Raw genomic sequence first — 113999 nt, 5'->3', positions numbered from 1 at the left:
CCAGCTCGTAGCCGTCGAAGTAGTGCTCGGCGTCGAGGAAGACGCGCCGGCCGTGCGCCACGAGGTGCTCGACGGTGTCGCGCACCATGGCGAGGTTCTCCTCCTCGGTGGTGCGCAGCGCCAGCTTCACGTGCCCGACGTGGCTCTTGGCCACGATCGTCACCACCGGCGTCTGCGCGTCCAGCAGCGCCTGCACCTGCGGGTCGGTGGCCGCGGAGCCGCCGGCCCGGCGGGTGGCGCCGAAGGCGGCCAGCACCGCGTGGCGCAGGTCCAGCTCGGTGCGGGCCCGCGCGAAGAACTCGGTGTCGCGCGGGTTGGCGCCGGGCCAGCCGCCCTCGATGAAGCCCACGCCGAGCTCGTCGAGGTGGGCGGCGATCGCCAGCTTGTCGGCGACGGAGAGGTTGAGCCCCTCCTGCTGCGCGCCGTCGCGCAGCGTCGTGTCGTAGACCTGGACGTCGTGCGCCGTCGTCGGGGTCGTCGTCGAGCTCATCGGGGGTCTCCTCAGACCAGGCGGTGCATCCAGCCGCGGCGGTCCTCGGCGCGGCCGTACTGGACGTCGAGCAGGGTGGAGCGGACGGCCTCGGTGACCTTCCCGGCCACGTCGGCCTCAGCGGCGGCCGGCTTGGTGTCGCCGCCGTCGACGAAGCTGCCGATGGGCGTGACCACGGCGGCGGTGCCGCAGGCGAAGGCCTCGGTGACCTCTCCGCCGGCGGCCATCGCCAGCCAGTCGTCCAGGGCGATGCGCTGCTCCACCGGCTGCAGGCCGAGGTCGCGGGCGATCTCGAGGATGGAGTCGCGCGTGACGCCCTCGAGGATCGAGCCGGTGAGCTCGGGGGTGAGCAGGCGGCCGTCGGCGGTGACGAGGAAGACGTTCATGCCGCCCAGCTCCTCGACCCACCGCTGCTCGGCGGCGTCGAGGAAGACCACCTGGTCGCAGCCGGCGGCGTAGGCCTCCTGCTGGGCGAGCAGGCTGGCCGCGTAGTTGCCGCCGCACTTGGCGGCGCCGGTGCCGCCCGCGGCGGCGCGCGTGTACGTGCGGCTGACCAGCAGCTTCACGGGGCGGGGGCCGGAGGTGAAGTACGAGCCGGCCGGGGAGGCGATGACGAGGTAGTCGACCGTCGCCGCCGGGCGCACCCCGAGGAACGCCTCGGAGGCGAACATGAACGGGCGCAGGTACAGGCTGGTCTCGCCGCCGGTGGGCACCCAGGCCTCGTCGGCGGAGACCAGGGCCTCCAGGGAGGCCAGGAAGTCGGCCTCGGGCAGCTCCGGCAGCGCGAGCCGGCGCGCCGAGCGGGCGAAGCGCGCGGCGTTGGCCTGCGGGCGGAAGGTCCACACCGACCCGTCGGCCCAGCGGTAGGCCTTCATGCCCTCGAAGACCTCCTGCGCGTAGTGCAGGACGGCGGCCGACGGGTCGAGCAGCAGCGGCCCGTAGGGCTCGACGCGCGCCTGGCCCCAGCCGCCGGCGGCGGTCCAGACGGCGTGCGCCATGTGGTCGGTGAAGTGCTTGCCGAAGCCGGGGTCGGCCAGCACGGCCGCGCGGTCGGCGTCCGAGACCGGGGAGGGGTGCGGCTGGCGCTCGAAGGCGAGCGGCGCGGCGGCCTGCAGGCTGTCAGCGGACATGCTACGGGAGCGTAGCCTCTGGGCCCCGGCCACCGGGACGCCTCCGGCGGCGGCCGCGGGGCACCATCTCGGGGTGAGCCGCACCCCGGGACGGCGCCGCACCCGCACCGCGGCGCTGCTGGCCCTGGTCGACGGCGGCTTCACGCTGCTGGGCGCCGCGGCAGCGGGGTGGCTGGCGCTGCTGACGGTCCAGCGCATCGCCAGCGGCGGGCTGCGCGACTGGTGGCTGGTCGCCGTCCTGTGGCTCCTGCTGGCCTACCTGCTGCTGCCGCGCCTGCACGGGCTGCTCACCCGCGTGTACGTGCCCGACTACTTCATCGGGCGCACCCGCACCTACGAGGGCCTGCTCGGGGACCCCGTGAACGCGGCCGTGCTGGGGACCACCGAGGACCTGCACAGCGCCATGACCCGCGGCGGGTGGCAGCTGGCGGACGAGCTGGGCTTCCGCAGCGGCCTGCGGACGGTGACCTCCACGCTGGCGCGCCGCACCTACGCCACGGCACCGGTCAGCCCGCTCTTCCTCTTCGGACGCAGCCAGGACCTCACCTACCAGCAGGAGGTGCAGGGCAGCCCCGCCCGCCGCCACCACGTGCGCTTCTGGAGGACCCCGCCGGGCTGGCGGCTGCCCGGCGGCGCGCGCGTGGACTGGGTGGCCGCCGGCACCTACGACCGGCGCGTGGGCCTGTCGGCGTTCACGCTGCAGGTGACCCACAAGATCGACGTCGACACCGACGCCGAGCGCGACCACCTCGTGGCCACGGTGCTGGCCGGCTCGCCCGAGGCGCGGGTGCGGACCCTGCGCCACTTCTCCTCCGGCTACCACTCCCGCAACGGCGGCGGTGACGCCATCCGCACCGACGGCCACCTGCCGGTGCTCGACCTCGCTGACGTCGTCGACGAGGAGCGCGCCGACCCCGGCGTCCCGCCGCCGGACTGGCACGGGCTGGCCGCACCCGCGCTGGCGCTGCTCGCCGCGGTGCGCGACACCGGCGCCTCCAACCGCGACCACCGCCCGCTGTCGCTCTACCTGGGGCACCTCCTGGTGGTCCTGCGGCTGCTGCTCACCGCCGCGGTCGGTGCGGCCGGCGCGGCCGCCGAGGTGATCGGCCCCGAGCGCGCGGCGCCGTGGCTGCCGCAGCCGGCGGAGCTCGTGCCGTGGCAGAGCGCGCCGGCCCCTCCGCTGGTCCTGCTGGGCGGGGCGGTGGCCGCCTGGCTGGCTGTCGCCGCGGCCTCGCAGCTGGCCTTCGCCGGCAGCTCGGCGGCCCGGCTGCTGGTGCTCGTGGCGGCGCTGGGCGACGTCGTCGTCCTGCTGACCGCCACGACGGCCGGTGGCGGCGGGCTGGTCCCGCTCGCCGCCACCACCGCGCTGGTGCTCGACCTCGGCGTGCTCGTCACGCTCTCGGCCGGCGACGCGCGCGACTTCACGCTCCGCACGCGCCTCCGCACGCGTCTGCGCACGCCCGGCCGGCGGCCGCGCACCCCCGGGGGTGCGCCCGGGGGTGCGCCGGAGGGGGCCTCAGGCCAGGCGTGAGACCAGCGCGTCGCCCACCTCGGCGGTGGAGCGCCGCGCGGTGCCGCGCTCGGCCAGGTCGGCGGCCACGGCCGCCTCCACGCGGGCGGCGGCGTCGGCGTGGCCGAGGTGGGCCAGCAGCATGCCGACCGACAGGGCCGTGGCCGTCGGGTCGGCGACCCCCTGGCCGGCGATGTCGGGGGCGGAGCCGTGGACGGGCTCGAACATCGACGGCGCGGTGCGGTCGGGGTTGATGTTGCCGCTGGCCGCCAGGCCGATGCCGCCGCAGACGGCGGCGGCGAGGTCGGTGACGATGTCGCCGAAGAGGTTGTCGGTGACGATGACGTCGAAGCGGCCCGGGTCCTGGACCAGGTAGATCATCGCGGCGTCGACGTGCGCGTAGTCAGCGGTGACGTCGGGGAAGTCGGCGTTCACGCGCTCCACGGTCCGGCGCCACAGGTGCCCGGCGAAGGTCAGCACGTTGTGCTTGTGCAGCAGGGTCAGCTTCTTGCGGGGCCGGGCGGCGGCGCGGGCGAAGGCGTCGCGGACCACGCGCTCCACCCCGAAGGCGGTGTTGACGCTGACCTCGGTGGCGATCTCGTGGGGGGTGCCGACGCGCAGCGCGCCGCCGTTGCCGGTGTAGGGCCCCTCCGTGCCCTCGCGGACGACGACGAAGTCGACCTCGCCGGGCTCGGCCAGCGGGCCGCGCACGCCCGGGAAGAGCTTGCCGGGGCGCAGGTTGACGTAGTGGTCCAGCTCGAAGCGCAGCTTGAGCAGCAGCCCGCGCTCGAGCACGCCGGAGGGGACCCCGGGGTCACCGACCGCGCCGAGCAGGATCGCGTCCGCGCCGCGCACCTCCTCCAGCACGCTGTCGGGCAGCGTCTCGCCGGTGGCGTGCCAGCGCTCGGCGCCCAGGTCGTACTCGGTGGTCTCGACCGTCGTGCCCGACGGCTCCACGGCGGCGCGCAGCACCTTGAGGCCCTCGGCCACGACCTCCGGGCCGATGCCGTCACCGGCGATGACGGCGAGCCGGACGCTCGAGGACGGCGCGGACGACGGCGTGGGGGGCGCTGCGGCGGTGCTGGTCATGGCCGGCAAGGCTAGCGAGCAGCGTGCTCGGCGCTGTGCTCGCCGGTCTGCACGGCCCACAGGCCGGCGTAGGCGCCGCCGAGGGCCACGAGCTCGTCGTGGGTGCCGGACTCGGCGACCCGCCCGCCCGAGAGCACCCAGATCCGGTCGGCGTCGCGCACGGTGGACAGCCGGTGCGCCACCACCAGCGCCGTCCGCGTGGCCGTGACCCGCGCCAGCGAGCGCTGGATGGCGGCCTCGGTCTCGGTGTCGACCGCGGAGGTCGCCTCGTCCAGCACCAGCAGCGCCGGGTCGCGCAGGAGCGCCCGCGCCAGCGCCAGGCGCTGGCGCTGGCCGCCGGACAGGGTCTGGCCCCGCTCCCCCACGACGGTGGCGTACCCCTGCGGCAGGGCCGCCACGAAGTCGTGGGCCTCGGCGGCGCGGGCCGCCTGCTCGACCTGCGCGTCGGTGGCGTCGGGCCGGCCGTAGGCGATGTTCTCGCGCACCGTGCCGTGGAAGAGGAAGGCGTCCTGGCTGACGTAGCCGATCGCACCGCGCAGCGAGTCCCAGGTCAGCTCGCGCACGTCGCGCCCGTCCAGCAGCACCGCACCGGCGCGCGGGTCGGCGAAGCGCAGCACCAGGCGCAGCAGGGAGGACTTGCCGGCCCCCGTCGTCCCCACCACCGCGTGGGTCTGCCCCGCGGGCACCACCAGGTCGAGGTCCGCCAGCACGTCGGGCCCGTCGTCGTACCCGAACCGCACCCCGCGCAGCTCCAGCGCGCCGCGCGCCGGCGCCGGCAGGGCCGCGCTGCCCTCCACGGCGCTGGGCCTCAGCTCCAGCAGCCCGAAGATGCGCCGCGTGGACGCCATGGCCCGCTGGTACAGGTCGAGCGTCTGCCCGAGGTCGGTCAGCGGCCACAGCAGGCGCTGGGTCATGAAGACCAAGACCGTGAACAGGCCCACCTCCAGGCGGCCCTGCAGGGTGTACCAGCCGCCCAGCAGCAGCGTCGCCGAGAAGCCGGCGAGGATCGCCATCCTGATGAGCGGCACGAAGGCCGAGCTGGAGCGGATGGCCCGGGCGTTGGCCAGCCGGTACTCGCGCGAGGCCCGCGCCACGCGCGCGCTCTCCCGCTGCTCGGCGGTGAAGGCGCGGATGGTGGCCACGCCGCCGAGGTTGCCGGCGACCACGGCCGCCACCTCCCCCGCGGTGGCGCGCACGTCGGCGTACAGCGGCTCCAGGCGCCGCTGGAAGCGGATGGAGCCCCACGCGATCACCGGGACCGGGAGGAACGCGAGGACAGCCACCTGCCAGGAGGTCGCCCCGAAGACGGCCCCCACGAAGACCACCGTGAGCACCGTGTGGAGCACCGTGCGCGCTCCGACGTCGAGGAAGCGCTCGAGCTGGTTGACGTCGTCGGACAGCACCGACAGCACCTGTCCCGACGGCGTGCGCTCGTGCCAGCCGACGTCCATCGCCTGCACGGCCGTGTACGCCTCGGTGCGCAGCTCGTCCTGCACCGCCTGCGCGAGGCCCCGCCACAGCACCGAGGCGGCGTAGTCGGTCAGCGACTCCACCACCCACACGGCGGCGTTGACGACGGCGACGACGAGGAGCTGCTCGAAGCGCCCCTCCACCCCGAGCAGGGAGGCCACGAAGGAGTCCGAGCCGCGGACCACGATGTCGATGGCGACGCCGAGGAGCAGCTCGGGCGCCACGTCGGCGGCGGTGTTGAGGGTGGTCATCAGCACTGCGAGCGCGAAGCGCGGCCGGTGGCGCCGGTGGTGGCGCCACAGGGCGCGCAGCGGCGGCGTCGCCCCCAGGGGCGCCGCGGGGGCAGCGGTCACGGGGCGCCAGCCTACGCGGCGCGGGAGGGACCCCCGCCTGGCGCAGCGGGCGCGGGGTGGGACGCTGCGCAGTCGTGAGCATCGACGCAGGACAGCTCCGCGAGCCGGGCCGGCCCGGGCACGTGGTGCTGCAGCAGGCCGACTCGGCGCCGTACGGGTCCCTGCGCGCCAGGCCGCTGCCCCGTGCGGAGCGCTACGCCCTCGGCAAGTCCCTGCGCCACCAGGTGCCCCGCTCGTCGATGGCGCGCTGGGAGCCGGCGGCCGACCGGCGCAGCGTCGTCGACCAGGTCCGCGAGGCCCACGCGGGGCGCCTGGACCGCCTGGTGCCCGTGCGCGTGGGGCGGATGGCCGCCAGCCCGTACGGCTTCCTGCGCGGCACCGCCGGCCTCATGGCGGCGGACCTGGCCACCCTGCCCGCCACCGGCATCACCCCGGTGATCTGCGGGGACTCCCACATCGGCAACGTGGGCCTGTACGGCTCCCCCTCGCGGGAGCTGGTGCTGGACCTCAACGACTTCGACGAGGCGCACCCGGGCCCGTGGGAGTGGGACCTGCGCCGCCTGGTGGCCAGCGCGTGGGTGGCGGGGCGCCAGGCGGGGCTGGGCGAGGACTCCTGCGAGCGGGCGGCGCGGGCCGCGGTGAGGGCCTACCGCGAGCACCTGCTCGAGCTGGCGGAGCAGCCCCTGCTGGAGCGCAGCTGGACCAGCTTCGGGGTGGACCGCCTCGCCGGCGCCACCAAGGACCCGGGGCTGCGCCACGAGGTGGAGAGGGCCGCCAAGCGCGCCCGCCACCGCACGAGCGACCGGGCGCTGCCCCGCTTCACCGAGGTGGTGGCCCACGAGGACCCCTCCGGGGAGGGCGGGGGCGCGGCCTTCACGCGCCGGATCGTGGTGGAGCCTCCACTCATCACCCGCCCGGAGGTGGACGACGAGCCGCTGCTGGCCGAGGCCCTGGACGCCTACCTCGGCACGCTCGCGCCGCACTGGGCGCGCCTGCTGGGCGGGTACACGCTGGTCGACGTCGCGCACAAGGTGGTGGGCGTGGGCAGCGTGGGGCTGCGCGCCTACGTCGCGCTGCTGGAAGGCTCCGACGCCGACGACGTGGTCTTCCTGCAGCTCAAGCAGGCCCGGCGCTCGGTGGTGGCGCCCTTCGTGCACGGCGGCGGCGCCTGGCACGAGCACCAGGGCCAGCGGGTGGTGGAGTACCAGCAGGCGCTGCAGACCACCTCCGACCCCCTGCTGGGGTGGACGAGCGTCGGCGAGCGGCAGTACTACGTGCGCCAGTTCCGCAACATGAAGGGCAGCGTGGTGCTCGACGGCATCGGCGCGAACGCGCTGCGCGACTACGCGGGGGTGTGCGCCCAGCTGCTGGCCAAGGGGCACGCGCGCACCTCGGGCGCCTCGATGATCGCCGGCTACCTGGGCTCCTCGGACAAGGCCGACACCGCGCTGGCGACCTTCGCCCGCCGCTACGCCGACCAGACCGAGGCCGACCACGCCGACCTGGTCGACGCCGTCTCCCGCGGGGTGCTCCCCGTGGAGCGCGGCGTCTGAGGACCTCACCCTGCCCGCTCGACACGCGCCCGTCACCCGCAGGGTGCAGGCTGTGCGCGCATGGCGACGACGACGGCGGGCACGGCCTCCGAGGGCGGTCTGAAGCGCACGATCACCGGTCGCCTCCTGTACTTCTACGTCCTCGGCGACGTGCTCGGCTCGGGCATCTACGTCCTCATCGGCCTGGTCGCGGGCGCGGTGGGCGGCGCGTTCTGGGTGGCCTTCGCCGCCGGGGTGTCGGTCGCGGCCATCACGGGGCTGGCCTACGCGGAGCTGGTCACCAAGTACCCGCAGGCCGCCGGCGCCTCGCTGTACGTCAGCAGGGCCTTCAAGAGCCCCGCGCTGACCTTCTTCGTCACCGTCTGCATGCTCTCGGCGTCCTTCGCGGCCATCGGGTCGCTGGCCAGCGGCTTCTCGCGCTACTTCGGGTCGCTGTGGGACCTGCCGCCGGCGCTGCTGGTCTCGGTGCTCTTCGTGGCGCTCGTCGCGGTGGTCAACTACATCGGCATCACCGAGTCGGTCGTCATCAACATGGTGATGACCTTCGTCGAGGTCGCCGGGCTGGTCATCATCGCGGCCTGCGGGGTCATCGCGCTGGCCAGCGGGAACGCGGACCTGTCGGTCCTGACCGACTTCTCCGCCGAGGGCAGCCCGGTCATCGCCGTGGTGGCCGGCGTGACGCTGGCGTTCTTCGCGATGACCGGCTTCGAGAACGCCGCCAACGTGGCCGAGGAGACGGTCGACCCCTCCCGCACCTTCCCGAGGGCCCTGGTCGGCGGGATGGTCACCGCCGGCGTCATCTACGTGGTCGTGGCCGTCTCGGCGGCGCTGGTGGTGCCGGTCGACCAGCTGGCGGGCTCGGACGCCGCGCTGCTGGAGGTGGTGCGCGCCGGGCTGCTGCCGCTGCCCGTCGGCGTCATGATCATCGTGTTCTCGCTGATCGCGATGGTCGCCATCGGCAACACGACGCTGGTGACCACGGCCGCGGGCGCCCGCATCCTCTACGGCATGGGGCGCGTGGACGTGGTGCCCCGCGTCTTCTCCCGCGTGCACCCGACCCGCCGCAGCCCCGTCGTCGCGCTCGGCTTCACCCTCGCCGTCGTCGTCGCCCTCATGGCCGTGGGGTCGCTGTTCACCGCCCTGGGCGGACCCGACGTCGTGGAGCGGCTGGCCACGATCACCGTGGTCTTCCTCGTGGTGGTCTACGCGCTGGTCATCGTCTGCGCGCTCAAGCAGCGCGGCACGGACGAGCACCCCGGCGTCTTCCGCGCCAGCACCCCCCTGCTGCTCGTGGGGATCGTCGGCAACGCCGCGATCCTCGTGTACACGGTGGTCGACGACCCGACGTCCCTGCTGTGGGTGGCGGGGCTGCTGGCGCTGGGGGGCGTGCTCTACGCGGTGCAGCGGGCGCGCGGTGGCGGCGCGAGCCGCGAGGCGCTCCTGTCAGGCGGTGTCGAGCGTGCGGGGGACGCCGCCGTGCCCGACGGTGTCCCTGACCACGGGGACGGGCCCGGCGGCCCGCAGGACGGGAGGAGCAGCTCGTGAGCAGCAGGCTGGTGGTGGCGACCGACGGGTCGCTGGAGTCGCTGGAGGCCGCGCGGGCGCTGCCCGGGCTGCTGGACGCCGCAGCCGTGGAGGAGGTGCTCGTGGTCGCCGTGCTCAGCCCGACGGCGGCGGTGCCCTTCCGCGACGAGATCGGCGCCGCCGGGCGCCCGGGTCCCAGCCCGGACCCGACGGCGCCGAGCTACCGCCAGGAGGCCGAGTCCGCCGCGGCGGTGGTGGCCGCGTCCTTCGCGGCCTGGCCCGGGCGGGTGCGCACGCAGGTGCGCAGCGGGTCGGCCGCCGCGGAGATCGTGGAGGCCGCCGAGGAGGTGCGCGCCGACCTCATCGTGGTGGCCTCCGGCAGCAAGGGCCTGACGCGCACGGTGCTGCTGGGCTCGACGGCGCTGCGGGTGCAGCACTCGGCCCCCTGCTCGGTGCTGGTCTGGCGGCGCCCCCGCGGCTGACGCCCGGGCGGTTCAGCGGGGCCGGCGCACGCGGATCGGGCCCTTGGCGGTGTCGGGGTCGACGACGGCGCCGCCCTGGGTGATCTGGGCGCGCCCGGCCACGACGAGGCGCCGGGCGGCGGCCCGCGCCGGCTCCATGAGCTCGCGCCACCCCTCGCCCTCCAGGCCCTGCTCCCCCGCGACGGCGCGCGCGGCCTCCGAGGGGCACACCGACGACGACGCGGCGCGGGCGTCGAGCAGGCGCTCCAGCGACGCCTCGAGCGCGGCGTCGAGGCCGGCGGCGGAACCCGAGCGGGCGCGGCGGCGGCAGGCGTCGGAGCAGTAGCGCACGCCGTCCCAGTCGCGCTCCCACTTCTTGCGCCAGGTGATGGTGCGGCCGCACACGGCGCACGGCTTGGTGGGCAGCTCGCTCTTCGCGCTCGTGCGGGACCCTCGGCTCACACCTGCGCCAACGCCGGGGGGCTCCACGCCACTCCCGCACTGGCACGGGGTGGCCCTGACCCAGTCCTACGAGAGCGGGGCCACCCCGTGCCACTCGCGGGGAGCGGCGCGGGGCGGCCCCGGGCGGGCCCGGCCGACATCGCCGATCTTGGCGTTCGGTGGCTCCGGGAGCGCCTTCCGAACCACGGATCGCCAAGGTCAGCACCCCGGATGCTTGCAGCCCGGACGCACGCCCGCTCGACGCCGCCGTCGTCGTCGTCCTCAGCGGGCGCCGACGCGCGTGGGTGGACCTGGTCCACTCCCCCGTGAGCGGGGCCACCCCGCGCCCGTCCTACGAGAGCGGGGCCACCCCGCGCCACTCGCGGGGAGCGGCGCGGGGCGGCCCCGGGCGGGGACGCGACGCGTCAGCGGGCGGCGGAACCCTCGACGTAGTCGTCGTCCTTGGTCTCGACCCAGCTCATGAGCTTGCGCAGCTCGGCGCCGGTCTTCTCCAGCTGCGAGCCCTGCTGCTCCTCGCGGAAGCGCGTGAACTCGGGCGCGCCGGCGTCCTGGTCCTCGATGAACCGCTTGGCGAAGGCGCCGTTCTGGATGTCGGTGAGGACGTCCTTCATGCGGGCCTTGACCGAGGCGTCGATGACGCGCGGGCCGGAGACGTAGTCGCCGTACTCGGCGGTGTCGGAGACCGACCAGCGCTGCTTGGCCAGGCCACCCTCGTACATGAGGTCGACGATGAGCTTGAGCTCGTGCAGGCACTCGAAGTAGGCGACCTCGGGCTGGTAGCCCGCCTCGACGAGGGTCTCGAAGCCGGCCTGCACGAGCGCTGACGCGCCGCCGCACAGCACGGCCTGCTCGCCGAAGAGGTCGGTCTCGGTCTCCTCGGTGAAGGTGGTCTTGATGCCGCCGGCGCGCAGGCCGCCGATGGCCTTGGCGTAGGAGAGCGCCAGCGGCCAGGCGCTGCCGGAGGCGTCCTGCTCCACGGCCACGATCACCGGGACGCCGCGGCCCTCGGCGTACTCGCGGCGCACGAGGTGGCCCGGGCCCTTGGGGGCGACCATGGCGACGTCGACGTCGGCCGGGGGCTCGATGTAGCCGAAGCGGATGTTGAAGCCGTGGCCGAAGAACAGCGCCTTGCCGGCGGTGAGGTGCGGCTGGACGGACTCGGCGTACACGTGGCGGGCCACGTGGTCGGGCACCAGCAGCATGATGACGTCGGCCCACTGCGACGCCTCGGCCGGCGTGGTGACGGTCAGACCCTCGGCCTCGGCCTTGGCGCGGCTCTTGGAGCCCTCGGCCAGGCCGACGCGCACCTCGACGCCGGAGTCGCGCAGCGACAGCGAGTGGGCGTGGCCCTGGCTGCCGTAGCCGATGACCGCGACCTTGCGGCCCTGGATGACCGACAGGTCGGCGTCGTCGTCGTAGAACATCTCAGCCACGGTGGCTGTCTCTCCTTCAGTAGGGGTCACGGGAGGTCTGGCGGACCCTGCCACGAGCGCGTCAGGCGCTGCGCAGGGCCCTGTCGGTGATCGAGCGGGAGCCGCGGCCCACGGCCACGACGCCGGACTGCACGATCTCGCGCACGCCGAACGGCTCGAGCACCTTGAGCAGCGCGGCGTTCTTCTCCGGGGCGCCGATCGCCTCGATCGTCATGGCCTCGGGGGCGACATCGACGACGGCCGCCCTGAAGACGTTCACCACGTCGAGCACCTGCCCGCGGGTGGTGGCGTCGGCGCGGACCTTGACCAGCAGCACCTCGCGCTGCACGGAGGTCTCCGGCTCCAGCTCGACCACCTTGAGGACGTTGACCAGCTTGTTGAGCTGCTTGACGACCTGCTCCAGCGGGGAGTCCTCCACGTCGACCACCACGGTGATGCGCGACAGCGACGGGTGCTCGGTGGGCCCGACCGCCAGGGAGTGGATGTTGAAGGCGCGACGGGCGAACAGGGAGGCCACGCGCGCCAGGACGGCGGGCTTGTCCTCGACGAGGACCGAGAGGGTGTGGCGGGTGCTGGTGCCCGCGCCCTGGGCCGTGGCGCTCACCGCGCGTCCCCGTTCATCTCCAGGCCGGTCTCCGGGTCCTGCTCCTCGCGGTCCCACACCGGCGAGAGGCCGCGGGCGTACTGGATCGCGTCGTTGGACAGCCCCGCGGCGACCATCGGCCACACCATCGCGTCGCGGTGGACCACGAAGTCGACGACGACGGGCCGGTCGTCCACGCTCATGGCCTTGTCGATGACGGCATCGAGGTCACCGGGGTCCTCGCAGCGCAGGCCGACGCAGCCGTAGGCGTCGGCGAGCTTGACGAAGTCGGGGATGCGCTGGCCGGAGGGCCTGCCCACACCGGTGTGCAGGTCGGTGTTGGAGTACCGGCCGTCGTAGAACAGCGTCTGCCACTGGCGGACCATGCCCAGGCTGGAGTTGTTGACGACGGCCACCTTGATCGGGATGCCCTCGATGGCGCAGGTGGCCAGCTCCTGGTTGGTCATCTGGAAGCAGCCGTCGCCGTCGATGGCCCACACGGTGGCGTCGGGGCGGCCGACCTTGGCGCCCATGGCGGCGGGCACGGAGTAGCCCATGGTGCCCAGGCCGCCGGAGTTCAGCCAGGTGCCCGGCTTCTCGTACCGGATGAACTGCGCGGCCCACATCTGGTGCTGGCCGACCCCGGAGGTGAAGACCGTGTCCGGGCCGCTGATCTCGCCCAGGCGCTGGATGACCTTCTGCGGGCTCAGCGAGCCGTCCTCCGGCTCGTCGTAGCCGAGCGGGTAGGTCGAGCGCAGGTCGTCCAGCTGGCGCCACCAGCCCCCCAGGTCGGCGCGCCGGCCGGCGGCGTGCTCGGCCTCCAGGGCCGGCACGAGGTCGGCGATGACCTCCTTGGCGTCCCCGACGATCGGGACGTCGGCGCGCCGGTTCTTGCCGATCTCGGCGGGGTCGACGTCGGCGTGGACCACCTTCGCGTGGGGGGCGAAGGAGCTCAGCAGGCCGGTGACCCGGTCGTCGAAGCGGGCGCCGAGGCTGACGATGAGGTCGGCGCGCTGCAGCGCCGTCACGGCGGCCACGGTGCCGTGCATGCCGGGCATGCCCAGGTTGGCCGGGTGGGAGTCGGGCAGCGCGCCGCGGGCCATGAGCGTGGTGACCACGGGCGCGCCGGAGAGGTCCACCAGGCGGCGCAGCTCGGCGGAGGCGCCGGCGCGGATGACGCCGCCGCCGACGTAGAGCACCGGGCGCCGGGCCTCGGCGATCATCCGGGCGGCCTCGCGGACCTGCTTGGCGTGGGGGCGCGTGGTCGGGTGGTACCCGGGCAGGTCCAGCTCGGCCAGCGAGGTCGGCCAGCGGAACGTGGTCATGGCCTGCTGGGCGTCCTTGGTGACGTCGACCAGCACCGGCCCGGGGCGGCCCGTGGAGGCGATGTGGAAGGCCTCGGCGATGACGCGCGGGATGTCGGCGGGGTCGGTCACCAGGTAGTTGTGCTTGGTGATCGGCTGGGTGATGCCGACGATGTCGGCCTCCTGGAAGGCGTCGGTGCCGATCGCCTTGGAGGAGACCTGGCCCGTCACCGCGACCATCGGGACCGAGTCCATGTGGGCGTCGGCGATGGCGGTGACGAGGTTGGTGGCGCCCGGTCCCGACGTCGCCATGCAGACGCCGACGCGACCGGTCGCGGCGGCGTAGCCCTGGGCGGCGTGCCCGGCGCCCTGCTCGTGGCGCACGAGCACGTGCCGCAGCTCCGTGGAGTCGAGCAGCGGGTCGTACGTGGGCAGGATCGCCCCGCCGGGGAGGCCGAAGACGACCTCCACGCCGGCGCTCTCGAGGGAGCGCACGATGCTCTGGGCGCCCGTCATCCGCTCGTCGCTGCTGGCCGTGCTCATCGGTCCTCCTGGTGCTGCGGTGCTGCTGGTCCGCCGTGGACGGGGTGGTGGAGCGCTGTCAGCCCGGCCCTCGGTCCCGCCGGGCATGGAAAGACCCTCCGGCCCCGGTGTTCGGAGGGGCTGCGGAGGGTCGCGCGCGGCAGGACGTCGACGACGGCGTCAGCTCGCGCGCTGCGCGAGTACGACGACGGTGAGGATGTCCACGCGGCGAGAGTAGCCCCGCTGCCCCGTCCCTGTCAGCCGCTGGGACGCCCCGTCTCACGTGGTGAGACAAGGCGTCCCAGCGGCTGGGCGTCAGGCGAGGACGGCGCCGCCGCTGGCCGAGCCCACGAGCTTGGTGTACTTCGCCAGCACGCCGCGGGTGTAGCGCGGGGGCAGCGGCTCCCAGCCCCCGCGGCGGGCGGCCAGCTCGGCCTCGTCGACCAGCACGTCGAGGGTCTTGGCCTTGACGTCCAGCCGGATCCGGTCGCCGTCGCGGACGAAGGCGACCGGCCCGGCGTCCACGGCCTCGGGGGCCACGTGGCCCACGCACAGGCCCGTGGTGCCGCCGGAGAAGCGCCCGTCGGTGAGCAGCAGCACGTCCTTGCCCAGGCCCGCTCCCTTGATGGCGCCGGTGATGGCGAGCATCTCGCGCATGCCGGGGCCGCCCTTGGGGCCCTCGTAGCGGATGACCACCACGTCGCCGGCGGTGATGGTGCCGTCCTCCAGGGCGTCCATCGCGGCGCGCTCCCGGTCGAAGACGCGGGCGGTGCCTTCGAAGACGTCGGACTCGAAGCCGGCGGACTTCACCACGGCGCCGCCGGGCGCGAGCGAGCCGTGCAGGATCGTGATGCCGCCGGTGGGGTGGATCGGGTCGGCCAGGGCGCGCAGCACCTTGCCGTCCGGGTCCGGCGGGGCGATGTCGGCCAGGTTCTCGGCCATCGTCTTCCCGGTCACCGTCAGGACGTCGCCGTGGAGCAGCCCGGCGTCGAGCAGCGCGCGCATGACCACCGGCACGCCACCGATCCTGTCGACGTCGGTCATGACGTGCTGGCCGAAGGGCTTGACGTCGGCCAGGTGCGGCACGCGGGAGCCGACCCTGTCGAAGTCGGCCAGGGTGAGGTCGACCTCGGCCTCGTGGGCGATGGCCAGCAGGTGCAGCACCGCGTTGGTGGAGCCGCCGAAGGCCATGACCACGGAGATGGCGTTCTCGAACGCCTCCTTGGTCATGATGTCGCGGGCGGTGATGCCCTTCGCGAGCATCTCCACCACGGCCTGGCCGGAGCGGCGGGCGAAGCCGTCGCGGCGGCGGTCGGTGGCCGGCGGCGCGGCCGAGCCCGGCAGGCTCATGCCGAGCGCCTCGGCCGCGCTGGCCATGGTGTTGGCGGTGTACATGCCGCCGCAGGCGCCCTCGCCCGGGCAGATCGCCTTCTCGATGGCGGTGACGTCCTCGCGGCTCATGAGCCCGCGCGCGCAGGCGCCGACCGCCTCGAAGGCGTCGATGATCGTGACCTGCTTCTCCGTGCCGTCCGAGAGGCGGGCGAAGCCGGGCAGGATGGAGCCGGCGTAGAGGAACACGCTGGCCAGGTCCAGGCGCGCGGCGGCCATGAGCATGCCGGGCAGGGACTTGTCGCACCCGGCCAGCAGCACCGAGCCGTCGAGGCGCTCGGCCTGCATGACCGTCTCCACCGAGTCGGCGATGACCTCGCGGCTCACCAGGGAGAAGTGCATGCCCTCGTGGCCCATCGAGATGCCGTCGGAGACGGAGATGGTGCCGAACTCCAGCGGGTAGCCCTGGGCGGCGTGCACGCCGTCCTTGACGGCCTTGGCCAGCCGGTCGAGCGAGAGGTTGCAGGGGGTGATCTCGTTCCACGACGAGGCCACGCCGATCTGCGGCTTGGCGAAGTCGTCGTCGCCGAGGCCGACGGCACGGAGCATGCCGCGGCTGGCGGTGGCCTCGAGCCCGTCGGTGACCTGGCGGGAGCGGGGCTTCATGTCGGCCTGGGTCATGGCCGCGATCCTACGGTCCCGTAGGGAGCGCTCCCGCCTGCCCGGACCCGGGCACCGGCGCGGGCCGCGCGGGCCTCAGCCGACGACGACGTTGAGCGGCTCCTGCCCCGCCGCGAGCCGCGCGACCTGGGCGCGCAGCAGGCGCAGGGCGCGGGGCCGCATCGCCGTCGTGTTCCCCCCGACGTGCGGGGCGACGATGAGGTTCGGCGCGCCCCACAGGGGGTGGTCGGCGGGCAGCGGCTCGGGGTCGGTGACGTCCAGGGCGGCGTGCAGGCGCTCGGCGCGCAGCTCGGCCAGCAGGGCGCCGGTGTCGACGATGGGACCGCGGCCCACGTTGACCACGAGCGCCTGGTCGGGCAGGGCCGCCAGGAACGCCGCGTCGACCAGGCCCCGGGTGGTGTCGGTGAGCGGCAGGCCGATGACGACCACCTCCGCGGTCGGCAGGAGCTCCCCCAGCTCGTCGATCCCGTGCACCCGGCCCCGCTCGTCGGTGCGGGCCGTGGTGGCCACGCGCACGAGGTCGACCTCGAAGGGCGCCAGGCGGTCGGCGATGGCGCTGCCGATGCCCCCCGTGCCCAGCACCAGCACGCGCCGGTCGGCCAGGGAGCGGCGCCGCACCGGGCGCCAGGCGCCCTGCTCGGCGGCGCGGACCGCGTCGTCCAGCCCGCGCAGGCTGGCCAGGACCAGCGCGAGCGCCAGCTCGGAGGTCGAGGCGTCGTGGATGCCCGCCCCGTTGGCCAGGCGCACCCCCTGCGGCAGGCGCTCCAGGAGGTCGTCGTAGCCGGCGGAGGTGGTCTGCACCAGCTGCAGCGCGGGCAGGTCGGCCACGGCCTCCAGCGCCCCGGCCGGGTGCATGTACGGCAGCACCACGTACGCGACCCGGTCGGCGTCGTCCCCGAGCACCTCGCGCGGGTCGGAGTCGACGTCCCAGACGGCGCTGCGCACGGCGTCGGGCAGGTCGGGGGCCAGCGCCTCCTGCCAGTCGGCGTCGGGCAGGGTGATGAGCAGCTGGCCGGGGGTCGGGTCGGTCACGAGCAGCCACCCTGTCAGCCCCCGGGTGGCCCGGCGACCTGCGGCGGGTGAGGCTGGGGCGTGGATCACGGACGACTCCCGCGCCGCCTCGCCGCCGTCCCCGCCGCCCTGGTCGCCGCCGGCTCGCTGGTGCTGGCGGGCTGCTCGGGCCAGGACGCCGCGGCGCCCGCGCCGGTCTCCACCGAGCAGCTGCCCGCGCCGTCGTCCTCCGCGGCGCCGGGGCAGGCCTCCGAGCAGACCTCCGAGCAGGGCTCGGCGGGGCCGGCGCTGCCCGCCGCGCTGGCCGCGGGGCACGCGCTGAGCGGGACCCCGCAGCCCGCGCAGGACGTCGTCACCGGCCTGGAGGTCCCCTGGAGCACCGCCGTGCTGCCCGACGGCACGGCCCTGGTCAGCGAGCGCGAGACCGCGCGGGTGCTGCGGGTGGCGCAGGCGGGGAGCTCGTGGGCCGCGCAGCAGGTGGTCGCGCCCGGGCCGGGTGGCGCGGTGCCGGACGTCACCCCCCGGGGCGAGGGCGGGCTGCTGGGCCTGGCGGTCTCCCCGACCTTCGAGCAGGACCGGTGGGTGTACGCCTACACCACCACCGCCGAGGACGACCGCGTGGTGCGCATGCGCCTGTCCGACGACCCCGCCGGCGGCCCCGGGACCCTGTCGGAGCCCGAGCCGCTGGTGACGGGCATCGACTCGGCGACCATCCACCACGGCGGGCGGCTGGCCTTCGGCCCCGACGGGATGCTCTACGCCACCACCGGAGACGCCAGCGCCCCCTCCACCGCGCAGGACCAGCAGGCCCTGACCGGCAAGGTCCTGCGCGTCACCCCCGACGGGCAGCCGGCGCCCGGCAACCCCGTCGAGGGCTCACCGGTGTGGACGTGGGGCCACCGCAACCCCCAGGGCCTCGGGTGGGACGCCGCCGGCCGCGCCTTCGCCGCCGAGTTCGGCCAGGACACCCAGGACGAGCTGAACCTGCTGGAGCCGGGGCGCAACTACGGCTGGCCGCTGGTGGAGGGCGCCGTGGCCGGCCCGGACGGCAGCGACGCCGACGTCACCGACCCCGCCTTCACCGCGCCCCTGGTCACCTGGCGCACCGCCGACGCCTCGCCGAGCGGGCTGCTGGTGACCGCCGACGCCGTCTACGTGGCGGCGCTGCGCGGTCAGGAGCTGTGGCGGGTGCCGCTGGCCGACGGCAGGCTCGGCCAGCCCGAGCGGGTCTTCGACGGCGCGCACGGGCGGGTCCGCGACGTGGTCGCCGGGCCCGACGGCGCGCTGTGGGTGCTCACCGACAACACCTCCCGGGGGTCGGCCTCACCCGGGGACGACCGCCTGCTGCGCGTGCCGCTCGCCTGAGACCAGCTCCAGACCCAGCTCGCCGCCCGCGGCCTCCAGCGCCGCCCGCACCGCCGGCGGGGCGGAGGCGTCGACCAGCAGCGCCGACAGCGGCAGCAGCACCAGCTGCTCCAGCGCCGCGCCCTGCCCGCGCGAGCTCACCGCCAGCGCCACCCCGGCGCCCGCGAGCGCCCGCGCGGCCGCCAGGACGCCGGCGTCGTCGGGCCTGACGCGCCCCTCCAGCAGCAGCACCAGGGCCCCGGCGGGCGTGCCCCGGGCCGCGAGCTCGGCGGCGACCAGGGACGGCCACGCGTCGTCGTGCAGGAGGTGGGCCCCCAGGCGCACCCAGGAGCGGGCACCGCGGTCCGGCGCGGCCCCCGCCGCCGCCCGCGACAGGGCCAGCTGCAGCGCGTGGCGCGCCAGCGGGCCCTCCAGCCCGTCGCGACGGGCGACGTCGTCGAGCTCGTGCGGCGCGGCGGGTCCCTCCGGCAGCGCCAGGCCGAGCTGGAGCAGGTGGCCCGCCGCCGCGCCGTCGGCGCCCACGAGGGGCGTGCGCCGCACGAGCAGGCCCTCGCCGGTCCGCAGCGCGTCCTCCAGCGCGGCGCGCACGAGCCGGCGGCGGGTGGCCGCCCCGGCGACCTCGGCGTGCTCGACCACCCGGTCGCGCCCGCGCCGCTTGGCCTCCTGCATCGCCGCCGAGGCGCGGGCGACCACGGCCAGCGCGTCGGCGGCCTCGCGCAGCTCAGCGGCCTCCACCACGGTCACCCCGACGCTGGCCGAGACCCGCACCCGGGCCACGCCCGGCACCTCGCGGGCGCTCTCGCGCACCAGCTCGGCCAGCCGGTGCGCGCTGGCGGTGACCTCCGCGGCCGGTGCGGGCACCACGAGGGCGAACTCGTCACCGCCGAGGCGGGCCGCCACGGCGTCCTCGCGCACCCGGCGCATCGCCGCGGCCACGGCCACCACGAGCGCGTCGCCGGTGGAGTGGCCCAGGGTGTCGTTGACGCGCTTGAAGCCGTCCAGGTCGATGACGACGACGCCGACCTGCCCGCTGCCGGCGCCCAGCTCCGCCAGGGCCGCCGCCAGCGCACGGCGGTTGGCCAGGCCGGTGAGCGGGTCGAGGTCGGCGGCGGCGCGCAGCGCCGCCACCTGCGCGACGCGCTGGCGCTGCAGCACCAGCTCGCGCGCGGTCCAGGCGACGATGAGCACCAGCGCGAGCACCGCGGTCACCGCGTCGAGGCCGCGGCCGCGCAGGCCCACCTCCGCGGCGGCCCCGGCGGCGCACAGCGCCAGCGCGGTGGTGGTGTGCGTCGAGGAGGTCGCCTCCACGACCACGTCGGGGCGCTGCCGCGGCGGGCGGACGCCCAGCAGGGCCCCCGCGACCAGCGGCCAGGCCCCGGCGAGCAGCACCTGCTGCTCCCACAGGGGCTGGGTGGTGCCGTGCAGCACGGCCGCCGAGAAGGCCAGGTCCCCGCACACGATGAGGCCGACGGCGACGGCCAGCAGGACGACGGCGCGCTGGCGCCCGACCACCGCCAGCTGCACGACCAGCGCGAGGATGAGCAGCTCCAGCAGCTGGGTGGCGACGCTGGCCGCGACGGTGGCGACGTCCTCGCGGACCTCGGGCTGGACGTCGGTGAAGGCCACGCGCCAGAAGAGCAGCGCCACGGCGGCGGCGACCACCCCGGCGTCGGCCAGGACGCGCGGGAGCCGGCCCGCGGGCACGGCCGGCCGCGGCACCAGGAGCAGCACGACGAACCAGCCGGGGGCTGCGACGAAGCTGATGAGGTCACCGGTGGAGGGGAAGGGCAGCGGCTCCGCGCTGGTGGCCCGCTCGGCGGCGAGCACCAGCTGGCCGACGCCGTAGGGGGCGCCGAGCAGGAAGCCGCCCAGCCGCCAGCGCCGCGGCAGCGGCACGAGGCGGTGCGGCGCGAGCAGCACGCCCAGGCCCGCCAGCAGGGCCCAGGCGCCCGTCAGCGCCACCCCGACGACGTCCGCGCGGGCAGCACCGGAGGCGCCCAGGGCCGCGACGAGGGCCGCTGACAGGAACGAGGCGGCGACCGCCGCGCGCAGCACCGCCCTCACCGCGCGCCCTCGCGGATCGCGGCGAGCGGGCGCGCCGGGGCGGCCAGGTGCGCGGCCAGCTGCCCGGGCTCCAGGGCCGGGGACCACAGCCAGCCCTGCCCCTGCCCCACGCCCAGCCCGTGCACCACCCGGGCCTGCTCCTCCTGCTCGATGCCCTCGGCCACGACCTCCAGCCCCAGCGAGGCGGAGACCGCCACCACCGCGGACAGCAGCGCGAGCGAGCGCTCGCTGGCGCAGGCGGCCACCACCAGCGACCTGTCGACCTTGACGCAGCTGACCGGCAGCCTGTCGAGGTAGCCCAGGGAGGAGTAGCCGGTGCCGAAGTCGTCGATGGCCAGGCGGACGCCGGCCTCCTGGAGCTCGCGCAGCGTGGTCGCCGCCGGGTCCTCGCGCGCCAGGAAGACCGACTCGGTGACCTCCACGGTGAGCAGGTCGAGGGGGACCCCGGCGTGGGCGGCCGCCTCGCGCAGGGCGTCGGCGTAGCCGTGCCGGCGCAGCTCGTGCACCGAGGCGTTGACGGCCACCCGCAGGCGCCGCTCGACGCCGCCGGCCGCCACGACCGCGGCCAGGCCCTGGCGCAGGACGCACGCGCCGACCTGGTGGACCAGCCCGGCGGCCTCGGCCAGGGGCACGTACTCCTCCGGCGAGACCCGGCCCAGGACGGGGTCGGTCCAGCGCGAGAGCAGCTCGACGCCGGTGGTGGCCCCGGTGGCGATGTCGACGACGGGCTGCAGGCCCACCGAGAGCTGGTCGCGGGCCAGCGCCTCCCGCAGCGCCGCGGTCACCTGGTGCTTGCGCCGGGTCCGCTCCACCAGGGCCGCGTCGTGGACGCCCACTCCCCCGTCGCGGTGCGCCTTGGTGGCCCGCAGGGCCGCCGCCGCGTCGGACAGCACGGCCAGGGGGTCGCTGGCGCCGCGCGGCGCCTCGGCGACGCCCGCGCTGGCCGTCAGCGGCCGCTCGTCGGCCAGGCAGGCCCGGCGCACCGCGGCCAGCGCCGCCTCGGCGCGCCGGCGGCCGTCGTCGGCGGTGCCCGGCCCGCGCAGCAGGAACTGGTCGCCGCCGGTGCGGTGCACCGTCCACCCCGGCGGGGTCGTGGCGCGCAGCACGCGCGCCACCGAGCGCAGCGCCGCGTCGCCGCAGTCGGGGCCGAACTGGGCGTTGTACTCGTAGAAGGAGTCCAGCCCCAGCTCCACCACGACGGCGCCGCCCGCCGTGCCGCCCTCGTGGTGGAGCAGCTCCACCAGCGCCCGGCGGTTGGGCAGGCCCGTGAGGTCGTCGGTCAGGGCCTGGCGGCGCAGGTCGGCGACGAGCCGGGCGCGCTGGTGGCGCAGCAGCAGCTCGCGCGCGGCGCCGAGGGCGACCACCAGGCACAGGAGGGTGCCGCTCTCGGCGTCCAGGTAGGCGCCCCCGGCGCCGGCGGTCAGGCTGACCGCCGCGACCACCGACGCGACGACGACGGCGCTGGTGAGGGCGCCCGAGCGCACCGCGCGCTCCTCGCTGGCGTGGCCGGGCGACCCGCTGTGCAGTTGGGCGACGGTGGCCAGCGCCCCCGTCGTCGCCAGTGCGCACAGCGCCAGCAGCGCGCCCGCGGCCAGCACCGGCGCGGCGGCCCCGGCTGCCCCAGCGGCGTCCGCCAGCGGCTGCGCGCGCGGCTGGCCGCGCAGCAGCCACAGCACCAGGGCCGCGCACGAGCCGGTGACCAGCCCGTCGACGGCGGTGGTGCCCCGCCCAGGGCGTCCGCGTCCCCGCAGGACCCACCACAGCGCCGCCGGAGCGGCCGCCACCACGGCGAGGTCGAGGAGCGGGGACGAGGGCGTGCCCGCCACCGGCGAGCGCAGCAGGAGGAGCAGCAGCGCACCGGCGCTGACCAGGGGGGCTGCGCGGCTCACCCCGGCATCCTCGGTCCCTCGCGCGGCGGACTTGAGCCCTGGCACGCCGGGCTCAGCTCACCCGGGTGGAGCCGGCCAGGTGCTCGGCCACGAGCTCGGGCGCCAGGGGGCGCGACCAGTACCAGCCCTGCCCGCGCTGCACCCCGAGCCCGCGGACGACGTCGGCCTGCTCGGCCGTCTCGACGCCCTCGGCCACCACCTCCAAGTCCAGGGCGCGGCACAGCGCCACGACCGCCTCCAGCACCGCCCGCGGCCGCGGCCTGCCCAGGCCGCTGACGAGCGACCTGTCGATCTTGACGACGTGCACCGGCAGCCGCTCGAGGTAGGACAGCGAGGAGTAGCCGGTGCCGAAGTCGTCGACGGCCACCCGCACCCCCGCCCCTCCCAGCTCGGCGAGCACCCCCACGGCGGGGTCGTCGGCGGTCATGAAGACGCCCTCGGTGACCTCCACGGTGAGCAGGCGCGCCGGGACGCCGGCGTCGAGCAGGGCCGACAGCACGCCGTCGACGTAGCCGGGGGCGCGCAGCTCCAGCGGTGAGGCGTTCACCGCCAGGCGCAGGCCGCGCTCGACCCCGCCGGCGTCCCGCAGCGCTGAGAGGCCGGCGCGCAGCACCGAGGCCCCCACCGCGCAGACCAGCCCGGACTCCTCAGCCACGGCGATGAACTCGTCGGGGCGGACCTCGCCCAGCTCCTCGTCGCGCCAGCGCGCCAGCACCTCGAAGCCCGTGGTGGCGCCCGTGGCCACGTCGACCACCGGCTGCAGCGCCGACCCGACGCCACCCCCGGCCACAGCCAGCGCCAGCCTCTCGCGCACCCGCTGGCGGCGGGCGCCGCGCTCGCGGGCGGCGTCGTCGTGGAGCTGCACGCGCCCGCGGCCGCTGGCCTGGGCCTCCCGCAGCGCGCCCGTCGCCTCCGCGACGGCCACGAGCGGGTCGGCCAGGCTCGCGCCGGCGCAGGACACCCCGGCGCAGGCGGTCACCGCCACCGCTCCGGCCAGGGGCAGGTCCACCGGCTCCGCGACGGCCTCGAGCCAGGCAGCAGCCACCGCGGCGCCCGCGGCCGGGCCGCCGGGCCCGGCGGCCGCGAAGGCGTCACCGCCGAGGTGGTGGGCGCTCCAGCCGGGCGGCAGCGCGGCGGGCAGGCGGCGGGCGAGGGCGCGCAGGAGGTCGTCACCGCCGGCGTGCCCGAGGCGCGCGTTGACCTCGCGGAAGCCGTCGACGTCCAGCACCACCGCCGTCGCGGCCCGCTGGCCCGTCTCGTCCCCGGCCAGGGCGAGCAGGCGCTGGGAGAGGGCGTGGCGGTTGGGCAGCCCGGTGAGCGGGTCGTGAAGGGCCTGCTCGCGCAGGTCGTCCACGAGGCGGCTGCGCTGGCGGCGGTGGACGAGCTCGCGGGTGACGAGGGAGGCGACGACGACGGCGAAGAGCGCACCGGTCACCGCGTCGACCGGCTGCTCGCTGGCGGCGCTGGTGACCAGCGCCCCGGCCACCTGCACCACCACGAGCACCGTGGTCACCGCGCCCGTGCGGACGTCGGGGCTGACGGCCTCCAGGCGCGGTGCGCCGAAGCGCCGGCTCCCGGCCGCCGCGAAGCCGGCGGCCACCAGCGGCCAGGCGGCGCAGGCGGCGGCGCTGGCGAGCCAGGGCCAGGTGCCCCCGGGCCGGACCAGCTCGTGGGTGTTGGCGAGGTCGGCGGTGGCGAACAGCGCCACGCCGACCGCCACCAGGGCGGCGCCCCGGTCCAGGCCGGCCACGGCCAGCTGCAGGCACAGCGCGAGGACGAAGAGGTCGGCGAGGACCACGGCGCCCGCGGTCAGCGCTGAGGCACCGGAGGGGTCCAGCGGCAGGAAGGCCACCCGCCACAGCAGCGCCGCGCCGGTGGCGGCGACCACCGCGCCGTCCAGCGCCAGCTGGCGCCGGCGGCCCGCGTAGCCGGCCGGGCGCGGCAGGGCCAGCACGGCCGCCACCGCCGCCGGCGCGGCTAGGGTCTGCAGGGCGTCACCAGGCGTGGGCTGCTGCTCCAGCCCGGGGTGGCGCAGCAGGAGCAGGGCGATCCACGCCTGCCCGGCGGCCCACAGCGCCATGGCCAGTCCGGCGGCGCGGGTGGCGCGGGTGGCGCGGGGGTCGCGGTCGTCAGCGCCCAGCAGCGCTGTGAGCGCGCAGGCCGCGGCGACCAGCGCGCACGCGGCGGCGCCGAGCGGGGACGCGAGCTCGGAGCCGCCCGCGCCGGCGGCCCCGACGAGGAGGGCCGCCGCGGCGCCCACCGTGCACAGCACGGCCGAGCCTCGGTGCCGCCCGGGTGCCCCCACGCCCTGTGGTGTCGGCGCGTCCAGCGGCCGCCTTGAGGCGTCCGGGTGCTGGGCCGGCGGGCGCCGGACTGCCGGACGCCGGGCTGGCGGGCGTCAGCCGGCCGCGACGCGCTCCAGCACCAGCTCGCGCACGCGGGCCGCGTCGGCGGAGCCGCGGGTGGCCTTCATGACCGCCCCCACGATCGCGCCCGCGGCTTGCACCTTGCCGTCGCGGATCTTGCCCGCCACGTCCGGGTTGGCGGCCAGGGCCTCCTCGACGGCGGCCAGCAGCGCGCCGTCGTCGGACACCACGGCCAGGCCGCGGGCGTCGACCACGTGCTGCGGGTCGCCCTCGCCCTCCAGCACGTGCTCCAGCACCTGGCGGGCGAGCTTGTCGTTGAGCTTCCCCCCGTCCACCAGCGCCTGCAGCTGCGCCACGTGCGCGGGCGTGACGGGCAGCTCCTCCAGGGTGGTGCCGCGCGTGTTGGCGGCGCGGCCGAGCTCGCCGGTCCACCACTTGCGGGCGGCGGCCGGCGGGGCGCCCAGGGCGACGGTGGCTTCGACGAGGTCGAGGGCCCCGGCGTTGAGCAGGTCGCGCATGTCGAGGTCGGTCAGGCCCCACTCGCCCTGCAGGCGCCGGCGGCGGGCCGCGGGCGGCTCGGGCAGCGCCGCGCGCAGCTCCTCCACCCACGCCGGGTCCGGCGCGACGGGCACGAGGTCGGGCTCGGGGAAGTAGCGGTAGTCCTCCGCGTCGGACTTCACCCGCCCCGACGTCGTCAGGCCCGTGTCCTCGTGCCAGTGGCGGGTCTCCTGGACCACCGACCCGCCGGCGAGCAGCACGGCGGCCTGGCGGCCGACCTCGTAGCGCACGGCGCGCTCCACCGAGCGCAGCGAGTTGACGTTCTTGGTCTCGGTGCGGGTGCCGAGCCGGGAGCCGGGGGTGTCGCGCAAGGAGAGGTTGACGTCGCAGCGCATCGAGCCCTGCTCCATCTTGACGTCGGAGACGTCCAGGCCGCGCAGCAGGTCGCGCAGGGTGGCCACGTAGGCGCGGGCCACCTCCCCCACGCGGGCGCCGGCGCCGGTGATGGGGCGCGTGACGATCTCGATGAGCGGGATGCCCGCGCGGTTGTAGTCGACCAGGGAGTACTCGGCGCCGTGGATGCGCCCGGTGGTCCCACCGACGTGGGAGGACTTGCCGGTGTCCTCCTCCATGTGGGCGCGCTCGATCTCCACCCGGTGGGTGAAGGCGGGCAGCGAGCCGTCCTCGGAGGCGGGCACCTCCACGTCCAGCCAGCCGTCGAAGGCGATCGGCTCGTCGTACTGGCTGGTCTGGAAGTTCTTGGGCATGTCCGGGTAGAAGTAGTTCTTCCGCGCGAACCGGCACTGCGCCGCGATGGAGCAGTTCAGCGCCAGCCCGATCCGGACCGCGGACTCGACGGCCTTGGCGTTGAGCACCGGCATCGACCCGGGCAGGCCGAGCGAGGTCGGGTCGACCTGCGTGTTCGGCTCGGCGCCGAAGGCGGTCGGCGCCCCGCTGAACATCTTCGTGGCGGTGTTCAGCTCGACGTGGACCTCGAGCCCCACGACGGGGTCGAAGCGGGCCACGGCGTCGTCGTAGGCGATGAGGTCTGCGCTGGTGCTCATGCGGAGGCTCCGGCGGTCGTCGCGGTGGTCGTCTGCGCGGGGTCGCCCGCGGGGGTCCAGGCGGGGACGCGGTCGAGCAGCGTCCCGCCCCACGCGGCGTGCAGGCGCGCCTCGAGGGCGGCGCCCACGCGGTACAGCCGTGCGTCCTCGCGGACGGGCGCCAGCAGCTGCAGCCCCACGGGCAGGCCGTCCTCGGGGGCCAGGCCCACGGGCAGGCTCATCCCGGGGATCCCGGCGAGGTTCGCGGGGATGGTGGCGACGTCACCGCGGTACATGGCCAGCGGGTCGTCGAGCTTCTCCCCCAGCCGGAACGCCGTGGTGGGCGCGGTCGGGCTGACCAGGACGTCGACCTGGCCGAAGGCGGCGGCGAAGTCGCGCTGCACGAGCGTGCGCACCTTCTGCGCGCTGCCGTAGTAGGCGTCGTAGTACCCGCTGGACAGGGCGTAGGTGCCCAGGACGATGCGCCGCTTGGCCTCGGCCCCGAAGCCCCGGGCGCGCGTGGCGGCCATGACCTGCTCGGCGGTCACCTCGGCGGGGTCGACGCCCTCGGGGAGCACGCGCAGGCCGTAGCGCATGCCGTCGTAGCGGGCGAGGTTGCTGCTCGCCTCGCTGGGGAGGATGAGGTAGTACGCGCCCAGCGCGTGCTCGAGGTTCGGGCAGCTCACCTCGACGACGTCGGCGCCGGCGGCGCGCAGCTGGTCGAGCGCCTCGGCGAAGCGCTGCAGCACCCCGGGCTGGAAGCCCTCGGCGTGCCCGGTGCCGCCGAGCTCGGCGACCACGCCGACGCGCACGCCGGACAGGTCCCCCCGGGCGCCCTCGCGGGCAGCGGCGACGACGGCGGGCACCGGGTCGGTCAGCGAGGTGGAGTCGCGCGGGTCGTGCCCGCCCATCACCTCGTGGAGCAGCGCGGTGTCGAGCACGGTGCGCGCGCAGGGCCCGCCCTGGTCCAGGCTGCTGGCCAGGGCGATGAGCCCGTAGCGGGAGACGCCGCCGTAGGTCGGCTTCACCCCGACCGTGCCGGTGACGGCGGCGGGCTGGCGGATGGAGCCGCCGGTGTCGGTGCCCGTGGCCAGCGGAGCCTCGAAGGCGGCCAGCGCCGCGGCCGAGCCGCCGCCGGAACCGCCCGGGATGCGGTCGGCGGCCCACGGGTTGCGGGTGGGCCCGAAGGCGGAGTGCTCGGTGCTGGACCCCATGGCGAACTCGTCCATGTTGGTCTTGCCCAGGGTCACCAGGCCCGCGGCGCGCATCTTCTCGACGACCGTGGCGTCGTAGGGCGGCACCCAGCCCTCGAGCATGCGGGAGCCGGCGGTGCTGGGCATGCCGCGGGTGACCATGACGTCCTTGACGGCCACCGGCACGCCCGCGAGGGCGTGCAGCTCCTCCCCGCGCGCACGGGCGGCGTCGAGCTCGGCGGCGCGGGCGAGCGCCCCCTCGGCGTCGACGTGGAGGAACGCGTGGACGCCCGAGTCGGCGGGTCCGTCGACCTCGGCGATCCGGTCGAGGTGGGCGCGGGTGAGCTCGACGGCCGAGACCTCCCGGGCGGCGAGCGCCGCGGCCATCACCGAGGCGTCCAGGCGGACCAGCTCGGTGCTGGCGTCGGCGCTCATGCGTCCTCCCCGAGGATGCGCGGCACGCGGAACCTGTCGTCCTCCGCCTCCGGGGCCGCGGCGAGGGCGTCGGCGGCGGTCAGCGTCTCCTGGACGACGTCGGGGCGGGTGACGTTGGTCAGGGGGACCGGGTGGCTGGTGGCCGGGACCGGTTCGCCCGTGGCGCGCTCGGCGGCGGCGACGGCACCGGTGACCGAGGCGACCGCGTCGACGATGGCGGTGAGCTGGTCGGCGAGGTGGTCGAGCTCGGCGTCGGGCATGTCGATGCGGGCCAGCCGCGCGAGGTGCGCGACCTCCTCGCGGGGCAGGGCGGGCATGGGAGCCGAGTCTAGGAGGGTCGTCCGGCCGTGGTCGCCGGGCCCGTCGGGCTGATCATGCAGAAGACCCGCAGCCCGGGCTCCCAGGTGCGGGTCTTCTGCATGATCCCGACGCGCTGGTCAGGACTGCTCGTCGCCCTGCTGCTCGGTGGGCTGCTCGGTGGGCTGCTCGGTGGGCTGCTCGTTCGGCGAGGTGGTGACCTGCTCCGGCTGGTCGGCGTCGGAGACGCCCGCGGTCGCGATGCCCTCGGGCGCCTCGGGGGCGGCGGTCACCTCGGTGGCGGTCACCGAGGCGGCGCGGGGACGCCGCGTGCGGGTGCCCGTCGTGCGCGGGCTCGTGCCGGTGGTCCGGCGGGTGCGGGTGGCGCGCGGCGGGGTGTCGGCCGCCTCCGCCTCGGGGGCGTCCTCGGTGTCGCCGCCCGCCCCGGCCGGGGTGCTGGCGGAGGTGCGCCGGGTGCGGGTGCCCGTGGTGCGGGTGCCGGAGGCGCGGGTGCCCGTGGACCGGGTGCCGGAGGCGCGGGTGCGCCGTGCCGGTGCCGCGTCCGTGGCCGCCTGCTCGGCGGGCTGCTCGGACGGCTGCTCGGACGGCTGCTCGGACGGCTGCTCGGACGGCTGCTCGGACGGCTGGCCAGACGGCTGGTCGGACTGCTCGGGCGCGGCTGTGGCATCGGCGGCCGCGGCGGCGTCGGCGTCGCCCTGGCGGCGGGCGGCCTTGCGCGCCAGCTGCTCGTGCTCGCGGCGCGCCTCGTCGGCAGCGACGTCGGCGGTGTGCGCGGCCCTGTCGGCCTTCTTGGCCTTGGCCCGCAGGTCCTCGTGCGAGGCCTTCGCCTTATCCAGCGCCTTCTCGGCGGACGCCAGTGCGGCGCGGGCCTCCCTGCGGGCGGCCTTGGCGGCCGAGACGGCGGCGGCGGCCTCGTCGCGCCGACGGGCGACCTCGTCCCGCCGGGCGGCGGTCTCCTCCTTGGAGGCGGTGGCGCCCTCCAGCGCGCTCTGCGCGGCGCGGAGCCGGTCGGCCAGGCCGACCGACGGGCTCTTCTTGCTCTTCTTCTTGGCCATGGGCCGCAGTCCTACACCCTCTGACCTGCGGCGTCCTGTCGGGAGGTGCCTACGGGGCGCACCCGCCACACCGGGAGCGGGCCGTCGGGCAGGCGCGTGGAGGCGTCACCGCGGGCGGCGTCGAGCTGGGTGGTGGTCACGAAGAGCGCACCTGTGAGGTCAGCACCGCGCAGGTCCGCTCCGCGCAGGTCGGCGCCCAGCAGGTCGGCGCGCCGGAGGTCCGCACCGCGCAGGTCAGCGCCCAGCAGCAGCGCCCCGCGCAGGTCCGCCCCCCGCAGGCGCGCACCCCTCCACCGGCGCCCCGACAGGTCGGCGCCTCGGTGCCGTGCCGTGCGGCCGGGCACCTCCGCGCGCAGGGCCCGGCTGGCGTGCTCCAGCAGCGGCCCGGCGGCGCGGCGCTGCTCGCCGACGTCGACCCCGGCCAGCTGCTCCCGGCCGGAGTCGGCGAGCTGCTCGACACGGGCGCGCAGCGCCGCGACCTCGTCGCGCAGGGGCCCGGGCCGCAGCAGCGCCTGCGCCTCGGTGAGGTGCCACAGCACCTCGTGGAGCCCGCGCAGGGAGGCCAGCACGCCCGGCAGGTCAGGTGCCTCGGCCAGCAGGTGCCCCGGGGCCGGAGGCCCGCCGGGCCGCTGCCCGAAGACGACCTGCACGGCGCGCTGGCCGGCGCCGAAGCAGTCGAAGGCCACGCAGCCGGGGAAGCCGCGCTGCACCAGCTGGTCGTGGATGCCGCACCGGGCGTCGGCGAGCAGGTTCGGGCAGGGGCTGCCGGCGGGCTTGTCGAGGGCGAAGTCGGTCGACCGGCCGAAGGCCGGCAGCACGCAGCACAGCGCTGCGCACCGCCCGCAGTCGGCGCGCAGGGCCGACCTGTCAGCCACCCGGCTCCTCGGCCGGCTGCTCGGCGGAGTCCTCGCGGGAGTCCTCGGCGGAGTCCTCGGCGGGCTCCTCGGGCGCGGGCGGCGGCCCGTCGGCCAGCAGCCGCTCGAAGCCCTCCTCGTCGAGCACGGGCACGCCGAGCTCCTCGGCCCTGGCGGCCTTGCTGCCCGGGCTGTCACCGACCACCACGTAGGAGGTCTTCTTCGACACCGACGAGGACGCCTTGCCCCCGCGGGACAAGATCGCCTCCTTCGCCTCGTCGCGGCTGAAGCGCTCCAGGGAGCCGGTGACGACGATGGTCAGCCCCTCCAGCGTCCGCTCCACCCCGGCGGCGGCCTCGTCGGCCATCGACACCCCGGCGGCGGCCCACGCGTCGACCACGGCGGCGTGCCAGTCGACGGAGAACCACTCGACCACGGCCTCGGCGATGGTCGGGCCGACGCCGTCGACGGCGGCGAGCTCCTCCTGGGAGGCGGCGCGGATCGCGTCCATCGAGCCGAACCGCTGCGCCAGGGCCCGGGCTGCCGTGGGCCCGACGTGGCGGATCGACAGCCCGACGAGCGCGCGCCACAGCGGCCGGTCCTTGGCGGCCTCGAGGTTGGCCAGCAGCCGCACGCCGTTGGCGTTGAGGACCCGGCCCTCACCCTCCCCCTTCTTGGGCGCGCGGGTGAACAGCGGCAGCGCCAGCAGGTCCTCGGCGGTCAGCGCGAACAGCCCGCCCTCGTCGGCGAGGACCTGGCGGCCGTCGTCGTCGGCCTCCGTCAGCGCCGTGGCCGCCTCGTAGCCCAGGGCCTCGACGTCGAAGGCGCCGCGCCCGGCGACGTGGAAGACGCGCTCGCGCAGCTGCGCGGGGCAGGTGCGGGCGTTGGGGCAGCGCAGGTCGGCGTCGCCCTCCCGCTCGAAGCGCAGCTCGGTGCCGCACTCGGGGCAGTGCGTGGGCATCTCGAAGGCGCGCTCGGTGCCCTTCCGCAGGTCGACGACGGGGCCGACCACCTCGGGGATGACGTCGCCGGCCTTGCGCACGACCACGGTGTCGCCGATGAGCACGCCCTTGCGCACCACCTCGCTGGCGTTGTGCAGGGTGGCCAGCTGCACCGTCGACCCCGAGACCTTCACCGGGACCATGTGGGCGAACGGCGTGACGCGGCCGGTGCGGCCCACGTTGACGCGGATGTCGAGCAGCTGCGTCGTGACCTCCTCCGGCGGGTACTTCCACGCGATGGCCCACCGGGGCGCGCGGGAGGTGGCGCCCAGGCGCCGCTGCTGGGAGACCTCGTCGACCTTGACCACCACGCCGTCGATCTCGTGCTCGACGGCGGCGGCGTCGTGGCGGTGCTCGCCGTAGTGGTCGATGTACTCCTGGACCGCCTCGAGGGTGTCCACCACGCGGTAGGCGGGCGAGGTCGGCAGGCCCCAGGAGCGCAGCAGCTCGTACGTCTGCGACTGGCTGGCCGGCTCCAGGCCTCCGCGCACGCCCAGGCCGTGCACGATCATCGACAGCGGCCGGGAGGCGGTGACCCGCGGGTCCTTCTGGCGCAGGGACCCCGCGGCGGCGTTGCGGGGGTTGGCGAAGGGCGCCTTCCCGGCCTCGACCAGGGAGGCGTTGAGCGCCTCGAAGTCCGCCACGGGGAAGAACACCTCCCCGCGCACCTCGAAGACCTCGGGGAAGCTGCCCGTGCCGTCGGCGGCCCCGGTGAGCTGCTGCGGCACCGCGCCGATGGTGCGGACGTTGTGGGTGACGTCCTCACCGGTGCGCCCGTCGCCGCGGGTGGCGGCCAGCACCAGGCGGCCGCGCTCGTAGCGCAGGTTCACCGCCAGCCCGTCGATCTTCAGCTCGCACAGCCAGCGGACCGCCGGCGCCTCCGCGCGGCCGTCGGACAGGTCGCGCTGCACGCGCCCGGCCCAGGTGGCCAGCTCCTCGCGGGTGAAGACGTTGTCGAGGCTGAGCATCCGCTCGAGGTGGTCGACGGCGGCGAAGTCGGTGCTGAAGGTCCCGCCCACCACCTGGGTCGGGGAGTCGGGCACCCGCAGGTCGGGGTGGGCCTCCTCCAGGGCCTCCAGGCGGCGCAGCAGCGCGTCGAACTCGCCGTCGGCGATGGTCGGGGCGTCGCGCACGTAGTAGGCGAAGCGGGCGGCGCGGACCCGCTCGGCCAGCTCGTCCCACTCGCGGCGCACCTCGGGCGGAGCGCTGGGCAGTTCCTGCACCGCCTCCGGCGCCGTCTCCTGCTCTGTCACCCGCCCAGTCTGCCCAGCGCCTCCGACAGCGCGACCGAGGGCCGCCGAGGGCTACCGACGACCACCCCGGCGGCGCAGCAGCACCACGCCGAGCACCGCGGCCGTCAGCGCCAGGTGGCCCGCGACCAGCAGGTCCGCGCCCTCCCCGGTGCGCAGCGCCAGGCCCGTGGTGGCGGCGTCGCCCCGCAGCAGCCGGTCGACCACGAGGAAGGCCAGGTGGCACCCGACGCACGCCCAGACCGACCCGACCACGGCCCGCACCAGCAGCAGCACCACGGCCAGGGCGGCGAGCTGCGCGGCGTGGGAGACCGGGTCCCGCCCGCCGGGGGCGTAGCCCGCGGCCGGCACCCCGACCCCGAGCCACTCCCCCAGCTGCGCCGTCGCCCAGACCACCGCCGCGGGCGCCGCCACGGAGGCCGCGACCGCCACCAGGCCGGCCAGCCAGCCGGGCAGGTGCCCGCGCAGCCCGCCGAAGACGCCGCCGCGCAGCGCGAGCTCCTGCGGCACCGCCTCCAGCGCCGCGGCCAGCAGCAGCGTCACCACGAGCCACAGCAGCAGCGCGGGCACGTCGACGCCGGTCACCGCGAACCCGCCCGCGCCCCCGGCCAGGTGGTCGGCGAGCAGCACCAGCCCCGCCGCGCCCAGCCCGACGGCCGCTCCGGCGAGCACCAGCACCGGCCGGCGCACCCCCAGCACGGGCTGCCAGCGCGAGCGGCCGTGGGCCGCGAGCACCAGCGGCACGGTCACCGCGAGGACGACGGCGGCGGGCACCGCCCGGGCGGCCTCGCCGGAGGCGCCGGCGTCGCGGGCGGCGGCCAGCGCCACGCCGGCCAGGCCGAGCCCGAGCACGAGGGAGAGCCAGGAGGCGGTGGCGCGGGCGAGGTCGCCCGTCAGCCGGTCCCCTGAGGAGGAGCGGGCGGGTGGCACGGCCCCACCCTGCCGGGTGCCTCAGGCCTCGGCGAGGACCTCGCCCAGCGCGTCGGCGGTCGCGCCCAGGCGCGCCAGCGCGGCGGCGGCGGCGGACGGCGGCAGCGCAGCCATCCCGGTCGACGTCGTCACCACCACCCGCGCGAGCTGGGAGGCGGGCAGGCCGAGCCGGTCCCACGGGGTGCGCACCGCGGCGAGCAGCGCCGAGACCTCCGGCAGCGCGGCGCCCCCGGCGAGCGCCGGGACGTCCAGCACGCCCAGGTGCAGCTCGTGCCCGGACTCCAGCGCCTCGGCGAGCTCCTCCCAGACGGCGGTGCCCAGCGGGCGCGACGGCGGGGCGGAGACCACCAGCGCGTCGGCGCCCGCGGTGCGCAGCAGCGGCCAGGGGGAGGTCGAGGAGGGCGACGACGGCGCCGTGCAGCGCAGGGCCGTCCGCACGCCCGCGGCGCGCAGGGCGCCGGTGAGCTCGCGCAGGCCGTCGCGGGCGCGCTGCGCGTCGACGGCGCGCAGCCGCCCCCAGCCGCTGGCGGTGGGCACGCGGCCCTCCAGGACCGCCGGCAGCGACGGCTCGTCGACCTGCACCAGCAGCTCGGCGCCCGGCACGAGGCGCTGCACGTCGCCGGCGTGCTGCAGCACCCCCTCGACCAGGGAGGCGAGCAGGTCGCGGGCGGCGCCCTCGTCGACGACGGCGCGCTCGCCGCGCGGCAGCCACACCGAGGCCGCCAGGCTCCACGGGCCGACCACCTGCAGCTTGAGCGGGCCCGCGTACCCGTCGGCGGCCTCGGCGAGGGCGTCGAGGTCGGCGGTGCGGAAGGACGCCGCGCGCTGGGCGTCGCGGCCGGGGTGGTCGACCAGGCGCCAGCCGACGGGCTGCAGGTCCACCGGCATGTCGACCAGCAGCGCGGCGGTGCGCCCGGTGGGGTCGGCGCCCGGCCCGCGCGCGGGCAGCTCGGGGGCGAAGGGCAGGTGGTCCCCGCCCAGCTCGCCGAGGACGGCGCGGGCGGCCTCCAGGGGGTCCTCCCCCGGCCAGGCGCCGGTCGCCGTGGCGCGAGGGGCGTGGGGGGCCGGCGACGGGGAGGTCATGCCCCCAGGGTCGCGCGCGCCGCCAGGACCGCCGCGGTGAGGGTGGCCGAGCCCACCACGCGGGTGCCGTCGTACAGGGCCAGCAGCTGGCCCGGTGCCACCCCGCGCGCGGGCTCGTCGAGCCGCACCCGCACCGTGCCGGCGCCCGGCGCGCCGTCGTCGACGTCCTCCACGGTACAGGCCAGCTCGGCGCCGTGGGCGCGCACCTGCGCCCCCAGCCGCTGACCCGGCTGCGGCGCCGGACCGCACCAGACGGCGCCGTCACCGGACAGGACGTCGACGTCGAGCTCCTCGGCCGAGCCGACCACCACGCGGCGCTCGGCCACGGACACCGACAGCACGTACCGCGGCTTCCCGTCGGCGGCGGGCACGCCCAGGCGCAGTCCGCGGCGCTGCCCGACGGTGTAGCCGGCGGCGCCGCCGTGGGCGCCCACGACGGCACCGGAGCTGTCGACCACGTCGCCGGGCTCCCGGGCGCCCTCGGGCAGCCGGGCGCCCAGCCAGGCGCGGGTGTCGCCGTCGGGGACGAAGCAGATGTCGGTGCTGTCGGGCTTGTCGGCCAGCGCGAGGCCGCGGGCGGCGGCCTCGGCGCGGACCTCGTCCTTGGACCCGGCGCTCCCGAGCGGGAACAGCGCCGTGGCCAGGCGCGCCGGCGGCAGCACGGCGAGCACGTAGGACTGGTCCTTGGCCAGGTCGCGGCTGCGGTGCAGCTCCGGTGCGCCCGCCGCCCCCGGCTCCAGGCGCGCGTAGTGGCCGGTGGCCACCGCGTCGAAGCCGAGCGCGAGGGCCCGGTCGGCCAGCGCGGCGAACTTGACCTTCTGGTTGCAGCGCACGCAGGGGTTGGGGGTGCGGCCGGCGGCGTACTCGGCCACGAAGTCGTCGACGACGTCGCGCCCGAAGCGCTCGGACAGGTCCCACACGTAGAACGGGACGCCGATCACGTCGGCGGCGCGCCGCGCGTCGCGGGAGTCCTCGACCGTGCAGCAGCCCCTCGCCCGGCCGGGCACCGCGCTCGGGGAGGCGCTGGCCAGGGCCAGGTGCACCGCGACCACGTCGTGGCCGGCGTCCACGGCGCGGGCCGCCGCGACGGCCGAGTCGACGCCCCCGGACAGCGCCGCCAGCACCCTCACAGCAGCCGCCTCACGAGCCCGCGAGCGCCAGGCCCGCGGTGCGCGCCCGCTCGACCACGGGGCCGAGCACCTCGGCGGCGCGGACGACGTCGGCGGCGGTGCTGGTGCGCCCGAGGCTGAAGCGCAGCGCGCCGGCGGCCTCGGCGTCGCTCAGGCCCATGGCGCGCAGCACGTGGCTGGGCTGGGGCACCCCGGCGGTGCAGGCCGACCCGGTGGAGCACTCCACGCCCTGGGCGTCGAGCAGGTACAGCAGCGCGTCGCCCTCGGCGCCCGGCACGGTGACGTGCAGCAGCCCGGGCAGGCGGTCCTCGGCGCGGGCGGCGCCGCGGACCACGGCGTCGGGCACGGCGGCCAGCACGCCCGCCTCGAGCTGGTCGCGCAGGGCGCGCAGCGCGGCGGCGCGCTCGGCGAGGGTCGAGACCGCTGCCGTGGTGGCCACGGCCAGGCCGCGCGCCGCGGCGGCGTCGACGCTGCCGGAGCGCACCCCGCCCTCCTGGCCGCCGCCGTGCAGCACCGGCACCAGGGTCGTGCCGCGGCGCAGCACCAGGGCGCCGACGCCGGTGGTGCCGCCCAGCTTGTGGCCGGTGAAGGACAGCGCCGCCAGGCCGGAGGCGGCGAAGTCGACGGGCACCTGCCCGACGGCCTGGACGGCGTCGGAGTGCACGGGCACGCCGTGGCGGGAGGCCAGCTCGACCACCTCGGCCAGCGGCTGCAGGGTGCCGACCTCGTTGTTGGCCCACATGACGCTGACGAGCGCCACGGAGGCGGGGTCGCGCTCGAGGGACTCGCGCAGCGCGTCCAGGCGCAGCCGGCCCTCGCCGTCCACGGGCAGCTCCTCCACCTGCGCGCCCAGCCCGGCGGGGTGCTGGCCCAGCCAGTGCGCGGGGTCGAGCACGCCGTGGTGCTCCACCGCGGAGACCAGCACGCGGGTGCGCCGCGGGTCCTCCGCGTGCCGGGCCCAGAACAGGCCCTTGACCGCGAGGTTGTCGGACTCGGTGCCGCCGCCGGTGAGCACCACCTCGCCGGGACGGGCTCCCAGCGCCGCCGCCAGCTCCTCGCGGGACTCCTCCACCACCCGCCGCGCGGAGCGCCCCGAGCTGTGCAGGGCGGAGGCGTTGCCCGAACGGGTGAGCTCCGCGAGCACCGCCTCGGCCGCCTCGGGCAGCACGGGCGTGTCGGCAGCGTGGTCCAGGTACGCCGTCACGCACCGAGGGTACGTCGTGCGGCAGAGTCATCCCCCATGACCAGCGCGAAGAGCACGGCCCTGGGCGTCCGCCTCCAGCCGGGGGGAGCCAGCGCGGCCGTCGTCGCCTCCCGCGCCGAGGCGGTGGACGTGTGCCTGCTCGACCCCGCGCCCGGCGGGGCCGGCTGGGTGGAGCGCCGCGTGCCCCTGCAGCGGCGCCCCGGCGGGCTGTGGACCGGGCAGCTGCCCGGCGTGCGCGCCGGCCAGCGCTACGGCCTGCGCGTCGACGGGCCCTGGGAGCCGGCCGCGGGCCTGCGCCACGACCCGGCCAAGCTGCTGCTGGACCCCTACGCGCTGGCGGTGGAGGGCGAGCTGCGGTGGGGGCCGGAGCTGTTCGCCCACGAGGTCGACGGCCCGCAGTGGCTCCCGCGCGAGCCCTCGCCGGCCGCCCAGCGGCGCAGCGGGCTGGACAGCGCCGGCTGCGCGCCCGTCGGCGTCGTCGTCGAGGCCCCCCAGGCCGACGCGGCGGCGCGCCCGCGCACGCCGTGGTCGCGCACCGTGGTCTACGAGGCGCACCTGCGGGGGCTGACGCGGCTGCACCCCGAAGTCCCGCCGGAGCTGCGCGGCACCTGGGCGGGCCTGGCCCACCCCGCCGTCGTCGAGCACCTCACGCGCCTGGGCGCCACCGCGGTGGAGCTGCTGCCGGTGCAGGCGGTCGGCTCGGAGGTCTCCCTGGCGCGGCGCGGGCAGGCGAACTACTGGGGCTACTCCACGCTCAGCTGGTTCGCCCCCGAGCCGCGCTACGCCACCGCCGCGGCGCGCGCGGCGGGCCCGGCGGCGGTGCTGGCCGAGGTCCGCGACGCGGTGGCGGCCCTGCACGCCGCGGGCCTGGAGGTGCTGCTCGACGTCGTCTACAACCACTCCTGCGAGGGGCACGCGCACGACGGGCCGAGCCTGTCGCTGCGCGGCCTGGACGCCACCGGCTACTACCGGCTGGACGGCGAGGGCCGCGACGTCGACTCCACCGGGTGCGGCAACAGCCTGGACTTCGGCCGGCCGCAGTGCGTGCGGCTGGCGATGGACTCCCTGCGGCACTGGGTGACGGCCTTCGGGGTGGACGGCTTCCGGTTCGACCTGGCCCCCACGCTGGGCCGCGGTCTGGACGGGGGCTACCGCCCCGACGCCCCGCTGCTGCTGGCGATGGGGGCCGACCCGGTGCTGTCCGACACCAAGCTCATCGCCGAGCCGTGGGACCTCGGGCACGACGGGTGGCGCACCGGGGACTTCCCGCAGCCGTTCGCGGAGTGGAACGACAGGTTCCGCGACGGCGCCCGGGAGTTCTGGCTCGCGGTGCCCCGGCGCGCCTCCCAGGGCGAGCCGACCGGGTCGGGGCTGGGAGAGCTGGCGCTGCGCCTGACGGGCTCGGCGGACCTCTTCGGCGGCGGGCCCGGTGACCGCGGGCCCATGGCGTCGGTGAGCTTCGTCACCGCCCACGACGGGTTCACCCTCGCCGACGCGTGCGCGTTCGACCACAAGCACAACCACGCCAACGGCGAGGACAACCGCGACGGCACCGACGCCAACCGCTCCTGGAACCACGGCATGGAGGGGTGGCCGGGCGGGGGCGGCACCGCCGCCGGGCCGCTGCTGGGCGCGGTCGGCGCCGACGGTCCCGCCGCGGTGGACCCCGACGAGCTCATGGTCGCGGCGCTGCGGCGCCGCTCGATGCGCAACCTGCTGGCCACGCTCGTGCTCTCGGCCGGCGTCCCGATGCTCACCGCCGGTGACGAGGTCGGGCGCTCCCAGGGCGGCAACAACAACCCCTACTGCCTGGACGACGAGACCTCCTGGGTCGACTGGCGGCTGGCGCCCTGGCAGCAGGACCTTCTCGAGACCACCCGGCAGCTGCTGGCGCTGCGCGCGGCGCACCCGGTCCTGCACGCCGAGCAGCCGCCGCGCCCGGCGCGGGCCGAGCCGGTCGCGGGCGCGCCGCAGCTGACCTGGTGGGACGCCGACGGCGCGCTGATGGACCCCGAGGACTGGCACGACCCGCAGAACCGCACGGTGCAGGTGCACCTGGGCGCCGCGCAGACCGGCGGGGAGGACCTCCTGCTCGTCCTGGCCGGCGACCTCGACGACGGCGACGTCGTCCTGCCGCCCCAGCCCGGCGCCGCCGGGTACCGGCTGCTGTGGGACAGCGCCGTGGAGCGCTACCCCGCGGGCGCGCTGGGAGCGCTCGACGCCGTGGGCGCGGTGGTGGCCGTCAGCGCGCTGTCGGTGCGCGTGTACCGGTCCTGTCCCCCGGCTCAGGAGGACGCCGAGGACGCTCCCGCCGCGGGCCAGGCCACCGCGCCGTCGGAGCCGACCACGGCGCGCAGGTAGGAGTCGTCGAAGACGCTGGCCGGGTCCGGGACGCTCTCGAGCTCACCGGACCCGACCAGCACCTCGCCCTCGGCGGCCAGCGCCGCGGGGTCGACGAAGCCGATCGGCTGCCCGGCCGGGGTGGAGTCCGCGACGAGCTGGGACTCGGTGGTGAAGACCTGCTCGTTGTGGGTGACGTCGAAGCCGCTGCCGCCCCCGCTCCTGTCGGCGGCGGCCTGCACGCACTGCTCCAGCTGGCTCTGGCAGACCTCGTGGGCGTGCAGGAGCGCGCGGAGGAAGTCCTGGACGGCGGTCGGGTGGGCGTTCGCGAAGGCGGGGTTGGCGATGAGCTGCCCGAAGGAGCCGGTCACGCCGTAGTCCTCGGGGTCCCACTGGGTGACCTGCTCGCCCGCGGCGGCCAGCACCAGCGGCTCGTTGGACTTGTAGCCGGTCAGCGACTGCACCTGGCCGCGCACGAGCACGGTGGGGTCGTAGCCGACCTTGACCTGGGTGATCGAGCCGACGTCGACCCCGGCGGTGACGAGCATCGCGCGCAGGGGGGCGGGCAGGCTGCCCTTGTGCCCGAGCGTCGTGCCGTCGAGCTGGGTGAGGTCGGTGACGCTCGGCTCGGTCATGAGGGTGGCGATCGGCACGTGCCCGAAGGTGGCGACGCCGACGACGTCGGCACCGCCGGCCACCGCGAGCATCGCCTCGGCCGCGCTGCCGACGCCGGACAGCTGCGCCCTGCCGGCGGCGGTGAGCTGGGCGCCCTGGGCGGTGTCGCCGCTGCCGGGCTGGAGCTGCACGTCGAGGCAGACGTCGTCGAAGAAGCCCAACGACTCCGCGGCGACGGCCTCCAGGATCGTCGTGGAGGCCTGGAACTGGTAGCCGGTGAGGTAGGTGACCGTGCCGGCGTCGCGGTTCTGGGCGCACCGGTCGGCGTCGATGACTCCCGAGGCCGGTGCGTCGGAGCCGGACCCGCCCGGGGCGTCGGAGGAGCCGGAGCAGGCGGACAGCGCGAGCACGGCGGCGCAGGCGGCCGCCAGCGCGCCGGGGGTGGAGCGGCGTCGGAGCGTGGTCACGCGCCGATTGTCAGGCCTGGCCCGCCCGCGCCGCGCCGCACCGCCGTCGCGCAGGTGCACTCCAGGGGCGTCCGGACGCCCGGGTCGCCCCTCTCCTGCACCCGCGCCGCTCCGCCCGACAGGGCGGCGGGCGTGCGCGGGCGTCCCAGTCAGCGGGCAGAGGTGCGCCGGAGGGGCCGTCAGGGCGCTCCCGGCGGACCTCTGCCCGCTGGACGGGACGCAGGCGGTGACGCCGGACGGGCGGATCCCGGCCGGCGGCGGCTCTGAGGGCCCGTCGGAGGACTCCTGCACGTCGGCCGTCACGGCTCCACCCAGCGGGCGGTCAGCGGCGGCCGGGCGCGAAGCGCGCCAGCACCCGCCGCTCCACGGCGACCACGGCGCCGAGCAGCGCGACGCCCATGACGGCCAGCACGAGGATCGCCGCGTACACCGGCGCCAGCCGGTAGCTGGCGGCCGAGGTGGTGATGAGCGTGCCGAGGCCCGCCGAGGAGCCCGCCGCCACGAACTCGGCGACCACCGCGCCCACCACCGACAGCGGCAGCACCACGCGCAGCGCCGTGAACAGGGCGGGCAGCGCCGAGGGCAGGCGCAGCCGCCAGAGCACCTCGGTGCGGGAGGCGCGCAGCGAGCGCAGCACCATGAGCGCGTCAGGCGGCGCGGCCCGCAGCCCCTGCAGCAGCGTGACGAGCACGGGGAAGGAGACGACGACGGCGGTGACCAGCACCTTGGGGGTCCGCCCGAACCCGAACGCCACCACCAGCGCGGGCGCGAAGGCCACCACGGGCGTGGTGTTGAGGACCACCGCCAGCGGCAGCAGCGCGCGGGCGAGCAGCGGCACCTCGCTGAGCACCACGGCCAGCACGGCGGCGAGCACACCGCCGAGCAGCACGCCGAGCAGCGCCGTCGAGAGGGTGGTCCACGCGTCGGACAGGTACCGGCCGGGCGCGCCGCCCAGCTCGGCGAGCACGTCGGCGGGCAGCGGCAGCAGGTAGGTCTGGCCCTGCGCCGCGAGGTGGGAGGCCACCAGCTGCCACACCGCGGCCAGCACCAGCAGGGCGACCACGGCGGGCGCCCACACCGCGGGGCGCCACCAGCGGCTCACCCCGCCCGCCCCGGCGCAGCAGCCGGCCCAGCAGCCGGCCCCTCAGCCCAGGCAGCGGCCAGCTCGCGGCGCAGCCGGTCCTCGACGGCGTGCATCGCGGGGCCGCCCAGGTCCGCGCCGGCGCGCGGTCGCGGCAGCCCCACCTCGACGACGTCGACCACCCGCCCGGGCGGCCCGGCCATGACCACCACGGTGTCGGACAGCACGACCGCCTCCCGGACGGAGTGGGTCACGAAGAGCACGGTGGTGGGCACGTGCTCCCACAGCGCCAGCAGCTGGCGCCGCAGCGCCTCGCGGGTGATCTCGTCGACGGCGCTGAACGGCTCGTCGAGCAGCAGCACCCGCGGGCGCATCGCCACCGCGCGGGCCAGCGCCACGCGCTGCTGCATGCCGCCGGACAGCTCGTGCGGGTACGCCTCGAGCACGGCGCCCAGGCCCACCTCGCGCAGCACCTCGGCGGCGTCGCCGTGCTGCGGCGCCGTCCCGCCGCGGCGCCGGCGGCGGTCGGCGGCGCGGTTGACCCGCTGGGGCAGCTCGACGTTGGCGCGCACCGTCAGCCACGGCAGCAGCGCCGGCGTCTGCGGCACCAGGCCCACCTGCTTGTCGGCGGCCGCGGCGCCGGGAGGGCGCCCGCAGACCAGCACCTCGCCGTCGTCGGGCTCCTCCAGGCCGGCCACGGCGCGCAGCAGCGTCGACTTCCCGCAGCCGCTGGGCCCGATGAGGCTGGTGAAGCTGCCCTCGGGCACGTGCAGGTCCAGCCCGGCCAGCGCCTGGACGGGTCCGCGGCCCGCGGCGCCCCGGTAGGAGCGCCGCAGGCCGCGGACGTCGATCACCGCTCGGTCAGCGACGGGTCAGGCGCTGGTGACCAGCGCGGTCTCCGCCGCGCTGGCCTGGGCGCCGTGGCGCGGGAGCACCCGCACGGTGTAGCCGAACGCGCCGGAGCGGCGCAGCACCACGGTCCCGCTGAACAGGTGGCGCCCCTCCTCGTAGCTCTCCTCCAGCGCCAGCGCGGCGGTGGAGGTCTCCACCAGCTCGTCGTCGACGTCGACGCGCCCGTGCACCACCTGCACCTCCACGTCGGAGGGGGAGAGCTGGCCGAGGGAGACGTAGGCGGCCACCCGCACCTCGTCGCCGACCTCCGGGGAGTCGCCGACGCCGCCGGACTCGACGTGGTCGACCTTGACCCCGTTCCAGGTCGCACGGACGCGGCCCTTCCACGCGGCGAGGTCGCGGGCGCCGGCGAAGTCACCGGCCGCGAGCGCCGCGCCGGAGGTCGCCGCGGGCACGTACAGGGTGGTGACGTAGTCCTGCACCATGCGCGTGGCCTGCACCTTGGGCGCGAGCGTGGCGAGGGTGTGCTTGACCATCTCCAGCCAGCGGCCGGGCAGCCCGTCGGCGTCGCGGTCGTAGAAGCGCGGGGCCACCTGCGTCTCGATGAGGTCGTACAGGGCGGCCGCCTCGAGGTCGTCGCGGCGGTCGGGGTCCTCCACGCCGTCGGCGGTGGGGATCGCCCAGCCGTTCTCCCCGTCGAACCACTCGTCCCACCAGCCGTCGAGGATCGAGAGGTTGAGCCCGCCGTTGAGGGCGGCCTTCATGCCGGAGGTGCCGCAGGCCTCCAGGGGGCGCAGCGGGTTGTTCAGCCACACGTCGACGCCCGGGTACATGGTCTGCGCCATGCGGATGTCGTAGTTGGGCAGGACGACGATGCGGTGGCGCACGCCGGCGTCGTCGGCGAACTGCACCATCCGCTGCAGCAGGCGCTTGCCGGAGTCGTCGGCGGGGTGGCTCTTGCCGGCGATGACCAGCTGCACCGGGCGGGTGGGGTGGGTCAGCAGCGCCTTGAGCCGCTCGGGGTCGCGCAGCATGAGCGTGAGCCGCTTGTAGGTGGGCACGCGCCGGGCGAAGCCGATGGTGAGCACCTCGGGGTCGAGCGCGTCGGCGACCCACGCCAGCTCGGCCGGGGAGGCGCCGCGGCGCAGCCAGGAGGAGCGCACGCGCCGGCGGGCGTCGGCCACCAGCTGGGCGCGCAGCTCACCGCGCAGCGCCCACAGCTCAGCCCCGTCGAGCCCGGCGGCGCCCCCGGACTGGTCGGAGGGGTCCTCGCCGCCGCCGGAGGCGGCCAGCAGCTCCACGACCTTGCGGTCGACCCAGGTGGGGGCGTGCACGCCGTTGGTGATGGAGGTGATGGGCGTCTCCTGGGCGTCGAAGCCCGGCCAGAGCCCGGAGAACATGCCGCGGGAGACCTCGCCGTGCAGGGCCGAGACGCCGTTGGCGCGCTGGGCCAGGCGGAAGCCCATGACGGCCATGTTGAACACCGACGGGTCGCCGCCGGCGTAGTCCTCCGCGCCGAGGGCGAGGACCCGGTCGAGGGGCACGTCGCCGAGGAAGCCGGAGCCGCCGAGGTGCTCGGAGACCGCGTCGCGCCCGAACCTGTCGATGCCGGCGGGCACGGGGGTGTGGGTCGTGAAGACGGTGGCGGCGCGCACGGCCTCCACGGCCTCGTCGAAGGTGAGGCCCTGCGCGGTCAGCTCGCGGATGCGCTCGACGCCGAGGAAGCCCGCGTGGCCCTCGTTGGTGTGGTAGACCGCCGGCTCCGGGGCGCCGGACAGGCGCGACCACAGGCGCAGCGCCCGCACGCCGCCGGCGCCGAGCAGCAGCTCCTGCTGGAGGCGGTGGTCCCCGCCGCCGCCGTAGAGGCGGTCGGTGACGCCGGCGGCGGCCTCGTCGTTGCCGGTGACGTCGGAGTCGAGCAGCAGCAGCGGCACGCGGCCGACGTCGGCCTTCCACACGTGGGCCAGCAGGGTGCGCCCGTGCGGCAGCGGCAGCGAGATGACGGCGGGGGTGCCGTCGGCCTCGCGCAGCTGGGTCAGGGGCAGCCCGTCGGGGTCGGAGACCGGGTAGGTCTCGGTCTGCCAGCCGTCGCGGCTGAAGGCCTGCTTGAAGTACCCGGCCTTGTACAGCAGCCCGACGCCGACGACGGGCACGCCGAGGTCGGAGGCGGCCTTGAGGTGGTCCCCGGCCAGGATGCCCAGGCCGCCGGAGTACTGCGGCAGCACCGAGGTGATGCCGAACTCCGGGGAGAAGTAGGCGATGGCCGCCGGGCCGCCCTGCGGGGCGACCTCCTGCTGGTACCAGCGCTCCCCGGTCAGGTAGGCCCGCAGGTCGGCCTGCGCGGCGGTCACGGCCTCCACCACGGCGCGGTCCGCGGCGAGCTCGGCGAGCCGCTCCGGCGACAGCGACCCGAGCAGCGCGACCGGGTCGTGGCGCAGGGACTGCCACGTCTGCGGGTCCAGGCTCGCGAAGAGGTCCTGCGTGGGGGCGTGCCAGGACCACCGCAGGTTGGTGGCCAGCTCGCCCAGGGGCGCCAGCTGCTCCGGCAGCGCGGTGCGGACGGTGAACCGTCGGATCGCTCTCACAGCCGACGAACCTATGCCAGCGCGGCGGTGCCCGGCGAGGGGTTCGCCAGCGCCTCCACCCCGGCGTCCTCGACTGTCGTCCTCACCAGCGCCTCGATAGGTTCGCGGGCGTGACCGCCGAGTCCCAGGCCGAGCCCGCGGTGCGCCCGCACGAGCGCCCGCAGCTGATCGCCCCCTCCCCCAGCGGGCTCGGGCGCATCCCCGTCATCGACACGAGCCCGTCGGTCGACGGCGGCCGCTGGGCGGCCAAGGCCGTCGTGGGCGAGGCGGTCCCGGTGCGCGCGACGGTCTTCCGGGAGGGCCACGACGCCGTGAACGCCTCCGCGGTGCTCGCCCGCCCCGACGGCTCGGTGCGCACCCGCACCACCATGCGGCCCCTGGGCCCCGGCACCGACCGCTGGGAGGCCTGGGTGGTCCCGGACGTCCCGGGCGACTGGACGTTCTGGGTCGAGGGCTGGAGCGACCCCTACGGCACCTGGGACCACGACGCCACCATCAAGGTGCGCGCCGGGGTCGACGTCGAGCTCATGCTCGTCGAGGGCGCGATCCTCCTGGAGCGGGCCGCCGCCCGCGAGCACCTGCCCGAGCACGCGGTGCAGACCCTCCACGGCGCCGCCTGGGCCCTGCGCGACACCGGCCGGCCCGCCGAGGTGCGGCTGGCCGCCGGGACGGCCGACGAGGTGAAGGCCGTCCTGGCCGAGCACCCCCTGCGCGACATGGTCTCCCCCGGCCCGCGGATGCAGCTGCGCGTGGAGCGCGAGCGAGCGCTGGTCGGTGCCTGGTACGAGATCTTCCCGCGCTCGGAGGGCGCCTGGCGCGACGAGTCCGGCGCCTGGCACAGCGGCACGCTGCGCACCGCCACCGCCGCCGTCGACCGCGCCAAGTCGATGGGCTTCGACGTCATCTACCTCACGCCGATCCACCCGATCGGCACCACCAACCGCAAGGGCCGCAACAACACCCTCACCACCGAGCCGGGAGACCCGGGCTCGCCGTACGGCATCGGCTCCGAGGCCGGCGGGCACGACGCGATCCACCCCGACCTGGGCACCTTCGCCGACTTCGACCACTTCGTGCGGTACGCGAACGACCGCGGCCTGGAGGTCGCCCTCGACATCGCGCTGCAGGCCTCCCCCGACCACCCGTGGGTGCGCGAGCACCCCGAGTGGTTCACGCGCCGCTCCGACGGCTCCATCGCCTACGCGGAGAACCCGCCCAAGAAGTACCAGGACATCTACCCGGTCAACTTCGACGACGACCCCGAGGGCATCTACGCCGAGGTGCTGCGGATCGTGCTGCTGTGGGTCGAGCACGGGGTCAAGCTCTTCCGCGTCGACAACCCCCACACCAAGTCCGTGGTGTTCTGGGAGTGGCTCATCGCGCGGGTCCGCGAGGTCGACCCGGACGTGCTGTTCCTGTCCGAGGCGTTCACCAAGCCGTCCATGATGCGGGCGCTGGCCAAGGTCGGCTTCGCCCAGAGCTACACCTACTACGCGTGGCGGAACACGCGCCGGCAGCTCACCGACTACCTGCTCGAGCTCACCACCGGCGGTGACGAGCCCGGCGAGGGCGACGCCGCCCGCGGCGGCACGGCCGACTACCTGCGGCCCAGCTTCTGGCCCACCACCCACGACATCCTCACGCCGTACATGCAGTACGGCGGGCCAGCGGCGCACGCGCTGCGCGCCGTCATCGCGGCGACCGCCGTGCCCACCTACGGCATCTACTCCGGCTACGAGCTGGTGGAGAGCGTCGCGCGACCGGGCGCCGAGGAGCACGTCGACAACGAGAAGTACGAGTACAAGCAGCGCGACTGGGACGGCGCGGCGGCCTCCGGGCGCTCCCTGGCGCCGCTGCTGGCCAAGCTGAACTACGCCCGCCACCACCACCCCGCGCTGCAGCGGCTGCGCGGGCTGTCCTTCCACACCGCCGACGACGACGACGTGCTCGTCTACTCCCGCCGCGTGCCGGCCGAGCAGTCGCCCACCGGTGCGGAGGACGTCGTCCTCGTCGTCGTCAACCTGGACCCGCACTCCACCCGCGAGACCACCGTCCACCTGGACATGGCGGCGCTCGGCCTGGCCTCGTGGGACCCGTTCACCGCGCGCGACCTCATCAGCGGCGACGCGTGGACGTGGTGGGAGAACACCTACGTCAAGCTCGGGCCGGACACCACGCCCTTCCACGTCGTGTCCGTGACCCGGGTCGCGGAGGGCGAGGGCGCGTGAGCACCCCGACGGCACCGACCACGGGGACGCACCTGCACGACCTGCTGGGGCCGTGGGTGCCGCACCAGCGCTGGTACCCCGCCAAGGGACGCGAGGCGCGCACCGAGGTGGTCGGGCGCATCCTGCTCCCGTGGGCCGACGTCGAGGACGTCCGGGTCATCATCCACGTGCTCCGCGTCACCACCGTCGCCGGCGACCCCTCGGGCGGCGCCGGCCACGCCGACGTGGTCCAGGTGCCGCTGGTCCACCGCCGCGCACCGCGCACCGGGCCCGACGCCGCGGCGGCCCTGCTGGGGGTCCTCACCGACCCCGAGGGCATCGGCTGGTACGTCTACGACGGCCCGCACGACCCCGCCTACGTCGAGGCCCTGCTGGCGCTGCTGGCCGGCCAGGTGCGCGGGGTGGCGCTGGACGCCGCCGGCGAGCAGGCCGGGCACGCGGGCACCGCGGTGGGCCACCACCCGCAGGGCAGCGCGCCCCCCGAGCCGGGCAGCGCGGCCCGCGTGCTGCGCGGGGAGCAGTCCAACACCTCGATCATCGTCGAGCCGGAGGACGGCTCGGCGCCCGTCATCGTCAAGGTCTTCCGCACCCTGCACCCGGGGCGCAACCCCGACGTGGAGGTGCAGGCCCGCCTGGCGCCCGCCGGCGTCAGCGCCGTCCCGGCGCTGGCGGGCTGGGTGGAGGGCAGCTGGCCGGTCTCGTCCGACCCGGCCGCGCCGCTGGTCTCCGGTGACCTCGCGGTGGCCTCGGAGTTCCTCGTCGGCGCCCAGGACGCCTGGCGCGAGGCCACCGCCGCGGTGGTGGCCGGCACCGACTTCTCCGAGCGGGCGCGCGCCCTGGGAGCCGCCACGGCCCAGGTGCACGCCGCCCTGGCCGAGCAGCTGCCCAGCCGCCGCGCCGACGACGACGACTCCCGCCGCCTGGCCGACGGCTGGCGCCGGCGCCTGGAGTGGGCGCTCTCGCAGGCCGACGTGCTGGCCGGGCGCGCGGGAGCGCTGCGCGAGCGCGTGGGCGCCGCCGGCTCCCTCGACGCGGCGTCCCTCGGGGTGCTGCAGCGCGTCCACGGCGACTACCACCTGGGCCAGGTCCTCGACGTGCCCGGCCGCGGCTGGGTGCTCCTGGACTTCGAGGGCGAGCCGCTGCGCCCGCTGGCCGAGCGGACCCTGCCCGACCTCGCCCTGCGCGACGTCGCCGGGATGCTGCGCTCCTTCGACTACGCCGCCCGCCAGACCACCGTCGGGCTGCCCGACGGGCCGGGCGCCGAGGCCGCGCGCACGGCCGCCGCGGCGTGGGCCGACGCCGCCCGCGCGGCGTTCTGCGAGGGCTACGCCTCCGTGACGGGCTCCGACCCGCGCAGCGCGGGGGCCCTGCTGGACGCCCTCGAGCTGGACAAGGCCCTCTACGAGGTGGTCTACGAGGTGCGCAACCGGCCCGACTGGGTGGAGGTGCCGCTGGCCGCCGTCGACAGGCTCCTGGAGAGGCCGCCGGCGGCGTAGCAGCCTCCGTCGGCCCGTGCCAGGGTGAGGGTCATGGACACCAGCCAGGCTCCTGCCAGCCTCGACGTCGAGCTCCTGCGCCAGGTGGCGCGGGGCGAGAGCCCCTTCCCGCACGACGTCCTCGGCGCTCACCAGGCTCCTGACGGCACCATCACCGTGCGCACCCTGCGGCCCCTGGCCGAGGAGGTGGTGCTGCTCACCCCCGACGGCGCGCGCACCCCCTTCACCCACCAGGCCGAGGGCGTGTGGGCGGCGGTCATGCCCGGTGACGCGGTCACCGACTACCGGGTCGAGGTGACCATGCCGGGAGACCGCGCCCGCGTCCTCGACGACCCCTACCGCTTCCTGCCCACGCTGAGCCCCTTCGACCTGCACCTGATCTCCGAGGGCCGCCACGAGGAGCTGTGGACCGTGCTGGGCGCCCAGGTGCGCCGCTGGCCCGGGGCCATGGGCGAGGTGCGCGGCACGTCCTTCGCGGTGTGGGCGCCGCGGGCGCGCGCCGTCCAGGTGGTCGGCGACTTCAACGGCTGGGACGGGCGGCAGAGCGCCATGCGCTCCCTGGGGTCCTCCGGCGTGTGGGAGGTCTTCCTGCCCGAGGTGGGCGTCGGCACCCGCTACAAGTTCCGCATCCAGACCCAGGCCGGTGGCTGGGTGGAGAAGGCCGACCCGATGGCGCGCGCCACCGAGGTGCCGCCGCTGACCGCCTCGGTGGTCACCGAGTCGACCTTCACGTGGAGCGACGAGGAGTGGCTCTCCCAGCGCGCCGCCACCGACGCGACGTCGGCGCCGATGAGCGTGTACGAGGTGCACCTGGCCTCCTGGCGCCCGGGCCTGGACTACCGCGAGGCGGCCGACCAGCTGGCCGAGTACGCCTCGGCAGCGGGCTTCACCCACGTCGAGCTGCTGCCGATCGCCGAGCACCCCTTCGGCGGCTCCTGGGGCTACCAGGTGACCGGCTACTACGCGCCGACCTCCCGCCTGGGCACCCCCGACGACGCCAAGTACCTCATCGACAGGCTCCACCGCGCCGGCCTGGGCGTCATCCTCGACTGGGTGCCCGCGCACTTCCCCAAGGACGAGTGGGCGCTGGCCCGCTTCGACGGCGAGCCGCTGTACGAGTACCCCGACCCCCGCAAGGGCGAGCACCCCGACTGGGGCACCCTCGTGCCCGACTTCGGGCGCCCCGAGGTGCGCAACTTCCTCGTGGCCAACGCCGTGTACTGGCTGCAGGAGTTCCACGTCGACGGCCTGCGGGTCGACGCCGTCGCCTCGATGCTCTACCTGGACTACTCCCGCCAGAGCGGGCAGTGGGTGCCCAACCGCTTCGGCGGGCGCGAGCACCTGGAGGCCATCGAGTTCCTCCAGGAGGTCAACGCCACCGCCTACAAGCGGGTGCCGGGCATCGTCATGATCGCCGAGGAGTCCACCGCGTGGCCGGGCGTCACGCGCCCCACCGACGCCGGCGGCCTGGGCTTCGGCCTGAAGTGGAACATGGGCTGGATGCACGACTCGCTGCGCTACCTCGGCGAGGACCCGGTCAACCGCAGCTGGCACCACGGCGAGATGACCTTCGCGATGGTCTACGCCTACTCCGAGAACTACGTGCTGCCCATCAGTCACGACGAGGTCGTGCACGGCAAGGGCTCGCTGCTGCGCAAGGCCCCCGGCGACCGCTGGCAGCAGGTGGCCACGCTGCGCGCCTTCCTGGCCTTCATGTGGGCCCACCCCGGCAAGCAGCTGCTGTTCATGGGCCAGGAGTTCGGCCAGGAGGCCGAGTGGTCCGAGGGCCGCGGGCTTGACTGGTGGCTGCTGGACCAGCCGCTGCACGCGGGGGTGCTCGCCGCGCTGACCGACCTCAACCGGGTCTACCGGGAGACCCCGGCGCTCTACGAGCTCGACACCGACCCGGCGGGCTTCTCCTGGATCAGCGCCGACGACTCGGCGCACAACACCTTCTCCTTCATCCGCTGGGACTCCCAGCGCCGCCCGCTGGTGTTCATCGTGAACTTCGCGGGCGTGCCGCACGAGGGCTACCGCCTGGGCTTCCCCGGCGCCGGCCGCTGGACCGAGGTCATCAACACCGACGACTCCCGCTACGGCGGCTCCGGGGTCACCAACGGCGGGTCGGTCGAGGTGGCCGCAGAGCCGCACTGGGGCCAGCCCGCCTCCGCGCAGGTGCGCATCCCCCCGCTGGGCGCGGTGTGGTTCACCCCCGAGCAGTGGCCCCCGGCCGAGGGCTCCCCGGCGGTGCCGGCCGCCGCGGAGGCCGAGGCCGCCGACGTCTCCGAGGCGCAGGCCCGGGAGACCGACGACGCCGCCCTGGACGAGCTCGTGGTCGCCGCTGAACCGCCGGAGTACCTCAAGACCGACGACGAGCAGGCCTGAGCCGCCTCGACGACGACGGCGGCGCCCCACCGGCTGGCACGCAGCCAGCCGGTGGGGCGCCGTCGTGCCGGGCCCCGAGCGCGTCAGTACAGGGCAGCGGCCAGGCCGCGCCGGGCGGCGGCCACGCGGGGGTCGTCCGCGCCGACCACCTCGAACAGCTCCACCAGGCGGGAGCGCACGCGGTCGCGGTCGTCGCCGTGGGTGGTGCGCACGAGCGCCACGAGGCGGTCGAAGGCGCCGGCCGCGTCTCCGGCGAGCACCTGGTGGTCGGCGGCGAGCAGGCCCGCCTCCACGTCGCCCGGGGCGGCCTGCGCCGCGGCCAGCGCCTCGGGGGCCTGCGAGCCGCGGGTGCGGCGGCGCAGCTCGATGCCGGCCAGCCCGACGGCGGCCTCGGCGTCGGCGGGGGCCTCGGCCAGCGCGCGCCGGTAGGCCTCGGCGGCGGCGTCGAGGTCCCCGCGGGCGATGGCGTCGCGGGCCTCGGCGTGCAGCGGCGGGACGGGCGGCTCGGCCGGTGCCGCAGGCTCGCCGTCACCGCCGCCGGCGCCCGGGACCCGCCCGGTGACGCCGTTGGCGGCGGCGACCTTCAGCAGCTCGTCGAGGACCTGGCGGACCTGCGGCTCGGGGTAGGCGCCCTGGAAAAGCGGCACGGGCTGGCCGGCCAGCACCGCCACCACCGTGGGGATCGACTGCACCTGGAAGGCGGCGGCGACCTGCGGGTTGGCGTCGACGTCGACCTTGGCGAGCAGGAAGGCGCCCGCGTACTCCTGGGCCAGCCGCTCCAGGACCGGGGACAGCTGCTTGCACGGGCCGCACCAGGTAGCCCACAGGTCGACCACCACGGGCACCTGCGCCGACAGCTGCACCAGCGAGGCGAAGTCGGCGTCGGTGACGTCGACGACGACCGGGGCGTCACCGGCCGCCGGGCCGGCGGCCGGGGGTGCGGCGCCGTCGGCGGCGGGACCGGCCCCGGGACCGGCCCCAGGACCGGGCGGGGACGCGGGGGCAGCGGGACGCTGGGGACGGTTGGCCAGGCCAGAGAGGTCGACGGCGCCGCGCAGGTTCAGGCGCGGGCCGGGGCGGCTCGCCGGGGTGCTCATGGGCCCATCCTCCCCCAGCGGCCGGCCGGCCCCGCTGGCAGGCCGGTCAGCGGACCGTCACGCCGGTGGTGCCGCGCTGGCCGGCCACGAGGGCCACCTGACCGGTGGTGGGGACCCTCAGGACGACGACCTCGGCGGTGGAGACCTCGAGCCCGTGCGGGGCGGAGGAGGTGCCGGCCAGGGCCGCGAGATCGGGCGGCAGGGACTGGCTGACGCCCACGCCGCGCGGGGTGAAGGTGCGCCTCCCGGACAGGACGCCGACCACCAGGGCTCCCCCGTCGGTGGTGCGCAGCGCCCACAGCGCGCCGTCGCGCGGGGCGTGCGCGGCGGAGTAGTCCACGTAGCGCGAGACGCCCTCGCGCTCGGCCTGCTGCTCGCTGAGCACCTGCGCGCGCAGGGGGTCCTCGGCCAGGCCCGCCGCCGCCGGGGCGTCGGCGCCGCGGGTCAGGACGTCGGCGTAGCCGGCCACGGCCTGCGCCGGGGTGGTCACCAGCCCGGGGGCGTCGGCCCGCAGGGGCTCGGCGGCGCCCCCGCCGGCGGCCAGCTGGGGCAGGGACGCGCCGGGCAGCACGGCGGCGGAGGCGACGGCGCGGTAGGGCTGGCGGGGTCCGTCCTGGACGAGCACCACGACCTGCGGGACGGCGCTCCCGCCCGGCTGCACGGCGGTGAGGAACCAGCGCGGCCACGGGCCCCGCGGCGGGACGGCGGACAGGAGCCGCTCACCGGCTAGGGACGGCGGCTCGGGGCTGGTGGGCACCTGCTCGCGCACGGCCAGGGCCGCGCGGCGCACCTCCAGCTCCGCCCCGGCGTAGCGGGCGTCCAGGGCCTCCGGGCGGACCTGCCCGAGGGAGGTGAGGATGCGGGTCACCTGCGGCCCGGTGACGGCCAGGGCGGTGCCAGCGGTGGCGGAGCTGGTGCTGCCCGAGCCGGGTGCACCGGGTGCTGGGGAGCAGCCGGTCAGGGCCAGCGCGGCCGCCAGCAGCGCGGCGGTGGTCGCGAGCACCGCGGGCGCGCGGTGGGGCCGCCTCACGCGTCCGCCCCGGTGCGCCGGGACAGGGCGGGGACGGTGGGAGTCCCGGGCTCGGTGGGCACGGTGGGCACGGTGGGCACGGTGGGCTCGGTGGGCTCGGTGGGCGCGGCGGCCTGGACGTCGGGGCCCTCGCCGGGCGCCGCCCGGCGGCGGCCGCGCAGGACGGCGCCTGCGGCCAGCCCTCCGGCGGCCAGCAGGGCCCAGGCCGCGGGCGGCGCGGCGCGGTGGCGGTAGGTCAGCTGCACCTGCGCGGGCGCCGCCGCGGTGCCGTCGGAGGCGACCAGCACGGCCTGGGCGTCCTCGCCGGTGGCTGCTGGTGCCGCGACGTCGAGCGCAGCGCTGCCCCGGCCCTGCACCTGCGCCGTCCACAGGTCGCTGCCGGAGGGGTCGGGTGCCGGTCCGGTGCCCTCCGTGCGCTGCAGGACCACGGCGCCGTCGGCGCCGGGCCCGGTCGCGGTGGCGGTCGTGGTGCCCTGGGCCCAGGCCGCCACGTCGTCGGCGCCGCCGCGGGCCAGGACCACGGCGCCCTCACCGAGGGCGCGGACCTCCACCGGCCCACCGCCGGAGGCCAGCAGCTCGGGGGTCAGGACGACGAGGGCTGCGCCGCCGGCGGCCGGCACGTCGAGCACCTCCCGCTCGACCGGCCGCAGCGCGGTCGCCAGCAGCGCGCCGGCGCCGAGCAGGAGCACGGCGAGCAGGGCCAGGGGGACGGACCAGCCGGGGACCCGCCGGCGCGCCGGCCGGCGCTCGGCGCGACGGCCCGCGCGAGTGGCCGGTGCGGCCTCGGCGCTCATCGGGTGACCGGCCCCTCCACCCGTCAGCTCACTGGCCGCGGCCGGGCTCGCCCTCGGCGCGCTCGATCGCGGCCTCGAGGCGGTCCAGCTTGCCCTGCAGCTCCCCGGTGCGACCGGGCCGGATGTCGGCCTTGAGCACGAGGGACACCCGCGGGCTCACCGCGGCGACGGCGTCGCACGCCCGCCGCACCACGTCCATGCACTCCTCCCACCCGCCCTCGAGGGTGGTGAACATGGCGTCGGTGCGGTGCGGCAGCCCGCTGGAGCGGACCACGCGCACGGCGGCCGCGACCGCCTCGGTCACCGAGCCGTCGGCGTCGCTGGCGGCGGGGGAGACCGAGAAGGCGACGAGCATGCGACCACGGTAGCCACGCCCGCCCGTCCGCGCGGGCGGATCGGTGCGCGGGCGGATCGGTGCGGGGCAGCTGGTGGTCGGTGCTGGTGGTCAGCGGGGACGGCGGCGGGCGCGGGCGCGCCAGCACGAGCGGTGCCAGTGCCGGCGCTCGGAGGGCCCCACGCCGGGCGGCGCGTCAGCGGGCCAGGCCACCACGTGCGAGGTGCCCGGGGGGATGACCTGGTCGCAGCCGGGACAGCGGTAGGGCTTGAGCGCTGCGGCGCCGGGCACCACCCGCACCAGCCACTCCCCGTCCGGGCCGCTCTCCCCCGTGGCCCACCCGACCGGCCGCGCCGGCTCGGCGACCACCGGCTGGCGCCTGCGGGAGACGGGACGGCGGCGCGGCACGCCTCCATCCTCCGCCATCCCGGCCGCAGGCGCGGGTGGGTAGCCTGCCCGCTCGTGCGCCTCGTCATCGCCCGCTGCTCGGTCGACTACGAGGGGCGGCTCACCGCCCACCTGCCCCTCGCCACCCGCCTGCTGCTCGTCAAGGCCGACGGGAGCGTGCTCGTGCACGCCGACGGCGGCTCCTACAAGCCGCTGAACTGGATGAGCCCGCCGTGCGCGCTGGCGGTGGAGCCCGCCGCGGGCCCCCACGCCGAGGCCGGCGCGCAGGAGGTCTGGACCGTGCGGTCGGCCAAGACCGAGGACCGGCTCGTCGTGGCCGTGCACGAGGTGCTGCACGACTCCACCCACGAGCTCGGCACCGACCCCGGCCTGGTCAAGGACGGCGTGGAGGCGCAGCTGCAGAAGCTGCTGGCCGAGCAGGTGGGGCTGCTCGGGGAGGGCCACCAGCTGGTGCGCCGCGAGTACCCGACGGCGATCGGCCCGGTCGACCTGCTGGTCCGCTCGCCCCACGGGGGCACGGTGGCGGTGGAGGTCAAGCGCCGCGCGGAGATCGACGGGGTGGAGCAGCTCACCCGCTACCTGCAGCTGCTGAACCGAGACCCGCTGCTGGCCCCGGTCGAGGGCGTGCTGGCCGCGCAGGAGATCCGCCCGCAGGCGCGGGTGCTGGCCACCGACCGCGGCATCCGCTGCCTGGTGCTGGACTACGACGCGCTGCGCGGGGTCGACGACGTGGAGTCGCGCCTGTTCTGACGGGCTGGTGCCGCCGGCGGCGCTGGCGCACCATGTGCGCATGGGCGTGAGCGCGGGCAGCACGGCGCTCGGAGCGTGGACGACCTTCGGCCTGTCCCTGCTCATGCTCGGCGTGCTCGTGCTGGCCCTGCGGTGGACCTTCTCGCGCGGGCACTCCCTGGTCGAGCGCAAGCCGCGCTCCGGCCGGGCCAGCGAGTACGGCCTGCTCGTGGTCGTCAGCGAGCCGGGCACGTTCGTGGAGGCCGAGGTGGACCGCCAGCGCCTCGTGGCGGCGGGGCTGCGGGCCACGCTGGCCCCGACCACCGACGGGCCCCGCGTGCTGGTCTTCCCCGAGGACGCGAGCATCGCCCGCGCGCTGCTCCGGGCGGCCTGAGCCCGGCCGCGGCGCAGGCTGCGGCGCCGGCTACAGCGCCGGCTACAGCGCCGGGTGGCCCGGGGCGCCCGGCGGGGCCGCCTCGAGCCAGGAGGTGAAGCCGGTCGCCGCGTCGGGGCTCATCCCCAGCTCCAGGCAGGCGCCCCGGTGGGTGCACCGCACCACGACGTCACCGGGCTGCAGGGCCAGGCCCTCCTCCGCGCCCGGGGAGCGGCGGCCGACCACCTCCAGGTCGGTGCGCGCCCACGTGGAGCGGGGCCCCGGCCGCAGGGACAGCACGTTCCACCACTGCACCTGGTGGCTGCCGAACCTGCCGATGCCGACCGACCAGGCCCTGCCGCGGCGGCGCACCGCGCACTCGAAGCTGCCGGGGACCCTCACCAGGGCCCGGCGGCGCAGCGCGACCGCCACGAGCAGCAGCGCGAGCAGCACCAGCGCGGACGCCGCCGCGACGGCGGCGTCCAGCAGCAGGTCCTCGAGCGGCAACCCCGTCAGCTGGCCATCAGCTGGAGGACCGCTCGCCGACCCGGGCGCGCTCGGCCACGACGAGGACGGTGTCGTGCTCGACCGAGAGGAAGCCGCCGTCGACCTGGGCGGTGACGCCGCCGCCGGCGGACTCCACGCGGACCTCCCCCTCGGCGAGGACGGCCAGCATGGGCTCGTGACCGGTGAGGATGCCCAGCTCACCCTCGAGGGTGCGGGCGATGACCATCCTGGCCTCGCCCGACCACACCTCGCGCTCGGCCGAGACCACCTGCACCTGCAGGCTCACTCGCCGGTCTCCTTCTTGATCTGCGCCCACTTCTTCTCGACGTCCTCGATGGAGCCGACGTTGAAGAAGGCCTGCTCGGCGACGTGGTCGTACTCGCCGTCGGCGATCATGCGGAAGGACTCGACGGTGTCCTTCAGCGGCACGGTGGAGCCCGGGACGCCGGTGAACTTCTCCGCCATGTAGGTGTTCTGGGAGAGGAACTGCTGGATGCGGCGCGCGCGGTTGACGACGACCTTGTCCTCCTCGGACAGCTCGTCGACGCCGAGGATCGCGATGATGTCCTGCAGCTCCTTGTTGCGCTGGAGGATCTGCTTCACGCGCGTCGCGGTCTGGTAGTGGTCCTGGCCCAGGAAGCGCGGGTCGAGGATGCGGCTGGTCGAGCTCAGCGGGTCCACCGCGGGGTACAGGCCGCGGCTGGCGATCTCGCGGGAGAGCTCGGTCGTGGCGTCCAGGTGCGCGAACGTCGTGGCCGGGGCCGGGTCGGTGTAGTCGTCGGCCGGCACGTAGATCGCCTGCAGGGAGGTGATCGAGTGGCCACGGGTGGAGGTGATGCGCTCCTGCAGCACGCCCATCTCGTCGGCGAGGTTGGGCTGGTAGCCCACCGCGGAGGGCATGCGGCCCAGCAGGGTCGAGACCTCCGAGCCCGCCTGGGTGAAGCGGAAGATGTTGTCGATGAAGAGCAGCACGTCCTGGTTCTGGACGTCGCGGAAGTACTCCGCCATCGTCAGCGCGCTCAGGGCCACGCGCAGGCGGGTGCCCGGCGGCTCGTCCATCTGGCCGAAGACCAGGGCGGTCTTGTCGAAGACGCCGGCCTCCTCCATCTCGGCGATGAGGTCGTTGCCCTCGCGGGTGCGCTCCCCCACGCCGGCGAAGACCGACACGCCGCCGTGGTTCTGCGCGACGCGCTGGATCATCTCCTGGATCAGCACGGTCTTGCCCACGCCGGCGCCGCCGAAGAGGCCGATCTTGCCGCCCTGCACGTAGGGGGTCAGCAGGTCGATCACCTTGATGCCGGTCTCGAACATCTGGGTCTTCGACTCGAGCTGGTCGAAGGCGGGCGCCTTGCGGTGGATCGGCCAGCGGTCGGTGATCTCCAGCTGCTCGCCCTCGGCGAGGTTGAGCGGGACGCCGTTGACGTTGAAGACGTGGCCCAGGGTCACGTCACCGACCGGCACCGAGATCGGGCTGCCGGTGTCCTGGACCTCCATGCCGCGCACGAGGCCGTCGGTCGGCTTCAGGGCGATGGCGCGGGCCTGGTTGTCACCGATGTGCTGGGCGACCTCGAGGGTCAGCGAGGTCTGCTCGCCCAGCAGCGTGTACTCGATGGTCAGGGCGTTGTAGATGTCGGGCATCCCGTCCGCCGGGAACTCGACGTCGACGACCGGTCCGGTCACCCGGATGATGCGGCCGGTCGCCGGGGCGGCGGCGGAGTGGGGGCGCTCGGTGGCGATCGCGGTCATCTCGGTGCGGTCCTCTCAGCGGACGTGGGCAGTGGTCAGCGGGCCGAGGTCATGGCGTCAGCACCGCTGACGATCTCGGAGATCTCCTGCGTGATCTCCGCCTGGCGGGCCTGGTTCGCCAGCCGGGTGAAGTCCTTGATGATGTCGTCGGCGTTGTCGCCGGCGGCCTTCATCGCGCGCTGGCGGGCGGCGTGCTCGCTGGCGGAGGCCTGCAGGAGCAGGTTGTAGATGCGGGCGCTGATGTAGCGCGGCAGGAGCGCGTCCAGGACGCTCTCCGGGTCCGGCTCGAAGGAGTACAGCGGCAGGACCTCGTCCGACGGCGGCGCCTCGACGCCCTCGACGACCTCCAGCGGCAGGAGCCGCAGCGCCTGCGGCTCCTGGGTGACCATCGACAGGAAGCGCGTGGAGACCACGTGGATCTCGTCCACGCCGCCCTCGGCGCCCCCGCGCTGGAAGGCCTCCACCAGCGCCTCGCCGACCTCGTCGGCCAGCTCGTAGGTGGGCGACTCCGAGGAGCCGGTCCACTCCGCCTCGATGGCGCGCCGGCGGAACCGGAAGTAGGTCACGCCCTTGCGGCCCAGCACGTACAGCACGGGCTCGACGCCGCGCTCGCGCAGCGTCGCGACCAGGCGCTCGGCCTCCCGCAGCGTGTTGGAGGAGTAGGCCCCCGCCATGCCGCGGTCGCTGGTCACGACCAGCACCGCGGCGCGCTTCGGGTCCTCCCGCTCGGTGAGCAGGGGGTGCTCGGCATCGGTGTAGGTGGCCACCGCGGAGACCGCGCGGGTGAGCGCGCGGGCGTACGGGGTGGAGGCGGCCACGGCCTGCCGCGCCTTGGCGATCCGCGAGGTGGCGATGAGCTCCATCGCGCGGAAGATCTTCTGGATCGACTGGGTCGACTTGATGCGACCCCGGTACTCACGCAGCTGCCCGGCCACCGGAGCCTCCCCTCGTCGTCGTCGTCAGCGTCGCAGGCGCCACGTCAGGACTTCTGCCGGACGATCTGCTCGTTCTGGACGTCGTCCAGGGCCTCCTCGCCCGAGGAGTCCTGCTCGCCGCCGCCCTGCTCGGAGGTGCGGAAGCCGGCGTTGAACTCGTCGACGGCCTTGTTGAGGGCCTCGACGGTGTCGTCGCCCAGCTGGCCGGTCTCGCGGATCGTCCCGAGGGCGATGTCGTGGCGGCGCAGGTGCTCGAGCAGCTCGGACTCCCAGCGGCGGACGTCCTCGACCGGGATCTTGTCCATCTTGCCGTTGGTGCCGGCCCAGACCGAGACGACCTGCTCCTCCACCGGGAACGGGGAGTACTGCGGCTGCTTGAGCAGCTCGGTGAGGCGCTCGCCGCGGGAGAGCTGGTTGCGGCTGGCGGCGTCGAGGTCGGAGGCGAACAGCGCGAAGGCCTGCAGCGAGCGGTACTGCGCCAGCTCCAGCTTCAGCGTGCCCGAGACCTTCTTCATCGCCTTGATCTGCGCGTCGCCGCCCACGCGGGACACCGAGATGCCCACGTCGACCGCCGGGCGCTGGTTGGCGTTGAAGAGGTCGGACTGCAGGAAGATCTGCCCGTCCGTGATGGAGATGACGTTGGTCGGGATGTACGCCGACACGTCGTTGGCCTTGGTCTCGATGAGCGGCAGGCCGGTCATCGAGCCGGCGCCGAGCTCGTCGGACAGCTTCGCGCAGCGCTCCAGGAGCCGGGAGTGCAGGTAGAAGACGTCACCGGGGTAGGCCTCGCGGCCCGGTGGGCGCCGCAGCAGCAGCGACACGGCGCGGTAGGCCTCGGCCTGCTTGGACAGGTCGTCGAAGATGATCAGGACGTGCTTGCCGCCGTACATCCAGTGCTGGCCGATGGCCGAGCCGGTGTAGGGGGCGAGGTACTTGAAGCCGGCCGGGTCGGAAGCCGGCGAGGCCACGATGGTCGTGTACTCCATCGCGCCGGCGTCCTCGAGGGCGCCGCGCACCGAGGCGATGGTCGAGCCCTTCTGGCCGATGCCGACGTAGATGCAGCGGACCTGCTTCTTGGGGTCGCCGGACTCCCAGTTGGCCTTCTGGTTGATGATCGTGTCGAGCGCGATGGCCGTCTTGCCGGTCTGGCGGTCGCCGATGATGAGCTCGCGCTGGCCGCGGCCGATCGGGATCATGGCGTCGATCGCCTTGATGCCGGTCTGCAGCGGCTCGTGGACCGACTTGCGCTGGACCACCGAGGGCGCCTGCAGCTCCAGGGCGCGGGTCCCCTCGGCCTTGATCTCGCCCAGGCCGTCGATGGGGTTGCCCAGCGGGTCCACCACGCGGCCGAGGAAGGCGTCGCCCACGGGCGCCGACAGCACCTCGCCGGTGCGGTGCACGGGCTGGCCCGCCTCGATGCCGGCGAACTCGCCGAGCACGATGGCGCCGATCTCGCGCTCCTCGAGGTTGAGCGCCAGGCCCAGGGTGCCGTCCTCGAAGCGGAGCAGCTCGTTGGCCATCGCGCCCGGGAGGCCCTCGATGCGGGCGATGCCGTCGCTGGCCTCCGTGACCGTGCCGATCTCCTCGCGGGAGCTCCCGCCCGGCGTGAAGGAGGAGACGAAGTCCTCCAGCGCGCCGCGGATCTCCTCAGGCCGGATCGTCAGCTCCGCCATCGTCTGTTCCTGCTCCCTGGTCGTGGTCTGGAGGTCGTGCGTGGGTGGTGCGTGCAGTACCAGTGTCCCCGCTGTGGCGGGGTCAGCCGACCACGCGCCGGCGGGCCGCCGCGAGGCGGCTGGCGGTGGTCGCGTCGAGGACCTCCCCGCCGACCTGCACGCGCAGGCCGCCGAGCACCTCGGGGTCGACGTCCACCTGGACCTGCACCCGCTTGCCGTAGACGCGGGCGAGCCCGGCCGCCAGGCGCTCGCGCTGCACCTCGGTCAGCGGCACCGCCGCGGTGACGACCGCCAGCAGGCGCGCGCGCCGGGCGGCGGCCGCCTCGAGGAGGTCGTCCAGGGCACCGGAGACCCGGCGGCCCCGCGGGGCGGTGACCACCTGGCGCACCAGCGCGGTGGTGGTGGGGTCGGCGCGGCGGGCCAGCAGGTCGTCGACCAGGGCTCCCCGCTGCGCCGGGGTGGCCCGGCCGTCGTCGAGGGCGGCGGTGAGGGCGCGGTCGCCGGCCACCAGCCGCGAGAAGCGGAAGAGCTCGTCCTCGACGGTGTCCAGGACGCCGTCGGACTCGGCCCCGGCCAGCATGGCCTGCGTGCCGAGCGCCTCCAGGGCGTCGCCGAGGTCGCGCTGCTCGGACCAGCGCGCGCGCACGAGGCCGGAGACGACGTCGAGGGTGGGGCCGGAGACCTGCCCGGAGAGCAGGCGCTCGGCCAGGGCCGCCCGGTCGGACTCGGCGCGGCTGCTGTCCGTCAGCGCCCGGCGCAGCGCGACCGAGGAGTCGAGCAGACCGGCCACGGCGTACAGCTCCTGGCCCAGGGCCGAGGCGCCGCCGCGCGCCAGGAGCGGCTCGAGCCGCTCCTGGGCGGCGGCGAGGGAGTCGCGTGAGGCGCCCCTCATCAGCGGCCCTCGCCCCGCGGCGCCGCGTGGGAGCCGGTGGCCCCGCTGGTGGCGCCGGCCTCCGGCTCCGCGGTGGTGGCGCTGGCGCGCACCTGCTCGGGCGTGGACTGCTCGAGCTCGGTGAGGAAGCGCTCCACGATGCGCGACTGCCGCGCCGAGTCGGTGAGCGACTCACCCACGATGCGACCCGCGAGCTCGGTGGCCAGGCCGCCCAGCTCGGTGCGCAGCGAGGTGACCGCCGCCTGGCGCTCGGCCTCGACCTGGCGCCCCGCCGACTCGGTGATGCGCTCCGCCTCGGTGGCGGCGCGCTCGCGCATCTCAGCGATGATCTTCGCGCCCTCGGAGCGCGCCTCCTCGCGGATGCGCGCCGCCTCGGCGCGGGCGTCAGCCAGCTGGGCGCGGTACTCCTCCAGCGCCGCAGCGGCCTCGGCCTGCGCCTTCTCGGCCTTCTCCATGCCGCCCTGGATGGCTGCCTGGCGCTGGGCCAGCATCGTCTCCAGACGCGGCACGGCGACCCTGTAGGCGACCACCAGGAGGATGATGAAGCAGATGGTCCCGGCGATGATCTCGCCCGGGTGCGGGATGACGGGGTAGGCCGAGGCCCAGAACCCCTCTTCCGCGGTCAGGACCGGTGTCATGCTCTGCGCTCCTCCTGCTAGCTACGGGCCCGGCGTCAGCCGAAGACGAACGCGAGCGCGATGCCGAAGATGGCGAACTGCTCGCAGAGCACGAAGCCGAGGATGGCGATCGTCTGGAGCATGCCGCGCGCCTCCGGCTGGCGGGCGACGCCGCTGACGTAGGCGGCGAAGATCAGGCCGACGCCGACGCCCGGCCCGATGGCGGACAGGCCGTAGCCGACGATCCCGAGACTGCCTTCCATAGATCCGTTCCTCTCGTTGTCCCGCCGCGATCGAGCGACCGAGCGGTCGTGGTGGGTGTGTAGGGGGGTCCTGTGGTGTCTCTCAGTGGTCGTCCGCGTAGGCCTCGGCGATGTACAGCGAGGTCAGCAGGACGAAGACGTAGGCCTGCAGGAACGAGACGAGGATCTCGAAGGCCGTGATGAACAGGAAGATGGCGAAGGTCGGGATGGAGACGACCTTCAAGAAGGCGCCGCCGTGCAGGAGCATGTACTCCCCGCCGAGGGCGAACAGCAGCAGCAGCGTGTGGCCGGCGAACATGTTGCCGAACAGGCGCAGCGCCAGCGTGACCGGGCGGATGACCAGGAAGGTCAGCAGCTCCAGGACGAACACCACGGGCACGGCCGCGATGGGCAGCCCCGCGGGGACCAGGTGGCGCAGGGTGCCGCCGACGCCGTTGCGGCGGACCTGCGCGCCGATGTAGACGACCCAGACGCCGATCGCCAGGACGATCGGGAAGCCGATGCGGCTGAAGGTCGGGTACTGCACCAGCGGCGTGATGCCCATGAGGTTGTTGACGAGCACCAGCGTGAAGATCGCCAGCAGCAGGCCGAGGTAGGGCCGCACGTGGGAGGCGCCGATGACGTCGCGGCCCACGGAGTTGCGCACGAAGCCGTAGACGCCCTCCAGCGCCCACTGGCCCCGACCCGGCACGAGCGACAGGCGGCGGGTGCCGAGCACGAGCACCAGGCAGATGGCCGCGGTGGTCAGCACGATGAGGAACATCGGCCGCGTGATGGCGAAGGCGCCGTCACCGATCAGGGGCTGCCAGAAGTCGGCGGGACTCGGGGGCACGAAGCCCGCTGAAGCCGGCACACCGATCATCCGTGGGCATCCTCTCGGTCGAAGTGCGGCCGGGTGGGTGCGATGTCGAGCGGGCTACGTCGTCCGCATCCCTGAGCACCACCTGCGTGAGCGGGAACACCGTATCGGACGCCCGCGGTGCTCCCGTCAGCGCGGGTGCCGCTCACCGCGGCGTCCCGCGGTCGGCGCCGCCCGGTGCGGGCTGCTCGTCGAAGAGCAGGGTCCGCACCCGGGTGAACGCGACGACCTGCCCCACCGTCCACGCCAGGGACACCGCGCACGCCGAGATCGCGAAGGAGAGCGGGGAGAGCCACGTCGCGTCGCGGAACAGCACGAGGAAGAGGCCCAGCAGCAGGACCACCGTCATGTAGCCGACCATGGCGATGCCGAGCACGATCACCGGTTCGAGGTGGCGCACCCGCTGGAGCACCAGCGTGCTGGCGGCGAAGGTCACCCCCACCAGCAGGGAGGCCGTCACCGCCCCCGCGGCTCCGAGGCCGCCGTCGAGGACCGTGAACACCACCACGGCGGCGACGGCGAGGGCGGCGGCGGGGACCGCGCCGCCCACGAGCATGGCGCGGTAGGGGTCCTGCGGGCGCGAGGCCTGCACGGTGTCTCCAGACGTCAGGGGGCGGGTCGCGGCAGTGATCCTAGCCGCGCGGAGGCCTGCCCCCGGTCGGGGCGGAGGCCCGGTGCCCGCCCTGCTGGCCGCCCTGCCGGCCCTCCGACCCGCTGCCGGGACGCCGCCCGGCGGAGGGCTGGGCGGGTGGCTGGCGCATCACCCGATCGGGCGCACCCGGGCCCGTCCCCGTCCCCTCCCGCATCCGCAGCAGCACCGGTCCGTGGGTGCGCGAGCGCCGGCGCGCCGGCCCCAGCGTCACCAGCACCGCCACGAGCAGCGCCCCGCCCCAGCCGAGCAGCGCCGGCCGCAGCGGCACGAAGGCCAGCGAGATGGCCCCGAAGGAGACCACCGTCGTCCACAGCCACAGCACCATCACGGCACGGCCGTGGGTGTGCCCCAGGGAGAGCAGCCGGTGGTGCAGGTGCAGCTTGTCGGCCGCGAACGGCGACTGTCCGGCCAGCACGCGGCGCACGACGGCCCAGACGAGGTCGGTCAGCGGCAGCAGCAGCACGGCCACGGGCAGCAGCACCGGCAGGAAGACGGGCGCGACCTGCGCGCCGCTGATCTGGCTGATGACGGCGGGGTCCACCTGTCCGGTCACCGAGACCGCGGAGGCGGCCAGGAGCAGGCCGATGAGCATCGACCCGGAGTCGCCCATGAAGATGCGCGCCGGGTGGACGTTGTGCGGCAGGAAGCCGAGGCAGACGCCCACGAGCACCGCGACCACCAGCGAGCCGAGGTTGGCGTAGTTGTCGGTGTTCACGGTGCGGGTGAACAGGTAGGAGTAGACGAAGAAGGCCGCGCCGCCGATCCCGACGACGCCGGCGGCCAGCCCGTCCAGGCCGTCCACGAAGTTGACGGCGTTGATGCCCACCACCACGGCGAGCACGGTCACGACGAGGAAGAGGCCCGCCGAGCCGACCAGCAGGCCTCCGCCCCAGGGCAGGCTGTACAGCTGCACCCCCTGCCACGCCATGAGCCCCGCGGCCAGCACCTGGCCCGCCAGCTTGGTGAGGGGGTCCAGGCCCCACACGTCGTCGGCGACGCCGAGGAGGCTGACGATCGCGGCCGCCGCCAGCACCGCCCACGGCGCCCGGTTGTCGCTGAAGAGGTCCTCCAGGAAGGGCATCCGGCTCGCCGCCACGAAGGCGACCACCACGCCCGCGAGCATCGCCAGGCCGCCCAGCCGCGGCGTGGGCACGGAGTGCACGTCGCGGGCGCGCACGGCGGTCATCGCGCCGGCGCGCTCGGCGACGCGCCGGGCCAGCGGCGTGGCGAGGTAGGTGGTGCCCGCCGCGAGCAGCAGCAGCAGGAGGTAGGCCCTCACCCCGGTGGCTCGTCCTCGTCGTCCACGGGAGCGACCATGCGCAGCGCGGCGGTGGGCACCGCACCGCGCCGCAGCACGCGCAGCCGGTCACCCGTCGCGTCGACGATGGTGGAGGGCGGGGCGTCGGTGCGGGCCGGCTCCCCGTCGTCGAGGTAGGCGGCCACGGCGTCACCCAGCTGCGCCTCCGCCTCGGCGGCCGTGGTGGCCGCGGGCTGGCCGGTGCGGTTGGCGCTGCTGACCGCCAGCGGGCCGGTGCTGCGCAGCAGCTCGCGCGCCAGCTCGTGGTCGGGCACGCGCACCGCGACGGTGCCGCCGGTGTCGCCCAGGTCCCAGCGCAGGGACGGCTGGGCGCGCAGCACCAGGGTCAGTCCCCCCGGCCAGAACGCCTCGGCCAGGGCGCGGGCCGGCGGCGGGACCGCCGTGGCCAGGCCGTCCAGCACGGCGACGTCGGCGACGAGCACCGGCGGGGGCATCGAGCGCCCGCGGCCCTTGGCCGCCAGCAGCCGGGCCACGGCCTCGGCGTCGAAGGCGTCGGCGGCGATGCCGTGCACCGTGTCGGTGGGGAGCACGACGAGCTCGCCGCGCGCCAGCGCGTCGCGGGCGTGGCGCAGGCCCGCCTCGCGGGAGGAGGCGTCGGTGCAGTCGTAGCGGCTGCTCACGATCCCCAGTGTGTCACCGGCGACCTCCCGCGGCGGGCGGTCGTGGCCCGCGGCCGGCCACCGGCGTCGTCGTGGGTCCGCGCGCCCCCCCAGGTCGGCGGGGCCAGCAGCTCGCGCAGCGCCCGGCCCTGCACCTCGGCGTGCTCGACGACGACGAGGCCCCCCGGCCGCAGCAGCGCCGCCGCGCGGGCCAGCACGCCGCGCGGCACGTCCAGGCCGTCCTCGCCGCCGCCCCACAGCGCGAGGGCGGGGTCGTGGTCGCGCACCTCCGGCTCCCGGGGCACGGCGCCGGGCGGCACGTAGGGGGGGTTGGACGCCACGACGTCGACCTCCCCGTCGAGCTCGGCCAGCACCTGCGGCGAGGTGGCGTCGCCGAGGAGGAGGCGCACCCGCTCCCCCGCCCCGGGCCGGTGGGCCTCGAGGTTGCGCTCCGCCCAGGCGTGCGCGCCCGGGTCGAGCTCGACGGCGACGACGCGCGCGGAGGGGACCTCGTCGGCCACGGCCAGCGCGACCGCCCCCGACCCGGCGCAGAGGTCGACGACCAGCGGGGCCCGGCCGCCCGCCGCGACCGCCGCCGCCTCCTGGACGGCGAGGCCCGCGGTGGTCTCCGTCTCCGGGCGCGGCACGAAGACGCCGGGGCCGACGAGCAGCTCCAGGCGGCGGAACGGCGCCCGCCCGAGGAGGTGCTGCAGCGGGGTGCGCGCCTCGCGGCGCTCCACGAGCGCGGCCAGCGATCCGGCCTGCGCGGCGGTCAGCGCGGTGCCGCGCAGCGCGGCGGCGCGCAGCTGCCCGGGGGGCAGCCCCAGGACGTGGCCGGCGAGCAGGTCGGCGTCGGCAGCGGGAGAGGGCACGCCGGCCGCCGCGAGGCGCGCGCGCACGGCGCGCAGCGCGGCGCCGAGGTCACCGCCGCGGGGCGGGTCGCCGAGGGGCTCAGGCACCGGCGTCGGCGAGCCGCGCGGCGAGGTCGGCGTCGACGCAGGACTGCACCACGGGGTCGAGGTCGCCGGCGAGCACCTGGTCGAGGTTGTAGGACTTGTAGCCGGTGCGGTGGTCGCTGATGCGGTTCTCGGGGTAGTTGTACGTGCGGATCCGCTCGGACCTGTCCACGGTGCGCACCTGGGAGCGGCGCGCCGCTGAGGCCGAGGCCTCGGCGGCCTCCACCTGGGCCGCGCGCAGACGGGCGCGCAGGATGCGCATCGCCTGCTCGCGGTTCTGCAGCTGGCTCTTCTCGTTCTGGCAGCTCACCACGGTGCCGGTGGGCAGGTGGGTGATGCGCACGGCGGAGTCGGTGGTGTTGACGCTCTGCCCGCCCGGGCCGGAGGACCTGAAGACGTCGATCCGCAGGTCCGCCGGGCTGATCTCCACCTCGCCGGCGTCCTCGACCTCGGGGACCACCAGCACCCCGACGGCGGAGGTGTGGATGCGCCCGGCCGACTCGGTGACCGGGACCCGCTGCACGCGGTGCACGCCCCCCTCGAACTTCAGGCGCGCCCACGGGCCGTCCGGGCCGTCGTCGCCGGGGCGGCGCTTGACCGCCACCGCGACGTCCTTGTAGCCGCCCAGGTCGGAGTCGGTGGAGGAGAGCACCTCGGTGCGCCAGCCGGTGCGCTCCGCCCAGCGCAGGTACATGCGGAGCACGTCGCCGGCGAACAGGGCCGACTCCTCCCCGCCCTCCCCGGCCTTGACCTCGAGGATGACGTCGGAGCCGTCCTCGGGGTCGCGCGGGGCCAGCACCTCGCGCAGCCGCTCGGCGGCGGCGCGCTCGGCCTCCTCCAGCGCGGGCACCTCCTCGGCGAAGGCGGGCTCCTCGGCGGCCAGCTGCCGGCCCGCGGCCAGGTCGGCCGCGGCGGAGTCGCGGGCGGCCGCGGCGGCGGCCACGCGGCCGAGCTCGGCGTAGCGGCGCCCCAGGGCCCGGGCGCGGGCGGCGTCGGCGTGCACGGCGGGGTCGGCGAGCTGCCGCTCGACGTCGGCGTGCTCGGCGAGCAGCGCCGCGAGGCGGTCGACGGGGGTGGTCACGGGGCCTCCTGGGCGCCGGGGGTGCGCGGACGGGGCCAGCACGACGAACGCCGGCCCACCCCGGGGGGTGGGCCGGCGCCAGCGCGAGCCGGTGTCAGCTCTTCTTCGCGTAGCGCGCGTTGAAGCGCGCGATGCGGCCGCCCGTGTCGAGGATCTTCTGCTTGCCCGTGTAGAAGGGGTGGCAGGCGCTGCACACGTCGGCGCGGATCTCCGTGCCAGGAGCGGCGCTGCGGGTGGTGAACGTGTTCCCGCAGGTGCAGGTCACGGTCGTCTCGTGGTAGTCGGGGTGGATCTCGCTCTTCACAGGTGCTCCTCGGGGTGTCGGTGGCCGCCGGGTCGTGCTGGCGCCGCGGGAGCGGTGCGCACGTGAGCCGGAGCCGGCGAGCAGTCTGCCAGCAGCACTGGCACTCCTCACAACGCACCGGACCCCGCGGGGCTTCCCGCGGGGTCCGGTGCCCCGGCTCGGGGCCGGGGAAAGGCCTGTCAGTCCTTGGCCGGCGGGCGCGCGGCGCCCGCGGTGGGGGTCTGGGCCTTCACCTGCATGAGGAACTCGGTGTTGCTCTTGGTGTCGCGCATCTTGCCCAGCAGCAGCTCCAGGGCCTGCTGGCTGTCCAGCGCGGTGAGCACGCGGCGCAGCTTCCACATCACGGCCAGCTCCTCGCGGCCGAGCAGGATCTCCTCGCGGCGCGTGCCGGAGGGGTTCACGTCGACGGCGGGGAAGACCCGCTTGTCGGCCAGGCGCCGGTCGAGCCGCAGCTCCATGTTCCCGGTGCCCTTGAACTCCTCGAAGATGACCTCGTCGGCCTTGGAGCCGGTCTCGACCAGCGCCGAGGCGAGGATCGTCAGCGAGCCGCCGTTCTCGATGTTGCGGGCGGCGCCGAAGAACTTCTTCGGGTGGTACAGCGCCGCGGCGTCGACACCGCCGGACAGGATGCGCCCGCTCGCCGGGGCGGCGAGGTTGTAGGCGCGCCCCAGGCGCGTCAGGGAGTCGAGCAGCACGACGACGTCGTGGCCCAGCTCCACCAGGCGCTTGGCCCGCTCGATGGCCAGCTCGGCCGCGGCGGTGTGGTCGGAGGCGGGCCGGTCGAAGGTCGAGGCGATGACCTCGCCCTTCACGGTCCGCTGCATGTCCGTGACCTCCTCGGGGCGCTCGTCGACGAGCACGACCATGAGGTGGACCTCGGGATTGTTGATGCTGATCGCGTTGGCGATGGCCTGCATCATCAGCGTCTTGCCCGCCTTGGGCGGGGAGACGATGAGGCCGCGCTGGCCCTTGCCGATCGGCGCCACGAGGTCGACGATGCGCGTCGCCGTGATGCCCGGCTCGGTCTCCAGGCGCAGGCGCTCGTTGGGGTACAGCGGCGTGAGCTTGCTGAACTCCGGGCGGCGTCGCGCCTCGTCCGGCGACATCCCGTTGACGGTGTCCAGGCGCACCAGCGCGTTGAACTTCTGGGCGCCGCGGCCGCCGGCCGGCTGCTGCGGCTGCTCGCCGTCGCGCGGGGCCTTCACGGCACCGGTCACGGCGTCGCCGGGCCGCAGGCCGGACTTCTTCACCTGGCCCAGCGGGACGTAGACGTCGTTGGGGCCGGCCAGGTACCCCGAGGTCCGGATGAACGCGTAGTTGTCCAGCACGTCGAGGATGCCGGCGACCGGCACCAGGACGTCGTCCGGGGAGACCTCGACCGGGGCCTCGGCCTCCAGGCCGGGCTCGGTGCGCCCGCGGCGGCCCTTGCGGTCGCGGTCGCGGTAGCGCCCGCGCCGGCCGCGGCGGCCGCGCAGGTCGTCGTCGTCGTCCTCGCCGAGGCCGTCCTGGTCGGTGCGCTGCTGCGGCGGGGCCGCCGTCCGGGCCACGGGCGCCGACCGCTCGTCGGCGCGTGCCTGCTCGCCCCGCTCGCGGCGGGCCCTGTCGTTGCGCTCGCTGCGCTCGGCCAGGGCGCGGTCGAGGTCCAGGCGGACCTCCTCGGCGCGGTCGCGCGCCTCGCGCTGGCTGGAGCGCTCGGGACGGTCCGCGCGCTCGTAGCGGTCCTGGCGCTCGAAGCGGTCGGTCCGCTCGGCGCGCTCAGGCTGCTCGGGCCGGTCGCCGCGATCAGCGCGGTCGGGGTGCTCGAACCGGTCGGTGCGCTCGCCGCGGTCGGTCCGGTCGGTGCGCTCGCCGCGGTCGGTGCGCTCGCCGCGGTCCACGGCGTCGGCGCGGGGGGCGACGAGCTCGGCGAGGTCGGGCAGGAGCGGCTGCGCGTCCGGCGCCTCGGCGGCAGCCTCGGCCGGGCGCTGCTCGGAGCGCTCGCGGGGGGCGCGGGTGCGGCGGGCGGGTCGCTGGGGAGCGCGCTGCTCAGCCGCCTCGGCAGGCTGCTGCTCGGTCCGCTCCGGCTCCTCGGCGCGTGCGGGCTGCTCGGCGCGGGCGGGCTGCTCGGCGCGGGCCGGCTGCTCAGCAGGCGCCGGCTGCTCGGCCGCGGGCTCAGCGGCCTGCGGCTCGGCAGCGGCCTGCTCCGGGGAGCGGCGCTGGCGGCGCACGCCGGAGGTGCGGGTGGGCGCGGCGGTGGCAGCGGCGCCACCGGCCTGCGCGGCCTTGATGACGTCGAGCAGCTCGCTCTTGCGCATGCGGGCCGTCCCGGAGACGCCCAGCTGCACCGCGAGCGCCTGCAGCTCGGGCAGGCGGAGGGCGGTGAGTCCGGCGCGGCGCGCGCCGGGGTCGGTCGCTGCGCCGGGCTGAGCCGGTGCGGCGATCTCGGTGGTGTCGGTCACGAAGGTCCTTCCCCCTCGTCAGCGCCTCGGTGGACTCCGGAGGCGGGTCACCGGGCGTCTGCGGACGGGCCGGTGGGAGACAGCCCCCGCTCGCAGACCCGGCACTGGGCTCGAGTCGGAGCAAGGAGGGCCCGTGGATCTCCACGGCGTGTGTGTCGACCCGTGGGGCCAGCAGGTGGCGGCGACAGCGGCGCCGCGGCGCAGACCAGCAGGGCTGATCCCACACTAGCACCCGGCCGCAGCAGCCGCCCCCGTGCTGGGAGGAGCTCCCCCGGTGTCATCCGAACAGCCGCGAGGCCGCCGGTCGTCCGCCGCCGCTGCCCCCCGCACTCCCCATCGGCGCGACGCGCCGGGACCTGAGCGGAACGCCGCCCGCCGGGCGCCGCCGGGTGCCCCCGAGCGGACCGCTCAGCCCCCGAGGACCTCCACGCAGGCTCCCTCGCGGGCCGTCCCGGGCTCCAGGGCGAGCCACCCGGGACGGGCGCCGACCTGGGCGCGGACGGCGCCCGCGGCGGCGGCGTCCGGGCACAGCACCAGCACCGAGGGTCCCGCGCCCGAGACCACCGCGGCGTGCCCCGCGCCGCGCAGCCCGGCCAGCAGGGAGGCGCTGGCGGGCATGGCGGCCGCGCGCTGCTCCTGGTGCAGGCGGTCCTCGGTGGCGGCGAGCAGCAGGTCCGGGCGGCGGGTGACCGCCTCGACCAGCAGGGCCGCGCGGCCCGCGGTGTGGGCGGCGTCCCCGTGCGGCACGTGCAGGGGCAGCATCGCGCGGGCGCGCGCCGTCGAGAGCTCCTCGTCCGGCACGCACAGCACCGGCACCAGCCCGGCGTGCGGCTCCACGCGCACGGCGCGCCACGGGCCGTGCGCGCCCTCGCGCCAGCCCAGGGTCAGCCCGCCCAGCAGGGACGCCGCCGCGTTGTCCGGGTGGCCCTCCAGCGCGCACACGAGGTCCAGCAGCGCCTCGGGGGCCAGCGGCCGCTCCAGCAGCGCCGAGCCGGCGGCGGCACCGGCCACCACCGCTGCCGCCGAGGACCCGACCCCGCGGCCGTGGGGGACGCCGTTGCGGCTGCGCACCCGCAGGCGCGGCTGCTCGGCGGCGGCGACGCCGGCGGCGTGCAGCGCCGCCCGCACCGAGCGCACGACGAGGTTCTGCTCGCCGCCGCGGATGGACCCGGCGCCCTCGCCGCTGACCTCCACCTCCGCCCCGCCCGCGCCGCCCGGCAACACCTCGACGGTCACCTCGTCGTGCAGGCCCAGGGCCAGGCCGAGGGCGTCGAAGCCCGGGCCCAGGTTGGCGCTGGAGCCGGGGACCACCACGCGCACGCGCCGTCCGGGCACCGCCCGCGCGCCCACGGGGGCGCTCACCCCAGGCCGAGGGCTGCGGCGGCGGAGGCCGCGTCGGCGCCCACGCGCACCGGGCTGACCTCGCTGCCGTCGGCCTCGCGCAGGGCCCACTGCGGGTCCTTCAGCCCGTGGCCGGTCACGGTGACGACCACGGTGAGGCCGCGCTCGAGCTGTCCGGCGGCGTGGCGCTTGAGCAGGCCCGCGACGCCGGCGGCGGAGGCGGGCTCCACGAAGACGCCGTCGCGCGCGGAGAGCAGGCGGTGCGCGGCGAGGATCTCCTCGTCGGTGACGGCCTCCACCACGCCGCCGGACTCGTCGCGGGCCGCCACGGCCTGGTCCCAGGAGGCGGGGTTGCCGATGCGGATCGCGGTGGCGATGGTGTCGGGCGCCTCGACGCGGCGGCCGTGCACGATCGGGGCGGCGCCGGCGGCCTGGAAGCCCCACATGCGCGGGCGGCGCGTGGCGGGGCCGTCCTGGCAGTACTCGGTGTAGCCCCGCCAGTAGGCGGTGGTGTTGCCGGCGTTGCCGACCGGCAGGCAGTGCACGTCGGGGGCGTCGCCGAGGGCGTCGACCACCTCGAACGCCGCCGTCTTCTGGCCCTCGATGCGGGCGGGGTTGACGGAGTTGACCAGCTCGACCGGGTAGGCCTCGGCCAGCTCGCGCGCCAGGCGCAGGCAGTCGTCGAAGTTGCCGTCGACCTGCAGCAGCGTGGCGCCGTGCGCGACGGCCTGGCTGAGCTTGCCCATGGCGATGCGCCCGTCGGGCACGAGCACTCCGCTGGACAGGCCCGCCGCGGTGGCGTACGCCGCGGCCGAGGCGGAGGTGTTGCCGGTGGAGGCGCAGATCACCGCGCGTGCGCCGTCGGCGGCGGCCCGGGTCATGGCCACCGTCATGCCGCGGTCCTTGAAGGAGCCGGTGGGGTTGCAGCCCTCCACCTTCAGGCGCACGTCGCAGCCGGTGACCTCGGACAGGTGCCTCGCCCGCACCAGCGGCGTCCCGCCCTCGCCCAGGGTCACCGCCGGCACCCCGGCGACCACCGGGAGGCGGTCCCGGTACTCCTCGACCACCCCGCGCCACTGGTGCGCCATCAGCTGTCCCCTTCCACGCGCAGCACCGAGGCCACCGAGGCCACGGCGTCGAGCTCCGACAGGTCCGCCACGCAGCCGGCCAGGGCGGCGTCGGCGGCGGTGTGCGTGACCACCACGAGGGAGGCCGCGCCGCCCTCACCGGCGGCGGCCCCCGCCGCCGGGCGCTGGCGCACGGTCTCGATGGACACGCCGTGCGCGGCGAACACCTGCGCCACCGCGGCGAGCACGCCGGGCCTGTCGGCCACGACCAGGCGCACCTGGTAGCGGGTGCGGACGGCGTCGGTGGGCAGGACCGGCAGATCGGCGTGGCCGAGGACGCGCGGGCCCTGGCTGCCGTCCTGGCGGTGGCGGGCCAGGGTCACCAGGTCGCCCAGCACGGCGCTCGCCGTCGGCCGCCCCCCGGCCCCCTGGCCGTAGAACATGAGGTCCCCGGCGCCGGCCGCCTCCACGAAGACGGCGTTGTACGCCCCGCGGACGCTGGCCAGCGGGTGCTCGCGGCTGAGCAGCACCGGGTGCACGCGGGCCTGGACGCCCTCGAACAGCCGGCCGGCGTCGTCCACGCCCGTGGTGCGCTCGGCCACGGCGAGCAGCTTGACCACCGCGCCCGCCTCGCGGGCGGAGGCGACGTCCTCGGCGGAGACCCCGCGGATGCCCTCGCGGTGCACGTCGTCGATGGAGACCGGGGTGTGGAAGGCCAGCGTGGCCAGGATGGCGGCCTTGGCGGCGGCGTCCCAGCCGTCCACGTCGGCGGTGGGGTCGGCCTCGGCGTAGCCCAGCTGCTGGGCGCGGGCCACGGCGTCGTCGAAGGAGGCGCCGCGGACGTCCATCTCGTCCAGGACGAAGTTGGTCGTGCCGTTGACGATGCCCAGGACGCGCTCGACCCGGTCACCGGCGAGGGACTCCCGCAGCGGCCGGATGATGGGGATGGCGCCGGCGACCGCGGCCTCGAAGTAGAGGTCGACGCCGGCGGCGTGCGCCGCGGCGTGCAGCTCCCGGCCGTGGGCCGCCAGGAGGGCCTTGTTGCCGGTGACGGCGCTGGCACCGTGCGCGAAGGCCGCCAGCAGCAGCGTGCGCGCCGGCTCCAGGCCTCCGATGAGCTCGACGACGACGTCGGCGCGGGCGACCAGGCCGCGGGCGTCGGTGGTGAGCAGCGCGGGGTCCACGCCCTCGCGCGGGGCCGCCGCGTCGCGCACGGCCACGCCGACCAGCTCGATCGCCGTCCCGGCCCGGGCCGACAGCTCGGCCACGCCGGCCGAGCCCGGCGCCAGCGCCGCCGCCACCTGGCCGCCCACCGAGCCGCAGCCCAGCAGCGCCACCCGCACCCGCTCCACACCCGCTCCTGTCACCGGCCCGATCACGGGTCGTGCCCCGCGGCGCGCCAGTCTCCCAGACCGCGGGGGCCCGCGTGCGCCCCGCGTACCCTTCCGCGGGTGGACGACTCGGTGCCGGTGTGGGCGGCGGTGCTGGTGGGCGCCCTCCTGCTGGCCACCGGTGGGCTCGTGCCCTACGTGGTGGCCCGGGCCGCCTCCGGGCGGCTGCGCCGCAACGCGTGGGTGGGCGTGCGCACGCCGGGCACGCTGGCCAGCGACGCCGGCTGGCGCGCGGGGCACGCCGCGGCGCGCCCGTGGGCCGTGGCCGCCGGCGCCCTGATGGCCCTTGGAGGCCTGGCCGGCCTCGTGGTCGGCGCGGGCACCGGCTCGCCCGGCTTCTTCGTCGCGGCGGTGGTGGGCGGGGCGGTGCTGGGCGCCGCGGCGCTGGCCGCAGGCGCGGTGCGCGCCGACGCGGCGGCCCGGGGCGCCCTCAGCCGCTGAGCCGGCGCCCGATCTCGGCGTTGCGGTCGGCCAGCAGCCCCTGCAGCGCGCGCCGCACGACGAGGGCGTCGGCGAGCCGTCCCAGCGGCCCCAGGGGGCTGGTCCAGGTCATGCGGTCCGTCGCGCGCGTGCGCGGCGGCGCACCGGGGGCCACGGGCAGCGGCTCGTAGAGGTGCTCGTGCCGGAAGCTGGAGAAGGCCCCCGAGACCATGGCGTCCACGAAGCGGGCTCCCCCGTCGGGCGTCTGCCGCACCACCTCGAGGATCTGCGTGGTGTGGCGCAGGGGGACCACGCCGTACAGCCGCAGAGACCAGCGCACCCGCTCCCCCGCGCCGATGCGCCCGCCGGTGCGGCTGCCCGGTCCCGCGGGCACCGGGCGGACCCGGTGGCGCCGCCCGGCGGCGCGCTCGACGTCGAGGTCGAGGGAGACGTCGAGCACGGTCGCGACGTCGCCGGGAAGGTCGGTGGAGGCCTCGATGGTCGGCACCTCACCACTGTCGGCGCTGCGGGACCGCCGTGCTAGCCGTGGTGCTGGCGGCCTGGCTCGACCAGCTCGGCGCCCAGCAGGGCGCGCAGCGCGGCGAGGTGCGACTGCAGCGCCTCGCGCCCCTCGCGCGTGAGCGCCAGCCAGGTGCGGGGCCGCCTCCCGACGCGCCCCTTGGTCACCTCGACGTACCCGGCCGCCTCGAGCACCGCGACCTGCTTGGAGAGCACCGAGTCGGACACCTCCACGGCGTCGCGCACCTCGCCGAACTCCGCGCGCTCGACGCCGGACAGGGCCGAGACCACCGACAGCCGCACCGGTGCGTGGATCGTGTCGTCGAGCCGGTGGCGCGGGTGGGCGCCCGCGGCGCCGGTGCTGGTCACCGCCGGGACCGGCGCAGCACCACGAGCGCGGCCGCCAGGAGCGGCAGGGTGCTGACCAGGGCTGCCGGCACCCAGTACGCGGCCTCACCCGCGTGGGGGCGGCCCAGCACCAGGACCAGGCCGTAGACGACTCCCCACACGCCCCACGCGAGCCCGTGCAGCCACCCCTCGCCGCGCAGGCGCACCGGGCGGCTCGTCGCCCACACGACGCCGGCCACCACGAGGACCAGCCACCCGGCCAGGGCCAGGCTCGTGCCGAGCCCGCCCCCCAGCCCGATGAGGGCGACGACGGCGGCGCTGCCCGCCGCGAAGACCGCGAAGTAGGCGGCCAGCCACCGGCCCCTCGCAGCGAGCCCGCGGCGTGCGGCGTCGGCGCCCGACAGCGCGGTGCGTGCCTGGTCTGCCGTGACGTGCGCGTGCTCGCTCATGGACGACAGTGTGGCAAGTGCTTTCCAGTTCGGCAAGTGCTTTCCGCCCGGCCGCGTGCAGGGCGCGCCGGCGGAGCTCAGAGCTGGGCGAGCAGGAAGTCCCGGCGCGCCTCCAGCACCTCCACCGACGCCGACGCCGACGCCGGCCCCGGGACCGCCCTGCGCAGCGCCACGTGCACCCGGGCGTGCGGCTCGCCGGAGCGCGAGGCCACCCGCGCCACCAGCTGGTTCACCTCGCGGCGCAGCTCCGCGGCGGCGCGCCAGCCGGCCTGGCCCTCGTCGGGCTCGAACCGCCCTGCCCGGTGGTCGGCCCCGGCGGCGCCGGCGCGACCGCTGCGCCCGCCGTCGTCGTCGCCGAGGGCGCCGAACAGGTCGTCCTGCACGGCGGCGGCGGCCGCGGCGCGGCGGTGCTCCTCGTCGCGCTGGGAGAGCAGGTGGGCGGTCTGCTCGGGCGTGAGCATCCCGGCCAGCAGGCCCAGGTGCTCGCCGTCCTCCTCCGACAGGGCCTCGGGGGCCGTCCCGGCGAGCACGGCCCGGCCACCGTGCAGCACGTGCGCGAACTGGGCGTCGGCGTCCAGCGCGCGCCACTCGCGGGTCTCCCCCGCGGCGCGCTCGCGCGGCGGCAGCGGGTCGAGGTCCTCGCTGGCCTCCGCCGGCGGCGGGATGACGTGGTTGCGCTCCTCCTCCATCGAGGCGGCCAGCGTCAGCAGCGGCCTCACCGCCGGCAGGAACACCGTGGCAGCCTCGTGGGGGCCGCGGCTGCGGACCACGCGCCCCACCGCCTGGGCGAAGAACAGCGGCGTGCGGTAGCTGGTCATCCAGGCCAGCACCGCGGCGCGGGGCACGTCGACGCCCTCGGAGACCATGCGCACGCAGACCGCGATGCGCTTGGTCCCGGCGCCGAACCTCTCGATCTTCTTGGACGCCGCGGGGTCGTCGGACAGGATCAGCTCCGGCGCCTGGCCGGTGACCTTCTTGACGATGGCGGCGTAGGCGCGGGCGTCGTCCTGGTCGCTGGCCAGCACCAGGCCCGCGGCGTCGGGCATGCCGTGCGCGCGCAGGTGCGTGATGCGCTCGTCGACGGCGGCGATGACGTGCGGCACCCACTGGCCCTTGGGGTCGAGCACCGTCTTCCAGGCGGTCGCCTCGACGCTCTTCGTGCTCGGCTCGCTCAGCGAGGCGGCGATGACCTCCCCGGCGCTGTTGCGCCAGCGCGCGGTGCCCGTGTACGCCGCGAACACCACCGGGCGGACCACGCCGTCGCGCAGCGCCTCGCGGTAGCCGTAGGTGTAGTCGGCGGCGCTGCGCAGCTCGCCGGGCTCCCCGTCGGGCACCTCGGAGTAGCGCACGAAGGGGATCCGCTCCCCCGGCTTGGTGCGGAACGGCGTCCCCGTCAGGCACAGGCGGCGCGCTGCCCGCCCGAAGGCCTCCTCGGCCGCCTCGCCCCAGCTCAGGCCGTCACCGGCGTGGTGCACCTCGTCGAGGATGACGAGCGTCTTGGCGGCGGTGCAGCGCGCGGCGTGCAGCGCGGGCTTGCCCGCCACCTGCGCGTACGTGGTGACGTACCCCTTCGTGCCCGCGCGCACCGGCCCGACGGCGTTGGTGAGCGTGGGGTCCAGCACGACGCCCGCGGCGTCGGCGGCCTCGGCCCACTGGGTGCGCAGGTGGTCGGTGGGGGCGACGACGACGACGCGCGCCACCTCCCGGCGCGCCAGCAGCCGCGAGGCCAGCGTCAGGGCGAACGTCGTCTTTCCGGCGCCCGGCGTCGCCGTGACCAGGTAGTCGGTCGGCCGGGCGACCTCGTAGCGCCCCAGCGCCTCGGACTGCCAGGCGCGCAGCGGCCGTCCGCCGTGGGACTCCACTGGCCCGACCACCGCGCCGGAGTCACCCGCGTGCTCGTCGGGCGTCGGCGCGAAGAGGTCGTCGGAGGCCTCCGCGGACACGTGCGCGGAGGCGCTTCTGCGGGCTCGCTGGAGCGGGGAGGAACTCACGGCCCGGCCACGCTAGCCGCTGCCCCGTCCGCCGCGGGGCGGTTCGGCCAGCCGCCCGCGGGTCGCACCCGCAGCGCGACCGCGGCCGCCAGCACGCCCACCAGCGACAGCCCGCCGAAGACCAGCGCGAACGTCGCGCCGCCGTCCGCGCTGGGACCGGAGCCCGCACCGGCCAGGTCGCCGTGGAGGTCGGGCGCGGCCCCCAGCCGTGCCGCGAAGACCGCTCCGGCCACCCCGATGCCCAGCACGGCGCCGAGGGCGTCGGACAGCTGCAGCGCGGCGCTGTGGCGCCCGCGCAGGTCGGGCGGGCTCATCGACAGCGTCAGCACGCTGGTGCTCGACAGCGTCAGGCCCATGCCCAGGCCGCCCACGGCCCACACGCCGAGCACGGCCATCCCGGGCAGGAGGTGCAGCGAGGGCAGCACGAGCAGCCCCACCGCGCAGGCGACGAGCAGCCCGCCGACCGCCATGAGCCGCGACCTGTCAGTCCGCAGCCCCTGCCGGCCCTGCAGCGCGGAGCCCAGGGTCCAGCCCAGGGCGGCGCCCGTGAGCGCCAGGCCGGCCAGGGTGACCGGCAGCCCGCGCTCGAGCACCAGCATGAGCGGCACGTACGACTCCGCGCCGAAGAAGCCGGCCGTCATGAGGCCGCGCACGGCGATGACGCTGGGCAGCCCGCGCTCCGCGCGCAGCGTCCCCTCCGGCAGGAGCGCCGGGAGGGCGACCAGCACGGCGGCCACGCCCACCAGCACGGTCACCACCGGCAGCGCCCGCAGCGGCACGAGCTCGGCCGCACCCGCCTGCGCCAGGCCCGCGCCGGCGGCCACGCCCAGTCCGCGCAGGGCCCGGGCGCGCTGGCTGAGCAGGCCCTCGCGCTGCGGCGCCCCGTCGTCGGGCGCCGGGGCGCCCAGGTGCCACAGCCGCGGGAGGAGCACCGCGCCGACGACCACCGCCAGCGGCGCGACGAGGCCGAACACCGTGCGCCAGCTCCACGCGGTGGCCAGCCAGCCCGCCGCGAGCGGGCCGACGACGGCGGGGAGCACCCACGCCGAGCTGATCCAGGCGAACACGCGCGGGCGGACGGCGTCGTCGAAGACCGCGCCCACCACGGCGTACAGCGACACCACGAGCAGGCCGCCGCCGAGCCCCGAGACGGCTCGCCCGACCAGCAGCACCGTGAACGTGGGCGCGGTGGCGCACACCACCAGGCCCCCGGCGAACGCGAGCAGCCCCGCCACCACGGGGGCGCGCGGTCCGCGGGCGTCGGCCCAGCCGCCGGCCAGCACCGTGCCGAGCAGGCTGGCGGTGAGGAAGAGGGAGAAGGCCAGGCCGTAGCGCCTCAGGCCGCCGAGCTCGTCGGCGACCACGGGCATGGCCGTGCTGACCGCCATCGCCTCGAAGGCGACCAGCGTGACCAGCGCGACGATGCCGGCGAGCGCGACCCGCAGCTCGCCGCGGATCACTCCCCCGCGCCGGAGCCCTCGCCCGACCCCTTGCCGGAGCCGCCCTCGCGGGAGCGCATGCCCTCGATGACCTCCTTGCACATGGGGCACACCGGGAACTTGTTCGGGTCCCGTCCCGGCACCCAGACCTTCCCGCACAGCGCGATCACGGGCTCACCGGTGAGCGCCGACTCGAGCACCTTCTCCTTGCGCACGTAGTGGGCGTAGCGCTCGTGGTCACCGGGCTCGACCGGCTGCTCGACCAGCTGGCGGTCGAGCAGCGCGGTGCCCGAGGAGGAGGTCCGCGGGTCCGCCGTCGCGGGGCTGGCGCTGGGGTCCGACAGCGGCTCGCTCATGGCCGACAGCGTACGTCGTGGCGGCGGCCGGGGGGTCAGTTGAGGGAGGGGTCGGAGGGGTAGGAGGCCACCCACGCCAGCCGGCCGCCCTGGCGGCGCAGCACCGCCTCCCACAGGCGGTGGGGCGAGGCGGTGAAGGCGTCGCCGGCCTCCCCGTCGACGACGTACCAGGAGCCCTCGGCCACCTCCTCCTCCAGCTGCCCGGCGCTCCAGCCGGCGTACCCCGCGAAGATGCGCAGGCCCGCCACCGCGGGCGCGACGACCTCCGGCGGGGCGTCCAGGTCGACCACGCCCACCGAGCCCACGATCCGGCGCACCCCGAGCGGCTCGGCGCCGTCCCCGGGGGCCCGCACGAGCCCCAGGGCGCTGTCCAGCCCCACCGGCCCGCCGCGGAAGAGCTGGCCGGGGGCGGTGGTGAAGGGCTGCCAGTCGGGGAGCACCGCGTCGACGGCCGTCGTCGTCGGCCGGTTGACGACCACCCCGAAGGCGCCGCCGTCGGCGGTGTGGTCCAGGAGCAGGACGACGCTGCGGCGGAACTCCTCCCCGGTGAGCGCGGGCGTGGCCACGAGGAGGCGGCCGGTCATCGACCACCCGTCGAGGCCGGTGCCGGCCCTCTCCTCGCCCCTGCCGAGCGTCACGCGACCAGTCTGCCCCGTCGCTGCGCGAGCAGCAGCCCCACGAGCACCCCGGCGGCATCGGCCACGGCGTCCAGCGGGTCGCCGCTGCGCGCCGGCAGCACCCAGTGCTGCAGCAGCTCGGAGACCACGGCGTGGGCCAGCAGCAGCCCCGCGAGCAGCGCCACCGGGACCCCCGCCCTGCGCCCCGCCCACGCCACGGCGGCGAAGACGGCCAGGTGGACGGCCTTGTCCAGCACCGGCCCGACCAGGGGCAGCTGGTCGGTGGCGGGAGCCCGGGGGGCGTAGAGGACCCCCAGCTGCACGAGCACCGCGGCGGCCAGCAGCAGGCGCGCCCTCACCGGCCGGCGGGGCCGCCGGCAGGGCCCGAGCGGGCCCGCTCGGCGCGGCGCCGGCGCTTGTCCTGGTACATGGCCGCGTCCGCGGCGGCCACCGCCTCGGCCACCGTGCGGCCGGGCTCGGCGCGGGCGGCGCCGACCGAGACCCGCAGCGGCAGCCCGTCGGCGGTGCGGGCCGCCTCCACGCCGGCGCGCAGCCGCGCCACCAGCGCGCCGACGTCGCCGACGCGGGGGACCAGCACCGCGAACTCGTCCCCGCCCACCCGCGCCACGACGTCGGAGCTGTCGCGCAGGCACGCCCGCAGCGCCGCGCCGCACGTGCGCAGCAGCTCGTCGCCGGCGGCGTGGCCGTGGGCGTCGTTGACCAGCTTGAGGTCGTCGAGGTCCAGCAGGGCGACGGCGACGGGCACCCCGGCGTCGACCAGGTCCTGGGCCGCGGCCAGCTCGGAGTCCCAGCGGTGGCGGCTGCCGACGTCGGTCAGCGCGTCGCGGCCCAGCTGCAGCCGGGTGTCGGACAGCTGCTGCTCCACGGTCTGGCGGGCCAGCACGACGGCCATGACCGTGCCGGCGGTGTGCACGAGCTGGGTGGCGACGCGGCGGCGCAGCGGGCTGAACGGCTGGGCGCCGCGGCCCGCGCGCACCGCGAGCACGCCGCCGGAGGGGCCGCCGGGGTGCTCAGCGCCTCCCAGCGGCAGGACCAGCGCGGCGACGGCGCCGTCCTCGGGGCGCAGGGGGGCGCCCGGCGGGGAGCCCCCCTGCCCTGTCGCGGCCACGGCGGCGCGCGCGGCGGCCAGCACGTCGGTGTCCGCGGCCACCTCCAGGGCGCTGCGGCCGGCGGGCCCGTCGGCCTCCGGTCCGGGGCTGCGGACCACGGCGGCGGGACCGTCGTCGAGCCAGACGGCCGCCAGCCGGCAGCCGAGGGCGTCCAGGAGGACGCGCGCCACCCGCTCGACGGCCTCGGCGGGCGGGCGCCGCAGCGCCCCGGTCAGCTCCTGCACCGCGTGCAGGGCGCGCAGCTCGTCGACCACCGGGCCCTCGAGCGACCCGTCGGCCCCCGGCCCGCCCGTGCCCGGTGCGGGCTCGAGGACACCTCCGGGGGTGGACCCGAGGGCGGTCGCGAGCCGTCCGGCGGCCTCGCGCACGTCCTCGTCGGTGCTCGCGAGCAGGCGCTCGCTGCGCGTCGCGGAGCCGAGGACCACGACGTCGCCGCCACCGAGCGCCACCACGGCGGCGGTGGAGGCGCGGTAGCCGGCGGCGACGTGCGCGGGCTCGACGGAGAGGACCCTCACCACCGCGCCGCTGCGCAGGGCGCGCACCAGCAGGTGGTCGGTCCCGGCCCAGGCGCGCCCGTCGGGGGCCCCGGCGCCGAGGCCCGCCACGTGGTGCCAGCGGCCCTCCTGCCCTCCGGGGCGCAGCAGGAGGGCGTCGTCGGCGCCGACGGCGGCGGCCAGGGCGGTGGCGGAGCCCCCGGGACCAGTGCTCCCGTGCACGCCGGCCTCCTGCCCCTCGACCGCGGCGGCACCGCTGGCCGCCCCCCGGTCCGGGAGTATCTCGCAGGTCACGGGCACCGCGCGGCCGCCAGGCACTCTCCCGGGACGCAGAGCAACCACCTGGTCACCATAGGTCACCACGTGTCAGAGCGAGGGGTCCCACCGGAAGCCGCTGATCTCCTCGGGGTCCTCCCCGGTCTCGTAGGCGTGGGCACGGGCGGCCAGGCGGGCGTCGGCCATCTCCTGGCGCAGCCCGGCGTGCCTGACCCCCAGCCCCGGCACCCTGTCGATGACGTCCATGACGAGCCGGAACCTGTCCAGGTCGTTGCGGTGGACCATGTCGAAGGGCGTGGTCGTGGTGCCCTCCTCGATGAAGCCGCGCACGTGGAGGTTGTGGTGGCCGGTGCGCCGGTAGGTGAGGCGGTGCACCAGCGTCGGGTAGCCGTGGAAGGCGAACAGCACCGGCCTGTCGGTGGTGAACAGCGCGTCGTACTCGCGGTCGGGCATGCCGTGGGGGTGCTCCGAGGCCGGCTGCAGCCGCATGAGGTCGACCACGTTGACGAAGCGCACCCGCAGGTCCGGCAGGCGCCGCCGCAGGATCGCGGTGGCCGCGAGCGCCTCCTGGGTGGGGATGTCGCCGGCGCAGGCGATGACCACGTCGGGCTCGACGCCGTCGTCGCTGGAGGCCCACGCCCACCGGCCCAGGCCGCGGGTGCAGTGGGCCACCGCCTCGTCCATGGTCAGGTAGTCCAGCGCCTGCTGCTTGCCGGCGACGACGACGTTGACGTAGTGCTCGCTGCGCAGCACGTGGTCCATGGTCGAGAGCAGGGTGTTGGCGTCCGGCGGCAGGTACACCCGCGTGATCTCCGCCTTCTTGGTGACCACGTGGTCGATGAAGCCGGGGTCCTGGTGGGAGAAGCCGTTGTGGTCCTGGCGCCACACGTGGGAGCTGAGCAGGTAGTTCAGCGAGGCGAGCGGGCGCCTCCAGGGCAGCGCGCGCGTGGTCTTGAGCCACTTGGCGTGCTGGTTGACCATCGAGTCGACGATGTGGATGAACGCCTCGTAGCTGGTGAACAGCCCGTGGCGCCCGGTGAGCAGGTAGCCCTCCAGCCAGCCCTGGCACAGGTGCTCGGACAGCACCTCCATGACGCGCCCGTTCCGCTGGACGTGGCTGTCGCCCTCCAGCGGCCCGTCGGCCAGCTGGCGGTCGGTGACGTCGAAGACGGCCTGCAGGCGGTTGCTGGCCACCTCGTCGGGGCCGAAGAGGCGGAACGTCTCGGGGTTGGCGGCCATGACGTCGCGCAGCCAGTCCCCGAAGACGGTGGTGGGGCTGTGCATCTGCTCCCCCGGCCGCGGCACGTCCACGCCGTAGCCGCGGAAGTCGGGCAGGCGCAGCGGCTTCTTGACCAGCCCGCCGTTGGTGCGCGGGCTGGCGCTCATGCGTCGCTCGTCGCGGGGGCGGTTGGCCAGCACCGCCGCCGTCGGCGCGCCGGTGGGGTCGAACAGCTCGGCGGCCCGGTAGCTCTCCAGCCACTCGCGCAGCTGCGCGCGGTGGCCCTCGTCGGAGCGCACCTCGCTCAGCGGCACCTGGTGGGCGCGCCACGTGCCGGCCACCGGCTGGCCGTCGACCTCGAGCGGGCCGGTCCAGCCCTTGGGGGTGCGCAGCACCAGGGCGGGCCAGCGGGGGCGGTCGCCCGGGTCGCCGTCGTGGGCGGCGGCGTGCTCGCGGGCGGCGCGCTGGTTCTCCGCGATGCGGTCCAGCGCCGTGTCCAGGGCCTGCGCCATGCGCTGGTGGACGGCGGTGGCGTCCTCGCCGTCGCCGGGACCGGAGACCCACAGCGGCTCCCAGCCGGTGCCCCGCAGGTACTGCTCGAGCTCCTCGTCGTCCATCCGGGCCAGCACGGTCGGGTTGGCGATCTTGTAGCCGTTCAGGTGGAGCACCGGCAGCACCGCGCCGTCGCGGGCGGCGTCGAGGAACTTGTTGGCGTGCCAGGAGGCCGCCAGCGGACCGGTCTCGGCCTCCCCGTCGCCGATGACGCACACGGCCACGAGGTCGGGGTCGTCGAAGACGGCGCCGGTGGCGTGCACGAGGGCGTACCCCAGCTCACCGCCCTCGTGGATCGAGCCGGGCACGTCGGCCGCCGCGTGGCTGGGGATGCCGCCGGGGAAGGAGAACTGCTTGAACAGCCGTCGCATCCCCTCCTCGGTCTGGTCGACGTCGGGGTAGGCCTCCGTCCAGGCCCCCTCCAGCCAGGCGTTGGCCACCACCGACGGACCGCCGTGGCCGGGGCCGGCCACGAACAGCGCCTGCGTGTCGCGGTCCCGGATGGCGCGGTTGACGTGGCTCCACACGAAGTTCAGGCCCGGGGTGGTGCCCCAGTGCCCCAGCAGGCGCGCTTTGACGTGGTCGGCGCTCAGCGGCTCGCGCAGCAGCGGGTCCGCCTGCAGGTAGATCTGGCCGACGGACAGGTAGTTGGCAGCCCGCCACCAGTGGTCGACGGCGGCCAGGGCCTCGGCGTCCAGGACGTCGGGGACCAGGTCGCCGCCGGGGACGACGGGCACGGCGGGGCGCGTGGCGAGGTCGGTCACGTCCACAGGACTACCCCCTGCCGGGTGTTCTCACGCCGTCCGGAGGGCGTCCACCGCGTGACCGCTCGGCCCTGGTGCGCCAGGCTGGTGCTGTGGCACAGGAGCGCTCCGCGTACGGGCCGGGCACCGCGCTGGTGGTGGTGGACGTCCAGGTCGACTTCGCCGACCCCGGCGGGTCGCTGTACGTCGCCGGCGGCGAGCAGGTCGTGCCGCTGGTGAACGCGGAGGTGGAGGCCGCGGTGGCCGCGGGCTCCCCGGTGGTGTTCACGCAGGACTGGCACCCCGAGCACACCCCCCACTTCGCCGCCGACGGCGGGACCTGGCCGGTGCACTGCGTGGCCGGCACCCCGGGCGCGGACCTGCACCCGGACCTGGTCGTCCCCGAGGGCGCACCGCGGGTGCGCAAGGGCACCGGCGCCGAGGACGGCTACTCCGGCTTCTCCGAGCTCGACCTGGCCTCCGGGCGCCGCGAGGCCACCGTGCTGGGCGACCTGCTCGACGCCCACGGGGTGCGGCGCATCGTGGTCGTCGGGCTCGCCGGCGACTACTGCGTCAGGGCCACCGCCCTGGACGGCGCCGCCCGCGGGCTGGAGGTGGAGGTGCCGCTGGCGCTGACCCGGTTCGTGCAGCTGGCCGACGGCGACGACGAGCGCGCGGTCAGCGAGATGCGCTCCGCCGGCGTGAAGGTGCGCTGAGGAGCACCGGGCCCCGTCGGCCCGGCGGTCCTCAGGCGCGGGAGATGGCGAAGGCTGACAGGAAGCCGAGCGCGGTGATGAGCCCGGTGAGCAGGTGGGTGCGCTCGAAGGCCTCCGGCACCATCGTGTCGGCCAGCATCGCCAGGATGGCGCCCGCGGCGACCGCGGTGATCACGGCCACGAGCTGGTCGGACGCGCCGTCGAGCAGCAGCACCCCCAGCATCGCCGCCAGCCCGCTGGCCAGCGCGATGCCGCCCCACACCCCGAACACGTAGCGGGCGCTGCGCCCGGCGCGCTTCATGCCCGCCGCGCTCGACAGGCCCTCGGGGACGTTGGAGATGAACACGGCGGCCAGGACGCCCACGCCCACCCCGCCACCGCTGAGCAGCGACAGGCCCAGCACCACCGACTCCGGCACGCCGTCCAGCAGCGCGCCGACGGCGATGGCGGCTCCGCTGCCGGAGTCCTCGTCCTCGCTGGGCTGCTGGTCCCCGGAGCGCTTGCGGTGACGGGCCCCGAGCCTCGCCAGGACGGCGTTGGCCGCGACGTAGACGACGGCCCCGCCCAGGAAGCCGCCCACGGTCGCCGCCAGGCCGCCGGAGCGCTCCGCCTCGTCGACCAGCTCGAAGGCCAGGGCGGAGATGAGCACGCCGGCGCCGAAGGCCATGACCGAGGCCACCACCCAGCGGGGGACCCGCACGAACCACGCCACGGCTGCGCCCAGCACCAGGGCCAGACCGCCCACCAGGCCCCAGCCGCCCGCCTCCAGCCACACCGGCACCGCACCGCTCCCGTCACGCGACCCAGCGCCCGTGTGCTCGAGCAACGACCCGCGCAGACGCTAGGCGGGCCCCGGCCCGAGCGCTCGTCGGCGCTGGTCACGATCGCGTCACGACCCGTGGGCGGCTGCAACGCGGCGGGGAGCGGGCGGCGTCTGGCGGGCATGACCAGGCGCAGCACTCCCCTGTCCGCTGCGGTGGCGCTCGGCGCTGCCGCCGTCATCGCCCTGTCCGGGTGCACCGCGAGCAGCGGCGGCTCGGCGAGCTCCGCCGAGGCGGGTGGTGGCGGTGCCGGTGCGGCCGCCGACCGCGGTGCCGCCGGCAGCGCTGCTGGTGGCGGCGCCGCGGACGCGGCTGCTGCGCCCTCGGCCGCCCCGGCCGCGGGCGGCGGCGCCGGGCTGGTGGCCGACACGGCCCGCCAGGTGATCACCACGGCGTCGGCGAGCCTGGTCGCCGAGGACGTCGCCAGCACCGCCGGCCGGATCGCCGTGCTGGTCGAGGGCGCGGGCGGCCGCGTCGAGGAGCGCTCGGTGCAGACCCCCGAGGACGGCCCGGCCTCCGCGGCGCTGGTCCTGCGGGTGCCGGCCGACCGGCTGAGCACCACCGTGGAGGGGCTGCAGCAGTTCGGGGCGGTCAGCGACGTCAGCGTCACCGCCACCGACGTCACGGCGCAGGCCACCGACCTCGACGCGCGGATCGCGGCGCTGCGGACCTCCACCGACAGGCTCACCGCGCTGCTGGCGGGGGCGGCCAGCACCGAGCAGGTGGTGGCCGCGGAGAGCGCCCTGACCCAGCGCCAGGCCGAGCTCGACTCCCTCGTGCAGCAGCGCGCGCTGCTGGCCGGCCAGGTGCAGATGGCCACCCTGCACCTGGCCGTGACGGGCCGCGCCGCGCCGCCGGTGGCGGGGCCCAGCGACTTCGCCGACGGCCTGGGGGCCGGGTGGCGATCCCTGGTCGCGGCGCTGGGCGCGGCGCTGGTCGTGGCCGGGGTGCTGCTGCCGTGGCTGGCGGCCGCGGGCCTGCTGGCGGCCGCCGTGGTCGGCGCCGCACGGGCCGCGGGCCGGCTGCGCCGCCGCCCTCAGCCGGTGGCCCCGGCGGGTCCCGACGACGCGGCCTGAGGGGCCCCGCCGTCCGGGCTGGCCGGCGGGCCGGTGGGCGCCAGTCCCAGCTGCCCGAACGTCCACACCAGCCCGTGCGCGATGCCGATCGCCGCGAAGTCCCAGTCGTGCTGCTGGCCCGGTTCCACGGCGTGGTGCACCGGCAGCCCCTTGGCGCGCAGCTGCTGCACCAGGCGGTCGGTCTCGCGGGCGGAGGTGGGGTCGCCGTCCTCGGCGGTGTCGAGGAAGACGGGGGTGCTCCTGGTCATCCTCAGCCCGGGCAGGTAGTGGTCCGGGGACACGGCGCGGACCTGCGCTTCGGAGGTGAGGGCCGCCTCACCGCCCGGGCCGGGGCCGCTGAACGCCTCCAGGCCGATGATCGCGCCGTACAGGTCCTGGTGCCGCAGGCCCTGGTCGACGGCGCAGTAGCCGCCCATCGACATGCCCGCGACCACGCGGTGCGCCGGGTCGGGCTGCGTGGCGTAGTGGGCGTCGACCCAGGCGACGACGTCCTCCACGTGCGTCTCGACCTGGGGGCCGCCGGGGCGGGTGCTGTCGAGGCACTCGGTGTCGTCGGTGCCGGGGGCGGTGAGGTCCGGCGCCACCAGCAGGACCGGCGGGATGAGGTGGTCGCCGATGAGCACGTCCGCGGTGCGGGCCACGTCGCCGGCCGAGAACCAGTCCGCCGAGGAGCCCGGCTCGCCGTGGAGGAGGTAGACCACCGGGTAGCGCACGCCGCCCGCCGGGTCGTAGCCGGGCGGGGTGTAGACCCAGGTCCGGCTGGGCCGCAGGCCGGAGCCCGGGCGCAGCGGCACGGAGACCTGCACGACCGCGCCGTCGGTGTCAGGCACCCGGCCGCTGGCGTAGGTCTGCACCGCCTGCGCCGAGGGCAGGTACCCGGTCCAGGCGTTGAGGCCGGCGGCGAGGGCGGCGACCACGGCCACCACCGCGGCGCCGCAGCACCCCGAGCGCCACCAGGGCCAGGGCCAGGCCCGCCAGCGCGGCCGCGGGCCACCACGAGCCCAGCAGGTCGCTGCGCTCGTGCAGCTGCTGCAGCACGGCGTCCGGCAGCGCGTCCTGGGCCATCTCGACCATGGTGCGTCCGCTGCGGGAGCCGCGCCGGGCGAGCGGGCCACCGGACGGGCGGTTCCCACGTGCGCGTCAGCGGCCCGTCACCCGGGTGCCCCAAGATTCTCCGTCGTGGACCCGCTCGTGCGCCGAGACCGCCGCCGCCGCGCCGCCGCCCTGCTCACCAGGGCCGCGGGGCTGCTCGCGCTGCTGTCGGCGTCGCTGCCGCCGCTGCGCGGCAGGCTGGAGACCCTCCTGGGCCTCACCCCGTTCCTGCTGCCGGCCACCGCCGCCGGGGTGACGGCGCTGGCGGGCTGCACCCTGCTGGTGGTGGCGCGCGGCCTGCGCCGCGGCAGCCGCCTGGCGTGGGCGGCGGCGCTGGCGCTGCTCGCGGTCCTGACGGTTCTGCACCTGGCCAAGGGCATCGACTGGGAGGAGGCGGCGCTCACCGCCGCGGTCGGCGGCTACCTGGCCACCCAGCGCCGCGCCTTCCCGGTGCTGCCCAGCCGCGCCGCCGCGCTGCGCGCCGCGGTGCTGGGCCTGGGCGGGGCGCTGGCGGCCGTCGTCGTGGCGGCCGCCATCTCGGTGAGCTTCGGCGGGCACCGCCACCACGGCGTCTTCGGCGAGAGCGCCGAGCAGGCCGCGGGCCGCCTGGTGGGGGTGGAGCAGGCCCGCCGCGTGGGCGTGCCCGCCGGGGTGGTGCCGGGCCTGGGGCCGGCCAGCAGCCGCGTGCTGCCCGTGGTGGGCGTGGGCCTGGCCTGCTCGGCGCTGTGGCTGGCCTTCGCGCCGCGGCGGGCGCCGCGGCTGTCGCGCCACGACCACGACCGCGAGCGCGAGCGCGCCCGGCAGGTGGTGGCGCGCTGGGGCGGGGACACCCTCGCCTTCTTCGCGCTGCGCGACGACAAGGACTGGTTCTTCACGGGCTCCTCGGTGGTCGCGCACTCGGTGCGCGGGGACGTCTGCCTGGTCTCCCCCGACCCCGTCGGGCCTCCGGGCGAGCGCGAGGCGGCGTGGGCCGACTTCCGGGAGCACGCCGAGCGCAACGGCTGGACGGTGCTCGTCATCGGCGCCTCGCAGGAGTGGCTGCCGGTGTACGAGAGCACCGGCATGCGCGGGGTCTACCTGGGTGACGAGGCCGTGCTGGACTGCCGCACCTTCACGCTGGAGGGCGGGGGGATGAAGTCGCTGCGCCAGGCCTTCAGCCGGGTCGGGCGCGCCGGTGTCACCTTCAGCTTCCACTCCCCCGCCGACCTGCCGCCCGCGCTGCGCGCCGAGCTGGTCGCCCTCAGCACGCAGAGCCGGCGCGGCGAGGCCGAGCGCGGCTTCTCCATGACCCTGTCGCGCCTGGCCGACCCGGTGGACCCCGAGCTGCTGCTCACGGTGGCCCACCAGGCGCGCGAGGGCGGGGGCAGCCGGGTGGTCGGCTTCGTCCAGTGGGTGCCGGCCGCCGGTGTGGACGGCTGGTCGCTGGACGTCATGCGCCGCTCCACCGAGGAGGACCTGCCCTCCGGCATCGTCGACGCCATGATCATCGCGACCGCTCAGCACGTGCGCGAGTCCGGCCAGCAGGGTCTCGGGCTGAACTTCGCGGTGCTGCGCACGGTGGTCAGCGGGGAGCAGGAGGGACGGGTGCCCGAGCTCGCCCGCCAGGTGCTGACCCGGCTGGGCGGCCACTCCCAGATGGAGTCCCTGTGGCGCTTCAACGCGAAGTACGACCCGTCCTGGCGCGCCCGCTACGTCGTCGTCGACGACCTGGCCCAGCTCGCCACCGACGGGCTCGCGGTGGCCCGCGCCGAGGGGCTGACCGGGGAGCTGCCGCTGGTCTCGGCCATCCCCCGCCTGGGGGAGCAGCTCCAGGGCGTCGGCACGGCGCTGCTCGAGCGCCTGCCCGGGCGCTCCCGCCCCGGCGACCACGACGACGATGACGACGACGTGGGCGGTGACGTGGGCGACGGCGGAGCATCGCGCGGCGGGGCCGCACCCCCGCGATGACGGGTGCCGCGGCCCTGGGGCTGGCGGCCGCGCTCGTCGCGGCGGTGGGGTACGGCGCCGCCTCGGTGCTGCAGGCGGTCGGAGCGCGGCGCGCCGAGGCCGCGGCGCCTCCCGGGGCCGGCGCCGCGGCGAGCGGCCTGGCCCGCCAGCCCGCCTACCTGGCCGGGGTCGCCCTGGACGGCGCCTCCTGGCTGGTCTCGCTGGCGGCGCTGCGCACGCTGCCGCTGTTCGCCGTGCAGGCGCTGCTGGCGGGCTCGCTGGCGGTCACCGCCGTCCTGGGCTCCCGGGTCCTGAGCGTGCGCCTGGGGCGCCGGGGCGGGGTGGCGGTCGGCCTCGCCGTCGCCGGTCTGGCCCTGGTCGCTGCCGGCGCCCGTGCGGGCAGGCCCGAGCCGGCACCTGCGGGCGCGGTCGCGTGGTGCCTGGCGCTCGCGGTGGCGCTGGCGCTGCTGTGCGCCGTCCCGGCCGGGTGGGGGCGCGGCCTGCTGACCGGCCGGACCGGCGCCCTCGTCCTCTCCACGGCAGCGGGCGTGGCCTGCTCCGTCGCGGCGCTGTGCGCGCGGGTGGTGGAGCCGGCCTCCTGGCTGGGACTGCTGGCCGAGCCGGCCGTGTGGGCGGTGGCCGTCTCCGGCGTCGCCGGCACGGTGCTCTACGGGCGGTCGCTGGCCGGGGACGGGGTGGTGCTGGCCACGACGGCGCTGTGGGTGGTCGAGGTGGTGGTGGGCGGCGCCGCCGGCCTGCTGCTGCTGGGTGACGGCGTGCGCGCGGGCTGGGCCGCGCCGGTGCTGGCCGGGGTGGTGCTCGCGCTCGTGGCGTGCGCGGCGCTGGCCAGGCCGGCGGCGGCCGCGGGCCCGCCTGGCTGAGGCCGCGCGGCCGGCTCCGCGCCCTCCACCGCGCCCACCGGCGCTCCTGCGACGCGGGTCCGGCGCCTCAGGCCAGCTCCCCGTCGAGGTAGGTCCAGCGGCGCTGCTCGCGCACGAACGTGCTGCGCTCGCGCAGCACCCCGCGCTCCGGCCCGCGCCGCCAGCGCGCCTCGAAGAGCACGACGCCCTCGTCGTCGAAGGGGCCGCCGCCGCGGGTCTCCAGCACGTCCAGGCGCACCCAGCGCTGCTCGTCGTCCAGCTGCAGCTCCTCGGCGTCCGGGCGCGTGGAGGGGTGCCAGGTGCGGGCCAGGTAGCCGGTGTCGCGCAGGACGAAGGCCGTGTACCGCGAGCGCATGAGCGCCTCCGCGGTCGGGGCGTCGACCTCTCCGCGGTGGTGGCGGCCGCAGCAGGCCGCGTAGGCGTCACCGCTGCCGCACGGGCAGCGGCTCGCGCCGGCGGTCGCGCTGTCGGTGGCGCTGTCGGTGGCGCTGCCTACGGTGCCCGTCATGACCTCCAGTGTGGGACCCCGCGCCGAGCGACCGACCATGCCGGAGGGGTACGGGCTGCCCGAGACCACCGACGGGGTGCTCCCGTGGGCCGCCGTGGAGGAGCGGCTGGTGGCCGCGCAGCACTACTGGCTGGCCACCACGCGGCCCGACGGGCGCCCGCACGTGGTGCCGCGGTGGGGCGTGTGGTTGGAGGGGCGCTTCTGGTACGACGGCGCACCCACCACCGTCCACGCGCGCAACCTGGCGTCCAACGCCGCGTGCTCGCTCCACCTGGAGGACGGCGCGCAGGCGGTGGTGGTCGAGGGCGAGTCCCACCCCGCCCGCGCCGACGCCGACGACCTCGGCCGACGGCTGTCGGCGGCGTTCGCCAAGTACCACGGCGCCGGGTACTCCCCCGGCGCCGACGCCTGGGCGGGCCCGGACGGCGGCGGCCTGCGCGTGCTGGTGCCGCGGCGCGCGCTGGCCTGGTTCTCCTTCCCCACCGACTGCACGCGCTTCACCTTCGGCTGACCCGTCAGCGCCGGGGGCGTGACACGACGGAAGGCCCGACCTGGTGGTCGGGCCCTCCGCGGGGTGGGGTGCCGCTCTGCTGGGCTGCTGAGAGCGACGAGTGGAGGTGGCGGGAATCGAACCCGCGTCCGCCGTCGTACCCCCAGGGCTTCTCCGGGTGCAGACCGTGAGTCGTTCTGCTCGGCCCCAGCGCTCACACGGACGTTGCGCTGACGGGCCCAGCCACCTTGGTTTCCCACCGACCCCGGTGACACTGGTCGGTGGTGGAGCTCCCTAGCTGACGCCGGTACCCGGGCCGGGAGCACTCCCGGGCCGACGGACTTTCACCTCAGCTGATCAGGCAGCGAGAGCGAAGTCGGTGCTCTTGGAATCGGCACCTATGGGTTTGCAAGGGACGTTAACGAGATGACCTTGCCTTCTCGACCCGCTTCCCCTGGTTCGACGATGCGACGTCGAGACCTGGCACCCCCTGTGGAGTTGTGCGGAGCACTCTACGCGCTCCACCGGGTGCAGCGCTGCGCGGCGCGGCCCTGTTCCCGCACCGGGGCGCGGACCGGGTCAGACTGGTCCCGTGGACGACGACGAGGTCGGTCGGGTGGAGCAGGTCGAGCACCGGCTGCAGCGCTCGCTCAGCGCGTGGGTGGCGCTCAGCGCCGTCGGCGGGGCGGTGGCGCTCGCCGCCGGGCGCTCTCGGACGGACCCCGCGCTGCGCGCCTTCGGGGTGCAGACGCTGCTGTGGGCCGCTGTCGACGCCGGCGTGCTCGCCGCCAGCCGGCGCGGCACCACGCCGCCGGCCGGCCGGCTGCGGGCGCTGCTGCTGGCCAACGCCGCCGCCGACGTCGGGTACGTCGGCCTCGGGGCGGCGCTGGCCGCCCGGCCGCAGCGCGTGCCGCGCCGCCTGAGGCGCCGCGGCACCACCGACGCGGCGCTGCGCGGCCACGGCCTCGCGGTGGTGCTGCAGGGAGCGGCGCTGCTCGTCCTCGACTGCACCTCCGCGGCCCGCCTGCGCCCGCCCCGCTCCTGACCGCCCCTCCCCGCCACGACCACGCACCTGCGCGCCACCTGCCCTCCGTGATCATGGGCGGTCGGCCACCTCGCGACCTCGACGCTCCGTCGGCTGGTGGGGCTGCGGAGGGGGCAGGCTGAGTGCCGGTGGACCGGACCCGTCCCGCTTCCGGGCCCTGACCCGGCACCGGGCCTCAGGCTCCCCACCGGGCGTGCTCGCCTGGCGCACCGGCGCACGACCGTCGACGGGAGGGGCGACGCAGCGCCCTCCCCGGCGACGATCACGCAGCTGCGCGCCACACCCGCGCGGCTCAGGCGGTGAGCACCAGCTTGCCGCGGACGTGGCCGTCCATCTGGGCCCTCCAAGCGTCGGCGGCGCGCTCCAGCGGGAACGCCTCCTGCACCTCCACGCGCACCGCGCCCTCAGCCACGAGCGCCGCGAGCTGCGCCAGCTGCCCAGCGTCGGGGATGACGAAGCAGTAGACGCCCCCCACCTCGGCGACCGCCTGCGGGTCGACGTTGGAGGCCGTGCGCGCCGGGTCCTTCGCGAGCTCGGCGGACTGCCGGATGGCGTCGCCACCGATGTAGTCGACCGCGGCGTCGACGCCCTCGGGGGCGAGCGCCCGCACGGCGTCGACCAGGCCGTCGCCGTAGAGGACCGGCTCGGCGCCGAGGGAGCGCACGAAGTCGTGGTTGCGCTCGCTGGCCGTCCCGATGACGCGGGCGCCGCGGGCCTTGGCGATCTGGACGGCGAGGTGCCCGACGCCGCCGGAGGCGGCGTGGACGAGCACCACGTCGCCCGAACCCGCGCGCACGGCCTCCAGTGACTGCAGCGCGGTCAGCCCGGCCAGGGGCAGGGCGCCGGCCACCTCCCAGGAGAGCGCCGGCGGCTTCAGCGCCCAGTGCCGCTGGTTGCCGGCCACGAGCTCGGCGTAGCAGCCGTCGCGCACGAAGTCCTTGCGCAGGTACCCGAGCACCTCGTCGCCGGGGGCGAGGTCGTGCACGGCCGGGCCCACCGCCTCGACGACGCCGGCGGCGTCCCACCCGGGGATGGTCGGCAGGAAGGACGGGAAGGCCCCCTGCAGGTACCCGGCGCCGACCTTGAAGTCGACCGGGTTCACCCCGGCTCCCTCGACGCGGACGAGCACGGAGTCCGGGCCGACCACGGGGTCGGGCTGCTCGCCGACCTCCAGGACCTCGGGACCGCCGTAGGACGAGTGGAAGACTGCGCGCACGGCTCACCACCCTGCGCCGCGCTCAGCTCGCCCGCGAGCCGAACCGCCCGGGGGGGCGACGACGGGAGCTACTCGCCGATGCGGGTGCGCTGGCGCATGGCGCGCTGGGCCTCGCGCTCGTCGGTGGCGGTGCGCAGCGCCTGCCGCTTGTCGAAGGTCTTCTTGCCCTTCGCCACGCCGATCTCCACCTTGGCCCGCCCGCCGCGGAAGTACAGCTGCAGCGGCACGAGCGTGTACCCGGACTGGCCGGCGGCCTGCGCGAGCTTGTCGATCTCGGCGGCGTGCAGCAGCAGCTTGCGGCGCCGGCGCGGCTCGTGGTTGGTCCACGTGCCCTCGGTGTACTCGGGGATGTGCACGGCCTCGAGCCACGCCTCACCGCGCTCCACCTCGGCGAACCCGTCCACGAGGGAGGCGCGGCCCTGCCGCAGCGACTTCACCTCGGTGCCGGTGAGCACGAGCCCGGCCTCGAAGACGTCCTCGATGGCGTAGTCGAAGCGGGCGCGGCGGTTGGAGGCCACCACCGTCCGGGTGGTCGTGTCACGGCCGGTGGCGGCTGCGGGCTTGCTGGTCTGCGGCGCGTGCCACTCCCCGCGCCCACCTCGTCCGGCCATCGGTCCAGTCTACGGAAGCCCGCCACCCGGTTCCCGGGCGCGCCGGTGCTGCGGCGCGGTCAGAGCCAGCCCGCCATGGCGTCGGTGGGCGAGCCGTCCACGCGCACCTCGAAGTGCAGGTGGCAGGCGGTGCCGACGCCCGTGCTGCCCGAGTAGGCCACCAGGTCGCCCTTGCGCACGTCCTGCCCGGAGCGCGCCACGAACCGCGACAGGTGGGCGTAGGCGGTCGCGACGTCGCGCCCGCCCACGGTCCCGTGGTCGATGACGAGGATGTTGCCGTAGCCGGTGCCGGGCCCGGCGCGCACCACCTCGCCGTCCGCGGCCGCGTACACCGGGGTGCCGCACGCGGCCCGCAGGTCCGTCCCGGCGTGCAGGCGCCGCACGTGGTAGACGGGGTGCACCCGGTAGCCGAAGCCCGACGTCACCGTCATCGCGGCCAGCGGGTTGCCCAGCAGCCCGCGCTGGGGGGCGGCCGAGCCGCCCCCGCCTCCCCCGCCTCCCGAGCCGCCGCGGGCGCGGGCGCGGGCGCGCAGCTGCGCGGAGATGTCGTCGCTCTCCCGCTGCGCCTGCGCCACCTGCTGCTCGTAGTCCCGCTTCTGCGCCTCGATGTCGGCGAGGGCGGCCTCCTTGGTGGCCTCCAGCTGCGCCAGCTCGTCCGTGGCGGCCTGGGCCTGGGCCTCGGCGCGCTGGGTCTGGACCAGGTGGTCGGCCGCCTGCTGGCGCAGCTCGGCCATCTGCTGGCGCACCGCCTCCAGCCGCTCCGCGCGGTGCTGCTGCTCGGCGCGCACCTGCGCCAGGCGCGCGGTGGAGCTCTGCTGCACGCGCGCCGCGGCGTCGACCAGGGCCAGCCTGTCGGCCAGCTCGCTGGGCCCCTGGCCACCCACCACCGCCGCGGCGAGCCCCGCGTCGACGCCGCCGCCGCGGTAGGTCGCCGAGACCAGGCGCGAGACGCGCTTCTCTGCGGCGGCCAGGTCGGCCTCGCCGCCCGCGAGCTCCTGCACCGCCACCTGCTCGGCGGCCTCGGCGGCCGCCAGCTGCCCGGCCAGCTCCACGTCGCGGTCCTGGGCGGTGCGCACCTCGCCCTGCGCCGCCTTCAGCGCCGCCTGCACGGCGGGCTGGCGGGCCTGGACGTCGGCGAGCTCGGCGGCGGCGCGCTGGGCCCGCTCACCGGTGTCGGCCAGGCCCTCCTGGGCCTGCGCCAGGGCGTCCTTGAGGCGCTGCTGCTGCGCCTTCAGCTGCGCGGTGGTGGTCGCGCCGGCCGGCTGGGCGCCGTCGGCCACCCCGACGGCGCCACCGGCGCCGACGAGCAGGGCGACCGCCAGCGCGAGCGCCGGCAGCCGTCGTCGTCGTCCTGGTCTCCCCACAGCCGGGCTCGCAGCCCGGCTCAGACGCGCAGGTAGCGCGAGAGCGTGGTGACCGAGGCGGTGCCGGCCAGCAGGACGGCGATGGCCAGCAGCACCGGCGCCACGAGCCACACCTGGTGGGTGCCGACGTAGCCGAACAGCGGCAGCGCCTCGACCAGCCAGCCCTGCACCCCGAAGCGCACGGCGGCGTACAGGACCCCCACGGCCAGGCCGGCGCCGACGACGGCGGCGAGCACGCCCTCCAGGAGGAAGGGCAGCTGGATGAGCAGCTTGGAGGCGCCGACCAGGCGCATGATCCCGGTCTCGCGGCGGCGGCTGAAGGCGGACAGGCGGATGGTGGTGGCGATGAGCAGCGCCGCGGCGACGATCATGACGACGGCGAAGCCGCCGGCCACCGCGGTGGCCACGTTGAGCACCGTGAAGAACGGGTCGAGCACGCGGCGCTGGTCCTGCACCTCCTCCACGCCCGGGGTGCCGGCGAAGTACTGCGTGACCACCTCGTACTTGGTGGGGTCCTTGAGCTTGACCCGGTAGGACTCGTTGAGCTGGTCCTCGGTGGCCGACTCGGCGATGGCGGTGCCCGCGAACTGCTCCTGGAAGCGCGCGAAGGCGTCGGCCTTGGACTCGAACTGCACCGACTCCACGTACGGCGCGAGCGTGGGCGAGCGCAGGTCGGCCAGCACCGCCTCGCGCTGGGCGGCGCTCACCTCACCGCCGGTGCAGGTGGGCGCCTCGGAGTCCTTGGCGCACAGGAACACCGAGACCTGCACGCGGTCGTACCAGTAGTCCTTCATCTGCCCGACCTGCAGCTGCAGCAGGCCGCCGGCGCCGACGAAGACGAGCGAGACGAAGGTGACCAGGACGACGGAGACCGTCATCGCGGCGTTGCGGCGCAGGCCGGTGAGGATCTCCCCGGCCAGGAAGCGGAGCCTCACCAGGTCACCCCCTGCTGCGCGGGCCGCTCGAACCGCTCGGACCGCTCCGCCCGCTCCGACCGCTCGGACCGTGCGGGTGCGACGGCGGGAAGCTGCGCGCTCACCATGCCCGTGACGGGCGCGGTGCCGTAGCCGCCGGCGACCTCGTCGCGCACGACGACGCCGCCCTCCAGCTCCACCACGCGCTTCTTGCTGGCGTCGACCAGGCCGTGGTCGTGGGTGGCCATGACGATGGTGGTGCCGGTGCGGTTGATGCGCTCCAGCAGCCGCATGATGCCCTCGCTGGTCACGGGGTCGAGGTTGCCGGTGGGCTCGTCGGCCAGCAGGATCGACGGCCGGTTGACGAAGGCGCGGGCCACCGCCACGCGCTGCTGCTCACCGCCGGACAGCTCGTGCGGCAGGCGCCGCTCCTTGCCCGACAGCCCGACCAGCTCGAGGGTCTCGGGCACCACCTGGGCGATGTGGTGGCGGCTCTTGCCGATCACCTGCAGGGCGAAGGCCACGTTCTCGAAGACCGTCTTGCTCGGCAGCAGGCGGAAGTCCTGGAAGACCACGCCCATCTGGCGGCGCAGGTGCGGCACCTTCCAGCTGGACAGGCGGGCGACGTCGCGACCGGCCACGTGGACGTGGCCGCGGGTCGCGACGTCCTCGCGCAGCACCAGGCGCAGCAGCGTGGACTTGCCCGACCCGGAGGCCCCCACGAGGAAGACGAACTCCCCGCGCTCGATGTCGAGGTCGACCCGGTGCAGAGCCGGCCGCCGGGAGCGCGGGTAGGTCTTGGAGACGGACTCGAAGCGGATCACGGTCGCCTGCCAGCTCGGGTGCGGGGTGCGTGATCGAGGTTAGGCAGGCCGACGCGCCCGAACCGGGCATCTCGCCCGGCGTGTCCGCCACTTCCCGCGGGGCGGTCCCCGGGGGTCAGCTCTCGGAGGCGCGCTCGCGCTGGCGGCGCCAGCGGATGCCGGTCTCCAGGAAGTCGTCGATCTCACCGTCGAAGACGGAGGCCGGGTTGCCGACCTCGTGCTCGGTGCGCAGGTCCTTGACCATCTGGTACGGGTTGAGCACGTAGGAGCGCATCTGGTTGCCCCAGCTGCCGGAGTCGTCGCCCTTGAGGGCGTCGAGCTCGGCCTGGCGCTCCTCGCGGGCCCTGACCAGCAGGCGGGCCTGCAGCACCCGCAGAGCTGCGGCCTTGTTCTGCAGCTGGCTCTTCTCGTTCTGGCAGCTGACCACGATGCCGGTGGGGATGTGCGTCAGGCGCACCGCGGAGTCGGTGGTGTTCACCGACTGCCCGCCCGGGCCGGAGGACCTGAAGACGTCGACGCGCAGGTCGTTCTCGGGGATCTCGATGTGGTCGGTCTCCTCGGTGACCGGGAGCACCTCCACGCCGGCGAAGGAGGTCTGGCGCCGGCCCTGGTTGTCGAAGGGGCTGATCCGCACCAGGCGGTGCGTGCCCTGCTCCACCGAGAGGGTGCCGTAGGCGTAGGGGGCGTGGACGGCCATGGTGGCCGACTTGATGCCCGCCTCCTCGGCGTAGGAGGTGTCCATGACCTCGGCCTTGTGGCCGTGGCGCTCCGCCCAGCGCAGGTACATGCGCAGCAGCATCTCGGCGAAGTCGGCGGCGTCGACGCCACCGGCCTCCGCGCGGATCGTCACCAGCGCCTCGCGCTGGTCGTACTCCCCCGACAGCAGCGTGCGGACCTCGAGCTCCCCCAGCGCCTTGCGGATGCCCGTGAGCTCCTTCTCGGCCTCGGCCCGCGTCTCCTCGGCCGTCTCGGCGTCGCCCTCGGCGGCGGCCTCGTCGGCCATCTCCACGAGGGTCTCGAGGTCGTCGATGCGGGCGCCCATGCGCTCCAGCCGCTCCAGCTCGGACTGCGCGTGCGACAGCCGGCTCGTCACGGCCTGGGCGTTCTCGACGTCGTCCCACAGGTCCGAGGCCGAGGCCTGCTCGGTGAGCTGGGCGACCGTGGCCTTGAGGGCGTCGACGTCGCTGACCTCGCGGACCGCGCGGTAGGTGCTGCGGAGGGAGGAGATCTCAGCGGGGAGGTCGACTGCTGCCACGACCGGCAAGACTACGACGGCCGATGATGCGTCCATGACTGAGCAGACCGGGCAGCAGCAGCCCCTCGTGGTCGTCCCGGAGGCGGAGGGCGTCGCGGCGCTGTCCTCGGCGGGGGTGCGGACGGTGGTCGTCGCGCCCGACGCGCCGGTGCCGGACGAGCTCCGGGGCGCCTCCGTGCTGGTGGTCGGGCCCGCCGAGTCGCCCGCCGAGGTGCGGGCGGCGCTGGAGCAGGTCGCGCAGCTGCCCGACCTGCGGCTGCTGGTGAGCCTCGGGCAGGGCAGCGAGCAGTGGGGCGGGCTGCGCGAGGGCGTCGCGATCGCCACCGCCCGCGGCGCGCACGGCGGCTCGACCGCGGAGTGGGTGCTCGCGGCGGTGCTGGCGCAGCTGCGGCTGCTGCCCGAGCACCTCGAGGCCCAGCGCGAGCGCCGGTGGGGCGGGCGGACCGCCCGCACGCTGATGCGCTCGCGCGTGGTCGTGCTGGGTGCGGGCGACCTCGGCGAGAACGTCAGGGCCCGGCTGGCGCCCTTCGGGGCGGAGGTCGTGGTGGCGGCGCGGACGGCGCGCGAGGGCGTGGTGAGCATGGAGGAGGCGCGGTCGCTGCTGGGGCGGACGGACGTGCTCGTCGTCGTCCTGCCGCTCACCGAGGACACCCACCACGTGGTCGACGCGGAGCTGCTTGCCGCCCTGCCGGACGGCGCGCTCGTGGTCAACGCCGGGCGCGGGCCGCTGGTGGACACGTCCGCGCTGCTCGCGGAGCTGCAGAGCGGGCGGCTGCTGGCGGCGCTCGACGTCACCGACCCCGAGCCGCTGCCGGCCGACCACCCCCTGTGGGACGCGCCGGGCCTGCTGCTGACCCCGCACGTGGCGGGCAACACCGAGGGCGCCGGCGAGCGGGCGTGGGCGCAGGTGGCCGAGCAGGTGGCGGCGTTCGCGCGCGGTGAGGCGCCGCCGAACCTCGTGCGCTGACGCCCGTCGACCGTGGACGCTGTGCTCCGGTGCGGACCCCCGCACCGGAGCACAGCGTCCACGGTCGAGGCCGGCGAGGCGCCGCCGCCGGGCGGGTCAGTTCATGAGGTCGTTGAGGAAGCCGCCCTGCTGCTGACCGCCCTGGGTGGGCGTGGGCCGGCCCTCGCTGGGCTGCACGAGCACGAAGCCGGGGCCGTGGAAGAGGTACTGGAACGCCTCCCCGGAGCCGCCGCGCAGCAGCGAGCGGACGTTCATGCTGCTCACCAGCTGCGGACGGAGGTGGCTGGACCAGGCCACGGCGGCCTGGACGTCCACCCCGGTGGGCTGCTGGGAGCAGTCGAGCAGCACCGGCGGGCCGTCGCTGGTCAGCGCGACGACGCCGTGGCCGCTCACCTCCACGTTCCACACCCCGCCGGACAGGCGCCCGGCGCCCTGCACGCGGCGGATGTCCCACTGCAGGCTCGCGTCGAAGGCGAGCAGGTTCTTGCCGTCCACGCTGATGCCGTCACCCTCGAGCAGGATGAGGTGGACGTGCTCGGCGGTGTTGGCGAAGAAGACCTCGCCCTGCCCAGAGACCCGCATGAGCGGGGTGTCCTCGCTGGTGACGAGCTTCTTGATGAACTTGGCCATGGTGCCCGAGCCCTCGTGGTCGAAGCGCACGGAGCCCTGGTAGGCGACCATGGAGCCCTTGGCCGCGAGCACGTCCTGGCTGAGCGTGACCCGCAGCATCGCGGAGTTCTGCAGCACCCAGCGCTCGCTGGTCTGCTTCTCGGCGGTGGCGGCGTCGAAGAGGTTGCTGCGCACGACGCAACCCTGGCACCGCGGGCCCCGGAGGTCCAGGGCCTCCGGGGCCGCGGGTGCCGGTCGCGCCGCGTCCTCAGAGGGGGCGCAGCGCCAGCGCGCGGCGGGCCGCGCGGACGGCGAGGCGCTCGGCCTTCGCCGCCAGGCGGACCGCTCGCGCCCGGTCCCTGCGGGCCGCCTCGTCGCGGGAGGCGGCCACGGCGCGCTGCAGCTCAGCGCGGTGGACGTGCTGCAGGGTCAGCAGCTGGTCGGGGTGGTACGTGTGCACGGCGGGCTCCTCAGGGGGTGGCCCGCGGCGCCGCCGGTCAGGCGACGGCGCCCACGGGCTCGGGCAGGGGGTGCTTGCGGGGGCGGCCGCGGGGCCGCTTGCGGGGCACGACGACTCCGGACAGGACCAGCTCGCCGCCCCAGACGCCCCAGGGCTCTGAGCGGTCCAGGGCACCGGCCAGGCACTCCGCGCGCAGCGGGCAGGCCGTGCACAGCGCCTTGGCGGTCTCGACGTCCTGCGGGAGCTCGGCGAACCAGAGCTCCGGGTCGTTGACCCGGCAGGGCAGCGACGACATGGGGTGTTCCTCTCGGTGTGGCGGTGCTGCGGAGCGGTGCGGGGACCGTGAGCAGCACGAAGGCCGCGGGTCCCCGGTGTCGGGGATCCGCGGCCTGTCGCCGGGAGAGGAGCGGACCTAGCTGGTCAGCACCTGCCGGCGGACAGGGAGGAGCCCCGAGACGGGCGGGTTCGGGATGAGGGCGCCCATGAGGACGGCGTGCCGCTGGCGCCGGGCGCGACCGGCGACGACGCCGGGGGCCGCGGGCACAGCGGTGCCCCGGGACCCACCGGGGGTGGGCACGCGGAGGTCGGAGGACGACACCTCGAACGGGCTGTTCACGTACTCCGTCATCTCGCACCTCCCTCGTCCGCGCGCCGTCCGCCGTGGACAGCGCTCATCGCGTGACCACGAGGCTAGGGGGCCTCGTGCGAGCCGCACAACAGGTTTTTCCGGCTCGTCGCCGGCGGCCGCGCTCGCCGCCCTCCGCGGAGGGCGCGCAGACCGCGGCCGGCGAGCACCAGGGCTGGTGGGGGGGCCGCAGCGGGCCCCCCGCGCCGCCCGCTCCTCAGACCTTGAAGGTGGAGACCAGCTGGCGCATGTCCTCGGCGATGGCGGTCAGCTCCCCGGCGGCCGCCTGCGCGGCAGCCGCACCGGCGGAGGCCTCCTGCGCCACCTGCGCCACCTGGTCGACCGCCGCCACCACCCGGTGGCTCGCGGCCGCCGCGCTCGACCCGGTGCCCGACATCTGGGTGGTCACGGCCGACTGCTCCTCCACCGCGCTGGCCATGGTGCCGTTGTGCTCGTGGACCTGGTCGACCACCGAGCGGACGTGCTCCACCGCGGTGGTGGCCTCCTGCGTCCCGGCCTGGATGGCCTGCACCTGCTCGGTGATGTCCCCGGTGGCCCGGGCCGTCTGCAGGGCCAGCTCCTTGACCTCGCCGGCGACGACGGCGAAGCCCTTGCCCGCCTCCCCGGCCCTGGCGGCCTCGATGGTGGCGTTGAGCGCGAGCAGGTTGGTCTGCTGGGCGATGGCGTTGATGAGGTCGACCACCGCGCTGATCTGGGCGCTGGCTCGCCCGAGGGACTCGATCTGCTCGGCGGCGCGCCCCGCCGTGGTGACCGCCTCCACCGTGACGGAGGAGGCCCGGCTGGCGCTGGTGGCGATCTCGCCGATCGAGGCGGCCAGCTCGTCGTTGGCGGTGGCCAGCTCGCGGATGCTCCCGTCGACGTCCTGCGCCGAGCGGGCCGCGTCCACGGCGCGCTCGGAGGTGGTGGAGGCGGCGGTGTGCAGCCCGGAGGAGACGCTGCTGACGGCGGTGGCCGTCTCGGTGAGCCGGGCGGCGGCCTCGGTGATGGAGCGCACCGTGGAGCTGACCTTGGCCTGGAAGCGGTTGAAGGCGGCGGCGAGCTGGCCCGCCTCGTCCGAGCGCGACTCGTCCAGGCGCTGGGTGAGGTCGCCGTCGCCGTCGGCGATGTCGGAGAGCCTGTCGCGCAGCACCTCCAGCGGCCTCACGGTGCGGCGGGCGATGACGACGGTGACCAGCGCCATGGCGAGCAGCGCGCCACCGGCCAGCAGGAGGCAGAGGGTGCGCAGGCGGTCGGCGGAGGCCAGCACCGTGGACAGGGGCACGGTGACGACCACGGCCCACGTGTCGGTCTCGCCGAGGGGGACGGGCACGGCGACCACGCGCTGCTCGCGCCCGTCGACGACGGCGGTGGTGCTGGTCGTGCGGCCAGAGGCCACCGCGGCCTGCGCGAGCCTGCCCGCCTCGCCACCGAGGGGCTCACCGACCTCGGCCCCGGCGCCGGAGCCGACGACGACGCCGGAGGCGGTCACCAGGGTGGACCGGCCGGCGCCCAGGGGGCGGATGGCGGCCACCTGCTCCTGCACCGAGCTCAGCGGCAGGTCCACGCCGGCCACGCCGACCACCTCACCGCCGCGCACCACGGGCGCCGCCGCGGAGGTCATGAGCACCTGCTGCCCGCTGACCTCGTAGCTGTAGGGGTCGAGCACCTTCTCCCGGCCGGAGCGCTGGGCGATGACGTAGTAGTCACCGGCGCCGGCCTCGGTGTAGCCCGTCAGCGCCGTGACGGCGATCGAGGAGCCGTCGCGGTACCAGTAGGAGACGTAGCGACCGGTGGCGTCGCTGCCGGCGGCGTCGACGTGGCGGGCGTCCTGGCCGTCGAAGGCGTCCGGCTCCCACCCCGACCACGAGCCCAGGAACTGCGGGTGGGCCGCCAGCAGGTCGCGCTCGATCGCGTCGGCCTGCTCGCGCGTGCCCCCGGTGGCGCTCAGGGCGCCCAGGGTGGCGGCCAGCGAGCGCGCGGCCTGCACCCCGGTGGCGATGTCCTCGCGCACGGTCGCGGCGCCGGCCTCGGCGGCCGCGTCGGTGTAGCGGAAGGCCGACTCCTCGGCCATCGCCTGGGTGCGCTGGCCGATGACGCCGACCAGGGCCACCAGCGCCACGGCGAGCATCGCCACGACGCTGAGGACCAGCCGGGCCTTCATCGTGCGGGTGAGGGTCTCCACGGGTGCTCCTGCTGCTCTGCTCGGGCGCACGGGACGTGCCGCAGGAGGGATCGGGTGCCGGCGCGCCCGCCTTGAGCGCTCAGGCGCCGGTGGCCCCCGCCAGGACGCCGAGCACCGCCTCGCCGTACCGCTCCAGCTTGGCGGGACCCACGCCCGGGATCCGCGCGAGCGACCCGGTGTCCGACGGCGTCGTCTCGGCGATCGCCACCAGCGTCGCGTCGGTGAAGACCACGTAGGCGGGCACCTTCGCCTCCGCGGCCGTGGCCGAGCGCCAGGTGCGCAGCGCGTCGAAGACCGCCTCGTCGTAGGTGGGCGGGCAGCTCTCGCAGCGGCCCACCTTGCGCTCGGCGGGGGTGTTGAGGGCCAGGCCGCACGAGCGGCACGTGCGGGCCAGGCCGGGGCCCTTCCTGGAGCGCCCACCGCCCCCGCCGCCGCCCGAGCCGCCCCGGCGCCGCTCCCGCTCGGCCGGGTCGACGGGGCGCAGCCCGTCGAGGAAGCGCGAGGGCGTGCGGCTGGCCCTCCCGCCCGGGGTGCGGGCGCGGCCCCAGGAGACGGCGAGGTGCTCGCGGGCGCGGGTGATGCCCACGTAGAGCAGGCGGCGCTCCTCCTCCACCTTCTCGGGGTCGTCGGCGGAGAAGCTGATCGGCAGCAGCCCCTCGCTCACCCCGACCAGCCACACGGCGTCCCACTCCAGGCCCTTGGCGGCGTGGAAGGAGGCCAGCGTGACCCCCTGCACCGTGGGGGCGTGCTGGGCGGCCGAGCGCTCGTCGACCTCGGTGACCAGGTCGGCGACCCGGGCGCCGGGGCGGGCTGCGGCGACGTCGTCGGCGAGGGCGGCGAGCGCCTGCAGCGAGGCCCAGCGCTCGCGGGCGGCGCCGGCGGCGGTGGGCGGCTCGGCGGTCCATCCGGCGCTGGCCAGCACGTCGCGCACGGCCTCGCCCAGGGGGCGGCTGCCGTCGTCGGAGCGGGCCGCGCCGCGCAGCAGCAGCACGGCCTGGCGGACCTCGGCGCGGAAGAAGAACTTCTCCCCGCCGCGCAGCTGGTAGCCCACCCCGGCGTCGGTGAGGGCGGCCTCGAGGGGCTCGGACTGGCCGTTGGTGCGGAACAGCACGGCGACCTCGGCCGGCGGCGTGCCGGCGTCGATGCGGCGGCGCACCGCGGCGGCCACGCCGGCCGCCTCGGCGACGTCGTCGTCGTACTCGGTGAAGGTGGGGTCCGGGCCGGGCGGGCGCTGCGCGACCAGCTCCACCCGGGCCCTGACCGCCGCGGCGGGGGCCCTGTCGAGCAGGCGGTTGGCGAGGGCGACCACCTGCGGGGTGGAGCGGTAGTCGCGCACGAGCCGGATCACCGAGGCGCCGGGGTGGCGCCGGGGGAACTCCAGCAGGTGCGCCGGGGTGGCCCCGGCGAAGGAGTAGATGGTCTGGCTGGCGTCGCCGACCACGCACACGTCGTCGCGGCCGCCCAGCCACAGGTCGAGCAGGCGCTGCTGCAGCGGGGAGACGTCCTGGTACTCGTCGACGGTGAAGTGGCGGTACTGGCGGCGCACGCTCTCGGCGACGTCACCGCGCTCGGCGAGGATCCCGCAGGTCAGCAGGAGCACGTCCTCGAAGTCCATGGCGCCGCGGTCGGTCTTGACGTCCTCGTAGGACTGCATGACCCGGCTCATCGCCCCCGGGTCCAGGCCCGCCGGCGGGGTGCGCCCGGCCCGCGCCACCGCGGCCGGGTAGGCCTCGGGGGTCAGCAGCGCCACCTTGGCCCACTCGACCTCCGCGGACAGGTCGCGCACGGCCGTGCGGTCCACCGACAGCCGCAGCCGGCTGGCGGCCTCGGCGACCAGGCGGGCCTTGTGCTCCACGAGCACCGGCAGCGGCCCGCCCACGGCGGTGGGCCAGAAGTACTGCAGCTGGCGCAGCGCGGCGGCGTGGAAGGTGCGCGCCTGCACCGCGGGCACCCCGAGGTCGCGCAGCCGCGAGCGCATCTCCCCCGCGGCGCGGGAGGTGAAGGTCAGCGCGAGCACGCTGCGCGGGTCGTACACGCCGGCGTGCACGCCGTGCGCGATCCGGTGGGTGATGGCGCGCGTCTTGCCGGTGCCCGCCCCCGCCAGCACGCACACGGGGCCGCGCAGCGCGGAGGCCACCGCCCGCTGCTCGGGGTCGAGCGAGGCGAGGACGGCGTCGGCCAGGGTCGCGTGCGTGGCGGGTGCTGACATGTCCCGGCCATGATGGCTGACCGTGCCGACACCGCCGTCCCACCGTCCACAGGCGAGCGCCGCCGAGCTGGTCGATCGCGCCCGCGCCCTGGTCGAGGCCGCCGGTGGGCGGCGCGTGCTGCTGGGGCTGGTCGGGGCGCCCGGCGCGGGCAAGTCGACGCTGGCCGGGCAGCTGGTCTCCGCGCTCGGCGCCGAGCTGCCCGGCGGGGCGGCGCTGGTGGGCATGGACGGCTTCCACCTCGCCCAGGCCACGCTGGACCGCTGGGGGCGGGCTGACCGCAAGGGCGCACCCGACACCTTCGACGCCGGCGGCTACGTCGCGCTGCTGCGCCGGCTGCGCGCCCGCGACGAGGACGTCGTGCACGCCCCCGAGTTCCGCCGCGACCTGGAGGAGCCCGTGGGCAGCGCCGTGCCCGTGCCCCGCGAGGCCTCCCTGGTGGTCACGGAGGGCAACTACCTGCTGCTGGACGGGCCCTGGGCGCCGGTGCGCGAGCTGCTCGACGAGGTGTGGTTCCTCGCTCCCGCCGAGGACCTGCGCCTGCAGCGCCTCGTGGCCCGCCACGAGGCCTTCGGCAAGGCGCCCGAGGCGGCGCTGGCGTGGTCGCACGGGCCCGACCAGGCCAACGCCGACGTCGTCCTCGCCACGGCCCGGCGCGCCGACCTCGTGGTGCAGCTGCGCGGCTGAGCCGCAGCACCCCGGGATGACACCGGCGCGGAGAGGTGTTGACGCCCTGCGGAACGCACGCCCACCGACCCGAGGAGACCGATGTCTGCGCCCACGCTGCCCGAGCAGGGGTCCATCACCATGTACACGACCACGTGGTGCGGCTACTGCAAGATCCTCAAGAAGGGCCTGCAGCGCGAGGGCATCACCTGGAACGAGGTGAACATCGAGGAGGTCCCCGGCGCCGCCGAGTACGTGCAGAGCGTCAACGGGGGCAACCAGACGGTGCCCACGGTCGTCTTCCCCGACGGCTCCTCCGCGACCAACCCCTCCCTGGCCGAGGTGAAGGCCCGCCTGTCCTGAGGGTCGAGCCGCTCGACGCCGCCGGGCTCGCGCAGCGGGCCCTGGCGGCGCTCGAGCGCTCCGGCGGCCGGCGCCTCGGCGTGGACGCCGCGGTGCCGGCCGACGCCGCCGTCGTCGCCGACGCGGTGGTGGCCGCCCTCGAGGCCGAGGGCCGACCGGTGCTGCGGGTGAGCGCCGAGGACTACCTGCGGCCGCGGTCCCTGCGCCTGGAGCACGGGCCGTCCGACCCGGACGCGGGGTACGAGGGCTGGTACGACGCCTACGCCCTGCTGCGCGAGGTGCTCGACCCGCTGGGTCCCGGCGGCGCCGGCACCTGGCTGCCAGCCCTGTGGGACGCCGAGCGGGACAGGGCCACGCGGCAGCCGCGGCGGCAGGCCCCGCCGGGAGCCGTGCTCGTGCTCAGCGGGCCCTTCCTGCTGCGCTGGGAGATGTCCGGGGCGCTGGACGCCGTGGTCCACCTGCAGACCTCCCCCGCCGCCCAGCGCCGCCGGCTGGACCCCCGCGACGCCGACCGGGTGGTGGGCGCGTGGGCGCGCTACCTCGAGGAGACCGACCCGGCAGCGCGCGCCGACCTCGTGGCGCGCTGCGAGGACCCGCGCCACCCCGCCCTCGTGGTGGGCTGACCGCCCCTCCGGACCGCAGGCGGCGCCCGGGCCTCAGCGCCAGGCGCCGCCGGAGTCCTCCAGCGGGCCGCCGTACCAGTGCTCGATGATCCGCCGCGCGATCGAGACCGGCGGCGGCAGCAGCACGTCGCCGTCGCGCAGCGCCGCGACCAGCTCCTCGCGGGAGAACCAGCGCGCGTCGGTGATCTCCACGTCGTCGGTGAGCACCTCGGTGCTCACCGCGGTGCCCCGGAAGCCGAGCATGAGCGAGGCGGGGAACGGCCAGGGCTGGTTGCCCAGGTAGTCGACGTCGCCGACCTCGATGCCCACCTCCTCCAGCACCTCGCGGCGCACCGCGGCCTCCAGGGACTCCCCGGGCTCCACGAAGCCAGCCAGCGTGGAGTAGCGGTTGGCCGGCCACATGTCGTTGTGGCCCAGCAGGAGCCGGTCGTCGGCGTCGACCACCGACATGATCACCGCGGGGTCGGTGCGCGGGAAGTGCTCGCTGCCGTCGGCGGTGCAGCGGCGCACCCACCCCGCCTGCTCCACCGACGTCGGTGCGCCGCAGCGCGGGCACCGCGGGTGGACCGCGTGCCAGCGCAGCACGGCCACGGCCTGGGTGAGCAGGCCCGCCTCCAGGGCGTCCAGCTGCGCGCCGAGGGTGCGCAGGTCGGCCCAGTCGTCACCGCCGCCGGGGTCCAGGGAGGGGTCGGCGACCTCCTGCGCCACGTACCAGGTGCCGTCCGGGCCGGTGCCCAGCAGCACCCGCACCCCGTGCGGGGCTCCCGCGGGCGCGTGCGAGGGCGGCACCAGCGCCAGCCGCGGTGCGCCGCCGGCCGCACCACCACCACCGCCGCCAGAGCCCTGCCGGACGGGGGTGCGCCCGTCGTGGACGCGCAGCACGCGCGTCGCGTCATCGGCCCACAGCCGCTCCAGCAGCCCGTCGTCGCCGCGGCGGGCGCCCTGGCGGTCCGAGGTCGAGCGGGACAGGGAGAGGTCGGGCAGGGGTGCGGGAGCCACGGCGCCACCGTAGGCAGCCCCGCGCCGCGCGTCAGGCGGGGGGCTTGAGGGGGTCGTGCCCGATCGACATCAGGTGCCGGCGCCAGGCGGCGTCACCGGCCTGCGGCTCGGCCTCCGGGTCGGTCCGCTCCCGGACCGTGGTGACCACGCGCTGCATGAGCTGCAGGTCGTCCGGGGTGAGGTCGCCCTTGCGCTTGCCCAGCACGTGCACCACCTGCTGGCCCGCCGGCCGCCCGGCCTCGTCCGGCGTCGCCTCGGTGTCGGTGCCGGCGGCGTCGGTGCGCAGCCAGTCCTCCAGCTCGCGGCTGGTCATGTTCACCGCCTGGTGGAAGGCCCTCCACAGCGCGTCGACGTCGTGGACCTCCGGGGCTCCGGTGCTCTCGGTCATGCTCCCGGCTACCCGCGGGCGGGTCCGCGAAACCCGCCCGCCACGCCCTAGCGTTGCCCCGTGCGCCGCGACCCCTACCTCATGGCCGCGCTCGCCAGCGCCGCGCTGCCCGGCGCCGAGCCGACCCGGGTGCAGCTGCTCGACACCTCCGGTGCGGACCTCGACCTCGCGCTGGTGCAGGACGACCGCGGTGAGCGGCACGTCGTCAGCGCCCCCCGCGGCCCCGCGGCCGGCGCCGACCTCGAGCGCGAGGCCGCCGCGCTGGGGCTGCTGGCGCGCCTGGCCGACCCGGCGACCGGCGTCCGCCTGCCCTTCACCGTCCCCGCGGTGGCGGGGTGGACCCCGCTGCCCGAGGGAGGGCGCGCGGTGGTGACCACGTGGGTGCCCGGGGACGAGGTCGACGTGGCGGCCCTGCGGCCCGGCCCGCTGGCGACGTCGCTGGCGCACGCGCTCGCGGTGGTGCACGGGCTGCCGGCCTCCGCGGTCGACGACGCCGGGCTGCCGGTGTGGAGCGCGTCGGAGGTCCGCGACCGCCGCCTGTCGGAGCTGGACCGCGCCGCCGCCACCGGACGGGTGCCCGCGCGGCTGCTCGCGCGCTGGGAGCGCGCCCTGGAGGAGGTGCGCTGGTGGCGCTTCTCCCCCGTCGTCGTCCACGGCGACCTCGACGGCACCCGTGTGCTCACCGACGGGCGCGAGGTCACCGGCATCACCGGCTGGGGCTCCCTCAGCGTCGGCGACCCCGCCGACGACCTCGGCTGGCTGGCCGCCGCAGCCCCCACCGAGGCGCTCGAGGCGGTCCTGGCGGCGCACGCCGGCGCCCGCCACGAGCCGCTCGACCCGGCGCTGGCCGCCCGCGCCCGGCTGGCCGGGGAGATGGCGCTGGCCCGCTACCTGCTGCACGGCGCGGCCCTGGAGGACGACGACGTGCTGGACGACGCCACCGCGATGCTGGAGGACCTCGAGGCCTCCCTCGACGACGACGACGAGATGGGGCTCTGAGGCGTGAGGGTCGCTGCGCTCAACCTGGCCTCCGGCCGCGGTGCGGACGGGCGCCCGCTCGGGCGGGCCGCGCTGCGGGAGGCCCTGCGCGGCCTGGAGGGCTGCGACGCGGTGGCCCTGTCCGAGGTCGACGACGCCCAGCCCCGCTCCGGGGGCCTGGACCAGGCCGCCGAGGCCGCCGACGTCCTCGGCGCCCGGCACTGGCGGATGGCGCCGGCGCTGGCCGGCACCCCGGGCCTGCGGCGGGACTGGGCGCCCCTGGCCGGGACGCTGCGCGGGCCCACGCGGGACGGGGCCGCCGCCGACGTCGGGCTCGGTCACCGCCGTCCCGCCTTCGGCGTCGCGCTGGTCGTCCGGCGGCCGGTGACCGCCTGGCACGCCCTCGACCTCGGCACCGGACGCGGCCGGCTGCCGCTCGTCGTCCCCGACCCGGCCAGCGGCCGCACCGGGGTGCTGCTGTTCCCCGACGAGCCGCGCACGGCGGTGGCCGCGGTGCTCGCCGACGGCACCGTGGTGGCCGCCACGCACCTGTCCTTCGCCCCGCCGACGGCGCTGCGGCAGCTGCGGCGCCTCGCCGGCTGGCTGCGCGGGCTCGCCCCCGCCGGCCCCGACGGCGCGACCCGGCCCGTGCTGCTGGCCGGGGACCTCAACCTGCCGGCAGCGCTGGTGCGCCTGGCGGCCGGCGCCCCCACCCTCGTGCGCGCCCCGACCTTCCCCGGTGCTGCGCCGCGCGTGCAGCTGGACCACGTGGTGTCCCTGGGCGCCCCGGTCAGCGCGAGCGGGCGCGCGGTGCGGCTCGACGTGGGCGACCACCGCGCGCTCGTCGTCGACGTCTCCCCGCGCTGAGGCCGCTCAGTCGTCCCAGCCGGTCTGCGGGGTCGCGCACGTCTCGCGGAAGACGTACTGCGAGGGAGCCCGCCGCTCGCTGCTGGACCAGTCGATGGCCGGCCGGCGCTGCTCCGGCGGCAGGTGGCCGATGCGGTAGACGGCCATGAGGTCGAGGTCGTCGGGCACCCGCAGCAGCTCCTCGATGCGCTCCCACGCGCCGGGGACCTCCATGGGGAAGGAGACGAACTGGATGCCCAGACCCAGCTCGACCGTGGTCAGCCAGATGTTCTCGACCGCGGCGCCCAGGGAGAACAGCGAGTAGAAGGCCGACAGCTCCCCCGGGCGGTGCTCGGCCCTGTCGAGCAGCGCCGCCAGCAGCAGGGGTGAGCCGGCGACCAGCGCGCGGTTCTCCTCGCCGAGCCTCTGCGGCACGCGCAGCGCGTTCATCAAGCTCTGCCCGCGGCGGGTGAACACCTGCCCGGTGAAGGGGCGCAGCGGCGCGGGCAGCCTGTCGAAGAGCATGCCGCTGCGGTGCTGGGCCATCTCCTCGGCGCTGAAGCGGAAGTACCGCTTGTAGCGCTCGAAGAAGGTGCCGTTCGACATCGCCGTGGTCATGCTCTCGCCGCTGATGGCGGCGATGCGCTCGATGGTGGCGCGGTCCTCCACGAGCACGAACCGCCACGGCTGGCTGTTGAGCTGGCTCGGCGCCCGGCCCGCGACCTCCACGAGCAGGCGCTGGTGCTCCTGGCTCACGGGGTCGGGCAGGAAGGCGCCGTTCGTGGTGCGCCGGCGGCGGATCGCGTCGAGGAGCTCCACGCTCAGGCCCCCGCTCGCGCCGCGGCCCACGCGGCGCCCGTGGCGCCGAGCAGCGGCGGCGCCAGCGACGCCGCGAGCACCACGTGACCGGTCCCCCCCGCACGGACCCGGGGGACGACGGCCAGCGGCAGCAGCGCGGGAGCCAGCAGCGCCGCCGTCGTCCTGCTGCGGCCGTCGACGGCGCAGGCGGCGAGCGCGAGCAGCGTCCACGCGCACGTGGAGGTGTACAGGGCGTGGTGCGGCCAGCGGCTCCCGCGGCGGCCGCGCCGCGCGGCCAGGCCGACCCCGCAGTTCGCGGCCCAGCTGGCAGCGGCGGCCGTGCTCAGCGCCGCGCCCACCCGGGCGGGCACCCGCCGGGCGTCCCCCGGGTTCCTCGTGCGCACGCGCTCACGCTAGAGGCCCCCCACCGGTGCCAGCACCGGGGCCGCAGCCCGCTCGCGGCCAGCGCGACGCGGGACTCACCCTGGCTCAGCCGATGCCCAGGTGGTCCTCCACCGCAGCCAGGGCGGTGTCGAGGGCGGCCAGGCCCTCCTGGGCCTCGGCGTCGGTGACGGTGCACGGGGGGACCACGTGCAGGCGGTGGTAGTTGGTGAAGGGCAGCACGCCGTTCGCCTTGCAGCTCTTCACGAGCACCCCCATCGCCTCGCTGGTACCGCCGTAGGGGGCGATCGGCTCCTTGGTGACCCGGTCGGCGACCAGGTCCAGGGCCCAGAAGACGCCCAGGCCGCGGACCTCGCCGACGACGGGGTGGCGCTCGGCGAGCTCGCGCAGACCGGGGCCGAGCACCTCCCGCCCGATGCGGTCGGCGTTCTCCACGATCCCCTCCTCGCGCATCGCCGTGATCGTGGCCACCGCCGCGGCGCACGCCAGGGGGTGCCCGGAGTAGGTCAGCCCGCCGGGGAAGGGACGGTCGCGGAAGGTGGCGGCGATCGGGTCGCTGATGATGACCCCGCCCAGCGGGACGTACCCGGAGTTGACGCCCTTGGCGAAGGTGATGAGGTCGGGGACGACGTCGAAGTGCTCCACGGCGAACCAGCGCCCCGTGCGCCCGAACCCGGCCATCACCTCGTCGGCGATGTAGACGATGCCGTGGCGGTCGCACAGCTCCCGCACCCCGGCCAGGTAGCCCGGCGGCGGCGGCATGATCCCGGCGGTGCCCGGCACGGTCTCCAGGACCAGCGCCGCGATGGTGGCCGGGCCCTCGAAGGCGATGAGCTGCTCCAGGTGCGCCAGCGCCCGCTCGGTCTCCTCGGCCTCGGTGGTGGCGTGGAAGGGCGAGCGGTACAGGAACGGCCCGAAGAAGTGCACCGCTCCGGCGGAGCCGTAGTCGTTGGGCCAGCGCCGCGGGTCGCCGGTGAGGTTCACCGCGGTGGAGGTGCCGCCGTGGTAGCTGCGGTAGGTCGACAGGACTTTGTACCGGCCGGTGTGCAGGCGCGCCATGCGCACCGCGTGCTCGATGGCGTCGGCGCCGCCGTTGGTGAAGAAGACGGTGTCCAGCCCCGCCGGTGCGACCTCGGCGATGAGCTGGGCGGCCTTGGAGCGCGCGGCGTTGGCGTGCTGGGGAGCGATGGTGCACAGGCGCTGGGCCTGTTCGACGATGCCGGCCACGACCGCGGGGTGCTGGTGGCCGATGTTGGTGTTGACCAGCTGGCTGGACAGGTCCAGGTAGCGCTTCCCGTCGCCGTCCCAGACGTAGGAGCCCTGCGCCTGGGTGATGACCATGGGTCGCAGGGGCCCCTGCGCCGACCAGGAGTGGAAGACGTGCTCGCGGTCCAGGCGGTAGGTCTCCTCCGGGCTGAGCAGGTCCTCTGTCGGCGTGGTCTCGAGCAGCGTCATGGCGGTCACTCCTTCGTCGTGCGCGTGGGATCGTCGACGCTGGGTCAGGCGTTGGTGGGGAAGCCCAGGTCCAGGCCGGCGTGGGAGGGGTCCAGCCAGCGGC

General features: G+C 76.3%; 106 protein-coding genes and 1 other RNA gene (1 of these 107 running past the window's edge). 24 read left to right on the top strand and 83 right to left on the bottom strand.

Annotated elements, in window-relative coordinates:
* Together cimA and ACUN9U_RS13680 are read right to left on the bottom strand one after the other, a co-directional pair.
* Window positions 1-490 carry the 5' portion of a citramalate synthase gene (gene cimA, locus ACUN9U_RS13685; RefSeq protein ID WP_445485551.1) on the bottom strand. Its footprint begins 1154 nt before the window's first position, so 490 of the gene's 1644 nt are visible here — the first part of the coding sequence; its start codon is at window positions 488-490; the stop codon falls past the left edge of the window.
* Between the two features lie 11 nt (window positions 491-501).
* Window positions 502-1620 carry a branched-chain amino acid aminotransferase gene (locus ACUN9U_RS13680; RefSeq protein WP_445485550.1) on the bottom strand — a complete coding sequence of 373 codons (1119 nt, stop codon included), beginning with the start codon at window positions 1618-1620 and terminating at the stop codon, window positions 502-504.
* Between the two features lie 73 nt (window positions 1621-1693).
* On the opposite strand from ACUN9U_RS13680, the gene ACUN9U_RS13675 reads away from it, so the two are divergent.
* Entirely contained in the window at window positions 1694-3151 is a 1458-nt protein-coding gene (locus ACUN9U_RS13675) for an LssY C-terminal domain-containing protein (RefSeq protein WP_445485549.1), read from the top strand.
* Here ACUN9U_RS13675 and ACUN9U_RS13670 read toward each other — a convergent pair.
* Window positions 3137-4219: a 3-isopropylmalate dehydrogenase gene (locus tag ACUN9U_RS13670; protein WP_445485548.1), complete on the bottom strand. Its 1083-nt coding sequence runs from the start codon at window positions 4217-4219 to the stop codon at window positions 3137-3139. The two genes, ACUN9U_RS13675 and ACUN9U_RS13670, sit on opposite strands and share 15 nt — an antisense overlap.
* 11 nt (window positions 4220-4230) lie before the next feature.
* Complete coding sequence (locus tag ACUN9U_RS13665) at window positions 4231-6042, bottom strand: ABC transporter ATP-binding protein (protein WP_445485547.1); 1812 nt, start codon at window positions 6040-6042, stop codon at window positions 4231-4233.
* Window positions 6043-6116: 74 nt separating this feature from the next.
* On the opposite strand from ACUN9U_RS13665, the gene ACUN9U_RS13660 reads away from it, so the two are divergent.
* Genes ACUN9U_RS13660 through ACUN9U_RS13650 form a run of 3 tightly spaced genes read left to right on the top strand, consistent with a single transcriptional unit; the run spans window position 6117 to window position 9601 of the window.
* Window positions 6117-7595 (top strand): DUF2252 domain-containing protein, encoded by a 1479-nt coding sequence (locus tag ACUN9U_RS13660; RefSeq protein WP_445485546.1) that lies wholly within the window; start codon window positions 6117-6119, stop codon window positions 7593-7595.
* A 60-nt stretch (window positions 7596-7655) separates the two neighbouring features.
* Entirely contained in the window at window positions 7656-9140 is a 1485-nt protein-coding gene (locus ACUN9U_RS13655; protein ID WP_445485545.1) for an APC family permease, read from the top strand.
* Window positions 9137-9601 carry a universal stress protein gene (locus ACUN9U_RS13650; RefSeq protein WP_445485544.1) on the top strand — a complete coding sequence of 155 codons (465 nt, stop codon included), beginning with the start codon at window positions 9137-9139 and terminating at the stop codon, window positions 9599-9601. Before ACUN9U_RS13655 ends, ACUN9U_RS13650 begins: the two co-directional genes overlap by 4 nt.
* A gap of 12 nt (window positions 9602-9613) precedes the next feature.
* Here ACUN9U_RS13650 and ACUN9U_RS13645 read toward each other — a convergent pair whose 3' ends face one another.
* The 6 genes from ACUN9U_RS13645 to ACUN9U_RS13620 form a co-directional block, all read right to left on the bottom strand.
* Window positions 9614-10042 (bottom strand): DUF3253 domain-containing protein, encoded by a 429-nt coding sequence (locus ACUN9U_RS13645; protein ID WP_445485543.1) that lies wholly within the window; start codon window positions 10040-10042, stop codon window positions 9614-9616.
* 404 nt (window positions 10043-10446) lie between these two features.
* Window positions 10447-11475, bottom strand: coding sequence for a ketol-acid reductoisomerase (ilvC, locus tag ACUN9U_RS13640; RefSeq protein WP_445485542.1), 1029 nt, complete (start codon window positions 11473-11475; stop codon window positions 10447-10449).
* A 61-nt stretch (window positions 11476-11536) separates the two neighbouring features.
* A complete protein-coding gene (ilvN, locus tag ACUN9U_RS13635; protein WP_445485541.1) occupies window positions 11537-12079 on the bottom strand; it encodes an acetolactate synthase small subunit in 543 nt (180 codons plus the stop codon).
* Window positions 12076-13905, bottom strand: coding sequence for an acetolactate synthase large subunit (locus ACUN9U_RS13630; protein WP_445485540.1), 1830 nt, complete (start codon window positions 13903-13905; stop codon window positions 12076-12078). The genes ilvN and ACUN9U_RS13630 overlap by 4 nt, the downstream gene beginning before the upstream one ends.
* Before the next feature lie 294 nt (window positions 13906-14199).
* Window positions 14200-15894, bottom strand: a complete 1695-nt coding sequence (gene ilvD / locus ACUN9U_RS13625) for a dihydroxy-acid dehydratase (protein WP_445485539.1) — start codon at window positions 15892-15894, stop codon at window positions 14200-14202.
* A gap of 75 nt (window positions 15895-15969) precedes the next feature.
* Window positions 15970-16926, bottom strand: coding sequence for a 2-hydroxyacid dehydrogenase (locus ACUN9U_RS13620; RefSeq protein WP_445485538.1), 957 nt, complete (start codon window positions 16924-16926; stop codon window positions 15970-15972).
* 60 nt (window positions 16927-16986) lie between these two features.
* Between ACUN9U_RS13620 and ACUN9U_RS13615 the strand changes: the two genes are divergently transcribed.
* Window positions 16987-18270 carry a PQQ-dependent sugar dehydrogenase gene (locus ACUN9U_RS13615; RefSeq protein WP_445485537.1) on the top strand — a complete coding sequence of 428 codons (1284 nt, stop codon included), beginning with the start codon at window positions 16987-16989 and terminating at the stop codon, window positions 18268-18270.
* On the opposite strand, the gene ACUN9U_RS13610 is transcribed toward ACUN9U_RS13615, so the two are convergent.
* The 13 genes from ACUN9U_RS13610 to ACUN9U_RS13550 all read right to left on the bottom strand — a co-directional run bounded on the left by ACUN9U_RS13610 (window position 18229) and on the right by ACUN9U_RS13550 (window position 36583).
* Window positions 18229-20334: a diguanylate cyclase gene (locus ACUN9U_RS13610; protein ID WP_445485536.1), complete on the bottom strand. Its 2106-nt coding sequence runs from the start codon at window positions 20332-20334 to the stop codon at window positions 18229-18231. The two genes, ACUN9U_RS13615 and ACUN9U_RS13610, sit on opposite strands and share 42 nt — an antisense overlap.
* Window positions 20331-22223, bottom strand: a complete 1893-nt coding sequence (locus ACUN9U_RS13605; RefSeq protein WP_445485535.1) for a putative bifunctional diguanylate cyclase/phosphodiesterase — start codon at window positions 22221-22223, stop codon at window positions 20331-20333. The genes ACUN9U_RS13610 and ACUN9U_RS13605 overlap by 4 nt, the downstream gene beginning before the upstream one ends.
* A gap of 52 nt (window positions 22224-22275) precedes the next feature.
* A complete protein-coding gene (locus tag ACUN9U_RS13600; RefSeq protein ID WP_445485534.1) occupies window positions 22276-24495 on the bottom strand; it encodes a putative bifunctional diguanylate cyclase/phosphodiesterase in 2220 nt (739 codons plus the stop codon).
* Between the two features lie 126 nt (window positions 24496-24621).
* Complete coding sequence (gatB, locus tag ACUN9U_RS13595; protein WP_445485533.1) at window positions 24622-26151, bottom strand: Asp-tRNA(Asn)/Glu-tRNA(Gln) amidotransferase subunit GatB; 1530 nt, start codon at window positions 26149-26151, stop codon at window positions 24622-24624.
* Window positions 26148-27758, bottom strand: a complete 1611-nt coding sequence (gene gatA, locus ACUN9U_RS13590; protein ID WP_445485532.1) for an Asp-tRNA(Asn)/Glu-tRNA(Gln) amidotransferase subunit GatA — start codon at window positions 27756-27758, stop codon at window positions 26148-26150. Before gatA ends, gatB begins: the two co-directional genes overlap by 4 nt.
* The gene (gene gatC, locus ACUN9U_RS13585) at window positions 27755-28075 is read right to left on the bottom strand and encodes an Asp-tRNA(Asn)/Glu-tRNA(Gln) amidotransferase subunit GatC (protein ID WP_445485531.1); all 321 of its coding nucleotides are present in this window, start codon (window positions 28073-28075) and stop codon (window positions 27755-27757) included. The genes gatA and gatC overlap by 4 nt, the downstream gene beginning before the upstream one ends.
* Window positions 28076-28195: 120 nt before the next feature.
* The gene (locus tag ACUN9U_RS13580; RefSeq protein WP_445485530.1) at window positions 28196-29131 is read right to left on the bottom strand and encodes a hypothetical protein; all 936 of its coding nucleotides are present in this window, start codon (window positions 29129-29131) and stop codon (window positions 28196-28198) included.
* Window positions 29132-29142: 11 nt separating this feature from the next.
* Window positions 29143-30006, bottom strand: coding sequence for a pentapeptide repeat-containing protein (locus tag ACUN9U_RS13575; protein ID WP_445485529.1), 864 nt, complete (start codon window positions 30004-30006; stop codon window positions 29143-29145).
* Window positions 29999-32239: an NAD-dependent DNA ligase LigA gene (ligA, locus tag ACUN9U_RS13570; protein ID WP_445485528.1), complete on the bottom strand. Its 2241-nt coding sequence runs from the start codon at window positions 32237-32239 to the stop codon at window positions 29999-30001. Before ligA ends, ACUN9U_RS13575 begins: the two co-directional genes overlap by 8 nt.
* A 51-nt stretch (window positions 32240-32290) precedes the next feature.
* A complete protein-coding gene (locus ACUN9U_RS13565; RefSeq protein WP_445485527.1) occupies window positions 32291-33166 on the bottom strand; it encodes a hypothetical protein in 876 nt (291 codons plus the stop codon).
* 21 nt (window positions 33167-33187) lie between these two features.
* The gene (locus ACUN9U_RS13560; RefSeq protein ID WP_445485526.1) at window positions 33188-34249 is read right to left on the bottom strand and encodes a hypothetical protein; all 1062 of its coding nucleotides are present in this window, start codon (window positions 34247-34249) and stop codon (window positions 33188-33190) included.
* Complete coding sequence (gene mnmA, locus ACUN9U_RS13555; RefSeq protein WP_445485525.1) at window positions 34246-35379, bottom strand: tRNA 2-thiouridine(34) synthase MnmA; 1134 nt, start codon at window positions 35377-35379, stop codon at window positions 34246-34248. The genes ACUN9U_RS13560 and mnmA overlap by 4 nt, the downstream gene beginning before the upstream one ends.
* Before the next feature lie 10 nt (window positions 35380-35389).
* Window positions 35390-36583 carry a cysteine desulfurase family protein gene (locus ACUN9U_RS13550; RefSeq protein WP_445485524.1) on the bottom strand — a complete coding sequence of 398 codons (1194 nt, stop codon included), beginning with the start codon at window positions 36581-36583 and terminating at the stop codon, window positions 35390-35392.
* A 36-nt stretch (window positions 36584-36619) separates the two neighbouring features.
* Between ACUN9U_RS13550 and glgX the strand changes: the two genes are divergently transcribed.
* Window positions 36620-38944, top strand: a complete 2325-nt coding sequence (glgX, locus tag ACUN9U_RS13545; protein ID WP_445485523.1) for a glycogen debranching protein GlgX — start codon at window positions 36620-36622, stop codon at window positions 38942-38944.
* On the opposite strand, the gene ACUN9U_RS13540 is transcribed toward glgX, so the two are convergent.
* The 4 genes from ACUN9U_RS13540 to glgP all read right to left on the bottom strand — a co-directional run bounded on the left by ACUN9U_RS13540 (window position 38869) and on the right by glgP (window position 44523).
* Window positions 38869-40005: an ABC transporter substrate-binding protein gene (locus tag ACUN9U_RS13540; RefSeq protein WP_445485522.1), complete on the bottom strand. Its 1137-nt coding sequence runs from the start codon at window positions 40003-40005 to the stop codon at window positions 38869-38871. The two genes, glgX and ACUN9U_RS13540, sit on opposite strands and share 76 nt — an antisense overlap.
* A 322-nt stretch (window positions 40006-40327) precedes the next feature.
* A complete protein-coding gene (locus ACUN9U_RS13535; protein WP_445485521.1) occupies window positions 40328-41107 on the bottom strand; it encodes an ABC transporter permease in 780 nt (259 codons plus the stop codon).
* Complete coding sequence (locus ACUN9U_RS13530; RefSeq protein ID WP_445485520.1) at window positions 41104-41940, bottom strand: ABC transporter ATP-binding protein; 837 nt, start codon at window positions 41938-41940, stop codon at window positions 41104-41106. Before ACUN9U_RS13530 ends, ACUN9U_RS13535 begins: the two co-directional genes overlap by 4 nt.
* A gap of 18 nt (window positions 41941-41958) precedes the next feature.
* Window positions 41959-44523, bottom strand: coding sequence for an alpha-glucan family phosphorylase (gene glgP, locus ACUN9U_RS13525; protein WP_445485519.1), 2565 nt, complete (start codon window positions 44521-44523; stop codon window positions 41959-41961).
* Window positions 44524-44633: 110 nt separating this feature from the next.
* Here glgP and ACUN9U_RS13520 point away from each other — a divergent pair, with 110 nt between their 5' ends.
* The 3 genes from ACUN9U_RS13520 to glgB are packed head-to-tail and all read left to right on the top strand — an operon-like array spanning window position 44634 to window position 50632.
* Window positions 44634-46751: an alpha-1,4-glucan--maltose-1-phosphate maltosyltransferase gene (locus ACUN9U_RS13520; protein WP_445485518.1), complete on the top strand. Its 2118-nt coding sequence runs from the start codon at window positions 44634-44636 to the stop codon at window positions 46749-46751.
* Entirely contained in the window at window positions 46748-48247 is a 1500-nt protein-coding gene (locus tag ACUN9U_RS13515) for a maltokinase N-terminal cap-like domain-containing protein (protein ID WP_445485517.1), read from the top strand. The genes ACUN9U_RS13520 and ACUN9U_RS13515 overlap by 4 nt, the downstream gene beginning before the upstream one ends.
* Before the next feature lie 33 nt (window positions 48248-48280).
* Complete coding sequence (gene glgB / locus ACUN9U_RS13510; RefSeq protein ID WP_445485516.1) at window positions 48281-50632, top strand: 1,4-alpha-glucan branching protein GlgB; 2352 nt, start codon at window positions 48281-48283, stop codon at window positions 50630-50632.
* Window positions 50633-50715: 83 nt separating this feature from the next.
* Here glgB and ACUN9U_RS13505 read toward each other — a convergent pair whose 3' ends face one another.
* The 5 genes from ACUN9U_RS13505 to ACUN9U_RS13485 all read right to left on the bottom strand — a co-directional run bounded on the left by ACUN9U_RS13505 (window position 50716) and on the right by ACUN9U_RS13485 (window position 54313).
* Window positions 50716-51729, bottom strand: a complete 1014-nt coding sequence (locus ACUN9U_RS13505) for a tetratricopeptide repeat protein (RefSeq protein ID WP_445485515.1) — start codon at window positions 51727-51729, stop codon at window positions 50716-50718.
* Between the two features lie 46 nt (window positions 51730-51775).
* Entirely contained in the window at window positions 51776-52759 is a 984-nt protein-coding gene (locus tag ACUN9U_RS13500) for a hypothetical protein (RefSeq protein ID WP_445485514.1), read from the bottom strand.
* Entirely contained in the window at window positions 52756-53553 is a 798-nt protein-coding gene (locus tag ACUN9U_RS13495) for a hypothetical protein (RefSeq protein ID WP_445485513.1), read from the bottom strand. The genes ACUN9U_RS13500 and ACUN9U_RS13495 overlap by 4 nt, the downstream gene beginning before the upstream one ends.
* Window positions 53554-53581: 28 nt before the next feature.
* Window positions 53582-53908: a thiamine-binding protein gene (locus tag ACUN9U_RS13490; protein WP_445485512.1), complete on the bottom strand. Its 327-nt coding sequence runs from the start codon at window positions 53906-53908 to the stop codon at window positions 53582-53584.
* Window positions 53909-53998: 90 nt separating this feature from the next.
* Window positions 53999-54313, bottom strand: coding sequence for a hypothetical protein (locus ACUN9U_RS13485; RefSeq protein ID WP_445485511.1), 315 nt, complete (start codon window positions 54311-54313; stop codon window positions 53999-54001).
* 36 nt (window positions 54314-54349) lie between these two features.
* On the opposite strand from ACUN9U_RS13485, the gene nucS reads away from it, so the two are divergent.
* Window positions 54350-55045, top strand: a complete 696-nt coding sequence (gene nucS, locus ACUN9U_RS13480) for an endonuclease NucS (protein ID WP_445485509.1) — start codon at window positions 54350-54352, stop codon at window positions 55043-55045.
* Between the two features lie 40 nt (window positions 55046-55085).
* Window positions 55086-55418 carry a hypothetical protein gene (locus tag ACUN9U_RS13475; RefSeq protein WP_445485507.1) on the top strand — a complete coding sequence of 111 codons (333 nt, stop codon included), beginning with the start codon at window positions 55086-55088 and terminating at the stop codon, window positions 55416-55418.
* 42 nt (window positions 55419-55460) lie between these two features.
* Here ACUN9U_RS13475 and ACUN9U_RS13470 read toward each other — a convergent pair whose 3' ends face one another.
* From ACUN9U_RS13470 to ACUN9U_RS13380, 19 genes are all read right to left on the bottom strand, one after another.
* A complete protein-coding gene (locus ACUN9U_RS13470) occupies window positions 55461-55904 on the bottom strand; it encodes a DUF2550 domain-containing protein (protein ID WP_445485506.1) in 444 nt (147 codons plus the stop codon).
* Window positions 55905-55920: 16 nt separating this feature from the next.
* Window positions 55921-56190, bottom strand: a complete 270-nt coding sequence (locus ACUN9U_RS13465; RefSeq protein ID WP_445485505.1) for a F0F1 ATP synthase subunit epsilon — start codon at window positions 56188-56190, stop codon at window positions 55921-55923.
* The gene (gene atpD / locus ACUN9U_RS13460; RefSeq protein ID WP_445485504.1) at window positions 56187-57650 is read right to left on the bottom strand and encodes a F0F1 ATP synthase subunit beta; all 1464 of its coding nucleotides are present in this window, start codon (window positions 57648-57650) and stop codon (window positions 56187-56189) included. The genes ACUN9U_RS13465 and atpD overlap by 4 nt, the downstream gene beginning before the upstream one ends.
* Window positions 57651-57685: 35 nt before the next feature.
* Window positions 57686-58585: a F0F1 ATP synthase subunit gamma gene (locus ACUN9U_RS13455; RefSeq protein WP_445485503.1), complete on the bottom strand. Its 900-nt coding sequence runs from the start codon at window positions 58583-58585 to the stop codon at window positions 57686-57688.
* A 44-nt stretch (window positions 58586-58629) separates the two neighbouring features.
* Window positions 58630-60258: a F0F1 ATP synthase subunit alpha gene (atpA, locus tag ACUN9U_RS13450; protein ID WP_445485502.1), complete on the bottom strand. Its 1629-nt coding sequence runs from the start codon at window positions 60256-60258 to the stop codon at window positions 58630-58632.
* Window positions 60259-60340: 82 nt separating this feature from the next.
* Window positions 60341-61150 (bottom strand): F0F1 ATP synthase subunit delta, encoded by an 810-nt coding sequence (locus ACUN9U_RS13445; RefSeq protein WP_445485501.1) that lies wholly within the window; start codon window positions 61148-61150, stop codon window positions 60341-60343.
* Complete coding sequence (locus ACUN9U_RS13440) at window positions 61150-61788, bottom strand: F0F1 ATP synthase subunit B (RefSeq protein WP_445485500.1); 639 nt, start codon at window positions 61786-61788, stop codon at window positions 61150-61152. Before ACUN9U_RS13440 ends, ACUN9U_RS13445 begins: the two co-directional genes overlap by 1 nt.
* A gap of 35 nt (window positions 61789-61823) precedes the next feature.
* Window positions 61824-62030 (bottom strand): ATP synthase F0 subunit C, encoded by a 207-nt coding sequence (locus ACUN9U_RS13435; RefSeq protein WP_139711475.1) that lies wholly within the window; start codon window positions 62028-62030, stop codon window positions 61824-61826.
* A gap of 82 nt (window positions 62031-62112) precedes the next feature.
* Window positions 62113-62892: a F0F1 ATP synthase subunit A gene (gene atpB, locus ACUN9U_RS13430; RefSeq protein ID WP_445485499.1), complete on the bottom strand. Its 780-nt coding sequence runs from the start codon at window positions 62890-62892 to the stop codon at window positions 62113-62115.
* 142 nt (window positions 62893-63034) lie between these two features.
* Window positions 63035-63481 carry a hypothetical protein gene (locus ACUN9U_RS13425; protein WP_445485498.1) on the bottom strand — a complete coding sequence of 149 codons (447 nt, stop codon included), beginning with the start codon at window positions 63479-63481 and terminating at the stop codon, window positions 63035-63037.
* Window positions 63482-63521: 40 nt separating this feature from the next.
* Complete coding sequence (locus ACUN9U_RS13420; RefSeq protein ID WP_445485497.1) at window positions 63522-64820, bottom strand: MraY family glycosyltransferase; 1299 nt, start codon at window positions 64818-64820, stop codon at window positions 63522-63524.
* A complete protein-coding gene (locus tag ACUN9U_RS13415; protein WP_445485496.1) occupies window positions 64817-65479 on the bottom strand; it encodes an L-threonylcarbamoyladenylate synthase in 663 nt (220 codons plus the stop codon). The genes ACUN9U_RS13420 and ACUN9U_RS13415 overlap by 4 nt, the downstream gene beginning before the upstream one ends.
* Window positions 65476-66417, bottom strand: a complete 942-nt coding sequence (gene prmC / locus ACUN9U_RS13410; protein ID WP_445485495.1) for a peptide chain release factor N(5)-glutamine methyltransferase — start codon at window positions 66415-66417, stop codon at window positions 65476-65478. Before prmC ends, ACUN9U_RS13415 begins: the two co-directional genes overlap by 4 nt.
* Window positions 66410-67495 carry a peptide chain release factor 1 gene (gene prfA / locus ACUN9U_RS13405; protein WP_445485494.1) on the bottom strand — a complete coding sequence of 362 codons (1086 nt, stop codon included), beginning with the start codon at window positions 67493-67495 and terminating at the stop codon, window positions 66410-66412. The genes prmC and prfA overlap by 8 nt, the downstream gene beginning before the upstream one ends.
* Window positions 67496-67589: 94 nt before the next feature.
* Window positions 67590-67799 carry a 50S ribosomal protein L31 gene (rpmE, locus tag ACUN9U_RS13400; RefSeq protein ID WP_445485493.1) on the bottom strand — a complete coding sequence of 70 codons (210 nt, stop codon included), beginning with the start codon at window positions 67797-67799 and terminating at the stop codon, window positions 67590-67592.
* A 179-nt stretch (window positions 67800-67978) separates the two neighbouring features.
* The gene (rho, locus tag ACUN9U_RS13395; protein ID WP_445485492.1) at window positions 67979-70237 is read right to left on the bottom strand and encodes a transcription termination factor Rho; all 2259 of its coding nucleotides are present in this window, start codon (window positions 70235-70237) and stop codon (window positions 67979-67981) included.
* A 408-nt stretch (window positions 70238-70645) separates the two neighbouring features.
* The gene (thrB, locus tag ACUN9U_RS13390; protein ID WP_445485560.1) at window positions 70646-71587 is read right to left on the bottom strand and encodes a homoserine kinase; all 942 of its coding nucleotides are present in this window, start codon (window positions 71585-71587) and stop codon (window positions 70646-70648) included.
* A gap of 8 nt (window positions 71588-71595) precedes the next feature.
* Window positions 71596-72666 (bottom strand): threonine synthase, encoded by a 1071-nt coding sequence (gene thrC, locus ACUN9U_RS13385; protein WP_445485491.1) that lies wholly within the window; start codon window positions 72664-72666, stop codon window positions 71596-71598.
* Window positions 72666-74012, bottom strand: a complete 1347-nt coding sequence (locus ACUN9U_RS13380; RefSeq protein ID WP_445485490.1) for a homoserine dehydrogenase — start codon at window positions 74010-74012, stop codon at window positions 72666-72668. Before ACUN9U_RS13380 ends, thrC begins: the two co-directional genes overlap by 1 nt.
* Before the next feature lie 84 nt (window positions 74013-74096).
* Between ACUN9U_RS13380 and ACUN9U_RS13375 the strand changes: the two genes are divergently transcribed.
* Complete coding sequence (locus ACUN9U_RS13375) at window positions 74097-74477, top strand: SdpI family protein (RefSeq protein ID WP_445485489.1); 381 nt, start codon at window positions 74097-74099, stop codon at window positions 74475-74477.
* Here ACUN9U_RS13375 and ACUN9U_RS13370 read toward each other — a convergent pair.
* The 10 genes from ACUN9U_RS13370 to ACUN9U_RS13325 form a co-directional block, all read right to left on the bottom strand.
* Window positions 74467-74964, bottom strand: a complete 498-nt coding sequence (locus ACUN9U_RS13370; RefSeq protein ID WP_445485488.1) for an SRPBCC family protein — start codon at window positions 74962-74964, stop codon at window positions 74467-74469. The genes ACUN9U_RS13375 and ACUN9U_RS13370 overlap by 11 nt on opposite strands.
* A gap of 32 nt (window positions 74965-74996) precedes the next feature.
* A complete protein-coding gene (locus tag ACUN9U_RS13365) occupies window positions 74997-75344 on the bottom strand; it encodes a winged helix-turn-helix domain-containing protein (RefSeq protein WP_445485487.1) in 348 nt (115 codons plus the stop codon).
* Window positions 75341-75772, bottom strand: a complete 432-nt coding sequence (locus ACUN9U_RS13360; protein ID WP_445485486.1) for a hypothetical protein — start codon at window positions 75770-75772, stop codon at window positions 75341-75343. The genes ACUN9U_RS13365 and ACUN9U_RS13360 overlap by 4 nt, the downstream gene beginning before the upstream one ends.
* A gap of 77 nt (window positions 75773-75849) precedes the next feature.
* Window positions 75850-77646, bottom strand: a complete 1797-nt coding sequence (locus tag ACUN9U_RS13355; protein WP_445485559.1) for a DEAD/DEAH box helicase — start codon at window positions 77644-77646, stop codon at window positions 75850-75852.
* Between the two features lie 113 nt (window positions 77647-77759).
* Window positions 77760-79223 carry an MFS transporter gene (locus tag ACUN9U_RS13350; protein ID WP_445485485.1) on the bottom strand — a complete coding sequence of 488 codons (1464 nt, stop codon included), beginning with the start codon at window positions 79221-79223 and terminating at the stop codon, window positions 77760-77762.
* Window positions 79220-79558, bottom strand: coding sequence for a DUF3039 domain-containing protein (locus ACUN9U_RS13345; protein ID WP_445485484.1), 339 nt, complete (start codon window positions 79556-79558; stop codon window positions 79220-79222). Before ACUN9U_RS13345 ends, ACUN9U_RS13350 begins: the two co-directional genes overlap by 4 nt.
* 35 nt (window positions 79559-79593) lie before the next feature.
* The gene (locus ACUN9U_RS13340) at window positions 79594-80142 is read right to left on the bottom strand and encodes a YqgE/AlgH family protein (protein ID WP_445485558.1); all 549 of its coding nucleotides are present in this window, start codon (window positions 80140-80142) and stop codon (window positions 79594-79596) included.
* Between the two features lie 50 nt (window positions 80143-80192).
* Entirely contained in the window at window positions 80193-80534 is a 342-nt protein-coding gene (locus ACUN9U_RS13335; protein ID WP_445485483.1) for a VanZ family protein, read from the bottom strand.
* A complete protein-coding gene (locus ACUN9U_RS13330; RefSeq protein ID WP_445485482.1) occupies window positions 80531-82021 on the bottom strand; it encodes a diguanylate cyclase domain-containing protein in 1491 nt (496 codons plus the stop codon). Before ACUN9U_RS13330 ends, ACUN9U_RS13335 begins: the two co-directional genes overlap by 4 nt.
* Before the next feature lie 144 nt (window positions 82022-82165).
* A complete protein-coding gene (locus ACUN9U_RS13325) occupies window positions 82166-84559 on the bottom strand; it encodes a phosphoketolase family protein (protein ID WP_445485557.1) in 2394 nt (797 codons plus the stop codon).
* A 143-nt stretch (window positions 84560-84702) separates the two neighbouring features.
* Between ACUN9U_RS13325 and ACUN9U_RS13320 the strand changes: the two genes are divergently transcribed.
* Window positions 84703-85305: an isochorismatase family protein gene (locus ACUN9U_RS13320; RefSeq protein WP_445485481.1), complete on the top strand. Its 603-nt coding sequence runs from the start codon at window positions 84703-84705 to the stop codon at window positions 85303-85305.
* A gap of 31 nt (window positions 85306-85336) precedes the next feature.
* On the opposite strand, the gene ACUN9U_RS13315 is transcribed toward ACUN9U_RS13320, so the two are convergent.
* Window positions 85337-86086, bottom strand: coding sequence for a ZIP family metal transporter (locus ACUN9U_RS13315; RefSeq protein WP_445485480.1), 750 nt, complete (start codon window positions 86084-86086; stop codon window positions 85337-85339).
* A gap of 162 nt (window positions 86087-86248) precedes the next feature.
* On the opposite strand from ACUN9U_RS13315, the gene ACUN9U_RS13310 reads away from it, so the two are divergent.
* A complete protein-coding gene (locus tag ACUN9U_RS13310; protein ID WP_445485479.1) occupies window positions 86249-87202 on the top strand; it encodes a DUF4349 domain-containing protein in 954 nt (317 codons plus the stop codon).
* On the opposite strand, the gene ACUN9U_RS13305 is transcribed toward ACUN9U_RS13310, so the two are convergent.
* Together ACUN9U_RS13305 and ACUN9U_RS13300 are read right to left on the bottom strand one after the other, a co-directional pair.
* Complete coding sequence (locus ACUN9U_RS13305; RefSeq protein WP_445485478.1) at window positions 87163-88119, bottom strand: alpha/beta hydrolase; 957 nt, start codon at window positions 88117-88119, stop codon at window positions 87163-87165. The genes ACUN9U_RS13310 and ACUN9U_RS13305 overlap by 40 nt on opposite strands.
* On the bottom strand, window positions 88025-88267 hold the full coding sequence (locus ACUN9U_RS13300; protein WP_445485477.1) for a hypothetical protein: 243 nt from the start codon (window positions 88265-88267) through the stop codon (window positions 88025-88027). Before ACUN9U_RS13300 ends, ACUN9U_RS13305 begins: the two co-directional genes overlap by 95 nt.
* A gap of 114 nt (window positions 88268-88381) precedes the next feature.
* Between ACUN9U_RS13300 and ACUN9U_RS13295 the strand changes: the two genes are divergently transcribed.
* Together ACUN9U_RS13295 and ACUN9U_RS13290 are read left to right on the top strand one after the other, a co-directional pair.
* Window positions 88382-90241 (top strand): bifunctional lysylphosphatidylglycerol flippase/synthetase MprF, encoded by a 1860-nt coding sequence (locus ACUN9U_RS13295; protein ID WP_445485476.1) that lies wholly within the window; start codon window positions 88382-88384, stop codon window positions 90239-90241.
* Window positions 90238-91101 carry a hypothetical protein gene (locus ACUN9U_RS13290; protein ID WP_445485475.1) on the top strand — a complete coding sequence of 288 codons (864 nt, stop codon included), beginning with the start codon at window positions 90238-90240 and terminating at the stop codon, window positions 91099-91101. Before ACUN9U_RS13295 ends, ACUN9U_RS13290 begins: the two co-directional genes overlap by 4 nt.
* A gap of 67 nt (window positions 91102-91168) precedes the next feature.
* Here the strand turns inward: ACUN9U_RS13290 and ACUN9U_RS13285 are convergent, their stop codons facing one another.
* Entirely contained in the window at window positions 91169-91609 is a 441-nt protein-coding gene (locus tag ACUN9U_RS13285) for a YchJ family protein (RefSeq protein ID WP_445485474.1), read from the bottom strand.
* Between ACUN9U_RS13285 and ACUN9U_RS13280 the strand changes: the two genes are divergently transcribed.
* Window positions 91608-92120, top strand: a complete 513-nt coding sequence (locus tag ACUN9U_RS13280; protein ID WP_445485473.1) for a pyridoxamine 5'-phosphate oxidase family protein — start codon at window positions 91608-91610, stop codon at window positions 92118-92120. The two genes, ACUN9U_RS13285 and ACUN9U_RS13280, sit on opposite strands and share 2 nt — an antisense overlap.
* Window positions 92121-92218: 98 nt before the next feature.
* Here the strand turns inward: ACUN9U_RS13280 and ssrA are convergent.
* Window positions 92219-92590, bottom strand: a transfer-messenger RNA (tmRNA) gene (ssrA, locus tag ACUN9U_RS13275).
* Between the two features lie 101 nt (window positions 92591-92691).
* On the opposite strand from ssrA, the gene ACUN9U_RS13270 reads away from it, so the two are divergent.
* Complete coding sequence (locus tag ACUN9U_RS13270; RefSeq protein WP_445485472.1) at window positions 92692-93144, top strand: DUF6992 family protein; 453 nt, start codon at window positions 92692-92694, stop codon at window positions 93142-93144.
* 292 nt (window positions 93145-93436) lie between these two features.
* Here ACUN9U_RS13270 and ACUN9U_RS13265 read toward each other — a convergent pair whose 3' ends face one another.
* From ACUN9U_RS13265 to prfB, 6 genes are all read right to left on the bottom strand, one after another.
* Window positions 93437-94360, bottom strand: a complete 924-nt coding sequence (locus ACUN9U_RS13265; protein WP_445485471.1) for an NADP-dependent oxidoreductase — start codon at window positions 94358-94360, stop codon at window positions 93437-93439.
* 68 nt (window positions 94361-94428) lie between these two features.
* A complete protein-coding gene (gene smpB, locus ACUN9U_RS13260) occupies window positions 94429-94971 on the bottom strand; it encodes an SsrA-binding protein SmpB (RefSeq protein ID WP_445485470.1) in 543 nt (180 codons plus the stop codon).
* Window positions 94972-95030: 59 nt separating this feature from the next.
* The gene (locus ACUN9U_RS13255) at window positions 95031-96335 is read right to left on the bottom strand and encodes a peptidoglycan DD-metalloendopeptidase family protein (protein ID WP_445485469.1); all 1305 of its coding nucleotides are present in this window, start codon (window positions 96333-96335) and stop codon (window positions 95031-95033) included.
* 20 nt (window positions 96336-96355) lie between these two features.
* Window positions 96356-97270 carry a permease-like cell division protein FtsX gene (gene ftsX / locus ACUN9U_RS13250; RefSeq protein ID WP_445485468.1) on the bottom strand — a complete coding sequence of 305 codons (915 nt, stop codon included), beginning with the start codon at window positions 97268-97270 and terminating at the stop codon, window positions 96356-96358.
* Complete coding sequence (gene ftsE / locus ACUN9U_RS13245; protein WP_445485467.1) at window positions 97267-98073, bottom strand: cell division ATP-binding protein FtsE; 807 nt, start codon at window positions 98071-98073, stop codon at window positions 97267-97269. Before ftsE ends, ftsX begins: the two co-directional genes overlap by 4 nt.
* A gap of 115 nt (window positions 98074-98188) precedes the next feature.
* Window positions 98189-99328 (bottom strand): peptide chain release factor 2, encoded by a 1140-nt coding sequence (gene prfB, locus ACUN9U_RS13240; protein ID WP_445485466.1) that lies wholly within the window; start codon window positions 99326-99328, stop codon window positions 98189-98191.
* A 34-nt stretch (window positions 99329-99362) separates the two neighbouring features.
* Here prfB and ACUN9U_RS13235 point away from each other — a divergent pair, with 34 nt between their 5' ends.
* Entirely contained in the window at window positions 99363-100295 is a 933-nt protein-coding gene (locus tag ACUN9U_RS13235; RefSeq protein WP_445485465.1) for an NAD(P)-dependent oxidoreductase, read from the top strand.
* Between the two features lie 96 nt (window positions 100296-100391).
* Here the strand turns inward: ACUN9U_RS13235 and ACUN9U_RS13230 are convergent, their stop codons facing one another.
* From ACUN9U_RS13230 to ACUN9U_RS13205, 6 genes are all read right to left on the bottom strand, one after another.
* Entirely contained in the window at window positions 100392-101099 is a 708-nt protein-coding gene (locus ACUN9U_RS13230) for an AIM24 family protein (RefSeq protein WP_445485464.1), read from the bottom strand.
* Window positions 101100-101172: 73 nt separating this feature from the next.
* The gene (locus ACUN9U_RS13225) at window positions 101173-101364 is read right to left on the bottom strand and encodes a hypothetical protein (RefSeq protein WP_445485463.1); all 192 of its coding nucleotides are present in this window, start codon (window positions 101362-101364) and stop codon (window positions 101173-101175) included.
* Window positions 101365-101401: 37 nt separating this feature from the next.
* Complete coding sequence (locus tag ACUN9U_RS13220; protein ID WP_445485556.1) at window positions 101402-101746, bottom strand: WhiB family transcriptional regulator; 345 nt, start codon at window positions 101744-101746, stop codon at window positions 101402-101404.
* Between the two features lie 30 nt (window positions 101747-101776).
* Complete coding sequence (locus ACUN9U_RS13215; RefSeq protein WP_445485462.1) at window positions 101777-101992, bottom strand: hypothetical protein; 216 nt, start codon at window positions 101990-101992, stop codon at window positions 101777-101779.
* A 214-nt stretch (window positions 101993-102206) separates the two neighbouring features.
* Window positions 102207-104171, bottom strand: coding sequence for a methyl-accepting chemotaxis protein (locus ACUN9U_RS13210; protein ID WP_445485461.1), 1965 nt, complete (start codon window positions 104169-104171; stop codon window positions 102207-102209).
* Window positions 104172-104250: 79 nt separating this feature from the next.
* Window positions 104251-106380: an ATP-dependent DNA helicase UvrD2 gene (locus tag ACUN9U_RS13205; protein WP_445485460.1), complete on the bottom strand. Its 2130-nt coding sequence runs from the start codon at window positions 106378-106380 to the stop codon at window positions 104251-104253.
* A 22-nt stretch (window positions 106381-106402) separates the two neighbouring features.
* Here ACUN9U_RS13205 and ACUN9U_RS13200 point away from each other — a divergent pair, with 22 nt between their 5' ends.
* The 3 genes from ACUN9U_RS13200 (at window position 106403) to ACUN9U_RS13190 (ending at window position 108030) form a co-directional block, all read left to right on the top strand.
* Window positions 106403-107065 (top strand): nucleoside/nucleotide kinase family protein, encoded by a 663-nt coding sequence (locus ACUN9U_RS13200; protein ID WP_445485459.1) that lies wholly within the window; start codon window positions 106403-106405, stop codon window positions 107063-107065.
* A gap of 81 nt (window positions 107066-107146) precedes the next feature.
* The gene (locus tag ACUN9U_RS13195; RefSeq protein ID WP_109772431.1) at window positions 107147-107407 is read left to right on the top strand and encodes a mycoredoxin; all 261 of its coding nucleotides are present in this window, start codon (window positions 107147-107149) and stop codon (window positions 107405-107407) included.
* 80 nt (window positions 107408-107487) lie between these two features.
* A complete protein-coding gene (locus ACUN9U_RS13190) occupies window positions 107488-108030 on the top strand; it encodes a uridine kinase (protein WP_445485458.1) in 543 nt (180 codons plus the stop codon).
* 33 nt (window positions 108031-108063) lie between these two features.
* Here the strand turns inward: ACUN9U_RS13190 and nudC are convergent, their stop codons facing one another.
* A complete protein-coding gene (gene nudC, locus ACUN9U_RS13185; protein WP_445485457.1) occupies window positions 108064-109029 on the bottom strand; it encodes an NAD(+) diphosphatase in 966 nt (321 codons plus the stop codon).
* A 31-nt stretch (window positions 109030-109060) separates the two neighbouring features.
* Window positions 109061-109417 (bottom strand): DUF3140 domain-containing protein, encoded by a 357-nt coding sequence (locus ACUN9U_RS13180; RefSeq protein ID WP_445485456.1) that lies wholly within the window; start codon window positions 109415-109417, stop codon window positions 109061-109063.
* 60 nt (window positions 109418-109477) lie between these two features.
* Here ACUN9U_RS13180 and ACUN9U_RS13175 point away from each other — a divergent pair, with 60 nt between their 5' ends.
* On the top strand, window positions 109478-110416 hold the full coding sequence (locus tag ACUN9U_RS13175; protein WP_445485455.1) for a phosphotransferase: 939 nt from the start codon (window positions 109478-109480) through the stop codon (window positions 110414-110416).
* Window positions 110417-110419: 3 nt separating this feature from the next.
* Window positions 110420-111262, top strand: a complete 843-nt coding sequence (locus ACUN9U_RS13170; protein ID WP_445485454.1) for an endonuclease/exonuclease/phosphatase family protein — start codon at window positions 110420-110422, stop codon at window positions 111260-111262.
* Window positions 111263-111268: 6 nt separating this feature from the next.
* Here the strand turns inward: ACUN9U_RS13170 and ACUN9U_RS13165 are convergent, their stop codons facing one another.
* The 3 genes from ACUN9U_RS13165 to ACUN9U_RS13155 form a co-directional block, all read right to left on the bottom strand.
* On the bottom strand, window positions 111269-112060 hold the full coding sequence (locus ACUN9U_RS13165) for a nitroreductase family protein (protein WP_445485453.1): 792 nt from the start codon (window positions 112058-112060) through the stop codon (window positions 111269-111271).
* 2 nt (window positions 112061-112062) lie between these two features.
* Window positions 112063-112443, bottom strand: a complete 381-nt coding sequence (locus ACUN9U_RS13160; RefSeq protein ID WP_445485452.1) for a hypothetical protein — start codon at window positions 112441-112443, stop codon at window positions 112063-112065.
* An 85-nt stretch (window positions 112444-112528) separates the two neighbouring features.
* On the bottom strand, window positions 112529-113896 hold the full coding sequence (locus tag ACUN9U_RS13155; RefSeq protein ID WP_445485451.1) for an aspartate aminotransferase family protein: 1368 nt from the start codon (window positions 113894-113896) through the stop codon (window positions 112529-112531).
* Between the last annotated feature and the right edge of the window lie 103 nt (window positions 113897-113999).

This window comes from Quadrisphaera sp. KR29, assembly GCF_052644995.1.
Note: the sequence above shows the minus strand (reverse complement) of the source record. Positions and strands in the feature narration are given on the sequence as shown.

Bases quoted from the DNA above. Each gene is read 5' to 3' on its own strand.
- gatB (WP_445485533.1), bottom strand. From the start codon at position 26,151: ATGAGCACCAGCGCAGACCTCATCGCCTACGACGACGCCGTGGCCCGC.
- ACUN9U_RS13440 (WP_445485500.1), bottom strand. From the start codon at position 61,788: ATGACACCGGTCCTGACCGCGGAAGAGGGGTTCTGGGCCTCGGCCTAC.
- ACUN9U_RS13300 (WP_445485477.1), bottom strand. From the start codon at position 88,267: ATGGCCCAGGACGCGCTGCCGGACGCCGTGCTGCAGCAGCTGCACGAG.
- ACUN9U_RS13495 (WP_445485513.1), bottom strand. From the start codon at position 53,553: ATGAGCGCCGAGGCCGCACCGGCCACTCGCGCGGGCCGTCGCGCCGAG.
- ACUN9U_RS13180 (WP_445485456.1), bottom strand. From the start codon at position 109,417: ATGACCGAGAGCACCGGAGCCCCGGAGGTCCACGACGTCGACGCGCTG.
- ACUN9U_RS13580 (WP_445485530.1), bottom strand. From the start codon at position 29,131: ATGGCCAAGAAGAAGAGCAAGAAGAGCCCGTCGGTCGGCCTGGCCGAC.
- gatC (WP_445485531.1), bottom strand. From the start codon at position 28,075: ATGCCCGCCCTGCCCCGCGAGGAGGTCGCGCACCTCGCGCGGCTGGCC.
- ACUN9U_RS13235 (WP_445485465.1), top strand. From the start codon at position 99,363: ATGACTGAGCAGACCGGGCAGCAGCAGCCCCTCGTGGTCGTCCCGGAG.
- ACUN9U_RS13155 (WP_445485451.1), bottom strand. From the start codon at position 113,896: ATGACGCTGCTCGAGACCACGCCGACAGAGGACCTGCTCAGCCCGGAG.
- ACUN9U_RS13310 (WP_445485479.1), top strand. From the start codon at position 86,249: ATGACCAGGCGCAGCACTCCCCTGTCCGCTGCGGTGGCGCTCGGCGCT.
- ACUN9U_RS13195 (WP_109772431.1), top strand. From the start codon at position 107,147: ATGTCTGCGCCCACGCTGCCCGAGCAGGGGTCCATCACCATGTACACG.
- ACUN9U_RS13670 (WP_445485548.1), bottom strand. From the start codon at position 4,219: ATGACCAGCACCGCCGCAGCGCCCCCCACGCCGTCGTCCGCGCCGTCC.
- ACUN9U_RS13345 (WP_445485484.1), bottom strand. From the start codon at position 79,558: ATGAGCGAGCCGCTGTCGGACCCCAGCGCCAGCCCCGCGACGGCGGAC.
- ACUN9U_RS13215 (WP_445485462.1), bottom strand. From the start codon at position 101,992: ATGACGGAGTACGTGAACAGCCCGTTCGAGGTGTCGTCCTCCGACCTC.
- atpB (WP_445485499.1), bottom strand. From the start codon at position 62,892: ATGATCGGTGTGCCGGCTTCAGCGGGCTTCGTGCCCCCGAGTCCCGCC.
- ACUN9U_RS13485 (WP_445485511.1), bottom strand. From the start codon at position 54,313: ATGGCGGAGGATGGAGGCGTGCCGCGCCGCCGTCCCGTCTCCCGCAGG.
- ilvD (WP_445485539.1), bottom strand. From the start codon at position 15,894: ATGACCCAGGCCGACATGAAGCCCCGCTCCCGCCAGGTCACCGACGGG.
- atpD (WP_445485504.1), bottom strand. From the start codon at position 57,650: ATGACCGCGATCGCCACCGAGCGCCCCCACTCCGCCGCCGCCCCGGCG.
- ACUN9U_RS13490 (WP_445485512.1), bottom strand. From the start codon at position 53,908: ATGCTCGTCGCCTTCTCGGTCTCCCCCGCCGCCAGCGACGCCGACGGC.
- ACUN9U_RS13280 (WP_445485473.1), top strand. From the start codon at position 91,608: ATGACCTCCAGTGTGGGACCCCGCGCCGAGCGACCGACCATGCCGGAG.
- ACUN9U_RS13340 (WP_445485558.1), bottom strand. From the start codon at position 80,142: ATGACCGGCCGCCTCCTCGTGGCCACGCCCGCGCTCACCGGGGAGGAG.
- gatA (WP_445485532.1), bottom strand. From the start codon at position 27,758: ATGAGCGCCGACGCCAGCACCGAGCTGGTCCGCCTGGACGCCTCGGTG.
- ACUN9U_RS13560 (WP_445485526.1), bottom strand. From the start codon at position 34,249: ATGACCTCCCCGTCGCCGGCCCCCCACGCCCCTCGCGCCACGGCGACC.
- ACUN9U_RS13475 (WP_445485507.1), top strand. From the start codon at position 55,086: ATGGGCGTGAGCGCGGGCAGCACGGCGCTCGGAGCGTGGACGACCTTC.
- ACUN9U_RS13655 (WP_445485545.1), top strand. From the start codon at position 7,656: ATGGCGACGACGACGGCGGGCACGGCCTCCGAGGGCGGTCTGAAGCGC.
- thrC (WP_445485491.1), bottom strand. From the start codon at position 72,666: ATGGCGCACCAGTGGCGCGGGGTGGTCGAGGAGTACCGGGACCGCCTC.
- ACUN9U_RS13360 (WP_445485486.1), bottom strand. From the start codon at position 75,772: ATGAGCGAGCACGCGCACGTCACGGCAGACCAGGCACGCACCGCGCTG.
- ACUN9U_RS13630 (WP_445485540.1), bottom strand. From the start codon at position 13,905: ATGAGCACGGCCAGCAGCGACGAGCGGATGACGGGCGCCCAGAGCATC.
- ACUN9U_RS13290 (WP_445485475.1), top strand. From the start codon at position 90,238: ATGACGGGTGCCGCGGCCCTGGGGCTGGCGGCCGCGCTCGTCGCGGCG.
- smpB (WP_445485470.1), bottom strand. From the start codon at position 94,971: ATGGCCGGACGAGGTGGGCGCGGGGAGTGGCACGCGCCGCAGACCAGC.
- ACUN9U_RS13285 (WP_445485474.1), bottom strand. From the start codon at position 91,609: ATGACGGGCACCGTAGGCAGCGCCACCGACAGCGCCACCGACAGCGCG.
- ACUN9U_RS13445 (WP_445485501.1), bottom strand. From the start codon at position 61,150: ATGAGGGGCGCCTCACGCGACTCCCTCGCCGCCGCCCAGGAGCGGCTC.
- atpA (WP_445485502.1), bottom strand. From the start codon at position 60,258: ATGGCGGAGCTGACGATCCGGCCTGAGGAGATCCGCGGCGCGCTGGAG.
- ACUN9U_RS13505 (WP_445485515.1), bottom strand. From the start codon at position 51,729: ATGAGCACCCCGGCGAGCCGCCCCGGCCCGCGCCTGAACCTGCGCGGC.
- ACUN9U_RS13435 (WP_139711475.1), bottom strand. From the start codon at position 62,030: ATGGAAGGCAGTCTCGGGATCGTCGGCTACGGCCTGTCCGCCATCGGG.
- ACUN9U_RS13680 (WP_445485550.1), bottom strand. From the start codon at position 1,620: ATGTCCGCTGACAGCCTGCAGGCCGCCGCGCCGCTCGCCTTCGAGCGC.
- glgX (WP_445485523.1), top strand. From the start codon at position 36,620: ATGACCAGCGCGAAGAGCACGGCCCTGGGCGTCCGCCTCCAGCCGGGG.
- glgB (WP_445485516.1), top strand. From the start codon at position 48,281: ATGGACACCAGCCAGGCTCCTGCCAGCCTCGACGTCGAGCTCCTGCGC.
- ACUN9U_RS13205 (WP_445485460.1), bottom strand. From the start codon at position 106,380: ATGTCAGCACCCGCCACGCACGCGACCCTGGCCGACGCCGTCCTCGCC.